105 protein-coding genes, 5 pseudogenes and 1 riboswitch (1 of these 111 cut by a window edge) are annotated in these 111,052 nt (G+C 73.4%); of the genes and pseudogenes, 57 read left to right on the top strand and 53 right to left on the bottom strand.

All coding sequences use genetic code 11. From position 1 onward, the window contains the following. The 6 genes from ACZ7RU_RS25510 to ACZ7RU_RS25485 all read right to left on the bottom strand — a co-directional run. Positions 1-297, bottom strand: partial view of a SpoIIE family protein phosphatase gene (locus tag ACZ7RU_RS25510; protein ID WP_470343281.1) — the start only. The gene continues 3,387 nt to the left of window position 1, outside the view; 297 of the gene's 3,684 nt are visible here — the first part of the coding sequence; its start codon is at positions 295-297; the stop codon falls past the left edge of the window. 134 nt (positions 298-431) lie between these two features. Continuing rightward, on the bottom strand, positions 432-1,610 hold the full coding sequence (locus tag ACZ7RU_RS25505) for an alpha/beta hydrolase family protein (protein ID WP_470343280.1): 1,179 nt from the start codon (positions 1,608-1,610) through the stop codon (positions 432-434). A 132-nt stretch (positions 1,611-1,742) separates the two neighbouring features. Next, on the bottom strand, positions 1,743-2,534 hold the full coding sequence (locus ACZ7RU_RS25500; protein WP_470343279.1) for a hypothetical protein: 792 nt from the start codon (positions 2,532-2,534) through the stop codon (positions 1,743-1,745). A 209-nt stretch (positions 2,535-2,743) separates the two neighbouring features. Next, positions 2,744-3,808 (bottom strand): serine hydrolase domain-containing protein, encoded by a 1,065-nt coding sequence (locus ACZ7RU_RS25495; protein WP_470343278.1) that lies wholly within the window; start codon positions 3,806-3,808, stop codon positions 2,744-2,746. Between the two features lie 183 nt (positions 3,809-3,991). After that, positions 3,992-4,405 (bottom strand): HIT family protein, encoded by a 414-nt coding sequence (locus tag ACZ7RU_RS25490; RefSeq protein ID WP_470343277.1) that lies wholly within the window; start codon positions 4,403-4,405, stop codon positions 3,992-3,994. A gap of 178 nt (positions 4,406-4,583) precedes the next feature. Continuing rightward, complete coding sequence (locus tag ACZ7RU_RS25485; protein WP_470343276.1) at positions 4,584-5,279, bottom strand: MSMEG_1061 family FMN-dependent PPOX-type flavoprotein; 696 nt, start codon at positions 5,277-5,279, stop codon at positions 4,584-4,586. 145 nt (positions 5,280-5,424) lie between these two features. On the opposite strand from ACZ7RU_RS25485, the gene ACZ7RU_RS25480 reads away from it, so the two are divergent. Continuing rightward, positions 5,425-5,739: an antibiotic biosynthesis monooxygenase family protein gene (locus tag ACZ7RU_RS25480; protein ID WP_470343275.1), complete on the top strand. Its 315-nt coding sequence runs from the start codon at positions 5,425-5,427 to the stop codon at positions 5,737-5,739. Between the two features lie 59 nt (positions 5,740-5,798). Here the strand turns inward: ACZ7RU_RS25480 and ACZ7RU_RS25475 are convergent, their stop codons facing one another. After that, positions 5,799-6,047: an SCO4226 family nickel-binding protein gene (locus ACZ7RU_RS25475; RefSeq protein ID WP_387751769.1), complete on the bottom strand. Its 249-nt coding sequence runs from the start codon at positions 6,045-6,047 to the stop codon at positions 5,799-5,801. 234 nt (positions 6,048-6,281) lie between these two features. Further along, positions 6,282-6,409: riboswitch (FMN riboswitch) on the top strand. Between the two features lie 226 nt (positions 6,410-6,635). On the opposite strand from ACZ7RU_RS25475, the gene ACZ7RU_RS25470 reads away from it, so the two are divergent. From ACZ7RU_RS25470 to ACZ7RU_RS25425, 10 genes are all read left to right on the top strand, one after another. Beyond that, positions 6,636-7,373, top strand: coding sequence for a riboflavin synthase (locus ACZ7RU_RS25470; protein ID WP_470343274.1), 738 nt, complete (start codon positions 6,636-6,638; stop codon positions 7,371-7,373). Beyond that, positions 7,370-8,017 (top strand): nicotinamide mononucleotide transporter family protein, encoded by a 648-nt coding sequence (locus ACZ7RU_RS25465; protein ID WP_470343273.1) that lies wholly within the window; start codon positions 7,370-7,372, stop codon positions 8,015-8,017. The genes ACZ7RU_RS25470 and ACZ7RU_RS25465 overlap by 4 nt, the downstream gene beginning before the upstream one ends. 5 nt (positions 8,018-8,022) lie before the next feature. Continuing rightward, a complete protein-coding gene (locus ACZ7RU_RS25460) occupies positions 8,023-9,306 on the top strand; it encodes a bifunctional 3,4-dihydroxy-2-butanone-4-phosphate synthase/GTP cyclohydrolase II (protein ID WP_470343418.1) in 1,284 nt (427 codons plus the stop codon). A gap of 48 nt (positions 9,307-9,354) precedes the next feature. Next, positions 9,355-9,828, top strand: coding sequence for a 6,7-dimethyl-8-ribityllumazine synthase (ribH, locus tag ACZ7RU_RS25455; protein WP_470343272.1), 474 nt, complete (start codon positions 9,355-9,357; stop codon positions 9,826-9,828). Between the two features lie 101 nt (positions 9,829-9,929). Further along, positions 9,930-10,202, top strand: coding sequence for a phosphoribosyl-ATP diphosphatase (locus ACZ7RU_RS25450; protein WP_387751781.1), 273 nt, complete (start codon positions 9,930-9,932; stop codon positions 10,200-10,202). 75 nt (positions 10,203-10,277) lie between these two features. Continuing rightward, the gene (hisG, locus tag ACZ7RU_RS25445) at positions 10,278-11,126 is read left to right on the top strand and encodes an ATP phosphoribosyltransferase (RefSeq protein ID WP_470343271.1); all 849 of its coding nucleotides are present in this window, start codon (positions 10,278-10,280) and stop codon (positions 11,124-11,126) included. Positions 11,127-11,273: 147 nt separating this feature from the next. Continuing rightward, positions 11,274-11,714 (top strand): PH domain-containing protein, encoded by a 441-nt coding sequence (locus tag ACZ7RU_RS25440; RefSeq protein ID WP_470343270.1) that lies wholly within the window; start codon positions 11,274-11,276, stop codon positions 11,712-11,714. Positions 11,715-11,935: 221 nt separating this feature from the next. Beyond that, on the top strand, positions 11,936-13,279 hold the full coding sequence (locus tag ACZ7RU_RS25435) for a hemolysin family protein (RefSeq protein ID WP_470343269.1): 1,344 nt from the start codon (positions 11,936-11,938) through the stop codon (positions 13,277-13,279). Then, positions 13,276-14,322, top strand: a complete 1,047-nt coding sequence (locus tag ACZ7RU_RS25430; RefSeq protein WP_470343268.1) for a hemolysin family protein — start codon at positions 13,276-13,278, stop codon at positions 14,320-14,322. Before ACZ7RU_RS25435 ends, ACZ7RU_RS25430 begins: the two co-directional genes overlap by 4 nt. 117 nt (positions 14,323-14,439) lie before the next feature. Next, entirely contained in the window at positions 14,440-15,426 is a 987-nt protein-coding gene (locus ACZ7RU_RS25425) for an NAD-dependent epimerase/dehydratase family protein (protein WP_470343267.1), read from the top strand. Positions 15,427-15,480: 54 nt separating this feature from the next. On the opposite strand, the gene ACZ7RU_RS25420 is transcribed toward ACZ7RU_RS25425, so the two are convergent. Next, positions 15,481-17,595 carry an AAA family ATPase gene (locus tag ACZ7RU_RS25420; RefSeq protein WP_470343417.1) on the bottom strand — a complete coding sequence of 705 codons (2,115 nt, stop codon included), beginning with the start codon at positions 17,593-17,595 and terminating at the stop codon, positions 15,481-15,483. A 387-nt stretch (positions 17,596-17,982) separates the two neighbouring features. Continuing rightward, on the bottom strand, positions 17,983-18,639 hold the full coding sequence (locus tag ACZ7RU_RS25415) for a uridine kinase family protein (protein ID WP_470343266.1): 657 nt from the start codon (positions 18,637-18,639) through the stop codon (positions 17,983-17,985). 210 nt (positions 18,640-18,849) lie between these two features. Here ACZ7RU_RS25415 and ACZ7RU_RS25410 point away from each other — a divergent pair, with 210 nt between their 5' ends. Further along, positions 18,850-20,013, top strand: coding sequence for an acyl-CoA dehydrogenase family protein (locus ACZ7RU_RS25410; protein WP_470343265.1), 1,164 nt, complete (start codon positions 18,850-18,852; stop codon positions 20,011-20,013). Positions 20,014-20,088: 75 nt separating this feature from the next. On the opposite strand, the gene ACZ7RU_RS25405 is transcribed toward ACZ7RU_RS25410, so the two are convergent. Then, complete coding sequence (locus ACZ7RU_RS25405) at positions 20,089-20,619, bottom strand: hypothetical protein (protein WP_470343264.1); 531 nt, start codon at positions 20,617-20,619, stop codon at positions 20,089-20,091. A 229-nt stretch (positions 20,620-20,848) separates the two neighbouring features. Here ACZ7RU_RS25405 and ACZ7RU_RS25400 point away from each other — a divergent pair, with 229 nt between their 5' ends. The 5 genes from ACZ7RU_RS25400 to fxsA all read left to right on the top strand — a co-directional run bounded on the left by ACZ7RU_RS25400 (position 20,849) and on the right by fxsA (position 25,818). Then, the gene (locus tag ACZ7RU_RS25400; RefSeq protein WP_045694655.1) at positions 20,849-21,289 is read left to right on the top strand and encodes an Lrp/AsnC family transcriptional regulator; all 441 of its coding nucleotides are present in this window, start codon (positions 20,849-20,851) and stop codon (positions 21,287-21,289) included. A gap of 50 nt (positions 21,290-21,339) precedes the next feature. After that, positions 21,340-22,947, top strand: coding sequence for an amidohydrolase (locus tag ACZ7RU_RS25395; protein ID WP_470343263.1), 1,608 nt, complete (start codon positions 21,340-21,342; stop codon positions 22,945-22,947). Between the two features lie 43 nt (positions 22,948-22,990). Further along, positions 22,991-23,443, top strand: a complete 453-nt coding sequence (locus ACZ7RU_RS25390; RefSeq protein ID WP_470343262.1) for a GNAT family N-acetyltransferase — start codon at positions 22,991-22,993, stop codon at positions 23,441-23,443. Between the two features lie 94 nt (positions 23,444-23,537). Continuing rightward, the gene (lnt, locus tag ACZ7RU_RS25385; RefSeq protein WP_470343261.1) at positions 23,538-25,184 is read left to right on the top strand and encodes an apolipoprotein N-acyltransferase; all 1,647 of its coding nucleotides are present in this window, start codon (positions 23,538-23,540) and stop codon (positions 25,182-25,184) included. 55 nt (positions 25,185-25,239) lie between these two features. Beyond that, on the top strand, positions 25,240-25,818 hold the full coding sequence (fxsA, locus tag ACZ7RU_RS25380; RefSeq protein WP_470343260.1) for an FxsA family membrane protein: 579 nt from the start codon (positions 25,240-25,242) through the stop codon (positions 25,816-25,818). Between the two features lie 153 nt (positions 25,819-25,971). Here fxsA and ACZ7RU_RS25375 read toward each other — a convergent pair whose 3' ends face one another. The 3 genes from ACZ7RU_RS25375 to ACZ7RU_RS25365 form a co-directional block, all read right to left on the bottom strand. Then, positions 25,972-26,346: an RNA polymerase-binding protein RbpA gene (locus ACZ7RU_RS25375; protein ID WP_030058371.1), complete on the bottom strand. Its 375-nt coding sequence runs from the start codon at positions 26,344-26,346 to the stop codon at positions 25,972-25,974. A 310-nt stretch (positions 26,347-26,656) separates the two neighbouring features. Continuing rightward, positions 26,657-28,276 carry a hypothetical protein gene (locus ACZ7RU_RS25370; RefSeq protein WP_470343259.1) on the bottom strand — a complete coding sequence of 540 codons (1,620 nt, stop codon included), beginning with the start codon at positions 28,274-28,276 and terminating at the stop codon, positions 26,657-26,659. Positions 28,277-28,401: 125 nt separating this feature from the next. Then, the gene (locus tag ACZ7RU_RS25365) at positions 28,402-28,596 is read right to left on the bottom strand and encodes a hypothetical protein (RefSeq protein WP_188300502.1); all 195 of its coding nucleotides are present in this window, start codon (positions 28,594-28,596) and stop codon (positions 28,402-28,404) included. Between the two features lie 405 nt (positions 28,597-29,001). Between ACZ7RU_RS25365 and ACZ7RU_RS25360 the strand changes: the two genes are divergently transcribed. From ACZ7RU_RS25360 to ACZ7RU_RS25345, 4 genes are all read left to right on the top strand, one after another. Beyond that, complete coding sequence (locus ACZ7RU_RS25360) at positions 29,002-29,418, top strand: ankyrin repeat domain-containing protein (RefSeq protein WP_470343258.1); 417 nt, start codon at positions 29,002-29,004, stop codon at positions 29,416-29,418. A gap of 24 nt (positions 29,419-29,442) precedes the next feature. Then, on the top strand, positions 29,443-29,958 hold the full coding sequence (locus ACZ7RU_RS25355) for a GNAT family N-acetyltransferase (protein WP_470343257.1): 516 nt from the start codon (positions 29,443-29,445) through the stop codon (positions 29,956-29,958). 48 nt (positions 29,959-30,006) lie between these two features. Beyond that, positions 30,007-31,095, top strand: coding sequence for a serine hydrolase domain-containing protein (locus ACZ7RU_RS25350; RefSeq protein ID WP_470343256.1), 1,089 nt, complete (start codon positions 30,007-30,009; stop codon positions 31,093-31,095). Positions 31,096-31,193: 98 nt separating this feature from the next. Next, positions 31,194-31,694 (top strand): NUDIX domain-containing protein, encoded by a 501-nt coding sequence (locus tag ACZ7RU_RS25345; RefSeq protein WP_470343255.1) that lies wholly within the window; start codon positions 31,194-31,196, stop codon positions 31,692-31,694. Between the two features lie 7 nt (positions 31,695-31,701). Here ACZ7RU_RS25345 and ACZ7RU_RS25340 read toward each other — a convergent pair whose 3' ends face one another. From ACZ7RU_RS25340 to ACZ7RU_RS25330, 3 genes are all read right to left on the bottom strand, one after another. Then, the gene (locus ACZ7RU_RS25340; RefSeq protein WP_470343254.1) at positions 31,702-32,367 is read right to left on the bottom strand and encodes a vitamin K epoxide reductase family protein; all 666 of its coding nucleotides are present in this window, start codon (positions 32,365-32,367) and stop codon (positions 31,702-31,704) included. 89 nt (positions 32,368-32,456) lie between these two features. Beyond that, the gene (locus ACZ7RU_RS25335; protein WP_470343253.1) at positions 32,457-33,269 is read right to left on the bottom strand and encodes a DsbA family protein; all 813 of its coding nucleotides are present in this window, start codon (positions 33,267-33,269) and stop codon (positions 32,457-32,459) included. A 153-nt stretch (positions 33,270-33,422) separates the two neighbouring features. Next, the gene (locus ACZ7RU_RS25330; RefSeq protein ID WP_470343252.1) at positions 33,423-34,097 is read right to left on the bottom strand and encodes a hypothetical protein; all 675 of its coding nucleotides are present in this window, start codon (positions 34,095-34,097) and stop codon (positions 33,423-33,425) included. A gap of 166 nt (positions 34,098-34,263) precedes the next feature. Here ACZ7RU_RS25330 and ACZ7RU_RS25325 point away from each other — a divergent pair, with 166 nt between their 5' ends. Next, a complete protein-coding gene (locus ACZ7RU_RS25325) occupies positions 34,264-35,142 on the top strand; it encodes a CHAD domain-containing protein (protein ID WP_470343251.1) in 879 nt (292 codons plus the stop codon). A 9-nt stretch (positions 35,143-35,151) separates the two neighbouring features. Here the strand turns inward: ACZ7RU_RS25325 and ACZ7RU_RS25320 are convergent, their stop codons facing one another. Then, on the bottom strand, positions 35,152-35,973 hold the full coding sequence (locus ACZ7RU_RS25320; protein ID WP_470343250.1) for a uracil-DNA glycosylase: 822 nt from the start codon (positions 35,971-35,973) through the stop codon (positions 35,152-35,154). A gap of 161 nt (positions 35,974-36,134) precedes the next feature. Between ACZ7RU_RS25320 and ACZ7RU_RS25315 the strand changes: the two genes are divergently transcribed. From ACZ7RU_RS25315 to ACZ7RU_RS25305, 3 genes are all read left to right on the top strand, one after another. Next, positions 36,135-37,127 (top strand): slipin family protein, encoded by a 993-nt coding sequence (locus tag ACZ7RU_RS25315; RefSeq protein ID WP_470343249.1) that lies wholly within the window; start codon positions 36,135-36,137, stop codon positions 37,125-37,127. 82 nt (positions 37,128-37,209) lie between these two features. Further along, complete coding sequence (locus ACZ7RU_RS25310; RefSeq protein ID WP_470343248.1) at positions 37,210-37,659, top strand: CBS domain-containing protein; 450 nt, start codon at positions 37,210-37,212, stop codon at positions 37,657-37,659. A 163-nt stretch (positions 37,660-37,822) separates the two neighbouring features. Further along, complete coding sequence (locus ACZ7RU_RS25305) at positions 37,823-38,329, top strand: hypothetical protein (RefSeq protein WP_470343247.1); 507 nt, start codon at positions 37,823-37,825, stop codon at positions 38,327-38,329. On the opposite strand, the gene ACZ7RU_RS25300 is transcribed toward ACZ7RU_RS25305, so the two are convergent. Then, positions 38,326-41,217 (bottom strand): FAD-binding and (Fe-S)-binding domain-containing protein, encoded by a 2,892-nt coding sequence (locus tag ACZ7RU_RS25300; RefSeq protein ID WP_470343246.1) that lies wholly within the window; start codon positions 41,215-41,217, stop codon positions 38,326-38,328. The genes ACZ7RU_RS25305 and ACZ7RU_RS25300 overlap by 4 nt on opposite strands. A 121-nt stretch (positions 41,218-41,338) precedes the next feature. Between ACZ7RU_RS25300 and ACZ7RU_RS25295 the strand changes: the two genes are divergently transcribed. Then, positions 41,339-41,965, top strand: a complete 627-nt coding sequence (locus tag ACZ7RU_RS25295; RefSeq protein WP_470343245.1) for a hypothetical protein — start codon at positions 41,339-41,341, stop codon at positions 41,963-41,965. 36 nt (positions 41,966-42,001) lie between these two features. On the opposite strand, the gene ACZ7RU_RS25290 is transcribed toward ACZ7RU_RS25295, so the two are convergent. Together ACZ7RU_RS25290 and ACZ7RU_RS25285 are read right to left on the bottom strand one after the other, a co-directional pair. Beyond that, positions 42,002-43,006 (bottom strand): glycosyltransferase family 2 protein, encoded by a 1,005-nt coding sequence (locus ACZ7RU_RS25290; protein WP_470343244.1) that lies wholly within the window; start codon positions 43,004-43,006, stop codon positions 42,002-42,004. Between the two features lie 170 nt (positions 43,007-43,176). Continuing rightward, positions 43,177-43,800, bottom strand: a complete 624-nt coding sequence (locus ACZ7RU_RS25285; protein ID WP_470343243.1) for a TetR/AcrR family transcriptional regulator — start codon at positions 43,798-43,800, stop codon at positions 43,177-43,179. A gap of 102 nt (positions 43,801-43,902) precedes the next feature. On the opposite strand from ACZ7RU_RS25285, the gene ACZ7RU_RS25280 reads away from it, so the two are divergent. From ACZ7RU_RS25280 to ACZ7RU_RS25250, 7 genes and pseudogenes are all read left to right on the top strand, one after another. Then, positions 43,903-44,484, top strand: coding sequence for an NADPH-dependent FMN reductase (locus ACZ7RU_RS25280; protein WP_470343242.1), 582 nt, complete (start codon positions 43,903-43,905; stop codon positions 44,482-44,484). Positions 44,485-44,486: 2 nt separating this feature from the next. Beyond that, complete coding sequence (locus ACZ7RU_RS25275; protein ID WP_470343241.1) at positions 44,487-45,653, top strand: serine hydrolase domain-containing protein; 1,167 nt, start codon at positions 44,487-44,489, stop codon at positions 45,651-45,653. Between the two features lie 907 nt (positions 45,654-46,560). Next, a pseudogene (locus ACZ7RU_RS25270) lies at positions 46,561-46,917 on the top strand (DUF6204 family protein); the annotation flags it as partial. 238 nt (positions 46,918-47,155) lie between these two features. Beyond that, positions 47,156-47,614 (top strand): MarR family winged helix-turn-helix transcriptional regulator, encoded by a 459-nt coding sequence (locus ACZ7RU_RS25265; RefSeq protein WP_470343240.1) that lies wholly within the window; start codon positions 47,156-47,158, stop codon positions 47,612-47,614. Between the two features lie 17 nt (positions 47,615-47,631). Then, complete coding sequence (locus ACZ7RU_RS25260; protein WP_470343239.1) at positions 47,632-48,633, top strand: ABC transporter ATP-binding protein; 1,002 nt, start codon at positions 47,632-47,634, stop codon at positions 48,631-48,633. Beyond that, a complete protein-coding gene (locus ACZ7RU_RS25255; protein WP_470343238.1) occupies positions 48,630-49,469 on the top strand; it encodes an ABC transporter permease in 840 nt (279 codons plus the stop codon). The genes ACZ7RU_RS25260 and ACZ7RU_RS25255 overlap by 4 nt, the downstream gene beginning before the upstream one ends. Positions 49,470-49,661: 192 nt before the next feature. After that, a pseudogene (locus ACZ7RU_RS25250) lies at positions 49,662-49,787 on the top strand (IS481 family transposase); the annotation flags it as partial. A gap of 359 nt (positions 49,788-50,146) precedes the next feature. Here the strand turns inward: ACZ7RU_RS25250 and ACZ7RU_RS25245 are convergent. Then, on the bottom strand, positions 50,147-50,518 hold the full coding sequence (locus tag ACZ7RU_RS25245) for a hypothetical protein (protein ID WP_470343237.1): 372 nt from the start codon (positions 50,516-50,518) through the stop codon (positions 50,147-50,149). Between the two features lies 1 nt (position 50,519). Further along, on the bottom strand, positions 50,520-51,218 hold the full coding sequence (locus ACZ7RU_RS25240) for a hypothetical protein (RefSeq protein ID WP_470343236.1): 699 nt from the start codon (positions 51,216-51,218) through the stop codon (positions 50,520-50,522). Between the two features lie 2,100 nt (positions 51,219-53,318). Between ACZ7RU_RS25240 and ACZ7RU_RS25235 the strand changes: the two genes are divergently transcribed. Both ACZ7RU_RS25235 and ACZ7RU_RS25230 read left to right on the top strand, forming a co-directional pair. After that, on the top strand, positions 53,319-54,074 hold the full coding sequence (locus tag ACZ7RU_RS25235) for a bestrophin-like domain (protein ID WP_470343235.1): 756 nt from the start codon (positions 53,319-53,321) through the stop codon (positions 54,072-54,074). 40 nt (positions 54,075-54,114) lie between these two features. Beyond that, positions 54,115-54,495: pseudogene (locus tag ACZ7RU_RS25230) on the top strand (thiamine pyrophosphate-dependent enzyme); the annotation flags it as partial. A gap of 121 nt (positions 54,496-54,616) precedes the next feature. On the opposite strand, the gene ACZ7RU_RS25225 reads toward ACZ7RU_RS25230, so the two are convergent. From ACZ7RU_RS25225 to ACZ7RU_RS25210, 4 genes are all read right to left on the bottom strand, one after another. Beyond that, complete coding sequence (locus ACZ7RU_RS25225) at positions 54,617-54,946, bottom strand: STAS domain-containing protein (protein WP_470343234.1); 330 nt, start codon at positions 54,944-54,946, stop codon at positions 54,617-54,619. Beyond that, the gene (locus ACZ7RU_RS25220; RefSeq protein WP_470343233.1) at positions 54,943-56,265 is read right to left on the bottom strand and encodes a PP2C family protein-serine/threonine phosphatase; all 1,323 of its coding nucleotides are present in this window, start codon (positions 56,263-56,265) and stop codon (positions 54,943-54,945) included. Before ACZ7RU_RS25220 ends, ACZ7RU_RS25225 begins: the two co-directional genes overlap by 4 nt. After that, entirely contained in the window at positions 56,265-57,068 is an 804-nt protein-coding gene (locus ACZ7RU_RS25215) for an alpha/beta fold hydrolase (RefSeq protein WP_470343232.1), read from the bottom strand. Before ACZ7RU_RS25215 ends, ACZ7RU_RS25220 begins: the two co-directional genes overlap by 1 nt. A gap of 484 nt (positions 57,069-57,552) precedes the next feature. Beyond that, positions 57,553-57,723: a hydrophobic protein gene (locus ACZ7RU_RS25210; RefSeq protein ID WP_470343231.1), complete on the bottom strand. Its 171-nt coding sequence runs from the start codon at positions 57,721-57,723 to the stop codon at positions 57,553-57,555. Between the two features lie 125 nt (positions 57,724-57,848). Between ACZ7RU_RS25210 and ACZ7RU_RS25205 the strand changes: the two genes are divergently transcribed. After that, positions 57,849-58,022: a CsbD family protein gene (locus ACZ7RU_RS25205; protein ID WP_470343230.1), complete on the top strand. Its 174-nt coding sequence runs from the start codon at positions 57,849-57,851 to the stop codon at positions 58,020-58,022. Positions 58,023-58,251: 229 nt separating this feature from the next. On the opposite strand, the gene ACZ7RU_RS25200 is transcribed toward ACZ7RU_RS25205, so the two are convergent. Continuing rightward, complete coding sequence (locus tag ACZ7RU_RS25200; protein WP_470343229.1) at positions 58,252-58,443, bottom strand: hypothetical protein; 192 nt, start codon at positions 58,441-58,443, stop codon at positions 58,252-58,254. A gap of 135 nt (positions 58,444-58,578) precedes the next feature. Between ACZ7RU_RS25200 and ACZ7RU_RS25195 the strand changes: the two are divergent. Beyond that, a pseudogene (locus tag ACZ7RU_RS25195) lies at positions 58,579-58,897 on the top strand (LysE family transporter); the annotation flags it as partial. A gap of 235 nt (positions 58,898-59,132) precedes the next feature. Beyond that, a complete protein-coding gene (locus ACZ7RU_RS25190) occupies positions 59,133-60,131 on the top strand; it encodes an ArsR/SmtB family transcription factor (RefSeq protein WP_470343228.1) in 999 nt (332 codons plus the stop codon). A gap of 428 nt (positions 60,132-60,559) precedes the next feature. Here ACZ7RU_RS25190 and ACZ7RU_RS25185 read toward each other — a convergent pair whose 3' ends face one another. Further along, the gene (locus ACZ7RU_RS25185) at positions 60,560-60,772 is read right to left on the bottom strand and encodes a DUF6458 family protein (protein ID WP_470343227.1); all 213 of its coding nucleotides are present in this window, start codon (positions 60,770-60,772) and stop codon (positions 60,560-60,562) included. Between the two features lie 53 nt (positions 60,773-60,825). Between ACZ7RU_RS25185 and ACZ7RU_RS25180 the strand changes: the two genes are divergently transcribed. Beyond that, the gene (locus tag ACZ7RU_RS25180; RefSeq protein WP_470343423.1) at positions 60,826-61,092 is read left to right on the top strand and encodes a hypothetical protein; all 267 of its coding nucleotides are present in this window, start codon (positions 60,826-60,828) and stop codon (positions 61,090-61,092) included. A gap of 20 nt (positions 61,093-61,112) precedes the next feature. Here ACZ7RU_RS25180 and ACZ7RU_RS25175 read toward each other — a convergent pair. The 3 genes and pseudogenes from ACZ7RU_RS25175 to ACZ7RU_RS25165 all read right to left on the bottom strand — a co-directional run. Further along, positions 61,113-61,762, bottom strand: a pseudogene (locus ACZ7RU_RS25175) (IS5 family transposase); the annotation flags it as partial. Positions 61,763-61,815: 53 nt separating this feature from the next. Further along, positions 61,816-62,484 carry an aggregation-promoting factor C-terminal-like domain-containing protein gene (locus ACZ7RU_RS25170; protein WP_470343226.1) on the bottom strand — a complete coding sequence of 223 codons (669 nt, stop codon included), beginning with the start codon at positions 62,482-62,484 and terminating at the stop codon, positions 61,816-61,818. Positions 62,485-63,022: 538 nt separating this feature from the next. Then, positions 63,023-63,850 (bottom strand): EI24 domain-containing protein, encoded by an 828-nt coding sequence (locus ACZ7RU_RS25165; RefSeq protein ID WP_470343225.1) that lies wholly within the window; start codon positions 63,848-63,850, stop codon positions 63,023-63,025. A 163-nt stretch (positions 63,851-64,013) separates the two neighbouring features. Here ACZ7RU_RS25165 and ACZ7RU_RS25160 point away from each other — a divergent pair, with 163 nt between their 5' ends. After that, positions 64,014-64,781 (top strand): serine protease, encoded by a 768-nt coding sequence (locus ACZ7RU_RS25160; protein ID WP_470343224.1) that lies wholly within the window; start codon positions 64,014-64,016, stop codon positions 64,779-64,781. A 101-nt stretch (positions 64,782-64,882) separates the two neighbouring features. On the opposite strand, the gene ACZ7RU_RS25155 is transcribed toward ACZ7RU_RS25160, so the two are convergent. From ACZ7RU_RS25155 to ACZ7RU_RS25145, 3 genes are all read right to left on the bottom strand, one after another. Continuing rightward, positions 64,883-66,064: a helix-turn-helix domain-containing protein gene (locus ACZ7RU_RS25155; protein ID WP_470343223.1), complete on the bottom strand. Its 1,182-nt coding sequence runs from the start codon at positions 66,062-66,064 to the stop codon at positions 64,883-64,885. Between the two features lie 163 nt (positions 66,065-66,227). Continuing rightward, the gene (locus ACZ7RU_RS25150; protein ID WP_470343222.1) at positions 66,228-67,664 is read right to left on the bottom strand and encodes an amino acid permease; all 1,437 of its coding nucleotides are present in this window, start codon (positions 67,662-67,664) and stop codon (positions 66,228-66,230) included. A gap of 291 nt (positions 67,665-67,955) precedes the next feature. Beyond that, positions 67,956-68,192, bottom strand: a complete 237-nt coding sequence (locus ACZ7RU_RS25145) for a hypothetical protein (protein WP_470343221.1) — start codon at positions 68,190-68,192, stop codon at positions 67,956-67,958. Between the two features lie 145 nt (positions 68,193-68,337). Here ACZ7RU_RS25145 and ku point away from each other — a divergent pair, with 145 nt between their 5' ends. Both ku and ACZ7RU_RS25135 read left to right on the top strand, forming a co-directional pair. Further along, entirely contained in the window at positions 68,338-69,354 is a 1,017-nt protein-coding gene (gene ku / locus ACZ7RU_RS25140) for a non-homologous end joining protein Ku (RefSeq protein WP_470343220.1), read from the top strand. Between the two features lie 56 nt (positions 69,355-69,410). After that, positions 69,411-69,716, top strand: a complete 306-nt coding sequence (locus ACZ7RU_RS25135) for a hypothetical protein (RefSeq protein ID WP_470343219.1) — start codon at positions 69,411-69,413, stop codon at positions 69,714-69,716. A 30-nt stretch (positions 69,717-69,746) separates the two neighbouring features. Here ACZ7RU_RS25135 and ACZ7RU_RS25130 read toward each other — a convergent pair whose 3' ends face one another. Both ACZ7RU_RS25130 and ACZ7RU_RS25125 read right to left on the bottom strand, forming a co-directional pair. Next, a complete protein-coding gene (locus ACZ7RU_RS25130; RefSeq protein ID WP_470343218.1) occupies positions 69,747-71,135 on the bottom strand; it encodes an NADP-dependent succinic semialdehyde dehydrogenase in 1,389 nt (462 codons plus the stop codon). A 121-nt stretch (positions 71,136-71,256) separates the two neighbouring features. Next, positions 71,257-71,538, bottom strand: coding sequence for a DUF6158 family protein (locus ACZ7RU_RS25125; protein ID WP_360339450.1), 282 nt, complete (start codon positions 71,536-71,538; stop codon positions 71,257-71,259). 141 nt (positions 71,539-71,679) lie between these two features. Between ACZ7RU_RS25125 and ACZ7RU_RS25120 the strand changes: the two genes are divergently transcribed. Next, positions 71,680-72,663 (top strand): adenosine deaminase, encoded by a 984-nt coding sequence (locus tag ACZ7RU_RS25120; RefSeq protein WP_470343217.1) that lies wholly within the window; start codon positions 71,680-71,682, stop codon positions 72,661-72,663. A 55-nt stretch (positions 72,664-72,718) separates the two neighbouring features. On the opposite strand, the gene ACZ7RU_RS25115 is transcribed toward ACZ7RU_RS25120, so the two are convergent. The 5 genes from ACZ7RU_RS25115 to ACZ7RU_RS25095 form a co-directional block, all read right to left on the bottom strand. Then, positions 72,719-73,303: a dihydrofolate reductase family protein gene (locus tag ACZ7RU_RS25115; RefSeq protein WP_470343216.1), complete on the bottom strand. Its 585-nt coding sequence runs from the start codon at positions 73,301-73,303 to the stop codon at positions 72,719-72,721. Between the two features lie 62 nt (positions 73,304-73,365). Then, complete coding sequence (locus ACZ7RU_RS25110; protein WP_470343215.1) at positions 73,366-73,986, bottom strand: vitamin K epoxide reductase family protein; 621 nt, start codon at positions 73,984-73,986, stop codon at positions 73,366-73,368. Continuing rightward, positions 73,983-74,774, bottom strand: coding sequence for a DsbA family protein (locus tag ACZ7RU_RS25105; protein WP_470343214.1), 792 nt, complete (start codon positions 74,772-74,774; stop codon positions 73,983-73,985). The genes ACZ7RU_RS25110 and ACZ7RU_RS25105 overlap by 4 nt, the downstream gene beginning before the upstream one ends. A 114-nt stretch (positions 74,775-74,888) precedes the next feature. Next, entirely contained in the window at positions 74,889-75,548 is a 660-nt protein-coding gene (locus ACZ7RU_RS25100; RefSeq protein ID WP_470343213.1) for a hypothetical protein, read from the bottom strand. Between the two features lie 98 nt (positions 75,549-75,646). Next, the gene (locus tag ACZ7RU_RS25095) at positions 75,647-76,099 is read right to left on the bottom strand and encodes an SRPBCC family protein (RefSeq protein WP_470343212.1); all 453 of its coding nucleotides are present in this window, start codon (positions 76,097-76,099) and stop codon (positions 75,647-75,649) included. Positions 76,100-76,478: 379 nt separating this feature from the next. Between ACZ7RU_RS25095 and ACZ7RU_RS25090 the strand changes: the two genes are divergently transcribed. The 7 genes from ACZ7RU_RS25090 to ACZ7RU_RS25060 all read left to right on the top strand — a co-directional run bounded on the left by ACZ7RU_RS25090 (position 76,479) and on the right by ACZ7RU_RS25060 (position 84,504). Further along, complete coding sequence (locus ACZ7RU_RS25090; RefSeq protein ID WP_470343211.1) at positions 76,479-77,348, top strand: Fpg/Nei family DNA glycosylase; 870 nt, start codon at positions 76,479-76,481, stop codon at positions 77,346-77,348. A gap of 435 nt (positions 77,349-77,783) precedes the next feature. Next, positions 77,784-78,419, top strand: a complete 636-nt coding sequence (locus tag ACZ7RU_RS25085; protein ID WP_470343210.1) for a polysaccharide deacetylase family protein — start codon at positions 77,784-77,786, stop codon at positions 78,417-78,419. 148 nt (positions 78,420-78,567) lie between these two features. Then, complete coding sequence (locus tag ACZ7RU_RS25080) at positions 78,568-78,894, top strand: hypothetical protein (RefSeq protein ID WP_470343209.1); 327 nt, start codon at positions 78,568-78,570, stop codon at positions 78,892-78,894. Positions 78,895-79,005: 111 nt separating this feature from the next. Continuing rightward, entirely contained in the window at positions 79,006-80,091 is a 1,086-nt protein-coding gene (locus ACZ7RU_RS25075; RefSeq protein WP_470343208.1) for a class I SAM-dependent methyltransferase, read from the top strand. A gap of 159 nt (positions 80,092-80,250) precedes the next feature. Continuing rightward, complete coding sequence (locus ACZ7RU_RS25070; protein WP_470343207.1) at positions 80,251-81,123, top strand: sulfurtransferase; 873 nt, start codon at positions 80,251-80,253, stop codon at positions 81,121-81,123. 128 nt (positions 81,124-81,251) lie between these two features. Next, positions 81,252-82,784 (top strand): M1 family metallopeptidase, encoded by a 1,533-nt coding sequence (locus ACZ7RU_RS25065; protein WP_470343206.1) that lies wholly within the window; start codon positions 81,252-81,254, stop codon positions 82,782-82,784. A gap of 184 nt (positions 82,785-82,968) precedes the next feature. Next, complete coding sequence (locus tag ACZ7RU_RS25060; protein ID WP_470343205.1) at positions 82,969-84,504, top strand: M1 family metallopeptidase; 1,536 nt, start codon at positions 82,969-82,971, stop codon at positions 84,502-84,504. A 58-nt stretch (positions 84,505-84,562) separates the two neighbouring features. On the opposite strand, the gene ACZ7RU_RS25055 is transcribed toward ACZ7RU_RS25060, so the two are convergent. From ACZ7RU_RS25055 to ACZ7RU_RS25045, 3 genes are all read right to left on the bottom strand, one after another. Further along, complete coding sequence (locus tag ACZ7RU_RS25055) at positions 84,563-85,372, bottom strand: AAC(3) family N-acetyltransferase (RefSeq protein ID WP_470343204.1); 810 nt, start codon at positions 85,370-85,372, stop codon at positions 84,563-84,565. A gap of 105 nt (positions 85,373-85,477) precedes the next feature. Then, positions 85,478-86,581, bottom strand: a complete 1,104-nt coding sequence (locus ACZ7RU_RS25050; protein WP_470343203.1) for an alkene reductase — start codon at positions 86,579-86,581, stop codon at positions 85,478-85,480. A 34-nt stretch (positions 86,582-86,615) separates the two neighbouring features. Then, positions 86,616-88,028, bottom strand: a complete 1,413-nt coding sequence (locus ACZ7RU_RS25045; RefSeq protein ID WP_470343202.1) for a condensation domain-containing protein — start codon at positions 88,026-88,028, stop codon at positions 86,616-86,618. A 264-nt stretch (positions 88,029-88,292) separates the two neighbouring features. Between ACZ7RU_RS25045 and ACZ7RU_RS25040 the strand changes: the two genes are divergently transcribed. After that, a complete protein-coding gene (locus ACZ7RU_RS25040; RefSeq protein ID WP_470343201.1) occupies positions 88,293-89,597 on the top strand; it encodes an MFS transporter in 1,305 nt (434 codons plus the stop codon). Positions 89,598-89,665: 68 nt separating this feature from the next. On the opposite strand, the gene ACZ7RU_RS25035 is transcribed toward ACZ7RU_RS25040, so the two are convergent. Beyond that, entirely contained in the window at positions 89,666-91,561 is a 1,896-nt protein-coding gene (locus ACZ7RU_RS25035) for an FtsX-like permease family protein (RefSeq protein WP_470343200.1), read from the bottom strand. A gap of 236 nt (positions 91,562-91,797) precedes the next feature. Here ACZ7RU_RS25035 and ACZ7RU_RS25030 point away from each other — a divergent pair, with 236 nt between their 5' ends. Further along, a complete protein-coding gene (locus ACZ7RU_RS25030) occupies positions 91,798-93,123 on the top strand; it encodes a sensor histidine kinase (protein WP_470343199.1) in 1,326 nt (441 codons plus the stop codon). 35 nt (positions 93,124-93,158) lie between these two features. Continuing rightward, positions 93,159-93,791 carry a response regulator gene (locus ACZ7RU_RS25025; protein WP_470343416.1) on the top strand — a complete coding sequence of 211 codons (633 nt, stop codon included), beginning with the start codon at positions 93,159-93,161 and terminating at the stop codon, positions 93,789-93,791. A gap of 135 nt (positions 93,792-93,926) precedes the next feature. On the opposite strand, the gene ACZ7RU_RS25020 is transcribed toward ACZ7RU_RS25025, so the two are convergent. Continuing rightward, positions 93,927-94,697 (bottom strand): GPR1/FUN34/YaaH family transporter, encoded by a 771-nt coding sequence (locus ACZ7RU_RS25020; RefSeq protein ID WP_470343198.1) that lies wholly within the window; start codon positions 94,695-94,697, stop codon positions 93,927-93,929. 419 nt (positions 94,698-95,116) lie between these two features. On the opposite strand from ACZ7RU_RS25020, the gene ACZ7RU_RS25015 reads away from it, so the two are divergent. The 4 genes from ACZ7RU_RS25015 (at position 95,117) to ACZ7RU_RS25000 (ending at position 100,372) form a co-directional block, all read left to right on the top strand. Then, the gene (locus tag ACZ7RU_RS25015; RefSeq protein ID WP_470343197.1) at positions 95,117-95,902 is read left to right on the top strand and encodes a hypothetical protein; all 786 of its coding nucleotides are present in this window, start codon (positions 95,117-95,119) and stop codon (positions 95,900-95,902) included. Positions 95,903-95,947: 45 nt separating this feature from the next. Next, positions 95,948-98,110 (top strand): bifunctional polysaccharide deacetylase/glycosyltransferase family 2 protein, encoded by a 2,163-nt coding sequence (locus ACZ7RU_RS25010; protein ID WP_470343196.1) that lies wholly within the window; start codon positions 95,948-95,950, stop codon positions 98,108-98,110. A gap of 308 nt (positions 98,111-98,418) precedes the next feature. Then, positions 98,419-99,312 (top strand): S1 family peptidase, encoded by an 894-nt coding sequence (locus ACZ7RU_RS25005; protein ID WP_470343195.1) that lies wholly within the window; start codon positions 98,419-98,421, stop codon positions 99,310-99,312. 157 nt (positions 99,313-99,469) lie between these two features. Beyond that, positions 99,470-100,372 carry a trypsin-like serine protease gene (locus ACZ7RU_RS25000; protein ID WP_470343194.1) on the top strand — a complete coding sequence of 301 codons (903 nt, stop codon included), beginning with the start codon at positions 99,470-99,472 and terminating at the stop codon, positions 100,370-100,372. Between the two features lie 53 nt (positions 100,373-100,425). Here ACZ7RU_RS25000 and ACZ7RU_RS24995 read toward each other — a convergent pair whose 3' ends face one another. From ACZ7RU_RS24995 to ACZ7RU_RS24965, 7 genes are all read right to left on the bottom strand, one after another. Then, positions 100,426-100,836 (bottom strand): VOC family protein, encoded by a 411-nt coding sequence (locus ACZ7RU_RS24995; protein ID WP_470343193.1) that lies wholly within the window; start codon positions 100,834-100,836, stop codon positions 100,426-100,428. Between the two features lie 450 nt (positions 100,837-101,286). Continuing rightward, a complete protein-coding gene (locus ACZ7RU_RS24990) occupies positions 101,287-102,681 on the bottom strand; it encodes an alpha/beta fold hydrolase (RefSeq protein WP_470343192.1) in 1,395 nt (464 codons plus the stop codon). A gap of 277 nt (positions 102,682-102,958) precedes the next feature. Next, the gene (locus tag ACZ7RU_RS24985; protein WP_470343191.1) at positions 102,959-105,640 is read right to left on the bottom strand and encodes a condensation domain-containing protein; all 2,682 of its coding nucleotides are present in this window, start codon (positions 105,638-105,640) and stop codon (positions 102,959-102,961) included. A 2-nt stretch (positions 105,641-105,642) separates the two neighbouring features. Next, the gene (locus ACZ7RU_RS24980) at positions 105,643-106,848 is read right to left on the bottom strand and encodes a class-II aminoacyl-tRNA synthetase family protein (protein ID WP_470343190.1); all 1,206 of its coding nucleotides are present in this window, start codon (positions 106,846-106,848) and stop codon (positions 105,643-105,645) included. A gap of 84 nt (positions 106,849-106,932) precedes the next feature. Further along, positions 106,933-107,184, bottom strand: coding sequence for an acyl carrier protein (locus ACZ7RU_RS24975; protein WP_470343189.1), 252 nt, complete (start codon positions 107,182-107,184; stop codon positions 106,933-106,935). 29 nt (positions 107,185-107,213) lie between these two features. Further along, positions 107,214-108,065 carry a 3-hydroxyacyl-CoA dehydrogenase family protein gene (locus ACZ7RU_RS24970; RefSeq protein ID WP_470343188.1) on the bottom strand — a complete coding sequence of 284 codons (852 nt, stop codon included), beginning with the start codon at positions 108,063-108,065 and terminating at the stop codon, positions 107,214-107,216. A 45-nt stretch (positions 108,066-108,110) separates the two neighbouring features. Further along, positions 108,111-111,052: SDR family NAD(P)-dependent oxidoreductase (locus ACZ7RU_RS24965; protein WP_470343187.1), on the bottom strand; the 2,942-nt coding region annotated here is incomplete at its 5' end.

Genomic DNA, 111,052 nt, shown 5'->3' with positions numbered 1-111,052 from the left:
CTCCAGGTCCACCAGGTGCCCGTCCCGGTGCCGCACCGGGAACACCCCGGACCAGGGCCGGCCCGCCAGGATCTGCCGGAACAGCTGGAGCACCTCCGGCCGGCGTTCGTCCGTGGTCAGCAGCGACGCGGCCCGCGCGCCCAGCGCCTCCTGCGCGGGGTGTCCGAGCAACGCCTCCGCGTCACTGCTCCAGTGCAGGATCCGCCCGTCGGCGTCGATCAGCGCCGTGGCGATCGGCACCATCAGCAGGGCGTCCTGCCGGGGCTGCCCCGGGCGCTGCGCGTTGTCGTCCACCATGGCCAGAGAACCGTCCCAGAAAGCGTCCGGAGATCGTTCCCACCAGCCCTGCCATCTTCGCACGCACCCCCAGCCGGCGCAGCCGCCCCGCCCTGCCGGACGGGCCGCCCCGCCCCGCCCTGCCGGGTCGGGCCTCAGGGCGTGAAGCGCACCTCCGGGTTGGCGGCGCTCGGTCCTTCGAGCAGCGGTTGCCGGACGCCCTTGAGGTGGAGGTCGAAGAAGGCCCCGACGTACTGCCGGGTGAGGGCGGCGGCGCGCAGGCTCCCGATGGTGGTGGACGGGTCCTTGGGGATGCCGAGCCCGTCGATGAAGAGCGGGAGGTCGGTGAAGCTGCCGTGGTCGGAGCCGTCGAGGGTCAGCAGGCGCTTCCAGCCGTCCAGCCGGGCCCAGCTGGTGACCCAGGTCGGGTCCTCGCCGCCGCCGGGCAGCGGGTGGCCGAACATCATGTACGGCTTGCCCCTGAGGCCGGACTCGGGCACCAGGTAGTGCATGGTGCCGTCCAGGTTCGCCCCGGCGCGGATCCGGTCGTCGGTGAGCAGGGCCGGGACGGTGGAGGCGCCACCGATGGAGTGCCCGGCCATGCCGATCCGGGCGGGGTCGATCAGCCGGGCGTGGCGCCAGGCCGGGTGGGGGTGATCGGTCAGCCGGTCGATGACGAAGGAGACGTCCTTCGCCCGGCCCGCCTCCAGACGCGCCGCGGCCTCGGGGCCGTCGACCGCGCCGCACGCGGCGCAGGGGAGCGTCCGTCCGTCGGGGAAGGTGGTCCCGGTGTTCTCGTAGGTGTGGTCGACCACCGCGACGACGTAGCCGTGGCTGGTCAGGTCCTCGGCGAGGCCGCTGAGCGTGGCACGTGGCATGGTGAAGCCGGGGGACAGGACCACCAGCGGGTAGTGGCCGCCCCGCGGACGCGCCCCGGACTCCGCCCAGGTCCGGGTGCCGGACACCGCCTCGGTCGGGACGGTGTTGCCCGGCAGCTTCCCGTCCAGCAGCGCCCGGGCGGCGGCGGGCGTCATGTACGGGGCGGGGGTGCCCGTCCCCGCGTGCGCGGGGTAGTACATCGAGACCATCAGCTGACGCGGACCGGCGGCGGGCACCCACGGATCCGGACGGTCGCGGTCCACCAGGTGCAGGACCTCCTGCCCGACCGCGTACGGCCCGGTCGGCCGGGGGAGTTCGACCCGGGCGGCGGCCGGGGTGGCGGCCTGGGCGCTCGCGCCGCCCGGAGCGGCGAGGGCCGGTGCGGCAGTGGCGACGGACAGCGGGAGCGCGAGCAGCAGGGCTGCGGCGGCGGCGGTCGTGCGGAGTCGGCTCATGCCCGCGACCGTAGGCCGCGGGAAAGGGGACTGACGTCCACTCAGCGGCGTACTGATCCCTTCCGGAAGGGCTCGTGCCGCCCCCTAGGGGTCGGCCTCGGGCGCACACGCCGGGCGGCCGCCCGGCGGTGGTCACCCGACGGCGGCCGTCCGGAGGTCCTCCAGGAAGTCCGCGGCCGCACGGGCGTTGAGCACCGGGAAGGTGAGCGGGAGGCCGGCCGAGTGCGTCCGGATCTCCAACTCGCCGAGGGCGGACGCCCGGGCCGAGAGCACCTCCGTCCACCGGTGGGCCTCCGTCGCGGCGAGCGGGTGCGCCGGCCGGTGCACCAGCCCGCCGGCCGTCACCGTGAGCCGCCCCCGCCCGAAGCGGACGCTCCCCTCGGTGCGCAGCGTCTCGTGCAGGGCGGCCCGGAGCCCGGGGGAGAGGCGCTCCTCCAGCTCCCGGAACAGCCCGCCCAGCCCGCGCAGGTGCGCCAGCACCAGCGGCTCGTCCGCGCCCGCCCGCCATATTCGCCCCTGCTCGTGCTCCCCGCGCGGCCCGCCGGGGGAGTACTCGGTGGCCTCCACGGCGCTCCAGGGCAGCGGCTCCTCGCCGCCGTCGGCCGAGACCAGGACCAGCCCGCCCTCGTGGATCCGTACGGACCGCAGCCCGGGCGCCGACCGCAGCCGCTCGTACCCGCTCACCGCCACCACCGCGGCGGCCGCCAGCACGGGCGCGGGCCACCACCCGCCGAGCGTCAGGCAGACCGCCAGGGAGACGGCCACGCCGCAGAAGTGCAACCACACCCGCGCCGGCCAGGACAGCGGCCGGTACCGCCGGTACGCCCGCACCACCGCGCCGAGCCGGCCGTCCGGGCGGGCCGAACCCGCCGGGCCGGCAGAACCGGCCGACCGCACCCGTGTCGGCGACCACGTCACCGCCATGTCGGCCCCCTTCCACTCGGCGGACTTCCCCATCGGAAACCGCGACCGCCGGATCCCAGCATCGTCTGCTCGTCGCTCCCGGCGGCAGTGCCAATCGGCACTATTTGGCCCGAAACGCCCTCGCCATCATCGCGCCCCGGCCGAGGCAGTCCGCACCGGGGGTGGGGACGAACAGGCCGGGCGCCGCCCGGCCCGGGCGGCGCCCGCCCTCACCCCACCGTCGCGAACCCGTTCTGGAGGCCGCGCAGCAGCGCCGTGCCCGCCGGATCGGCCGACCGGCGGGTGTTGGCCAGCACCACCACACCCACCTGCTTCTCCGGGTCGAAGGCCACGAAGGAGCTGAACCCGCCGGTGCCCCCGTTGTGCCAGATCTGGAGGTGCCCGCCCTGCTGGGTGTGCAGCCGGTGCCCGAGCCAGCCCAGGTGCACCCAGGCGAACGGATTGACCCGGTGCCGGGTCTCCCGGGTGAGGGCGATCGCCGGCGACAGCGCCGCCTCCGGCTCCCGCCCGGAGGCCAGTTGGGCCCGCAGGAACACCACCAGGTCGGCGGCGGTCGACCGGAGCCCGCCCATCCCGGGCAGGGCCCCGAAGCTCCAGTACGGCACCGGCCGACCGCCCGGCGTGTGCCCGTGCGCCAGCCGCGCGGACTGCTCCTCGTCCGGCCGCACACAGGTGTCCACCAGCCCCAGCGGCGCGCAGACCTCGCGCGCCACCAGCTCCTCGTACCCGAGGCCGGACCGCTGCGCGAGGGCCAGACCGAGCAGCCCCGCACCCAGGTTGGAGTAGCGGAAGCTCCGCCCGGGTGCGGCCCGCAGCCGCGTCCGGGCGAGCCCGTCGAGCACCCGCTCGGCGGTGCAGTCGGCGTACGGATCGGGCTTGTTGGGGGACAGCAGCGCCTGCACCGCCATGCCCCGGGGCAGCCGGGGGAGCCCCGAGGTGTGGGTGGCGAGGTGCCGCAGGGTGATCGGCTCCGGGCCCTTGGCCGGGACGGCCGCCCGACCGCCCGAGGCGCCGGTGAGCACCTCGGCGAGCGGCTCGTCCAACCGGACCGTGCCGTCCAGGGCCAGCCGCGCGAGCGCGAGCGCGGTGAACACCTTGGTGACGGAGCCTATGTCGAACAGTGTGTGAGGCCCGGGCACCCCACCGCCCGGACCGGTCCGCCCGGCACCGCGGATCTCCACGGCGTCGCCGGCCAGCCCGGCGACCACCGCACCGACGTGTCGGCCCGCGAGCCGGTCGGCCGTCTGCTGCACGAGGCAGGCGAGTTCGTTCATGATCGCAACCCTAGGCGCCCCCACCCACGGGATCGTCAGCCCGGGAAACGATATCGACCCCCGCCGATGCTCCCGCGGAGGTACGGCCCGCTGCGCCCCGAGCGGTACCTGCCGGCAAGCGCGGAGCAGGAGACCCCGGCAAGCGTGGAGCAGGAGACCCCCGTCCAGCCCTCCGATGCCCGCTCAGCCCTCCAGCGCCTCCCGCAGCCGGACAGCGACCTCCGCCGCCTCCGCCTCGTCCGGGTACCGCCGCCGCGGCCAGAAGAACCCGCGCAGCCCGTCCTTCGGATTGCGCGGCACCACGTGGACGTGCAGGTGCGGCACCGACTGGCTGATCCGGTTGTTCGCCGCCACGAAGCTGCCCGCCGCGCCCATCCCGCGTTCGACGGCCGTCGCCACCCGCTGCACCCGGAGGAAGAACGGTCCCACCGCGCCGGCCGGCAGGTCGGCCAGCGTCGGGTGGTGGGCGCGCGGCACGACCAGCACGTGCCCGGGGAACAGCGGCCGACGGTCCAGGAAGGCCACCGCCACCTCGTCGTCCAGCACCCGGTGCGCCGGTTCCTCGCCCGCCACCACCGCACAGAAGACGCAGTCCATCCGTCCATTCAAACCACCGGCGGCCGTCCCGGCATCCCCGCGGACCCGGCGTCATCCGACCGGCTGCCATCCGGGCGCGACCGCCCCGGCGCCGGAGCCCCACCGGGCCCCCGGCCCCACCGGGCCCCCGGCCCCACCGGGCACCCGCGCCCGCCGGACCCCCGCACCCGCCGGTCCCTCACTCGTACCGGTACAGCAGCGCCTCCCGCTCGTGCTGCTCGATGATCTCCACCGTCAGCGACTCGTCCCGCAGGTGGGAGAGCGTGACCTCCGCCGAACTCGGCTGCGCGTCCGCGGCGAGCCAGTTCTCCGGCTTCCACGCCGAGGAGCGCAGGAAGGCCTTCGGGCAGTGCCCGTACACCTCCTCGACGGCGACCACGATCGCGCTGCGCGGCGGCTTGCCGACGGCGGTCAGCTGCCGCAGCAGCTCCGGGTCGGTCGAGACGCAGGCCCGCCCGTTGACCCGCAGCGTGGCGTCCCGGCCCGGGACGACGAAGAGCAGCCCGACCCGGCCGGTCTCCAGGATGTTGTGCAGGGTGTCCAGGCGCTTGTTGCCGGTGGCGTCCGGAACGGCCAGGGTGTGCTCGTCGAGCACCGAGACCAGTCCGGCCGGCCCGCCGCGCGGGGAGACGTCGCAGCGCCCGGCGGCGTCCGCGCTGGCCACGAACACCAGCGGGGAGCAGGCGATCAGGCGCCGGTCGACCTCGTGCAGACGGTCGACCTGCTTGCGGCGGGCGTGGTCGCCGGGCTGCTCGTAGATCTCGCGCAGCTGGGCGGGGTCGCTGAGCGCGCCCGCGTGCAGGGCGTCGAACAGACTGCCCGGCCGGTTCGGCGCGGTGGTTGACGAAGCGACAGTTTCCGGTGTGGTCGTCATACCGGGAATGTAGCCGAGGCCGCTCGGCGCACCTCCGGCCGACGGCCTCGGAACCCTCCGGCCCCGGACCGGCCGTACCCCTGGCGACCAGCGGTTTTCCGCTGATAATGGGGCCAGGGACTCCAGCGGGCCGGAGGTGGTGGTCGTGATCGTCAGAATCTGGGCCGGGCAGGTCCTGGCCGGTCGCTGCGAGGAGTTCTGCGCGCACCTGGCCGCCCAGGTGATCCCGGAACTCGGCCGGACCGACGGCTGCCTCGGCGGCGAGCTGCTGCGCTCGGTGTCCGAGGACGGGCACCGGGTGCTGGTGCTGAGCCGCTGGCGCGACGAGGAGGCCCTGCGCGGGTACGCGGGGCCGATGTGGCGGATCCGGCCGGTCTGGTCGGAGGGCGAGCTGAGCTACCTCGCCCACCCTCCGGAGGTCACCCACTTCCTGCAGATCAGCGCACCCGCCACGCTCTGAGCCGCGGGTCCCATACCGGCCGGTGCCGTGAGACCGGCACGGCGGACAGGCAACGGCCGTCAGACCGACAACGGCACCGGGTGGATCTCGTCCGCCGGGTGCCCGGTGCGGCTGTGGACCCGCTGCACGGCCTCCCTGGACGGCGCGTCGGAGAGGCAGTACACCGTGCCCGACTCCGGGTCCGCCCACGCCTGCTCGAAGTGGACGCCCTCCTCGCCCTCGATCGCCAGGTCGGCCGCGTGGGCCTGCCTGAGCTGCTCGACCGTGATCCCGGCCATCCCGTGGTGGACGTCCATGAACTTCGCCATCGCCCTCGCCTCCGTAGCTTCGGTGCGTCACCGGCAGGGCCCCGTCTACCAGCCTCGCCCCCGCCGTCCGCCTCCGCCACCGTGCCACCACCGGGACGTCGCCCTGCCGGGTACGGGCGAGTACCGGGTGGCGCCGCGCATTCCCCGCCGGCCCGTGAAACAGACCACAGCGCAGGGGTCTCCCTGACGTTGCGCCGTCCGTGGCACAATGACGGCATCAAAGCAGTGACGTTCAGCGCACTCCGGGGTCGGTGAAAATCCGAACCGGCGGTTACAGTCCGCGACCCGTCCGCAGCCAGCGGCCGGTTGACCAGGTGAAATTCCTGGACCGACGGTTAAAGTCCGGATGGGAGGCGTGCGCGGGCGGACGAAGAGCAGTACCCGTGGTCCATCGGCAGGCGCCAGCCGGCCTCCCGGACCCCGGTCAGGTGAACGACGGGAGCGGTGTCTCCCGGGCCGGGCGAGCGATCTCCCGGTGGCCTCGGCAACCCCGGAGAAGGGTGTGCCCCCGGCCCGCGCACCGGTGCCCGTCCGTGTCATCTCCCATGCCGCCCCGGAGTCCGCGCCCCAAGCGCGAGGAGAACCCGGGTGTTCACCGGCATCATCGAAGAGCTCGGCGAGGTCGTGTCGATCGAGGAGATCGGCGACTCCTCGCGGATCCGCCTGCGTGGCCCGGTGGTCTGTACGGGTGCCCGGCACGGCGACTCCATCGCGGTCAACGGCGTGTGCCTGACCGTCGTCGACAGCCCGGCGGAACTGGCCGCCGGCACCGGTGAGTTCAGCGCCGACGTGATGGCCGAGACGCTGCACCGTTCCAGCCTCGGCGAGTTGGCGCCCGGCTCCCGGGTCAACCTGGAGCGCGCCATGGCGCTCGGCGCCCGGCTGGGCGGCCACCTCGTCCAGGGCCATGTGGACGCCACCGGGCGGCTGTTGAGCCGCGAGCCCGGCGAGCGCGACGCGGCGGGCGACCTGCGCTGGGAGGTGCTGCGGTTCTCGCTGCCGGACACCATCTCCCGCTACCTGGTGGAGAAGGGCTCGATCACGGTCGACGGCGTCAGCCTCACCGTGGTGGAGGCCGCCCGGGACAGCTTCACCGTCAGCCTCATCCCGGCCACCCTCGCGCTGACCACGCTGGGCGCCAAGTCCGTCGGGGAGAGCGTCAACCTGGAGGTGGACGTGCTGGCGAAGTACGTCGAGCGCCTCCTGGAGTCCCGCACCCTCCCGAACCTCCCGGGCCTGTCGGACCTTTCCAGCCTTTCCAGCCTTTCCACCATGTCCGACCCGTCCGACCTGCCGGTCGACGGAACCCCGGGGGAGTCCAAGTGAGCTGGCTCAGCGGCGAGGCGTTCACCGTCCTCGGCGAACACGTCAAGTGGGCCGACATGATCGGCAACATCCTCGGCTTCGGCGGGCTCGCGCTCGGCTGGCGCCGCTCGGTCTGGAGCTGGCCGGTCCAGCTGCTGTCCGGCGCGGTGCTGATCGCCGCCTACCTCGGGGGCCACGTCCCCGGCCTGATCGGCAAGCAGCTGATCGTGATCGCCACCGCCTCCTGGGGCTGGGCGCAGTGGCGGCGGGGCCGCCGAGAGGGCGGCGCGATCGCCGTCCGGTTCGCGAGCTGGCCCGAGCGGCTCGCGCTGGCGGCGGGCACCGCGGCCGGCACCGTCGCGCTCGCCCTGCTCTTCACGTCCTTCCCCAGCCTGTCCTGGAGCCCCTGGTCGGACGCCTACATCTTCGTCGGCACGCTGGCCGCGATGATCGCCCAGGCCCGCGGCTGGGTGGAGTTCTGGTTCGCCTGGATCGCGGTCGACGCGGTCGGCGTGCCGTTCGCCTTCAACAGCGGCTACACCTTCTCCGGCCTCACCTACTCCGTCTACTTCGTCCTGGTGCTGCTCGGCCTGCGGTCCTGGTGGCTGAGCACCCGTGAGCCGCGCGCCAAGTCCGCCACCGTCCCGCAGGGAGCCACGGCATGACCGAGATGAGCGAGAACCAGTCCAGCACCGGCGCCACCGGGGCCGCACCCGAGCCCGAGCTCGTCCTCGATCCGGTCGAGCGGGCGATCGCCGACATCGCCCTCGGCCGCGCCGTGGTGGTGGTCGACGACGAGGACCGCGAGAACGAGGGCGACATCGTCTTCGCGGCGTCCGCCGCGACCCCCGAGCTGATGGCCTTCACCATCCGCTACAGCTCCGGCGTGATCTGCGCCCCGATGACCGGGGAGGAGCTGGACCGCCTCAAGCTCCCGCCGATGACCCAGGTCAACGAGGACCGCAAGGGCACCGCGTACACCGTCTCGGTGGACGCCCGGGAGGGGGTCGACACCGGCATCTCCGCCGCCGACCGCGCCCGCACCGTACGGCTGCTCTCCTCGCCCGGCACCGAGCCCGGCGACCTCACCCGCCCCGGGCACGTCTTCCCGCTGCGCGCCGTCGAGGGCGGTGTGCTGGTCCGCCCCGGCCACACCGAGGCCGCCGTCGACCTGGCCCGGCTCGCCGGGCTGCCGCCGGCCGGGGCGATCGCCGAGGTGGTCAACGACGACGGCAGCATGGCCCGGCTGCCCGAGCTGGTCGCCTTCGCCCGCGAGCACGGCCTGGCGATCATCTCCATCGAGGACCTGATCGCCTACCGCCGCCGCACCGAGCTGCACGTCGACCGGGCCGCCGTCACCGCCCTGCCCACCGTGCACGGGGAGTTCACCGCCGTCGGCTACCGGGGCACCATCGACGGGGTCGAGCACCTCGCGCTGGTGGCCGGCGGCCTCGACGCGGAGGGCCGGCTGCCGGACAGCGAGGACGTCCTGGTGCGGGTCCACTCCGAGTGCCTGACCGGCGACGTCTTCGGCTCGTTGCGCTGCGACTGCGGCCCGCAGCTGGAGGCCTCGCTGCGGCGGGTCGCCGAGGCCGGCCGCGGCGTGGTGCTGTACCTGCGCGGCCACGAGGGGCGGGGGATCGGCCTGGCCCACAAGCTGCGCGCGTACGAGCTCCAGGAGCAGGGCCGGGACACCGTCGACGCCAACCTGGACCTCGGCCTGCCCGCCGACGCCCGCGACTACAGCATCGCGGCCCAGATGCTGGGGGACCTCGGCGTCCGCTCGCTCACCCTGCTCACCAACAACCCGCGGAAGCTGACCGCGCTCACCGATCACGGGCTCAAGGTCAAGGGGCGCGAAGCGGTCGAGATCGCGCCCGGCGAGCACAACCTGGGCTACCTGCGCACCAAGCGCGACCGGATGGGCCACCACCTGCCCGGCCTCGGCTCCTGACCACCGCCACCAGAGACACAACAGAGACTCATACAGGAAGTAGGAAGCATGAGCGGCCACGGAGCCCCCGAACTGACCATCGACGGCGCCGCCGACCTCAAGGTCGCCGTCGTCGCCGCCCAGTGGCACGACCAGGTGATGAACGGCCTGCTGGACGGCGCCCACCGCGCGCTCAAGGAGCTGGGTGTCACCGAGCCGACCGTTCTGCGGGTGCCCGGCACCTTCGAGCTGCCGGTCGCCGCCAAGCGCCTCGCCGAGCGCGGCTACGACGCCGTGGTGGCCCTCGGCGTGGTGATCCGCGGCGGCACCCCGCACTTCGACTACGTCTGCCAGGCCGCCACCTCCGGCCTCACCCAGGTCAGCGTCGACACCGGCGTCCCGGTCGGCTTCGGCGTGCTGACCTGCGACAACGAGGAGCAGGCGCTCGACCGCGCGGGCCTTCCGGGCTCCGCCGAGGACAAGGGCCACGAGGCCGTCACCGCGGCCGTCGCCACCGCCGTGGTGCTGCGCGCCGCGCTCTGAGCACGCCCCGTCCGGTCCCGGAGCGTGGACGTCCACCGGACTGTCCACGCTCCGGGACCGTTTACCGTCCGTCCGCCGGTACGCCGTAAGGTGGGCCCATCATGGCTTCGAAGACATTCGAGGAGCTCTACGCCGAGCTCCAGCAGAAGGCCGCCACCGGCGACCCCTCGTCCTCCCGTACCGCGCAGCTCGTCCAGCAGGGCGTCCATGCGATCGGCAAGAAGGTCGTCGAGGAGGCCGCCGAGGTCTGGATGGCCGCCGAGTTCCAGTCGGACGAGCAGACGGCGGAGGAGATCTCGCAGCTCCTCTACCACCTTCAGGTGATGATGATCGCCCGTGGACTGACGCTCGACGACGTCTACAAGTACCTCTAGACCTCCCGCTGAGTACCCAGACCCCCGCTCCTCCGAGCACACCCGCTCTCCCCACAGGTAAGGAAGCAACCTCCCATGCTGCGCATCGCCGTCCCCAACAAGGGTTCTCTCTCGGGTCCCGCGGCGGAGATGCTCCATGAGGCCGGCTACCGCCAGCGGAAGGACCCCAAGGAGCTCGTCCTCGTCGACCCGAACAACGAGGTGGAGTTCTTCTTCCTCCGCCCGCGGGACATCGCCGTCTACGTCGGCTCCGGCCGCCTCGACGTCGGCATCACCGGCCGCGACCTGCTGCTGGACTCGCACTCCAACGCCGAGGAGGTGCTCGCCCTCGGCTTCGCCGGGTCGACCTTCCGCTTCGCCCGCCCCGAGGGCGTGGACGTCGAGGACGTCAAGGGCCTGGAGGGCCTGCGGATCGCCACCTCGTACACCGGCCTGGTCGAGCAGCACCTGGCCGACCACGGGGTGAAGGCGACGGTCACCAAGCTGGACGGCGCGGTCGAGACCGCGGTGCAGCTGGGCGTCGCCGACGTGATCGCCGACGTGGTGGAGACCGGCACCAGCCTGCGCAACGCCGGCCTGGAGGTGTTCGGCGAGCCGATCCTGATCTCCGACGCCGTGGTGATCCGGCCCAAGGGCGCCGGCGAGGACACGCGGGTGGAGCAGTTCCTGCGCCGCCTCCAGGGCGTGCTGGTGGCCCGCCGCTACGTCCTGATGGACTACGACATCCGCGCCGAGAAGGTCGGCGCGGCCGTCGCGCTCACCCCGGGCCTGGAGTCGCCGACCGTCTCGCCGCTGCACACCGAGGGCTGGGTCGCGGTGCGTTCGATGGTGCTCCGCAAGGAGGCCCAGCAGATCATGGACGACCTGTGGGGCATCGGCGCCCGGGCCATCCTGGTCACCAACATCCACGCCTGCCGCCTCTGACCCCGGACCCGGCCGCCCGGACGACCCGCGCGCCCGGGTGACCTGCGCACCGGTCCACGAGTAAGGAACGGTTCAATGGGGCGGGGACGCCGACCGCGTCCCCGCCCCGTCGTGCTGCCGCCACCAGAACCACCCCGGAGACCCCACGTGTCCACGCCGCCCGTCCAGTTCCCCGTCACCTGGGCGCCGCGCCGCACCCGCGCCGTGCTGCTGCCGGTCTGCGTGCTGCTGGTGGCGCTGTTCTCCGCGATGGCGGTGCTGCTCCCGGAGAACTGGCAGCTCAACGACCGGATGATGATGGTCGCCAGCGGGGTCCTGTTCGCCGCCGTCGGCCTGATGCTGGCCCGCCCCCGGGTGAGCGCCGACGCGGAGGGCGTGACGGTGGTCAACTTCGTCCGCCGCCGCCGGCTCGCCTGGGCCGAGATCGTCCGGGTCAACTTCCGCCAGGGCGACCCGTGGGCCACCCTCGACCTCGCGGACGGCACCTCGCTCGCCGCGGTCGGCATCCAGTCCGGCGTCGGCAAGGACCGGGCGATCGCGGACGCCCGCGCGCTGCGCGACCTGGTCGAGCAGCACGCCCGGGCCTGAGCCCGGACCCGCTCCCACCTGGGATTCGCCGCTCCCGGCGGGCCGACCGGGCCTCGTACCGCCGTCCGGGTATGGTCTACGCTGGTAAAAGCAGGGCAAAGTCCCCCTGCCCGAAAACGAGTGCCCGAACGACCTGAGGAGTGACACTCCCCCTCGATGGACGATCCGTCCGGTAGTACCTGCGCCGCCTCGCTTCCGACCCCCGGAAGGCAGGCGGCACTGTGATCACCGCCTGGCTGCTGTTGTTCGCGGCCGTTCTCCTGATCCTCGCCAACGGCCTGTTCGTGGCCGCCGAGTTCGCCTTCGTGACCGTCGAGCGCGGGGAGGTGGAGCGCTCCGCCGGGGCGGGCGACGCCAAGTCCCGCCGCGTCGCCGGGGCCCTGCGGCACCTCTCCTTCGAGCTGTCCGGCGCCCAGCTCGGCATCACCGTCACCTCGCTGGTGGTCGGCATGCTCGCCGAGCCGGCCCTGTCCACGCTGCTCGCGCCCGTCATGTCCGGCGTCGGCGTGCCCGACTCGGCCGCCCGCGGCGTCTCCGTGATCGTCGGCATGGTGCTGGCCACCGTCGTCCAGATGGTGATCGGCGAGCTGGTGCCGAAGAACTGGGCGATCTCCCGCCCGCTCCAGGTGGCCCGTGCGGTCGCCGCCCCGCACATGGCGTTCTCCTTCGCCTGCCGTCCGCTGATCAGCTTGCTGAACGGCGCCGCCGACCGGACCGTCCGGGCCTTCGGCGTCGAGCCGCAGGAGGAGCTGGGCCACGCCCGCACCCCGGACGAGCTGGTCTCGCTGGCCCGCCACTCGGCCCGGGCCGGCGCGATAGACGAGGAGTCGGCGACCCTGTTCGTCCGCACCCTGGGCCTGAGCGAGCTGACCGCCGAGTCCGTGATGACCCCGCGCATAGACGTGTCCGCGCTCCAGCGCGACGCCACCGCCTCCGACGTGATCAACCTGACCCGGGCCACCGGACTGTCCCGCTTCCCGGTCTACACCGACAGCCTGGACGAGGTCACCGGCATCGTCACGCTCAAGGACGCCCTGGCCGTCCCGGCCGTCCGGCGCGGCCTGGTGCGGGTCGGCGAGCTGGCCTCGCCGCCGCTGCTGGTGCCCGAGACGCTGCCCGCCGAGCGGCTGCTCGACCGGCTGCGCCGCCTCCAGCCGATGGCCATCGTGGTCGACGAGTACGGCGGCACCGCCGGCGTCGTCACCGTCGAGGACATCGTCGAGGAGATCGTCGGCGAGGTGCAGGACGAGCACGACCCCGACGACCACCCCGAGCTGTTCCCGCTGCCGCCGGTCAACGGCCTGCCGGTCTGGGAGGCCGACGGCCGCGCCCGGATCGACCAGCTGGAGCGGATCGGCCTGAACGCCCCGGACGGCCCGTACGAGACCCTCGCCGGGCTGGTCTCCGACCTGCTCGGCAAGCTCCCCGAGGTGGGGGAGCAGGCCGAGCTGCCCGGCTGGCGCTTCACCGTGACCGGTGTCGACCGCCACCGCACCACCGGGGTCCGGGTGGAGCGCACCACCGCGCCCGCACAGTTCGACGAGGACCGGGAGGACGGCCGATGACCGCCCTGCAACTGGCCGTCGCGCTGCTGCTCCTGCTCGGCAACGCCTTCTTCGTCGGCGCCGAGTTCGCCGTGGTGTCGGTGCGCCGGAGCCAGATCGAGCCGCTCGCCGAGGCCGGGCACAAGCGCGCCCGCACCGTGCTGCACGCGCTGTCCAACGTCTCCGCGATGCTGGCCGCCGCCCAGCTCGGCATCACCGTCTGCTCGCTGGGCCTCGGTGCCCTCGCCGAGCCGACCATCGCCTCCCTGCTGGAGGGCCCGTTCCACGCGATCGGCGTCCCGTCCGGCCTGATGCACCCGCTCTCGTACGGGATCTCGCTCGCCGTCGTGGTCTTCCTGCACATGGTGATGGGCGAGATGGTGCCGAAGAACATGGCCATGGCGGGCCCGGAGCGGGCCGCGCTCTGGCTCGGCCCGCCGCTGGACCGGCTGGCCCGCTGGCTCGCCCCGGTGATCCGGGTGCTGAACGCCTTCGCCAACGGCGTGCTGAAGCTGTTCCGGGTGGATGCCAAGGACGAGGTCGAGTCGGTCTTCACCACCGAGCAGCTGATGTACCTGCTGGCCGACTCCCGGGACGCCGGGCTGCTCGACGAGAGCCGCCAGGAGCGCCTGGAGGACGCGCTGGAGCTGGGCCGCCGGCCGATCACCGAGGTACTGCTCGAACCCGAGCAACTCGTCACCGTGGACACCAAGGCGACCGCCGCCGAGATCGAGCAGCTGGCGCTGCGCACCGGCTTCTCGCGCTTCCCGGTCACCGACGGCGACCCGGCCGGCCACGGCTACCTCGGCTACGTCCACCTCAAGGACATCCTCGACGTGGAGGACCCGTCGGCGCCCGTCCCGGCCCGCCTGTGGCGGCCGATCACGGTGCTGCGCGGCGGCCTCCCGCTGGACGACGCGCTCGGTGCGATGCGCCGGGCGACCTGCCACCTGGCGGCCGTGCTGGGCCAGGACGGGCGCACGCTCGGCGTGGTCATGCTGGAGGACGTGCTGGAGGAGCTGGTCGGCGAGATGCACGACCCGGACCACCGCGCCACGGCCTGAACGTCCCGAACATCCCGAACATCCCGAACGGCCTGAGCGCCGGTGTCCGCTCCCGGCGATTCTGCTGAGAGCATTCAACCGTTCCCGTGCCGGCCACCCTGGAGCAGGGTGGTCGGCATGAGACTTCTGCTGCTGGGTGGAACGAAGTTCGTCGGACGGGTCGTCGCCGAGGAGGCGCTGGCCAGGGGCTGGGAGGTGACCGCCCTCAACCGCGGCACGCAGCCCGCGCCCGAGGGCGTCGAGGTGCTGAAGGGCGACCGCACCGCCGAGGACGGCCTGGCGGCGCTCGGTTCGGGGGAGTGGGACGCGGTGGTGGACACCTGGTCCTGGGCCCCTGCGGCGGTGCGCGACAGCGCCCGGTTCCTCAACGGCCGGGTCGGCCACTACGCGTACGTCTCCAGCCGGTCGGTGTACGACTACCCGCTGGAGGCCGGGGCCGGCGAGACCGCGCCGGTGGTCGACTCCTCCCCGGACCTCACCGGCGATGTGCCCTACGCCGAGGCCAAGCGCGGTGCGGAACTCGCGCTGGAGGCCGAGTACGGCGGGCAGGCGCTGCTGGCCCGGGCCGGGCTGATCATCGGCCCGCACGAGAACATCGGCCGACTGCCCTGGTGGCTCAACCGGATCGCCGAGGGCGGCCCGGTGCTCGCCCCCGGGCCGCGCGACCTGCCGCTGCAGTACATCGACGCGCGCGACCTCGCGGCCTGGACCCTGGACGCCGTGGTGGCCCGCCTCGGCGGCCCGTACAACCTGGTCAGCCCGTCCGGCCACGCCACCATGGGCGAGCTGCTGGAGGCCTGCGTACGGGCCACCGGCTCGGACGCCGAGCTTCGCTGGACGGCCCCGGAGCGGATCCTCGCGGCGGGCATCGAGCCGTGGACCGAGCTGCCGATCTGGCTGGCGCCCGGAGACCTCTACGACTTCCTGCACACCGGCCTGGTCGAGCGCGCGCTCGGCGCCGGGCTGCGCTGCCGCCCGGTCGCCGAGACCGTCGAGGACACCTGGGCCTGGCTGCGGTCGATCGGCGGCAGCGCGCCGCAGCGGGCCGACCGGGTCACCGTCGGGCTGGACCGGGAGCGGGAGGCCGCGGTCCTGAACGGCTGACCCGGTCACCGGCCGGAACGGACCCGGGGAGCTGGTCGCGGGGCCGCACGGGGGTCAGCCCCGACCGTCGATCAGCTCCCCGTACGCCTGCACGAGGTCCGGCAGCCGCAGGGTGGCCAGGTCTTCCCGGCCCGGCGGCTCGCGCAGCAGCGACAGCCGCAGGTCCCGGTAGGCGCAGGACTTCTCGTACAGGGTGCGGATGAACCGGCCGTTGCCCAGCTCGTCGATCCAGCCCTCGCGCACCACGTGGGTGCAGATGCTGGCCAGCTCCTCGGCGGCGTCCTCGTCCCAGCCGTCGCCGTCCCGGCCGGCCAGCGCGGCGCCGATCGCGGTCAGCTCCCCGGGGCGGTAGCTCGGGAAGTCGACCCGGGTGGTGAAGCGGGAGTTGAGGCCGGGGTTGGTGGCGAGCAGCCGGTTCATGCCCTCAGGGTAGCCGGCCAGGATCACCACCAGCCGGTCCCGGTTGTCCTCGGCGCGCTTGAGCAGCACCTGGAGTGCCTCGTCGCCGTACGCGTCGCCCTTGGTGTAGCCGGAGTTGGAGAGGCTGTACGCCTCGTCGATGAACAGCACGCCGTCCAGCGCGGAGTCGATCAGCTCGTTCGCCTTCACGGCGGTCTGGCCCAGGAACTCGCCCACCAGGTCGGCGCGTTGGGCCTCCACCAGGTGGTCGCCGGAGAGCAGGCCGAGGGCGTGGAAGACCCGGCCGAGGATGCGGGCCACGGTGGTCTTGCCGGTGCCCGAGGGGCCGGAGAAGACGAAGTGGCGCTTCGGCGGCTGGACGGGCAGGCCCTGGGCGGCCCGCAGCCGTGACATCCTCAACTGGGCGGACAGCGCCCGCACCTGGCGCTTGACCGGTTCCAGGCCGACCATCAGCGACAGTTCGGCCAGGGCCGCGTCCAGCTCCCGCTCGTCGCCGCCGGAGCGGGGCTCGGGCCCGGTGGCGGTCCGGGGCTGGGCCCGGCCGAGGGCGGGCAGCGGGGGCGGTACGGCGGGGCCGGGCGGGGCGCCCGAGCCGGAGCGCTCCCCGGCGGCCTGCGGCGCGCCGTCGGGCCGGGCGCCGTCCAGCAGGGCGCCGCCGGTCGCGGTTCCGTCCAGGAGTGAGCCGCCGGTCAGCGCCCCGTCCGCCGGGGGGCCGTCGACCAGCCCGGCGTCCACCGAGGGCCCGCCGCCCGACGGCACCCCGCCGTCGAGCACCCCGCCGGTCGCGACCCCGTCGCCGGCGACGGTCGCACCGCTGGGCCCGCCGGCGTCCCCGAACTCCCCGCCGTACCCGGGCATCCCGGTGTACCCGGCCTCGTCCGGGTACCCGGCGCCGTCACCGAGGCCGCCCGGTGCGACGGCGTCGGCCGCCCCCGGGCGCCCGCCCGCCAGCAGCCCGTCGGGCAGCAGTCCGTCCGCGAGCCCGTCCGTGAGCCCGTCCGCGAGGCTGTCCGTCAGGCCCTCCGTCAACCCGTCCGCGAGCCCGTCCTCGGCCGAGATGGCCGTCAGCCGGGCCGCGGTGTCCATGAACGCCGGGTCCGCCCGGTGCACCGCCCGGTAGAGCGGCAGCGCCGCGGCGCTGCGCCCGGCCCCCTCGTACGCCCGGGCCAGCCAGTACCGCAGCTCCTTGCGCTGGGGCTGCTCGGAGCGGCAGCGGGCCAGCGAGGCGGCCAGCGGCGCCTGCGCCTGGGCGCACATGTCGAGGCGCACCCGCGCCATGCCGGCGAACAGCCCGGCCTCGATGCCGAGCAGCGGGTCGTCCAGCAGCCGGTCGGTGTCCCGGATCAACTGCTCCCAGTCCTTGAGCAGGTAGGACCGGCAGGCGTGGAGGAAGCGGGCGGACGGGTCCTCGCCGGGTGCCGGGCACTGCTCCAACGCCCGGTCCAGCTCGGCCAGGTGGCGGCCGTCCAGCCAGTGCGAGGCGTGCGCCAGCGCGAGGTCGCGGGCGTCCTCCAGCACCGGCTGCACCCACCAGCCCAGCCAGTACCAGGAACTGAGCGGCCGTCGGTGCAGCCGCCGCTGCTCGCCGAACCGCTTTTGGTGGCGGTACATGGCGAGCAGCGCGGCCGAGGTGTCGCTGCGCAGCGCGTGCAGTCCGAGCCAGGCGTCGGCCATGCCGGGATCCAGCCGGACGGCGGCCCGGAACTCCTCCTCGGCCCGGGTGTACGCACCGGCCGTGTAGGCGTCCATGGCGCGCAGCCAGGCGCGGTCGGCGTGCCGGTCAGGCCCGCCCGCCGTGCTGTCGGAACTGTCCACCGTCGTCACTCACGCCCCCCGCGGTGCGGCCCGGGACTCGGCCGGCGAGTCGCCTGCGCCTAGGGCCTGTGGTCGTCGACCCCCTGCGGCGCGTCTGCGCCTGCCAGGAATCGTACCGGCGCGGAGCTGATCCGGAAGGGTGCCGTACAGGGTCAAATGCGATCGCGCGGGCGGCCGTTGAACGACCGGGCGGACGAAAGGGACGGCGGGGGAGCGAGTTTCGGAAGGGGACCGGGCGGCGCCCCCGGCTCACGGGGGAACAAGCCGGGGACGCCGGGTCCGACGCGACCGGAAGCTTGTGTTCCGGCGGCTGAGGAGAACCTAGGTCCTGGCGACGTCGCAGGTCAAGGCGGTGGTTGAAGGTTCACCCACCGTGCCCGGGACGATCCGTCCGGTCACCCCGTCGACCCGCGTCGCGGCGTGCGGACGGCTCGGATCGGCGGCGAAATGCGCCGATTCGGCCCGGGCCCAGCCCGCCCAGAACTCGGCCAGTTCCGGACCGTCCCGCTCCTCCCCGCGCCGCCGGGCCGAGACGGCGTCCAGCTCCATCCAGATCACCCGGGCCAGCCACGGCCGCACCGCCCGCCGGCCGGCGCCGACCCCCTCCACCAGCACCACCGGGGCGGCCGGCACCGCGGCCGTGCCCGCGAAGCGGCGCAGCGTCCAGTCGTACACCCGGTACTCGGCGTCCCGGCCGGCCGCCAGCGGCTCCAGCACCTGCTCGCGCAGCCGTCCGGTCCAGCCGAACGGCTCGCGGTGGGTGGCCAGGTCGTCGAGGTGGACCACCGGGGCGCCGCCGAGCGCCGCCGCCAGCCGTCCGGCGAAGGTGGTCTTGCCGGAGCCGGCGTGCCCGTCCACCGCGACCAGCCGCACCGGCCCGCAGGACGGCGGCAGCGTGCGCAGCTCCGCCGCCAGCGCGGTCAGCCGGTCGTCCGGGACGGGCCGGAACGGGGGTGGGAAAGGTTCGGATGCAGCCACAACGTCAACCCTACGGTGCCGTAGCCCGCCACTGCGGACAGTTCATCTGTGCAGGTCGTGACGGCGGCGCGGGTTTCGGGCATACTCGCCTTCGCCACGACTGTGAACGGCCGTTCACCGCAACCCGGTGCAGGTCGGTCCGACCGCCACACCCACGCCGGACCAGCCGACACGTCGGTCCGGCGCCCGATCGAGGAGGCGACCACCGCCATGACCCCCTCCCCTGTGAAAGCCGTGGAGCGCCAGCTGCCCAGCGAAGAGGCCCGAGAGCTGCTGAGCCTCACCCGCGACCTGGTCCAGCGCGAGCTCCAGCCGCGGGCGGCGGAGGACGAGGCCGCCGACCGCTTCCCGCGGGAGGTCTTCCGCACCCTCGGCGAGGCCGGCCTGCTCTCCCTCCCGTACGAGGAGGAGTACGGCGGCGGCGAACAGCCCTACGAGGTGTACCTCCAGGTCCTGGAGGAGCTCGCGGCCGGCTGGCTGGCCGTCGGCCTCGGCGTCAGCGTGCACACGCTGTCCTGCCACGCGCTGGCCACCTTCGGCACCGACGAGCAGCGCGGGAAGTGGCTGCCCGCCATGCTCTCCGGCGAGCAGCTCGGCGCCTACTGCCTCTCCGAGCCGCAGTCCGGCTCCGACGCGGCCGCGCTGCGCACCCGCGCCGACCTCGACGGCGACGCGTACGTGGTGAACGGCACCAAGGCCTGGATCACCCACGGCGGCCAGGCCGACTTCTACAGCGCCCTGGTGCGCACCGGCGTCGACGGCCCCAAGGGCATCAGCTGCCTGCTGGTCCCCGGCACCCAGCAGGGCCTGTCCGCGGCCCCGCCGGAGCACAAGATGGGCATGCGCTCCTCGCCGACCGCCCAGCTGCACTTCGACGGCGCCAGGGTGCCCCGCGAGCGGCTGATCGGCGAGGAGGGGCAGGGCTTCCAGATCGCGCTCGCCGCGCTGGACTCCGGCCGCCTCGGGATCGCCGCCTGCGCGATCGGCGTCGCCCAGGCCGCGCTCGACCTCGCGGTCGACTACGCGCGCACCCGGCGCCAGTTCGGCCGCCCGATCGCCGAGTTCCAGGGCCTGTCCTTCATGCTCGCCGACATGGCCACCCAGATCGAGGCCGGCCGCTCGCTCTACCTGTCCGCCGCCCGACTGAAGGACGCCGGCCGGCCGTTCTCCAAGGAGGCGGCGATGGCCAAGCTGTTCTGCACCGACACGGTGATGCGGGTGGCCACCGACGCCGTCCAGGTGCTCGGCGGCTACGGCTACACCCAGGACTTCCCGGCCGAGCGCTTCATGCGCGAGGCCAAGGTCCTGCAGATCGTCGAGGGCACCAACCAGATCCAGCGGCTGGTGATCGGCCGCCACCTCACGAAGGCCTGACGCCTTCCTCCCACACGGCCTCCGGCCGTCACTCCAGGGTGCGGAGTGACGGCCGGAGGCGTTCTCGGCGGGGTGTCAGCTCGCCCTGGCGGTACGGGCGGCCAGCGCCGGACGACGGCGGCGCTGCTCCGGGATGGCGGCCCGCAGCGCGGTGACCGTCGGCACGGCGGGCGCCACCGGGGCGGCCCCGGCGACCGCGGTGAGCCGCACCGGGCGGTGCGCGACGGCGTGCGAGAACGGCTGGGTGCGCCAGTCCAGCCCGCTCGGGAGCCTGATCAGCGCGGCGAGCCCGACCGGTTCCGCGTCCTCCGCGTCCTCCGGGGCCTCGACCTCGGCCAGGTCGTCCGTCGGCGCGCCCGAACCCGGGCAGATCGCGGGGGCGAAGGGGTTCCAGGCGGTCGGCAGCAGCGCGTGTTGCGGCAGCCGCTCCTCGTCCGCCACCAGGGCGATCGGACGTCGGCACTCGGGGCAGTTGACCCGGACGACGTCCCAGTTCTCCGCCTCGCCGGGGTCGGTGCCCGGCATGAGGTCGACCGCGAGGCCCTCGCGGCCGGTCATGTCGTCGGTTACGTCGGCGCCCAGCACGCGCTGGTCGGTAGCAGGCATGAGGATCCCCCTAGGATCGGGCCCGGCGTGGTCGTCCAGGGCCACAACCAGCACTTCCCTGTGATCCCGACTCATAATCCTGCGGTCACGCGCACCGTGATGCACCGGGTGTGTCCTTGGCCACACCGGATGCCACATTCACCCGGCATGTGCCCGCCCGGCACCTGCGATCCCTCGCCGTGACACCGCGTGCGCCCCCCGTGCTCCCGACCGGGTAGGTTTGCGCACTGTGGAGGATCTCGACCAACGCATCGTCCAGCTGCTCCTCGAGGACGGCCGGATGAGCTACACGGACCTGGGCAAGGCCACCGGCCTGTCCACCTCGGCGGTGCACCAGCGGGTGCGCCGCCTCGAACAGCGCGGGGTGATCCGCGGCTACACCGCGATCATCGACCCCGACGCCGTCGACCTGGCGCTGACCGCGTTCATCTCGGTCAAACCCTTCGACCCGAGCGCCCCGGACGACACCCCGGAGCGGCTGGCCGGCCTGCCCGAGATCGAGGCCTGCCACAGCGTCGCCGGCGACGAGAACTACATCCTCAAGGTCCGCGTCGGCGCCCCCGGCGACCTGGAGGACCTGCTCGCCCGCATCCGCAGCGCCGCCGGCGTCTCCACCCGCACCACCGTCGTCCTGTCCACCCCGTACGAGGCGCGCCCCCCGAAGCTCTGAACCGCGGGCCGGTCGCCGCGCGGCGACCGGTGACGTGCAGACTTGGCGGCATGACCGAACGCACCCCACGAACCGTCCTGCTGCGCGGCGGCGCCGTCTACAGCCCCGCCGACCCCTTCGCCACCGCGATGCTCGTGGAAGGCGGGCACGTCGCCTGGGTCGGCAGCGACGGCGCCGCCGAGGCGTACGCGGCGACCGCCGACGAGGTCGTCGAGCTGGACGGCGCCCTGGTCACCCCCGCCTTCGTGGACGCCCACGTGCACGCCACCGCCACCGGCCTGGCACTCACCGGCCTCGACCTCACCGGCAGCCCCTCGCTGGCCGCCGCGCTGGCCGCCGTCACCGCCTTCGTCGACGCCCGGCCCGAGCCCGGCGGGGTGCTGATCGGCCACGGCTGGGACGAGACCGGCTGGCCCGAGGGCCGCCCGCCCACGCTCGCCGAACTCGACGCCGCCGCCCGCGGCGCCGCGCTCTACCTCTCCCGCACCGACGTGCACTCCGCGCTCGCCACCACCGCGCTGCGCACCCTCGCCGAGGGCCTGGCCGCGGCGCCCGGCTTCGACCCCGACGGCCCGCTCACCAAGGACGCCCACCACGCCGTCCGGCAGACCGCGCTGGCCCGCCTCACCCCCGAGCAGCGCCGCCGCGCCCAGCGCGCCACCCTGGCCCGCGCCGCCGAGCTCGGCATCGGCGCCCTGCACGAGTGCGCCGGCCCGGAGATCTCCTCGGAGGCCGACCTGGCCGCCCTGCTGGCCCTGGCCGCCGACGGCGAGGGGCCCGAAGTCTTCGGCTACTGGGGCGAGTTGGGCGGTATCGAGACCGCCCGCAGGCTCGGTGCGGTGGGCGCCGGCGGCGACCTCTTCGTGGACGGCGCGCTCGGCTCGCGCACCGCCTGCCTGCACGCCCCGTACGACGACGCCGAGCACACCGGCACCGCCTACCTGACCGCCGAGCAGGTCGCCGACCACGTCGCCGCCTGCACCGAGGCCGGACTCCAGGCCGGGTTCCACGCCATCGGCGACGCGGCCGTCGCAGCGGTCCTCGACGGTGTCCGGGCGGCCGGCGCCCGGGTCGGCGCCGACCGGGTCAAGGCCCTGCGCCACCGCGTCGAACACGCCGAGGCCCTGGACGACAAGGCCGTCGCGGCCTTCGCCGAACTCGGCCTGACCGCCTCCGTCCAGCCCGCCTTCGACGCCGCCTGGGGCGGCCCGGAGGGCATGTACGTCCAGCGCCTGGGCGCCGAGCGGGCGGCCGCCCTCAACCCCTTCGCCGCGCTGCTGCGGGCCGGTGTCCCGCTGGCCTTCGGCTCGGACGCCCCGGTCACCCCGCTCGACCCCTGGGGCACCGTCCGCGCGGCCGCCTTCCACCGGACCCTGGAGCACCGGATCTCGGTGCGGGCCGCCTTCACCGCCCACACCCGCGGCGGCTGGCGCGCCGTCGGCCGGGACCAGGACGGCGTGCTGGTCCCCGGCGCGGTCGCCAGCTACGCGATCTGGGCGGCCGGCGACCTGGTCGTCCAGGCCCCCGACTCCCGGGTGGCCGGCTGGTCCACCGACCCGCGCTCCGGCACTCCCGGGCTGCCCGACCTCACCCCGGGCCACCCGCTGCCGACCTGCCTGCGCACCGTGGTCCGCGGCCGCACGGTGTACCAGCGCTGAAATCCCGTGGATCGGCGGGCCGCCGGGTCCTAGGTTGACCACCATGACCGAACTGGTGCCCGCCGACTTCACCGTCCCGCGCGAACTGCTCGCCCCGGAGTTCCGCCTGGAGCCCCTGGGCGAGCGGCACAACGCCTCCGACCACGCCGCCTGGACGAACAGCATCGCCCACATCCGGGCCACCCCGGGCTTCGTCGGCCGCCGCTGGCCGCCCCTCGACGGGATGCCGCTGGAGCGGAACCGCGACGACCTGCGCCGCCACGCCGCCGACTTCGAGGCCCGGACCGGCTTCACCTACACCGTCCTGGAGCCGGACTGCGACGAGGTGATCGGCTGCGTCTACATCTATCCGGATAGCGAGGACCCGTCCGCGGTCTCGGTCAGCTCCTGGGTCCGGGCCGACCGCGCCCACCTGGACGCCCCGCTGTACCGCGCCGTCTCCGACTGGCTGACCGGGCACTGGCCGCTGGGGGAGGTCCGCTACGCCCCCCGCTGACCCGCTACCACCCTGACCTCACGGGCCGCCGACGTTCCGGGGTACCTTCTTCGCACAGCGTCCGAACAGCAAGCCCCAGGAAGATGGTGCGCCGGTGGCCACTCCCGTCACCCAGGAACGGTCCGAGGCCGTCCCCGAGCCGCCGGACCCGGCGCCCCGCCCGAGCCGCGGAGCCCGCGCGCTCGCCAAGGTCCGCGCCGGGCTTCCCCGCACCGGCCTCGCCGCCCTGGCCGGCCTGCTGCTCGCCCTCGCCTTCCCGCCGTACGACCTGTGGCCGCTGTCGCTGCTCGGCGTCGCCGCGCTCTCGCTGCTCACCCGGGGCCGCACCTTCCGCCAGGGCCTGTGGACGGGCTTCGCCTTCGGCCTGCCGTTCTTCCTGATGCTGCTCAGCTGGCTGCGAGTGGTCGGCTGGGACGCCACGATCGGCCTGTCCGTCGTGGAGGCGCTGTTCCTGGCCCTGCTCGGCGGCGCCCTGGCCGTCACCTCCCGGCTGCCCGGCTGGCCGCTCTGGGCGGCCTGCCTGTGGATCACCCAGGAGTGGGCCCGTGACCGGCTGCCGCTCGGCGGCTTCCCCTGGGGCCGGCTCGCCTTCGCCAACACCGCCACCCCGTACACCCCGCTGGCCGCGCTCGGCGGCGCGCCGCTGGTGACCTTCGCGGTCGCGCTCTCCGGCGCCCTGCTGGCCTGGGCCGCACTGCGGCTGCGCGGCCCCGGCAGGGCCCCGAAGGCGGCCGCACTGGCGGCGCTCGGCGCGGTGGCCGCCCTGCTGGCGGGCTACCTCGTCCCGGTGCCCACGGCCGCCGCCGACACCGTCAAGGTCGCCATCGTCCAGGGCAACGTGCCCAACCCGGGCATGGACTTCCTGGGCCGCCCGATGATGGTCCTCAACAACCACGCCTCGGCCACCGAGCGGCTCGCCGCCGACATCAGGGCCGGCAAGGTCGAGCGCCCCGACATCGTGATCTGGCCGGAGAACTCCTCCGACCTGGACCCGTTCAGCGACCCGCCGGCCCGCCGGCGGATCGACCAGGCGGTCAAGGCGATCGGCGTGCCCACCCTGGTCGGCACCCTGGTGGACGGCCCGGACGCCCAGCACGTCCAGAACGAGGGCATCGTCTGGGACCCGGTCACCGGCCCCGGCGCCTCCTACACCAAGCAGCACCCCGTGCCGTTCGGCGAGTACGTCCCCTTCCGCGCCCAGCTGATGAAGGTGATCACCCGCCTCCAGCGGGTCGCCCGCGACTTCTACCCCGGTGACCACAACGGCGTGATGCAGCTCGGCCCGGCCAGGATCGGCGACGTGATCTGCTTCGAGGTCGCGTACGACGAGATCGTCCGCGACACCGTCGACAGTGGCGCGAGGGTCCTGGTCGTCCAGACCAACAACGCGACCTACGCCAGGACCGGCCAGCCCGAGCAGCAGCTGGCGATGAGCCGGCTGCGCGCCGTCGAGCACGGCCGGGCGGTGCTGATCGCCGCCACCAGCGGCATCAGCGCGGTGATCGGCCCGGACGGCGACGTCCAGCAGCGCACCGAGGAGCTGACCGCGGCCGAGCTGTCGGCCACCGTCCCGTTGCGCGACGGCACCACGGTGGCCGACCGGGTCGGCGCCGTCCCGGAGTGGACGCTGGCCGTCGGCGGCCTGCTGGCCTGCGGCGCGGCGGTGCTGGTCGGACGCCGCCGGAAGGCGCCGGCCGGAACACCGGCCGGGCCGGAACCGTTGGACCAGGTGGTGCCGTAGCCGGCCCGGACCTCCCGTGCGGCGCGCAGAGCACCGCTTGGAGTGGATTCGTACCGTGACCCGGCAAGCTACCCCCACCCGTCCGGCCCCGCGTAGCAGGCTCCGCCGGGTGCTGCCGCTGCTGATGACCGCCTGGCTGGTGCTGGAGATCTGGCTGCTGGTCCAGGTCGGCTCGTGGCTGGGCGGCCTCACCGTCGTGCTGCTGCTCCTCGCGGGCGGCCTGGTCGGCGGCTCGCTGATCAAGCGGGCCGGGGCGAAGGCCCTGTCGGCGGCGATCGAGCAGAGCAGGAACCCGCAGTCCGAGCAGCCGCAGACCGGCACCAGCATGACGGTGCTGGCAGGCCTGCTGCTGATCGTCCCCGGCTTCCTGTCGGACGTGGCGGCCCTGACCCTGCTCTTCCCGCCCACCCGGGCGCTGTGGCGGGCGGTCGGGCGCCGGGTCGCGGACAAGGCGCTGCGCAGCGCCTCCGCGGCCGGCACCGACCCGTTCGCGGACGCGATGCGGCTCCAGGAGCAGCTGCGCATCCATCGCCCGGACGGCAAGGTGATCCAGGGCGAGGTCCTGGATCCGGAGTCCGGCCCGCGCGGCCCGCAGGGGCCGGACGCCCCCCACCGCCCGCCGATCGGGGGCTGACCCGACCCTCCCACCGGCCGCCCGGGGCGCATCCGCCCCGGGCGGTTCGGCGTACCGGGGCGGTTTCTTCTCGGACGGCTCGGAGAACGCGAAAGGGACCCTGGTGACCAGGGTCCCTTTTCGCGTCCTCCCGCTCGTGGCGGGAGCGAGGTGTCAGGCGCTCTTACGGGTGTCCCGCGGGTGCACCGCGAGGTTCATCCCACCGGAGCGGAGCACGGCCAGCCGCTCGGCCAGCACCTCCTCCAACTCCTCGCGCGTCCGGCGCTCCATCAGCATGTCCCAATGGGTACGCGTCGGCTTGGTCTTCTTCTCCTCCGGCTCGTCACCGTCGAGGAGTGCCGCCTCCTGGCCACAGAAGCGGCATTCCCAGACTGCGGGGATCTCCGCCTCGACCGAGAATGGAACCTCGAAACGGTGTCCGTTCTGACATGCGTACTCGACGGTCTGGCGGGGAGCCAGATCGATACCACGGTCGGTCTCGTAGCTAGTGGCCCCGAGTCGCGTGCCGCGGAGAGCTCGCTCGCTCATGAATCGTGCCTCCCGGGCTTATGGCCCACAGGACTAGTGGTCGCTGTTCTTCGTCGTTCGGTCAACGCTCGGCTTCCGACGAAGATTCCCGTCCCGGGACATGCGTCGTCTGTAGTGCCGCCCCTGTTTGTACCCACCCGCGCCCGATTTGTCACATCTGGCCGGTGATATCACCCCAGGTGTCACCTATTTCACATCTGGTGATCGTGCGGGCTTTCTGTGACGAGCGTACCGGGACGGGATTCGGTAGCGGGTGCCGACCCCGGCCGAGGACGGGGAACCGGCCCGGGAGGCGGGGTCGGCCCGGCCGTCAGGAGATCGGACGTGAGCGGATCATCGGCTCGCCCTTGGCCAGGTCGACCGGGTGGGTCGGCGCGGCCGGATCGGCCGCGGGTACGGCCGGCGGGCAGTCCGGGCGGGGCGGGAGGTCGGCGGCGGCCGCCTCGGTGCGGGTGTCCCGGTGCGGCAGCAGCGCGATCACCGCGTCGCGCAGCGGGGCCGGGGCCTCGTCGTCCAGCGGGTCGACGGTGGTGGGCACCTGGAGCCGCATCGGGGTGCCGTTGCCGATCCGGGCGTAGCCGCGGCCGACCGGGGCGTGGACGGCGGGCACGATGTCCAGCGGCGCGCCGAGCGCGTCGTGCCCCTCGTCGGGGCCGGCCGGGCCGAGCACCACGCGGGCCCGGGTGGTGGCGCGGACGGTGGCGGTGAGCCGGTGCCGGGCCTCCAGGTCGTCGGCGACCACCACGGTGACCCGGGCGGCCCGGCCGTGCCGCAGCGGGAGCTCCAGCAGGTCCTGCGGGTCGGGGCGGCCCTCGGCCCGGGCGAGCTCGCTCAGTTCGGTCGGGTGGTCCAGCAGCAGCCACAGCGGCCGGGTGACGTCCTCCGGCGGGGCGCTGCCCGCGTGCCGGGCGGCGTTGAGCGCGGCGAGCCGGCGCTCGGTCTCGGCGACGGCCCACTCCAGCGCGGCCAGCGCGCCGTGCAGGCTGGTCTCCACGGTGTGCACGCCGGGCCGGTTCACCAGGCAGGCGTGCTCCCCGGTGCCCGCGCCGTCGACCACCACCAGGTCGCCGTAGGGGAGCGCCTGGAGCGCGATCGAGCGCAGCAGGCTGGAGGTGCCGTAGCCGGTGACGCCGAGCGCCAGCAGGTGCGGCTCGGGGGAGCGCGGGCCGGTGCGCCAGACCACCGGCGGCTGCTGGACGGTCGTCCCGCCCCGGGTGACCGGGATGGTCCGGGCGGTGCCGTCCTCGTCGGTGAAGCCCAGCACGATCTCGCCGGGCGCCGCCACGAAGCGCTGGGCGGCGATGTCGGTGGGCAGCGGGGCGAGTGCGGTGATCCGCAGCCGGTTGGACTCCTCGTCCCAGTCGAAGCGGTACTCGCGGGCCCGGCCGGCCTTGCCCTGCACCACCTGCTCGATCCGGGCGCGGGCGGCTGGCTCGGTGTCGGTGAAGTAGGCGGGGTAGCTCATCTCCAGCCGGGAGAGCCGGCCCTCGCCGTCGAACTCCCAGGCGCTGAAGGCGTTCTTGTAGCTGCCCTCGAAGTGGTACAGCGGGTTGGCGTCCTCGGGGCCGCACAGGTACGGGGTGAGCGCCGCGTAGAGGGCGCCGAGCTTGACGTCGGCGACGTCCGGGGCGGGCGTCGCGGGCGCCGTCTTGGGGGCCCGGCCGGCCCAGGCGGCGCTGGCCATCAGGGCGATCAGCGCAAACAGCAGCCCGTGCGGCAGCAGGTAGACGCCGATCAGCAGGGCGGCGGTCAGGAACAGCGTCGGGCCGCGGCGCTCCTTCGGGGTGTCCTGCCAGCGGGACCTGGCCCAGTCGAGGTGGTGGCGCAGGCCGCGGCCGATGACGGAGAGCGGGGCGAACATGTCGGAGGCGTGGTCCCCGGCGGTCCGGGCGATCGCGCGGCCCTTGCTGAGGTGGCGGTGGAGCGGCATTCCTTGACTCCCCGGGCGGTGGGACGGGAGGGGGCGGAGGTGGGTGGGACAAGCGGGGTACGACGGGGCCCGGGGCGGTGGGATCCGCGCCCGGGCCGGTACGGGGAGGGGTGGGAGCCAGGACGCTAGAACCTGATGCCGCTGAGCAGGCTGGCGAGGCTGGCGCCGCCCGCGGTGATGCTCGGTGCGATCGAGGAGCCGGCGATGTAGAAGCCGAGGAGGGCGCAGACGATGGCGTGGGAGACCTTCAGTCCGTCCCGGCGGAAGAAGAGAAACGCGATGGTGCCGAACAGGACGATGCCGGAAATCGAGAGGATCATGTTCCGCTCCTCAGGAAGGGGGGACAAGCGGGGGCGTTACGGAAAGCGCACTAATCGTGACAAAAAGTAATAGATGATGGAACGGCGCAAATGGGTGGTTCTGCCGCTCAATACCGCTCCGACGGCCGGGTGGCGGTGGGCGAGCCGGCCGCGGTGGGGGCCGGGCGTCGCGGGATTCGGTGTGCCGAGGCATTCCCGGCCGGCGGGCGGGAAGTTTCCGGGGGGTCCGGGAAGTTCGCTCGAATGGCTGCGCGACGCGCGCGGCCGCGTGTCGTCGCGGGCGCGGGCCGTCATCCGGATTCCGGACGCCCGCTGGTCCGTTCCGGCACCGGCCGCTACCGTGCCCTGGGCGCAGCCCCGAGACCGCCCGACCATCCGACCGCCCGACCGGAAAGGCCGCCCGCCATGACCGACGCCGCCAGCCAGCAGCCCGCCGACGCCCCCGACGCCGAGGTGGTCGCGCTCGCCGGGAAGCTCTTCGACGCCGCCCGGACCGGGGAGACCGACACCCTGTCCGGCTACCTGGACGCCGGCGCCCCGGCCGACCTCACCAACGGCCGCGGCGACACCCTGATCATGCTCGCCGCCTACCACGGCCACGCCGCCACCGTGGCGGAGCTGCTCCGGCACGGAGCCGACCCGAACCTCGTCAACGACCACGGTCAGACCCCGCTGGCCGGCGCCGTCTTCAAGGGCGCCACGGACGTGCTCGACGTGCTGCTGGCCGGCGGCGCCGACCCGCGGGCAGGCACCCCCAGCGCCGTGGACACCGCCCGGATGTTCGGCAAGGACGACCTGGTCGCCCGGTTCGAGGCCCGCTGAGCGGGGACCGTAGGCTCTTCCGTCATGAGCACCAGCACCGCCCAGGACACCGGCACCGTCGAGTTCCGCATCACCGGCTACGCCCACCCCGACGCCCAGGCCCTGTCGGCGGAGGTGCAGCAGGAGTACGTGCGCCGCTACGGCGACCCGGACGAGACCGTCATGCACCCGGACGACTTCGAGGCGCCCGCAGGCCTGTTCCTGATCGCCTACCTGGACGGCCGCCCGGTCGCCTGCGGCGGCTGGCGGGCCAAGCAGGCCGGCCCGGACGACCTGCGCGACGGTGACGTCGAGCTGAAGCGGATGTTCGTGGTCCCCGAGGCCCGCGGCCGCGGCCTGGCCCGGGCGGTGCTGGGCCGCCTGGAGCGGACCGCGGCCGAGGCCGGGCGCACCCGCGTCATCCTGGAGACCGGCACCGAGCAGCCCGAGGCCGTCGCACTGTACCGGTCCGAGGGCTACGCCCCGATCCGGAAGTTCGGCATCTACAAGGACCACCCGCAGAGCATCTGCCTCGGCAAGGAGCTGGCTCCGGCGGTCTGACCCGCGCTCGCGCGGGGAAGGCTCCCGTCGGCCCGAAGGGGGAGACGGATGAGTCACCAGCCGCCCGGACCGGGCGCACCCGGAGCCGACCGGCTCCCCGGCCTGGCCGCGCCCGGCGGGGAGCTGGACCGGCTGGTCGGGGACGGCGCGCGCGCCCTCGGAGCGGGCGCCGTCTGGGCCGTCGGCGAGGCCGGCGGCACGCTCGGCGGCGGCGGCCACGGCGTGCTCGGGCAGGGGCCGTACGCGCGGCTGCGGCCCGGGCCGGACACCCTGTACGACCTCGCCAGCCTCACCAAGGTCGTCGCGCTCTGGCCCTGCGCCGGGGCGCTCCGGCAGTCCGGCCGGCTGCCCCTGGACGAGCCGCTCGGGCGCTGGTGGCGACCGGCCGCCGGCCTCCCCGCCGGCGAGGTGACGGCCCGTCAACTCCTCGCCCACAACGCCGGGATGCTCCCGTACACCCGCTTCGAGCAGCTCTACGGGCGCGACCTCGCGGCGATCCGGACCGGGGTCCTCGCCGCCCCGCTGCACCGACCGCCGGGCACGGCCGTCGAGTACACCGACCGGGCCGCCGTGCTGCTCACCTACCTGGTCGAGGACCTCGGCGGCGCCCCGCTGGACGAACTCGCCGCGCGCTGGGCCTGGCGGCCGCTCGGCATGGCCGACACCCGCTACGGCCCGCTCGACGCCGCATCCGCCGGCCGCACCGCGCCGACCGAGTACGAGGAGGGCGCCGGCGGCTACCTGTGCGGCGTCGTCCACGACCCCTCCGCCCGGCTGCTCGGCGGCGTCTCCGGCAACGCCGGGGCCTTCTCCACCGCCCGCGACCTCGCCCGCTTCCTCGCCGCGTTGCTCGCCCCACCGCCCGGGCTGCCCTGGGGCGGCGGGTGGATCGAGGAGTCGCTGCGCGAGCAGACCGGCGGCCTCGCCCCCGCCCGCGGCCTGTCCTGGCTGTGCGCCCCCGGCACCGACCCGGCCGAGGCCACCTTCGTCCACTACGGCTTCACCGGCACCGGCTTCTGGGTCTCCCGGCGGCTCGGCCGCTGGGCGCTGCTGCTCACCAACAAGGTGCACTACGACCGGGGCGTCCAGCGGTTGACCGAGCTGCGCGACGCCTTCCGGCAGGCCGTCTTCGGTTAGGGGCACTCCTTCGAGTGGATTCGGCGCGAACCGCCGTTTCGGGGGCCGGAACCGCGGCAGATTGTCCCCGAGATGCGGAGGTCGGCGGAGGAGGCGCGATGACGGACACCTGGGCACTCTCGGAGGAGGAGTGGCTCGCCGGAATGGTGCGCGCCTACGTCGGGTGCAGCGTGCTGCTGACCGACGAGGCGGGTAGGATCCTGCTGCTGAAGGCCAGTTACCGCGACCAGTGGCAGTTCCCCGGCGGCGGGATGGACCCGGGGGAGGGGCCCGCCGAGTGCGCGGCCCGCGAACTGTACGAGGAGACGGGGCTGTTGGCCGGGCCGCTGCGGCTGCTGGTGGTGGAGTGGCGCGACGCGATCCCCGACCAGGGCGAACACGCCCACCCCGCCGTGCAGTTCATGTTCGACGGCGGGACGGTCGCGGCCGGGGCGGTGGTCCGCGCGCAGGCCGAGGAGGTCGCCGACCACGGCTACTTCACCCCGGCCCAGGCGGCCGTCCTGCTGCAGCCCGGTGCGGCGCGCCGGCTCACCGGGGCCCTGGAGGCCCGGCGGACCGGCGCCGCCGCGCTGCTGCACTCGGACGGTTACGTGGGATGACGGGAGGTCAGAGGAGGGTGCTCCAGTAGTACCAGAACCGGTTGAGCACCATCAGCGCGATCACCGCGGCCCACAGCACCGGCAGCGCCCAGTGGTACCGCGCCGCCTCCCGGACGACCACCCGCAGCCGCGGGCCCACCGGGATCACCCCCGCGCGCAGGTTGTGCAGCGTGGTGTACCAGAACAGCGCCACCACCGTCGCCCACACCACCATGCAGTACGGGCAGAGTGCGCCGATGTCGTACAGAGCCTGGTAGACCAGCCAGTGCGCGAACACCACGCCCAGCGCGGTGCCCGCGTTCAGCCCCAGCCAGAACCAGCGCCGGTAGGCGGCCCCGGCGAGCAGCCCCGCGCCGATCGCCGTCAGCGCGCCGAAGGCGGCCAGCCCGAGCAGCGGGTTCGGGAAGCCGAAGACCTCCGCCTGTTCGGTGCGCATCACCGAGCCGCAGCTGATCACCGGGTTGAGGTTGCAGCTGGGGACGTAGGAGGGGTTCTCCAGGATGCGGAGCTTGTCGAAGGTCAGGACGGCCGAGGCGGCCAGCCCGACCAGCCCGCCGAGGAGCAGCAGGAGGGCGAGGGCCCGGCTCGCGCCGACCGGGGACCGTCCGGCGTCGTCGGGGGCGTCGTCGTCGGGAGCGGAGCGGGACAGGTGCACGGGGGTAGCGGCGGTCATGGCAGCACACTCCGGTGGCTGGCTTGGAGGGGCCGGCCCGGCCGGGAATCGGCCGGGCCGGGTGGTGCCGTACGGTGCCGGGGCGCGGCCTACTGGAGGCCGGCGGCCTGCTTCACCTGCGCGGTGAACTGCTCCGGCGGGACCACGGCGTTCCCGGCGAACAGGGTGATCTGCTTGCCGTCCACCTTGACGGTCGGCGTGCCGGTCACCCCGCTGTCGTTGAACGCGTCGGAGACCTTGGCCGCCCAGGGGGCGTAGGTCCGGTCGGTCACCGCCTTCACGAAGGCGTCGGTCTTCAGGCCGGGCACCTGGCCGGCCAGGTCCAGGAGGTGGTTGACGTCGCCGAAGCCGTCCTCGCGCTCGTCCGGCTGGTTGGCGTACAGCACGTCGTGGAACGCCTTGAACTTGTCCACGCCCTCGTTCAGCGCGGCGCCGGCGGCGGCCAGCGCGGTGCGCGAGCCCTTGCCGCCGAGGTTCTTGTCCAGGAACGCCGCCAGGTGGAACTCCACCTTGATCTGGCCGTCCTCGGTGAGCTTCCTGACGGTCTCGCCGTTCGCCGCCTCGAAGTGCTTGCAGACCGGGCAGCGGAAGTCCTCGTAGATCGCCATGGTGTGCGGCGCGTCGGCCTTGCCGTAGGTGACCACCGTGCCGTCCGGGCCGGAGGCGTTCGCGGGCACGACCAGCGGCGCCGAACCGGCGGCGGAGGCCTTGTCGTCCTTGTCCGAGGCCGAGTTGACCGCGAGGGCGACGCCGCCCGCGAGGGCCAGGACGACGACGGCCGAGACCGTCACCACGATCCGCTGCCGGCGCTTGGCGGCCTGCTGCTCGCGGCGCTGCGCCTCCTGGATCCGCTCACGGGCACTGATGCGCTTGGCCTGCTGCTTGCTGGGGGCCTGAGCCATGGGGAAGTCAACTCCTGTACGCGGCGCGCGGGTGCGCGCGGGAAGCCGCACCTGGTGCGGCGGGTTCGGGGAACGCGGGAGTCGTGCGCACTGCCTGCGGGCGTGGCGGGGCCGTCCGGCCGGGCACGCGGGACGATCGAGCGGGAGGGACGATCAGCAGGCAGGCGCGAAGGCGGGAGGGCCGCGCCGGGGCGCCGGGCTCAGCACTACGTCCTCGCGGCGCGGCCGCGGGCGGTCCGACACCGGCAGCGGTACCCGCAGCACCGGGCGCACCGGAGCCGGGACCAGCAGGACGACCAGGGCGCGCAGCGGTCCGGCCAGCGACTCGCGCAGCGCGCGCAGCGCCCGGGCCAGGCCGGAGAGGGCGGCGTCGCCCATCCGCAGCCAGGCCGAGGCGGCCAGGGCGATCACCAGGTGCACCAGCAGGAGCAGCAGCTGGGTCGCGGCCGGGGCCAACTGCCCGGCGTGGCCCAGCGGGCCGCTCAGCAGCGAGCCGTCCACCGAACCGCCGCCACAGACCAGCAGGTTCACCCCGCGGGCGGGCACCTGACCGGCCAGCACCGGCGAACAGCCGGCCTGGCCCAGGTTGAAGGTGGTGTTGAGCAGCAGCTCGACCGGCACCATCACGCCGGAGATGTGCAGCAGCCGCCGCTCCCCGCCGGCCAGCACGGCCGCGACCAGGAAGACGACGGCACCGGCCGTGGCCACCAGCGACAGCGGCAGCGGACGGCCGGTGATGACCACCTGGCCCAACGCGGCCATCGGCACGGCGAGCGCGGTGAACACCGCGGCCCGCAGGGCCCTGGTCGCGTGGGAGGAGGTCGTCACGCTCCGGAGTATGCCATGGCGCCCTCATCCGGCACGAGGGCCCGTAGGTCCCTGGTCCGGCTGACGCGCTCTCAGTAGCCTGCGGGGTCGACAGCGGGGGCGGCAGCCGCTGTGCGCGTACTAGCCTGGAAGCGTTGCCACCGACCGGACGAGGGGGCGAGCGCCGATGGCGAAACCCGGGACCACGGTGGGGCAGGTGCTGCTGGCGCGCATCGAGGCGCAGGCCGTGGTGCTGGCCGGCCTGGACGACGCCGTCCGGGCGGACGAGCCGGACGCCGTGCACCGGATGCGGGTCGCCTGCCGGCGGCTGCGCAGCGCCCTGCGGACCTTCCGGCGGCTGTTCGTGCCCGGCGCCACCGACGACCTGGTCGTCGAGCTGCGCTGGCTCGCCGCCGTGCTCGGCAGGGCCCGGGACCGCGAGGTGCTGGCCGAACGGCTGGCCGCCGAGGCCTACGGGCTGCCCGCGGAGTGCGAGCCGCGGCGGGTCGCCGCCGCGCTGGAGCGGTGGGGCGAGGCCGAGTACCGCGAAATCCGGTCCAAGGTGGTCGCCGCCCTCGACAGCCCCCGCCGCCGGGCGATCGGCGAGGCCCTCGCCGTCCTGCTCGCCGACCCGCCGCTGCGCCCGCGCGCCGCCCGCGACGCCGTCCCGGAGCTCTCCCGGATCGCCGCCCGCGAGCAGCACCGCACCGCCGAACGCGTCCGCACGGCCCTCGCCGCCGGCCCCGAGCAGCGGGACCACGCCCTCCACCAGGCCCGCAAGGCCGCCAAGCGCGCCCGCTACGCGGGCGAGACCGCCGTCCCGGCGGTCGGCGCCCGGGCCGAGCGCTACGTCCGGCGGATGAAGGCCGTCCAGGACGTGCTGGGCGAGCACCAGGACGCCGTGGTCGCCGCGGGCGCCCTCGCCGCCCACGCGGCCGACGGCGGCGAGCCGTTCGGCTACGGCGTCCTGTACGGCCGCCAGCTCGCCACCGAGGAGGCCGCCCGGGGACGGCTGCCGGACGTCTGGCGGCGGGCGGGCAGACGGAAGCTGGCCCGGTTCGACTGACCGGGGGCCTCAGCGCGGGTCTAGTCCCGCCGAGCGGGCCGCCTCGCGCAGCAGGTCCCGGAGCATCACGGTGGTCAGCCGACCGGTGTTCGTGTTGCGCGGGCTCACGTGGTAGCAGCCGTACATCCGCAGCTCCGGGCCGCCGTCGCGGGCCGGGAAGGTGGCGAGGGCGGCGTGGCCGAAGGCGGGGCGGGGGCGGGGGACCTGCCAGCCGGCGTCCGCGATCACCGGCAGCATCGCCTGCCAGGCAAAGCCGCCGAGGGCGACGACGGTGCGCACGGTGGGGCGCATCAGCTCCAGCTCCCGGGTGATCCAGGGCCGGCAGGTGTCGCGCTCGGCGGTGCTGGGCCGGTTGTCCGGCGGGGCGCAGCGGACCGGGTCGGTGATCCGGACGCCGAACAGCTCCAGGCCGTCGCCGTGGCGGACGGACTCGGGGCGGTTGGCGAGCCCGAGCTCGTACAGGGAGGCGTAGAGCAGGTCGCCGGAGGGGTCGCCGGTGAAGATCCGGCCGGTGCGGTTGGCGCCGTGGGCGGCGGGGGCGAGGCCGACCAGGACGAGCGGGGCGTCCGGCGGGCCGAAGCCGGGGATGGGGCGGGCCCAGTAGTCCCAGTCCAGGTAGGCGCGGCGCTTGGTCCGGGCGGTCTCCTCGCGCCACTCGACCAGGCGGGGGCAGGCGCGGCAGCCGGTGACGACGCGGTCCAGGGCGGTGAGTACGGCGGTCCGGGCGGCGGCCCCGGCGGGGTGGCGGGGGTCGTCGGGGTGGTCGGCGGGGTCGGCGGGATCGGTGGCAGGGTCGGTGGCGGGCTCGTCGGCGGGAGAGGGCGCGGCCATGGCCACGATCCTAACCAGCCGGGGTTCCGGGGGCCGGGGGAACGTTCCGGCGCGGCCCGGGCAGGCGTAGCGTGGAACCAGTTGCTCCGGCGGTCCCCGGCCGGTCCGGGTCGGCGGCGGCCGGACGCGCCGGTGTGCGCGCAGGCCGCGAGGAGGCCGCGATGATCGTCGATGCGGTGCTGGGGGCCGTCGGAGGGCTCGTCGGCCTGGGGGCGATCTGGGCGGGCATGAGCATCAGGGTCGTCCAGCAGTTCCAGAAGGGCGTGGTGTTCCGCTTCGGGAAGGTGCGCGACGAGGTGCGCGATCCCGGGCTGGTGGCGCTGCTGCCGATCGCGGACCGGCTGCGCAAGGTGAACGTGCAGATCGTGACGATGCCGATCCCGGCGCAGGAGGGCATTACCCGGGACAACGTGACCGTGCGGGTGGACGCGGTGGTCTACTTCCGGGTGCTGGACCCGGTGAAGGCCACCGTCAACGTGCAGGACTACAACTTCGCGATCTCCCAGGTCGCGCAGACCTCGCTGCGTTCGATCATCGGCAAGAGCGAGCTGGACGACCTGCTGGCCAACCGGGAACCGATCAACCAGGGGCTGGAGTTGATGATCGACAGTCCGGCGCTGGGCTGGGGCATCGAGATCGACCGGGTGGAGATCAAGGACGTCGCGCTGCCGGAGTCGATGAAGCGCTCGATCGCCCGGCAGGCGGAGGCCGAGCGGGAGCGGCGGGCCCGGATCATCACGGCGGACGGCGAGTACCAGGCCTCGGAGCGGCTGTCGGAGGCCGCGGCGGTGATGAGCGCGACCCCGGCCGCGCTCCAACTGCGGTTGTTGCAGACCGTGGTGGAGGTGGCCGCGGAGAAGAACTCGACGCTGGTGCTGCCCTTCCCGGTGGAGCTGCTGCGCTTCCTGGACAGCGCGACGGAGGTCCAGCAGCGGAACCTGCTGACGGCCGCGGCGGCCGCGGCCGGGGCGAAGGCCGCGGAGGAGGCGGTGGAGAGCGGCGAGGTCCCGGAGGAGAAGCTCGAACCGGACCGGGCCAAGCACGAACTTCCGCCCCTGGACGAGGTGTTGGAGCAGGCGCCGCTGGGCGGCCCGGAGTCGCCGGACGGCCGGGCCGAGCGCGACGGCGGTACCGGACCGGCCGGGGAGGAGTGAGCGGACCGGGCCCCGGTGGCGTCGGCCATCCGCCCGGACCAGGATGGACGAGGGGAAGGGAAGCCAGGTCAGGAGGCGGACCATGACCAGAGCCAGCGACATCATGCACCCGGGCGCGGAGTGCATCCGCGAGAACGAGACGCTCGCGGCCGCCGCCCGGATCATGCGGGAACGCCATGTGGGTGCGCTGCCCATCTGCGGGACGGGCGACAAGTTGGTGGGGATCGTGACCGACCGCGACATCGTGCTGCGCTGCGTCGCCGAGGGCCGTGACCCGGCGTCGGTGACGGCTGGCGAGCTGGCGCAGGGGCGGCCGATGACGGTGGAGGCGGACGAGGACTGCGAGCAGGTGCTGCGGGTGATGGAGCAGTACCAGGTGCGCCGGCTGCCGGTGATCAACCACCCGGAGCACAAGCTGGTCGGCATGATCAGCGAGGCGGACATCGCGCGCGGTCTGCCGCAGGCGCGGGTCGCCGAGTTCGTCTCGGCGGTCTGCGCGGAGGAGGCGCCCGCGGGGGCGGCCCAGGGCTGACCCGCCGTGCCCACGCGGCCCCCGCCCTGCACCCGGGCGGGGGCCGCGGACGCCCGGCCGGTCCGGCTGTCGATCGGTGCGGGTTTCCTGGGAGAGGCCCTGATCGTCGGCCATCCGGTAACTTTAGTTGTCAAAGTAGGGATTGGTAACTACAGTTGTCGGCATGACTGCTGTGGAGATCACCCATGAGGAACGGGCCGAGCTGGTCAAGGCCCTTCTCGGTGCCCTTGACCCCCTCGCCGCCGCCGTGCGCGCCCGGGCGACCGGTCTGCCCGCGGAGCGGATGTGGGACGCCGAACCGGTCGAGGTCGCCCTCTCCGTGCTGTCCGCCTGGAAGCTGGTGGATGCGGAGGTCAGGCGGCTCACGGCCGGCGCGGCCGCCACCGCGGGCTCCTACGGCGCCAGTTACGAGCAGCTCGGCGCCGCCTGGGGCATCACCCGGCAGGGCGCCCGGAAGAAGTGGCCGGCGGCGGTCAGCCGTCCGGCGGCCCGGCCCGGCTCGCTCGACCTGTTCGGCGGAACGGTCGATCTCGCCGAGGACGAGGCCGGCGGCGGCTGGCGCTGGACGGCTGTCGGTGCGGACGGGGAGCGCGGCGAGGCCGCCACCGTCCACCGGACCCGGGAGGAGGCCGCGGCGCACGCCGGGGCCTTCCTCGCGGCGCACGCCTAACCGGCGTCCCGCAGCTCCCGGGCGATCAGCTCCGCCAGGTGCAGGGCCCGCCGCCCGCCGGCGAGTTGGGCGATCTGGGTGCGGCAGCTGAAGCCGTCCGCCAGGACCACCGTCCGTGGCCCCGCGGCCCGGACCTCGGGCAGCAGCACCCGCTCCGCGATGGCCTCGGACACCTCGAAGTGGCCCCGCGTGAAGCCGAAGTCGCCCGCCAGGCCGCAGCAGCCGGCGTCCAGCACCCGGTTGTTCAGGCCGAGCCGGGCCTCCACCCGGCGGTCGGCGGCGCTGCCGAGCACCGCGTGCTGGTGGCAGTGGGTCTGGGTGACGGCGTCCAGCGGGATCCGGGGGAGCGGGGCGTCCGGGGCGTACTCGTCGAGGAACTCGGCGAAGGTGCGGGTGCGGTCGGCGAGCGGGCGGCCCTCCGCCCCGAGCAGTCGGGGCAGGTCCTCGCGCAGGGTCGCCGTGCAGCTCGGGTCCAGGCCGACCACGGGGGTGTCGGCCTGGACCCCGGCTGCCGCCAGCACCCCCAGGCTCCGCCGCAACACCCTTCGGGCGGTGTCGAGTTGGCCGGTGGAGTACCAGGTGAGGCCGCAGCAGACCGGGCCCGGGGGCAGCCGGACGTCGAAGCCCAGGTGCTCCAGCACCTCGACGGCCGAGCGCAGGACGTCCGGCTGGAGACGGTCGGAGAAGGTGTCCGGCCACAGCAGCACCGGCCGGGCGCCCGCCGGGGCGGGGCGGGTGGCCCGGTGCCGCCGGTACCAGGCGGTGAAGGTCTCCGGCGGGAGGACCGGCAGCACCCGGCGCGGGTCGATCCCGCCGAGCCGCTTGAACAGCCCGCCGGCCCGGGAGCGGGCGAGCGAGTTGGCCGCGCCGGGCGCGAGCGAGACGGCCCGCAGCCAGAGCGGCAGCCAGCCCATCGAGTAGTGCGCGAGCGGACGCGGCCGGTGCCGGTAGTGCTGGTACAGGAACTCGGACTTGTAGGTCGCCATGTCGACGTGGACCGGGCAGTCGCTCGCGCAGCCCTTGCAGCTCAGGCAGAGGTCCAGCGCCTCCCGGACCTCCTGCGAGCGCCAGCCGTCCGGGATCGCGTCCCCGCGCAGCAGCTCGGCGAGCAGCCGGGCCCGCCCCCGGGTGGAGTGCCGCTCCTCGCCGGTGGCCAGGTAGCTCGGGCACATCACCCCGCTGCCCGGGGCCACGCACTTGGCGACGCCCACGCAGCGGTGCACCGCCTTGACCAGGCTGCCGCCGTCCTGCTCGTACGGGAGGGCCAGCGGCAGCGTGCGGCGCGGGGCGGTGACGAAGCGCAGGTCGGCGTCGAGCGGGCGGGGATCGACCAGGGCGCCCGGGTTGAGCAGGTTCTCCGGGTCCCAGATCCGCTTGAACTCGCCGAATAGGCCGATGACTTCGGGCGGGTACATGCGCGGCAGCAGCTCGGCCCGGGCCTGTCCGTCGCCGTGCTCGCCGGAGAGCGAACCGCCGTACGAGACCGCCAGATCGGCCGCCTGCTCCAGGAACTCCCGGAAGACCAGCACCCCTTGGGGCTCGTCCAGCGGGAAGTCGATCCGCAGGTGCACGCAGCCGTCGCCGAAGTGCCCGTACGGGACGCCGTGCAGGCTGTGCCGGCGCAGCAGGGCGCGCAGGTCCCGCAGGTAGTCGCCGAGCCGCTCGGGCGGGACGGCGGAGTCCTCCCAGCCGGGCCAGGCCTCGCCGCCCCCGGGCAGCCGGGTGACGATCCCCGCGCCCGCCTCCCGGACGGCCCACAGCTGGCGCTGCTCGGCCGGGTCGGTGACCAGGGCGACGGTGGCCGAGCGCTCGCGGCGCACCGCGTCGGCGAGTCGGCGGGCGGCCTGGTAGGCGGCCGGCGGGGTGTCGCCGCCGGCCTCCAGGAACAGCCAGCACTCGCCGGCGGGCAGCCGGTCCAGCGCGGGCGGGCGCGGCCCGGCGGCGAGCAGCGCGGCGATCAGGTCGGCGGCCATGCCCTCGGCGGTCAGCGGACCGTACGGCAGCAGCGCCGGGACGGCGTCGGCGGCGGCGCCCTCGTCGGGGTAGCCGGCCACCACCAGGGCCCGGGCGGGCGGGTCCTCGACCAGCCGGACGGTGGCGCCGAGCAGCAGCGCGCAGGTGCCCTCGGTGCCGGTGAGCGCCCGGGCCAGGTCGTGGCCGTGCTCGGGCAGCAGCGCGTCCAGCGGGTAACCGGAGGTGCGGCGGGGCAGCCGCGGCATGCCCTGCCGGATGAGGGCGAGGTTGCGGTCGGTGAACTCCTGGAGTTCGCCGTGCAGCCGGCCCACCCGGCCGGGCAGGGCGCGCAGCGCCGCGCGCTCGTCCGCACCGAGCCGCCCGCCGACGGTCAGCTCGGTGCCGTCCGCGAGCAGCAGCTCCAGCCGCTCGACGTTGTCCGCGGTGCGCCCCCAGGCGAGCGAGTGCGACCCGCAGGAGTCGTTGCCGATCATGCCCCCGAGGGTGCAGCGGCTGTGCGTGGACGGGTCGGGGCCGAAGCGCAGCCCGTACGGCCGGGCGGCGCGCTGGAGGTCGTCCAGCACGGTGCCCGGCTGGACGCGCGCGGTGCGGGCCTCCGGGTCGAGCTCCAGCACCGCGCCGAGGTGGCGGCGGAAGTCCAGCACCACCGCGCCGGGGCCGATCGCCTGCCCGCCGATGCTGGTCCCGGCCCCGCGCGCCACCACCGGCACCCGGTGCTCGCGGCAGAGCGCCAGCGCGGTGCGCACGTCGTCGAGGTCGGCGGGCTTGACCACGCCGAGCGGCAACTGCCGGTAGTTGGAGGCGTCATGGCTGTAGACGGTGCGCTCGGCGGCGCCGAAGCGGACCTCGCCGCGCAGCACGGCGGCCAGCTCGCGGGCCAGCGCGGCCCCGGGGACGGCGGACGGACGGCTCACCAGGGACCTCCCGGGCGGGTGCGGCGACGGCTCCGCCGATGATCGCAGCCGCGCGGCCTCCCGGGTACCGGGCACGACGGGGGTACCGCCGACGGGGTGTCATGTGACAGTCTCGGCGGTCATGATCGACGAACCCGCGGCCGTGGACCCGGCCGGCCCCGACGCCTATCTCGCCCACCTCCCGATCGGCGAGCCGCTGCCCTTCCCGGCGGACGGCGCGCCGTCCTGGGAGATCTTCCCGTACGAGGGCGAGCTGACCGTCCGGGAGCTCCGGGCACCCGAACTGCCCGAGCCGCCCCGGCAGGGCGAGGACGGCCCGGACGGCTGCCCGGACTGCGCCCGCCCGGACACCGACTTCCTGTGGACGGACGAGCACTGGCGGCTCGGCACCACCGAGCAGCCGGACGGCCTGCCCGCCACCCTGCTGCTCTGGCCGCGCGCCCACCACGACCTGCTGGACCTGCCCGCCGAGCTCTCCGCGCGACTGGGGCCGATGCTCCAGCGGGTGGAGCGGGCGGTACGGTCGCTCGGCGGCGTCGGCCGGGTCCATGTGAACCGCTGGGGCGACGGCGCCGCCCACCTGCACCTGTGGATCCTCGCCCGGCCCGAGGGGATGGCGCAGCTGCGCGGCTCGACGCTGCCGCTGTGGATGGACGTGCTGCCGCCGCTGCCCGCCGGGGTGCGGGCCGAGCGGGCCCGGCGGATCGCCGCCGCGATGGCCGCCGGGGGCGGCACCGCGCACGCCTGAGGCGGGGCGGCCCGGGCTGCCGTCCCACCGCCGCCGCTACTTGCGCCCGGTGAGCGTGCCGCGCGCGATGTGGGAGAGCTTGGCCACCTCGAAGGCCGGGTACGCCCCGCCCGCCAGCAGCGAGAACTTGATCCCCTCGCGGCCGCCCGGCCGGCGGTGCCCGGGCGGCTGGAAGCGGCGGTGGTGCTCGGCGGCGCGGTGGAAGAACTGCGGCCGCTCGGCGCGGCTGACGCAGCCGGCCAGGTCGAAGACGAACAGGTAGTGCCGGACCATCCGGACGAACAGCGCGTCGCGCACCGCGTACAGGTGCGGCTGCTCCTCCAGTAGCGCGAAGCTGCGCTCGTACTGCTCGAACAGGTCGAAGACGCTGCTGCCCGGGCCGCTCGCCGGGTGGACGGTCTCCCGGCGGCGCAGCTGGACGCACTCGCGCGCCAGCACGGCGGCCTTCCGGGCGCCGAGCAGCGCGGCGTGCGCCACCGGGACCTCCTCGTAGCGGCCGGGCGGGAAGGCCAGGCCCAGTTCCTCCCAGTGGCCGCGGCGGACCAGGCGGTCCCAGATCAGCGGTGGCGCGCCGAACAGCGCTGGCCGGTCGAAGGGCGCGAACGGCTCGGGGCCGGCCTCGGCGAGCAGCGCCTCGGCCCCGCCCGGCCAGTCCCGGTCCTGGTGCCGGCGGGAGTGGCCGAACAGCAGCACGTCCACCGGGCCGGTCTGCCGGAGCCGGTCGGCGAGCGTCTGGAGCGCGTCCCGGGGCAGCAGGTGGTCGGCGTCCAGGAAGAGCAGGTACTCGCCGGTCGCCCGCGCCGCCCCCGCGTTCCGGCTCGCCCCGACCCCGACCGCCGCGTTCAGGTGCAGCACCGACACCCGGGGGTGCCGGGCCGCGTACGCGTCGGCGAGCCCACCCGCGGTCTCGGGGGAGCGGTCGGCGACCACGATCACCTCGAGGTCGGCCAGGGACTGCGCGAGCAGCGAGTCCAGGCAGTCGGCGAGCTGTTCGTGCTGGTCGTAGGCGGGGAGCACGACGCTGATCAGGGGTGAGGGCATGACGCCGGAGCGTAAGAGGGCTCGCGAACCGTGGCAAAGGCCTGACGGTGCGTAATTACGGGCAATCAGTGGCAAATCGTACGAGCGTGCGCCATATCTTCACGCCGCCTTCCGGCCGTGTCCACGCTCCGACCTGGGGTGATGGCCCCGGGGTAGCCGACCGGGTCGGCCTACTGGCTCGCCCGGTAGTACGCCAGGAACATGTCGACGCCCCGCTCGATCAGCCGCTCCGTCAGGTCCAGTGACAGGCGGTCGCCGTATGTGCTGTGGACAAGGTGCGGGTACAGCACGAGGGCGTAGAACTGGATGATCGCGACCTCCAGGTCGGGGATCTCCAGATCCGGCGTGGCGTGCAGCGCGGTGCCGAGGGGCTCCGCGAAGCGTTCCGGGCCCTGTTCGCGCCAGGCGCGTCCCAGGCCGGGGAAGCGGCGGGTCTCCGCGGCGATCAGGGTGCGCAGCCGCAGGACGTCGTCCTGGGCGATGCCCTGCACCCAGCCGCGGGCGGTGGCGATCAGGACCTCGCGGATGTCGTCGTCCGCCTCCAGTTGCCGGCTCATCGCCTCGGCGGTGGTGCCCAGCGCCTGCTCCAGCGCGTCGCCGATCACGTCGGCGAAGAGGTCCTCTTTGCTGCCGAAGTGGTTGTACACCGTCATCTTCGACACGCCCGCCTGAGCGGCGATCTGATCGACGCCGGCACCGAAGCCGTGTTCGAGGAATTGTGCGCGCGCGGCGCCGATGATCGCCGCGCGTTTGCGGGCGGCGCGGTCGCCGGAGGGGCGGGTGCGTTCGTTCATCGGAGCCAGCCTAGCAGCTGAAGTGGACTCTTGAGTCCAACTGGACTGTGCCGTACAGTCCAGTTCTGTTCGAGTGACACCGACCCGACGGAGCGGCCTGCCGTGAATCACCTCAACGTCCTTGCCCTGTCCGGAAGTCTGCGCACCGGCTCCCACAACACAGCGCTGCTGCACGCCGCCGCCGAGCTTGCTCCCGAGGGTGTCTCCGTCGACATCTACGGCGGGCTGCGCGCCATCCCCCCGTACGACATGGACCTGGACACCCCAGACGCGCGCCCCGCCGCCGTCCGCGAGCTGCGCGAGCGGATCACCGCCGCGGATGCCCTGCTGATCGCAACCCCCGAGTTCAACTACTCGATACCCGGCGTGCTGAAGAACGCCATCGACTGGGTCAGCACCGACTGGACCGGCACCGAGGGCCTGCCGCTGCACCGCAAGCCGGTCGCAATCGTTGGCGCGTCCCCGTCGGCCTTCGGCTCTGTACGGGCCCAGCTGGCGCTGCGGCAGGTGTTCGTGTGGACCAACTCGGATCTGGTCGTCAAGCCCGAGGTCATGGTCTTCCGCTCGCACGAACGCTTCGACGGGTCCGGCCGGCTGGCCGACCCCGTCACCCGCGAGCTGCTGTCCGACCTGCTCGGCGCCCTGGTGGCCAAGGCCGCGGACCGGCAGCCGGCGGGGGCCTGACGATGACCATCACGACAACAGACACGACAGTGGTGCACGGCACCGCGGCCGAGGAGTTCAGCGCGGTACGGGACGCCTTCGGTGCCGTCGCGGCCGGTGAGCCCGGGCTGAGCGCGCAACTGTCCGTGCGGCTGCACGGGCGGGACGTCGTCGATCTCTGGACGGGGCCCGGGGTGACCGGGGACTCGCTGCTCGTGCTGTACTCGTCCGGCAAAGGCGCCGCCCATCTGCTGGCCGCGCTGCTGGTGCAGGACGGCGCGCTGGAGCTGGACCGGCAGGTCGCGCGCTACTGGCCCGAGTTCGCCGCCGAGGGCAAGGGCGGGTTCACCATCCGCGAGCTCCTCTCGCACCGGGCCGGCCTGATCGGCGTCCCGGAGGGCTTCAGCACCGCGGAGCTCGCCGACGACCAGCGGCTCGCCGAATGCCTCGCGGGGGCGCGCCCGTACTGGACACCGGGGGAGGGGTACGGCTACCACGCCTTCACCATCGGCGCGCTCATCGGTGAGGTGGCGCGGCGGGTCACGGGCAAGAGCCTGCAGCGGCTGTACGACGAGCGGTTGCGGGAGCCGTACGGGCTGGACTTCTACCTCGGGCTGCCGGAGGCCGAGGAGCAGCGCCTGCTGCCCGTACAGGCGCTGCCGCCCGAGCAGCAGGCGCAGGCGGACGCGCAGGCCCCGGCGCCGGACTCGCTCACCGGCATCGCCTTCAACCTGCACGCCGACCCGCCCACCGACCTGGCGGACTTCGCCGGCATCCGGTCCGTGCGGGCACAGGGGCCGGCGTCATCCGGCAGCGTCGGCACCGCGCGCGGCCTCGCCAAGCTCTACGCCGCCGCGATCTCGCCGGTGGACGGCCGCCCGCCGCTGCTCACGGCCGGCACGCTCGCGGAGTTCACCACCCCGCATACGCCGGGGGTGGACCTGGTCACCGGAGAGGAGGGGCACTTCCTGCTCGGATTCGAGGCCCAGCACAAGCGCTATCCGGGCCTGGGCACCCGGGCCTTCGGCCACAGCGGGGCGGTCGGTGCACAGGCCCTCGCCGACCCGGACAGCGGGATCGCGTACAGCTACACGCGGCGGCGGTTCGCGTACGGCGGGGGCGGGGGCGCCGCCGAGAACCGGCAGCTGGTCGCGGCCGTGGCGAGCAGCGTCGCGGCGCTGCAGCGCTGAGTGCGGGGGCGGGCCGCCCGGATCGAGGCGGCCCGCCCCCGGCATCAACTGCGCGCGCCGGCGGCTTCCTTCGCCGCCGTACCCGTCGACCGTGCCGCCGTCTCCCCGCCCAGCGTCCGCTCGAGGCGCCCGGCGACAGCAGCACCGCCATCGCCGCCGCCGCGACGAACACCGCCGTGCGGATGCCGTCCGTCGTCGCCGACCGCAGCGCCTCGCCGGTCTGGTCGTGCACGCCGGAGTTGGCGATAGCGACCAGCACCACGAGGCCGATCGCGCTGCCGACCTGCTGGCCGGTGGAGGCCACGCCGGAGGCGACGCCCTGTTGCCTGCGCCGGCACGGTGGCGGCCGCGACGGCGAACATCGAGGTGAAGACGATGCCCTGGCTGAAGCTGTAGAGCAGCATCGACGCCATCAGGGAGCCGTGCGAGGCGTGTGCTGTCCAGGTCCTGCGGCGGAGTCACCCGGACGGGCGGGAGTACCAAGTGACCGTTGCCAACGGCCTCACAGACTGGCAGCGTGGCCTGGCGGACCGCCCCGAGGCGACGATCCGGATCCACGGGGGTGCCAACCACCCCGTCTTTCGCGGCGGCGGCCTAGCCACGCTAAGGGAGGACGCGCGGCCCAGACATGTTTGGCCCCCGGTAGCGGAGTCGGCAAGATCACGGCAGGTGATGGACAGGAGGATTCCTCACCGGATGTGGACCGGGGTGCCATGGCGTGACCTGTCCGAGCACCCCCGGCCCCTTGAAGACGATCTACGAGCAGGCGCAACAGCGAGCGTACAGACCCAGCGGCCGGCGAGATTCACCACGGAATGGCTACCTCGAAGAGCTGGGGCGCGCGGTCCGTATGCCGCTGGAAACGCGGTGGGGCTACACCGACCGCGCTGGTTAGGGTCGTGGGACGAGTACTCATACCTTCCGTATCACCGTCCGCGGTGTCTTCGGCAGGCTCAGCACTGATCAGCGGGGCGAGCTCCTGGCCCGTGCTGCGGAGCATGACGTCCTGCGGGCGGCCTTCACCTCTGAGGGGCACCTCAGCTACGACCTGGCCGCGCGATCCGCCTTCACCTTCCGCTTCCTGGACTCAGGGGAGGAAGAAGAGGAAATCCTGGAAGCGACCGAACGCGCCGAAGAGTCGGTGAAGACTTGGTCGGCCGAGCGCGGCTACGGCTACAAGAACCTCAGGAGCAATGCCGAGGACCTCTCCCAGGTGCCGTTGGGCAAACGGCAGCGCCGCGCCGCAGCCCAGAACAACCTCTGACCCTGCAGCGGCACTCTCTGCGCCGGCGCGTCGGATGTCTCCCCGCACGATCCGGCTCAGACAGGGCGCTCGTCCCGCTGAGTACCAGCAGGTCCGGCAGCTTTCACACAGGTCGGCGTCCTTGGCCGCGCGACCTGGTTCCGAGCATCGAACGCGAGGGCTCTTTTGCAACCATGAACTTAACGAATCCTTGACTGCTCAAGCATCCTGATATGCTTGAGCAGTCAAGGAGGTAGCAATGCGTGATGCGCGGGATACGTCGCTGCGTCTCGTCCGGGCCCAGGTGGCCCTGGTGAAACGGTTCGACACAAGCCTCTCAGGGCTGCACGGCGTGAGCCTGGCCGACTTCATGATGCTGCTGCGCCTGGGAGAAGCGCCCGGCGGCCGGATGCGCCGAGTGGACCTGGCCGAGAAGTTGGGGCTGACTGCCTCCGGGGTGACCCGGGGGCTGGCTCCGCTGGAGCGGATCGGACTGGTCATGCGCGAAACGGACGCCCGCGACGGACGTGTGGCCTATGCCGCACTGACCGACACCGGCCGCGAACGCCTGACGGACCTTCTTGCCACCGCCGAGCAGGTCGCCACCGAGATCTTCGCCGCCCCTCTGCGGAGCAAGGAGGACATCGGCCACCTGTCCGCCCTGCTCGCCCGCCTCGGCGGCACCGGGCTTCCCGGCCACGGAGCCCCGCCCCCGTAACCCGTAGGAGTACCCCCATGAAAACCGCACCTGCCCTCCGCCAACAGCCAGTCACTCTGGCCGACACCGCGACAGCCATCCGTACGGAGGGCTTGCGCAAGGTCTACCAGCGAGGGCAGGACAGCCTCGTCGCCCTCGAAGGGCTGGATCTCACGGTCAACAAGGGCGAGTTCTTCGGCCTGCTCGGCACCAACGGCGCGGGCAAGTCCACCACGATCGGCATGCTCACCACCCTGGTCACGCCCACCGCCGGAAGCGCGTGGGTCGCGGGCCACGAGGTCAGCGCCGATCCAGTCGGTGTGAAGTCCCGCATCGGCGTCGTCTCTCAGGCCAACACCCTGGACCGCGCGCTCACCGTGCTGGACAACCTCGCCTTCCGTGGACGTTACTTCGGCATGTCCGCATCGGCTGCCCGTCGTCGGGCGCTGGAACTCCTGGAGCAGTTCGCTCTCGCCGACAAGGCCAGTGCGAAGGCCCACCAGCTCTCAGGTGGCCAGGCCCGCCGGATCATGATCGGCCGGGCCCTGATGCACCTGCCCGAGGTGCTCTTCCTGGACGAGCCGACCGCCGGCGTCGACCCCCAGGCACGCGAGGACCTCTGGCAGATCATCGGGAGTCTGCACGAGGACGGCCAGACCGTGGTGCTGACCACGCACTACCTCGACGAGGCCGAGGCCCTGTGCCAGCGTCTCGCCGTCATCGACCACGGACATCTCCTCGCCTGCGACACCCCCGAGGCGATCAAGGCGACCAGCGGCGCGCAGACCGTCATCACGGTCCGCTACGACGCCGCTGCCGACCCCGTCGCAGACGCGGTACGCCGCATCCCCGGCGGCCCGCACGTCGTCATCGTCGACGGCCCGACCATACAGGTGCGCACCACGCGCCCCGACGGCGTGCTAGGTCACCTGTTGCACGAAGGAGGAGCCGCGGGTCTGACCGTCCGCGATGCCGCCACCACACCCCCCAGCCTCCAGACCGCCTTCCTCACCCTGACCGGACGTGACTATCAGCCATGACCACCTCGACCCTCACCGCAACCGCCCCCCGCCTGCAGTCCTCCCGCCGGGCGGCCTGGCGCGCCTACCGGGCACTGACCGCCCGCGACCTGCACGTCCTCGGCCGCAACCTTCCGGTCCTGCTCCTGCAGGTGGGTCTTCAGCCGCTGCTCTTCACCTTCGCCTTCGCGTACGTGATGCCCAGCATCGGCAGTGGACTCGGCGGAGCGACGTCGTTCTCCACGATCTTGCTGCCCGGCCTGATAGCCAGCACCCTGACGCTGCAGAGCATCATGTCCGTCACCGGGCCGCTGGCCGCCGAACTCGGTCCCGGCCGCGAGATCACCGACCGCGCTCTGGCCCCGCTGCCCATCTGGGCTCTGGGCCTCCAGAAGATCACCTCATCGGCGATCTTCGGCCTGGTCTCATCCCTCGTCGTCGTCCCGATCGTGTGGCTCGTGCACGCCCCGGGCGCCGCGCCCCAGGCCCAGGTCGGCAACTGGCCCCTGCTTGTCGTCACCCTGGTCCTCAGCGCCCTGCTCGCGTCCACGCTCGGGCTGCTGCTCGGTACAGCGATCGACGCGTCCGCCTTCGGGGCGCTGCTGGGCCTGCTCCTGGCCGCAGCCACGATGCTGGGCTGCGTCTACTACCCGTGGACCGCGCTGGACTCGATCGGCTGGGTCCAGGTCCTCACGCTCGCCAACCCGCTCGTCTACATGAGCGAGGGCCTGCGTGCGAACCTGACGCCCGCCACCGGTCACATGCCGACCTGGGCCTACCTCGCCGCCCTCACCCTCGGCACGGCTGCCCTCGGCTACCTCGCCCTGCGCCGCTTCACCCGGCGGATCCAGGCCTGAGGACCCATGTCGTAGTAATGCGGGATTTACTGCGGCAGAGCCCCTGCCGTGATCACCGCGACCTGCGGCGGACCAATCCGGCCGCTAGGTGTATTGATCATGAGCGTTGTTGACGATGGTCGGGCTTGATCATGGCGAAGACCTCCGGTGTGGTGGAGGTGTCTAGGCTCCACATCACACACGGAGGCCTTCGTGTCCCACCGTAATGCCCGGCTGACCGTGCACGGCAGGCGGCTCCTGGCCGAACGCGTCCGCGCGGGCCGCCCCGTTGCCCACATAGCCGCCGAGACGGGCGTCTTCCGGGCCACCGCGTACAAGTGAGTCCGCCGCTGGCGCGAGGAGGGCCCGGGCGGCGGTCAGGGACCTGCTCGGCGCCGGGTCCGAGCAGGTCCGCGCAGCCGGGCCGCGCTCCAGTGCCGGTGATGCTCGACCCCAGGTTCGTCGACCCAATCGCGCCCACCTGTGAATCTGCCGCACTGAATACCCAGCCGTCCCGGTCTTCCAGCCCGTTCCGGGATCAAGGAAATTGGGATACATTGACAGCCTAAATCCCCCTACCGTTTCCCGACCCACATTAACCAAAAAACCGAAACGGCCCGACGGATGAACCGGCGGGCCGTCGCGAAAGGTCGAAGTTAGTTCTTGGAATGCGGCAAACTATCAGGTCATTTCAAGATTCATGAACCTCTGCGGCCTCCAAGTCGAGCGGCACCACCTTCCCAAGGAAGGCGATCTTCGAAATCACATGAGGCGACAGCCATTCCTTCATTCGCCCAGAGAATTCTAAGCACTCCGGCAACAAGATCCACTACTTCTTCGCCGCCTCCAGATTCCGCTTCTAGTTCTATAATCACTGGCCAGAGGAGAAAATCTTCCGGTTCGGCACCCGGATCTGAGTCGGGATTTCTCCGGACCTCAATATCGATGCCTTGAATCTCTGCGCCGAGATCGGAGAATTTGCAGCCGTATTCTTGCTCGATGAGCCCAGAGACGGTACTCTGCCTCAGTCTCGAAACGTAGATCTTGCAGTAGGGATCAAATGGCATCACTCTACGGCACCTTAAGGGTGTTGGGGCTGCCAAAGGGCCCGCCCTCGCGAATGATAGAGACGACCTTCATATCGAGCTGAGATTCAAGTGTCTTTCTGAGGCTCTTCAGGCCAGCTTCGCCTGACTGGATTTTGCCTGTGGCAACGGCATGGTTCATGGTGCGCTCCCTTGAACTGCCAGGATTAGGGCTACCAAAGCGCTGAGTGATAATCTCATCGAACCTCTCAGATGGTACCCGGACTCCAAGATTGAGATCGTAGGTCCCGCCAGCATTTTCCCATGCCCGACTTCCCTGTACTACGATATCGAGGTTCTCGCCAAACTGGCGAGTGCCATCTCGGACGGTGTTACTGAGCTTCGCAAAGCTCTCCGCCGTCAGGCCTTGCGGTACGCCTCTGGGTACGATTTCCCCAAATCCGCCAATTCGAATCCCTCCGCCGGGGTTCAGCGTAATCCCCACCCCGGATCCCCCGGTCATGCCAGTGAGAATACCGGCCTTATATGAGGCGTTGGCGGCCACCCGTTGCCAGTCGCCCAGCCCTTCGCTTTTGGGAAAGTCTGGAATATCGAGCGGATTAGACTTGGGCGTATCCCTCACTCCCGCGCATTCAGGATTGAACTGCTGGGCGCCGCCACAGTTGCCAATTGTCCGCGCGGGGGATTTCTTCTTCTTGTCCTGGGAATATATTTCTGCCAGCATATTACCGGTAAGTTGATAGGCTATTCGGTTGGGGCTTCCAATGATCTGAAAATGGCACTTTGTGCGACTACTGCAGAATAGTTGACGCCTTTTCCGTCAACCTTCGTGCCGAGGTTGCTGCAGCTCGTCATACCGCTGGCACATTCCTCCAGTGCCAGTCCTGAGTTCCGAGGTGAGTCGCGTCGGCAACTCGGGGCCCGGGTGATCCGGCCGAGGTCGGCTGCGGCGAGGTTGCCAAGGCGCGCTTGACCAGCGACCGGATGCCCTCCTGCGGGTTCAGATCGTTGCGTGGGCGGACAGTTGGAAGACGGATGGGCCTGGGCGTCGGCGGCCCCAGACAGCCCGACGGCCCAACCCGGCCATCGCCGAGCACGCCGCCTACGGTCTCCCGCTCCCGAGTCCCGGTGAGGGCCTGGCCCGCCTCACCGAGACGATCACCATCCTGCGCGGCATGTGGACCGAGGAGGTCTTCGACCACGACGGCCCCTTCACCGCCCGGTCGCCCGGCTCCTGGAGATCACCGGTGCGGACCAGGTCTTCCCCGTCGATCCGGACGTACCTCGGGTCCGCGCCACCGGCGAGGACGCCGACCGAATCGTCGCCGGGATGACACCGTCCGCCTGCGGACGCGTGAGGACCTGACGGACCGCCAGAGAAGGTGGTGACCGGTCGAATCGCCGACCAGAAGGATCCCGGGGCCGAGGGAGGACCAGCGCGATTGCCGAGTGGCCCCGCTCGCGTTGCCCTGGTCGGGTGATCGGCGCGAATCGGAACTCGGTCGAAGCGTGTCGGATCGGCCCGGATTACGCGCAGACTATAGGTAGATCATATGCCTGGCTGGAAACTGTCCTTCTGCGCGGCCGCCGCCATCCTGATACTGGCCGCTGCGGGCTCCGTCACCGCTCACCCGCGCGGCGGACCGGGCGCCAGCGGGGTGGTGCTGTCGGTGACAGCGACGACGGGGGTCCGAGCCCCCGCAGCGCTCGAAGGCCCTGGGTGCACAGTGCCCACACCGGGTTCGCCGTCGCCCGGGGGGCCGGGTTCGCCGTCGCCTGGTTCCCCGTCGCCCGGTGCGCCCGGAGGTGGGGTGCCCGGGGTTCCCGCGCCGGGTGGTTCTGCGCCCGGGGCGCCCGCACCTGGGGGGCCTGTGCCCGGCGCTCCCGGGGGCGGGGCGCCAGGAACGTCTGCGCCTGGAGGCGGAGTGCCCCTGGTTCCCGTCCCGGGAGCGCCGGCAGGCGGCGTACGGGCTCCCGCACCTGGCGGGCCGGTCCCTGGCGGTGGTGCGCCCGGGATCGGCGGGCCGGGGGGTCCTGCGGGCGGGGCGGCGGGTGCGGGTGCGGGTGCGGGGGGTGGCGGTGCTGGCGCGGCGGGTGCTGCCGCGTCAGGGGCTTCCGGGGGCGGGGCCGGGCCGGGGGTACCTGCGGGCGGTGCCGGGGCGGCGGGAGCCGGTGCGGGCGGTGCGGGCGGTGGCGGTGTTCCCGCGCCCGGCGCGCCCGCAGCCGGTGCTGCCGCAGCGGGTGCTCCCGGGGCAGGTGCTGCTGGTGCTGCGCCCGGTGCGCCCGGAGCGGTGGCCGCGCCCGGGGCGGCGGGTGCGGGTGCGGGGGGTGGCGGTGCTGGCGCGGCGGGTGCTGCCGCGTCAGGGGCTTCCGGGGGCGGGGCCGGGCCGGGGGTACCTGCGGGCGGTGCCGGGGCGGCGGGAGCGGCTGCGGGCGGTGGCGGTGTTCCCGCGCCCGGCGCGCCCGCAGCCGGTGCTGCCGCAGCGGGTGCTCCCGGGGCAGGTGCTGCTGGTGCTGCGCCCGGAGCGCCCGGAGCGGTGGCCGCGCCCGGGGCGCCGGGTGCGGGCGGTAAGCCCGCGAGCTCGCCGAGCGCCTCCGCCGGCGCGTCCGCGACACCCTCCCGATCCCCGGGGGCACACGTCGGGGGGAACCATGTGTCGTCGCCTCTTCTGGGCACCGGTCGCTTCGGCCACAGCAAGCCCCCGCTGTCGCACGCTGTTCTGCTCTTCTTCCTCCTCCTGTTCATTCCCGCGATCGCCGCCGCGGCCATGGCATGGCATCGCTACAAGCCGAGCCGCTCGTCCGACTCAAGCTGAGGGGTGCCATGGAACACGTACTCCCGATGATCGGCATCGTCGTCGGATTCGTCGTCGTCGCCGGGGGCGCTGTCCTGCTCAACAACCGCAGGACGAGGCGGTCGGCGTCGGGGGAGGAGGCACGCGACGGCACTGCCGAGTACCTGACGATGATGGTCAGCGTGTTGTACGCCTTGGTGCTGGGCGTCGCGTTGGTGACGGTGTGGGAGGCCAAGGACAACGCCAGTACCAACATCAGCGCCGAGGCCGGGGCGCTGCACCAGATGTACCTGCTCGCCGATGCGCTGCCGCCCGACGCCGCCCAGCATGCCCGCTCGGCGACGGACACGTATGCCGCCTACGTCCGGAACGAGGAGTGGCCCCTGATGGAGCAGGGCAAACCGCTGGGCCCGCGCGGCTGGGCGCTGCTGCGCGACGTGCAGAACGCGTGGACGTCCTTCGAGCCCAGTACCAACGCGCAGCAGCAGGTGGACCAGGTGGCGTTCGGGGAGCTCTCCGTCGCCTACCAGGCGCGCCACGGCCGGGAGGCCAACCAGGGCATGTCGGGCGTCATGTGGTTCGGCCTGCTCGCCGGCGGCGTGCTCACCCTGGGCCTGATGTTCCTCTTCGGGATCGAGCGCACGGGCACCCATCTGGTTCTGGCTACGGGCTTCACCAGCCTCATCGTCTTCATGGTCGTCCTGATCTACGCCCTGAACTCGCCCTTCGGCGGCCTGCTGGGCCTGACGTCCGCGCCGTTCGCCGAGGTCGTCGTCGGGGTCTGACCGGGGCCCGTCGTCAGCTGCGGGGATCGTCGCTCACAGCGGTCTGAGCATGCTGCTCGGCGACCTGATGACGATCAGGACCCACCGGCTGCCGGTGAAGCTCGTGGTGTTCGACAACCGGCGCCTGGGCATGGTCAAGCTCGAACAGGAGCAGGCCGGGCTGCCGGAGTTCGGTACCGAGCTGGACAACCCGGACTTCGCCGCGGTCGCCACCGCGCTCGGCCTGACCGGAATCCGCGTCACCGGCCCCTCCGAGCTCGCGGACGGCGTGCGGCGGGCCTTCGAGACCCCGGGTCCGGTCGTGCTCGACGTCCTGACCAACCCTCCGCAGCCACGAGGGCTGACGTCCCTCGGCGCCCCCTCGGTCGGGCGCGGGCCTGCGGCGCTCCCGGCCGAGGGGCGGGAACGCCGGTGCGCCTGACCGGTCGCCGGCCGACGGACCGTGAGGTGCGTCGGCATGCGGTCACCGGCTGCGGGCAGGCGGTGACCGCAGGCAGCGTGGGGCCGTCCCCCTGAGCGGTCCGGCCCGGTGGCGGTCCGGCTCAGCCGTAGGCGGTGCTGTCCGCGTGGATGGTGAAGACCCGGTCGAGACCGACGACGGCGAGCACCCGCAGCGTCTTGGCCGGGACAGCGCTCAGGGCGAGGTCCGCGCCGACGGCGTTGGCGAGACGGCGGGCCGCCAGGAGGGCGGTGATGCCGCTGGAGTCGCAGAAGTCGAGACCGGCCAGGTCGATGACCAGGCGCTGGCCCTCGTCCAGGGTGAGTTCGTCGAGGTACCGGCGCAGGTCGGGGGCGTGCTCGTAGTCGAGGTCGCCGGTCACCCGCAGGACGGGACCGGCGTCGTCGTCGTACCGGTTGATGGTCAGGCTCATGGCGTGGAGTGGGTAGGCGGGGCGGGAGTGGGGCGGGCGGCGGGGACGCCCAGGGCCAGCAGGGCGGTGTCGTCGTCCAGACCGTCGCCGAAACCCTTGAGCAGGGCGGTCAGGGCGTCGATCATCTCGCGGGGGGAGGCGGGTGCGTGGCCGGCGGCGAAGGCGAGCAGGGCTTCGTCGCCGAAGAGGCTCTCGCGGGTGGGGCCGGTGCGGGCCTCGGTGAGTCCGTCGGTGTACAGCAGGAGGCAGTCCCCGGGGTCGAGGACCGTCCTGGCGGTGGTGAACGGGGCCTCGGGCAGAATGCCGACCAGGAGACCCCCGGGGGTGGGGAGGAACGCGCTGCTGCCGTCGGCGCGCAGGACCAGGCTCGGCGGGTGTCCGCCGGAGGCGACTCGCACGCTCACCCGGCCTTCGTCGCCCTCGCGTTCCAGGAGGCCGAAGACGGCGGTGCAGTAGCGCGGGTCGCCGGCGGCCGCGTAGTGCTCGTGCAGGACGGCGTTCAGGGTGGTCAGCGCGGCGGCGGGCTCCGGGTCGTGCAGGGCCGCGGCCCGCAGCGTGTAACGGGTCAGTGAGGTGAGGGAGGCCGCCTCGGGCCCCTTGCCGCACACGTCGCCGAGGAAGAACGCCCACCGCCCCTCACCGACCGGGAAGAGGTCGTAGAAGTCGCCGCCGAGCCGGTCGGGGGAGGCGGTGTGGTAGTACACGGCCGTCTCCAGCCCCGGGACGGCGGGCAGTGAGGAGGGAACGAGCGACTTCTGCAGTGCGGCGAGGGCCTCGGCCAGCCGTTGCCGGTCGCGCTGGGCCTGCCGCAGGGCGGCCTCGGCGTCGGCGCGGGCCTGCTCAGCCTCCTCGCGCCGACGCAGGAGCTCGGACTCGTAGGCCCGCCGGTCGGAGGCGTCCGTGACGGTGGTGCGGATCAGCAGCGGCTCCCCGCCGCTGCCGTGCCTGATCACGGAGGACACCAGCACCGGCAGCCGGCCGGCGCTCTTGTCCTTCGTCCTCATCTCCAGGGCGATGCCGTGCACTTCGCCCTGCATGCGCAGCAGCGGTGCGAAGTGCGTCTCGTGGTACAGCTTCCCGCCGATGGTGAGCAGGTCGGTGAAGCGCATCCGGCCGATCACGTCGGTGCGTTCCAGGCCCAGCCAGCCCAGCAGCGTGGCGTTGATCTTGGCGATGGTGCCGTCCATCAGCGTCGACAGGTAGCCGCAGGGCGCCTGCTCGTACAGGTCCTCGGCGCTGTCCTCGAGCAGCGCGGTGAACGCGGCGCGGGTGCTCGCGCTGTCGTCGAAGGGGCCCGGCTCCTCGCCGGCCCTGCACATCACCGCAGCCCTGCGAGGAACCCGAGGAGGGCGTCGGCGGTGGCCTCGGGTGCGCTGAGCTGCGGGCAGTGGCCGGTGGCGTCGAGGGTGACCAGCCGGGAGGAGGGGATGGCGGCGTGCACGTACGCGCCCACCTCACGGGGCGCGATCACGTCCTGGGCGCACTCCAGCACCAGCGTGGGGACCGTCACCTTCTTCAGGTCCTCGCGGCTGTCGGACAGGAACGTCGTGCGGGCGAAGACCCGGGCGACGTCCGGGTCCGTGGCGCAGAAGCTGTTCGTCAGTTCCCGGCCCAGCTCGGGCCGGTCGGCGTTGCCCATGATCACCGGCGCCATGGCGGCGGACCAGCCCAGGTAGTTGGACTCCAGGGTGGCCAGGAGCTCCCCGATGTCCTCGGCGCTGAACCCGCCCCGGTACTCCTCGTCGTCCACGTAGCACGGCGAGGGTGTCACCATCACCAGCGCACCAATCCGCTCCGGCGCCGACTCCGCCGTCAGCACGCCCACCATCGCGCTCACCGAATGCCCCACGAACACCGCGTCGCGCAGGTCCAGCTCCCGGCACACCTCCACCACGTCCTGCGCGTAGCCGTGCAGCGAGGAGTACCGCTGCTCGCTCCACGCCGCCGGGTCCGACCCGCCGCAGCCCACGTAGTCGAACAGCAGGACCCGGTAGCGCTCCGCCAGGGCGGGCACGATCAGGCGCCACATGTTCTGATCGCAGCCGAAGCCGTGGGCCAGTACGACCGCCGGCCCGTCGGCCGGCCCGAGCAGCGTCACGTTGTTCCTGCGCAGAACATCCATGACGGCCATCCTCCCATCAGGCTCGCCCCCGCCCGGACCCGGGAGTCGCTCGGTGGGGCTGCTGCGGCCCGCGGCGTCGAGGACGCCCTCGCCACCGTGCGGGTGCCGCTGTTGCCGCCGTCGAGGATCAGTGGGTCAGGCCGCGCCCGGTGGCGCCAGCCACGGCCGGGTGCTCCTCGGCGGCCGGGCGCAGGTCTCGGCCGCCCCTGGCCGTCCCCGACGCCGCGGCGTCGTCCGGCGGCACGGCGGCGGGGCCGGACCGTCGCTGCGCCGTCCGGGACGACGGCGAACTCACGCTCCCGGCGGTCGCCGTCGCACCGCAGGCCGTTCCGATCGCCGGGCAGCGCCTGCACCCGGCTGTCCGGCTGGGTGCCCCGCGGGCGGATCCACCGCGGGGCACGCCTCCGGCAAGCGGTGGGCGTGGCGACGTGGCATGCGCACCGGTGCGCATGCCACGTCGCCTTCCCCGGGGTTCGGCCGGGACCTACCAGCGGTACCAGCGGCTGCGGCTGCCCGATGCGCCGGTGCCACGGGCCACGAAGCCCAGCAGCCAGACCACCAGGACCACGACCGCCACCCACCAAAGGGCCTTCAGTGCGAAGCCCGCACCGAACAGGAGCAGAGCCAGCAGCAGTACCAGCAGAAGGGGAACCATGTCGACCTCCGTAGTCAGCGTCAGCGAACCGCTTGCCCCGCTCCGTGGCAGATATACGGGGGAATGTTCCCGCCGGACGGGGGCAGGCGGTGGACCGACGACGTTCCGACGAAGAGGAGGCCGCGATGAGTGCCAGCGACAAGATCGAGAACACCGCCGACAAGGCCAAGGGCGCGGTCAAGGAAGGCATCGGCAAGCTGACCGGCAACGAGCGTCTGCAGGCCGAGGGCCGTGCGGACAAGGCCAAGGGCGACATCAAGCAGGCGGGCGAACACGTCAAGGACGCCTTCAAGGACTGACCCTTCACCGTCTGCGGCGGTGGTCCGCCCGGAAGACGGGTGGACCACCGCCGCAGCCGTGACGGCCGGCCCGGCGCGTGGCCGGGGACCGGGCGGCCCGCGCCCGGGCCGCCGACACCGTCCGGCCCGGCTCGCCGTGCCCGCCCCGGCCACGTCGGTCCGGGCCGCGCGGTCCTGCTCCACGACGGCCTCCGGGCGTGCCGGGCATGCCCGCGCCCCGGTGGGGCCGTCAGTCCGTGGCCGGCCGGGCGCTGTCCAGGAGGATCTCCGCCGCCGCCCGCGCGTGTCGGCCGCAGTCCGGCTCGCCCAGCACCATGGCGCGGCTGGCGGCGCCGTCCGCGAGGGTTACGAGTCGCTCGGCGAGGGTGTCGGGCTGACGGCAGCCCAGTTCCGTCACCAGGTCGGCCACCAGTCGCACCATCAGCCGTTTCCGCTCGCGGGCGTAGGAGTGGATCGCGTTCCGCGGGTCGGGGAACTCCGCGGCGGCGTCGATGGACGGGCGAACAGCACCACCCTCGCCGCCGCCGTCGCCGGTTTCGGGACCGGGCTCTCCCTCATCGTGGCCATCGGCGCCCAGAACGCCCTCGTCCTGCGCCAGGGCGCCCGCCGGCAGGCCGTCCTCGCGGTGGTCGCCGTCTGCGCCGCCTCGGACGCGGCGCTGATCGCGCTCGGCGTCACGGGCGTCGGCACGGTGGTCACGGCCTGGCCGGCGGCGCTGTCCGCCGTGGGCCCGGTCGGCGGCGCGTTCCTGCTCCGCTACGGCGTCCTGGCGGCCCGTCGGGTGCTGCGCTCGGACCCGGCGGCCGCGCTTACCGGCGGCGGGGACCGTCCGGCGAGCGGTCCTGACCTGCCTGGCGATGACCTGGCTGAACCCGCCCTGGCCGGGCGGTTCGCCGGGCGACGCCGGGCGTTCGGTTCGACGAACGCCCGGTCGAGGATCGTGCTCCGGCCCCCACTCCCCTCGTGGTGGGGGCCGGAGCGGGCCTCAGTCGCGCCGACGAGAGAGAGCTTGCAACGGGGACGGGCTGGACGGCCATGCATTAGCCTCTGGGCCTAATAGTCAACAACGCGGCAGGTCAGGACGGCTGCGGGGAAGCCGGAGGAAGGTTCGTGATCGCACTGAGGTTCGGGGTCGCGGACCTCGCGAGGACCCGGTTCGTCATATCCCCGCTCGACCACCTGATGGCCGGCGCGGCCCGGTCGGGCGTTCATCAGGGCAGCGGGTCGCGCAGCGAGCGCTGGTGGCGGGACATCCGCCGCCATGTGCCCCACCGGGCCGTGCGCTTCCTCGAGGTGGTCAACGCGAGCCCGGTCGGCGTTCCCGACTTCATGGTGGCGGACCTCGACGCCGTCCGCCGGCAACTGACCGACGAGCTCGACGCGCTCCTCTCCGTCCCGCAGCAGGTCGTGGAGGAGGATGTCGCCATGTTCGGCAGTGGCCCGGAAGTCCCGGCCGCCCTGGCCCGGTTGCGCGAGGACGGCAGCCGGGGCCTGCGCGAGGTCAGCGACGGTGCCTGGGCGCTGTTCCAGGCCTGCCTCGCCCCGGACTGGCCTGACATCCGCCGCGCCCTGGAGGCCGACATCGCCGTCCGGGCCCGCACCGCCGCCCGCTCCGGGATCGGCGAAATGCTCGACTCGCTCCATCCGAAGGCCGTCTGGCGGGACGAGGGAGTGCTGGAGTGCACCCTCGGCGAACTGGAGGGTTCCTTCGAGCTCGGCGGCCGGGGTCTGGAACTGCGGCCCAACTACTTCGTCCAGCGGAGCATCAGCCTGTTGGCCGGGCCGGACCGCCAGAGCCTGCTGCTGCACCCGATCGCGGCCCCGACCGCCGAGCCCGCGGCCCGGACACCGGCCGCCGACGGCCTCGCCGCCGTGCTCGGCCCCGCCCGGGCCCGCGTCCTGCGCGCCATCGCCGGCAGCGCCTGCTCCACCACCGAACTCGCCCAGCGGCTCGGCGTCACCCCGCCCTCCGCCTCCGCCCATGCCGCTGCCCTGCGCACGGCCGGCCTGATCGCCACCCGCCGTGAGGGCAAGCAGGTCCGCCACACCCTCACCGACGTCGGCCACGACCTCCTCCTCGACAACCCGCCGCCTCCGCCCCCGGTCTGAGCGTCGGTCGACGGGCGGCTCGGACGGACCGCGGGGTGAGCACCCTCGCGCCAGGGGCCCGTGAGCCAGGACGAGGAGATGGGCGGGACGCGCTGGAGCCCGTCCAACGGGGTCTCCGCGCTCTTCGTTCGACCGTGTGCTCCGGCCCAGGACGCACCTGAACCCGACGAAGGCCGTCGGGGACGATCCTGCCGCACCACGATGTCGGCGGGCGTCCGCCGTGTCCGAACACTGTCCGGACGGTGCCCGCGCCGGCCGGTGACGGGCAGTCCGTTGCGCCCTCGCCGATCAAGGGGTGTGGGCCGACACCCCCACGCCGACCCGCAGATCCCGGCCACCGATGTACGGTCGGGACCCGCTCGAACGTGGATCCCGACCGTACGCGGCCTCCGGCCGATGTCGCGGAGTCCGGCTGACTCCTACTCGTACTAGCGGCGCTCCTCGATGGGTTCCTCGCTCTCGACCCTGCGGACCAGGCGTCGGCGGCGGAACACGTTCGCGTAGGTGATCAATCCCAGAAGCCCGGCGGCCATGAGGATCCAGCCCACCAGGTGCAGGTTGACGCCGTTCATGTGCCAGTCGGTCGCGAAGGCCATGATGGCGCCGAGGGCGAACAGTACGATGCAGCCGCCGATACCCATGCCGTCTCACTCCTCGTCGATCGGTTCACTCCTCGGGTTCCCTGAATCCGAACTTGAATGTCAGCCACCGACGGATCGAGAACAGCCGCCTGGCCGCGACCGGCAGGCACTGGGCCTTCGCCTCACTCACCGCCTCACCTGGTGCCCACGACCACTACAATCGCCGCCGGGACACGGGCGACCGCTACTACGCGGCCCTCCGGAACCTGTTCAACCGCATGCTCGGCCAGCTCCACCACTGCCTGACCAGCCGCCAGAAGTTCGACGAAGCGATCGCGTTCGCACCGACGAAACCCTCACCACTCGCCGAAGCTGCTTGACCTGATAGCTGCATGGGTGTCTTGTCGGCGGCCAGGCTGTCGGGCGTCTTTCGGGGCCTGCCCGGCCCGGTCCGCGGAACCCGGATCTTCTCCAGCACCGGCTCGAATTGCGTGTAGTCCGCCCGCTGCCCTGGTGTGACGACCAGGGACAGCGGGCGGCAGCGGCCGTCCGCGCTCAGGTGGATCTTGGTGGTGAACCCGCCCCGCGAGCGACCAAGGCCCTCGCCTCCAGCACCACCTCCACCAGGCGGGCGACGAGGCTCTGCCACGGCGTCTCGCCCTGGTGTTCCCCTGGCCCAGCCCCCTTTGGAGCAAGGGCTGGTGGCGGGTCGGTGCGGGCGCCGGCCGCATGCTGGTGAGCCCGCACGATCGTGGAGTCGACCGAGACATCCCAGTCGATGTCGCCGGCCGCGTCCGCTTCGGCCTGCACCTGCCGGAGCAGACGTTCCCAGGTCCCGTCAGCAGACCACAGCCGGTGACGCTCGTAGACGGTCTTCCATGGCCCGAACCGCTCGGGAAGATCACGCCACTGAACGCCCGTCCGCACCCGGTGAAGAATCCCGTCGATCACCTGCCGATGGTCCCGCCACCTGCCACAACGCCTGTTGCTGACCGGCAGGAACGGCCTCAGCCGCTCCCACTCCGCATCCGTTAGATCACCCCGCCCCATGCTCGAACCAACGAGCAAGGCAGGCGATAGTCACATGATCGGGCGGACAAGTCCTAGTACCAGTGGTGGTTCTGCCAGAACGACCAGGCGGCGCAGGGGCTGCCGTAGCGGGTGTTCATGTAGTTCAGGCCCCACTTGATCTGGGTGGCCGGGTTGGTGCGCCAGTCGGCGCCGGCGGAGGCCATCTTGGAGCCGGGCAGGGCCTGGACCAGGCCGTAGGCGCCGGAGGAGGCGTTGACCGCGAGCGGGTTCCAGCTGCTCTCGCGGAACACGATGTTGCTGAAGCACTGGAGCTGGCCGGCCGGGACGATCTGCGCTGCGATCTGCTGCGGGGTGCCGGAGTAGGCGGCCGGGGCGCTGTTGAGGTTCTGGCGCTCCTGGGAGCGGGAGGCGGCGGCCTCCGCGTCGGCCTTGGCCTTGGCGTCCGCCTGGGCCTGCGCCTGGGCGTCGGCCTGAGCCTGGGCCTGCGCGGCGGCGTCCGCCTCGGCCTTGGCCTTGGCCTCCTGCGCGGCCCGCTCGGCGGCGGCAGCGGCGGCGGCAGCGGTGTCGGCCTGGCCCTGGTCGGTGACCGGCGCGCCGTCCACCGAGACGGCGGCCACGGGGGCGGCCTCGGTGGTGCTCCCGGCCTGCGGGACGGCGAGGGCGGCGGTGGCGGCGCTCGCGACCACCAGGGTGGCGACGCCGGTGATCAGGGAGTTGCGGCGGGCATGGCTGAGCTGCATGGGGCGGACGATCCTTCTCCGTCGGGGGCCGTGCCGGTGGCACCGGGGGCGGGCATCGCGTGGGCTCCGGGTGAGCGGGGCCGGTGCGATGCCCTGGACGGCCGTGGCGCCCCGGCGGAAGCGGCGGGGCGGGCGGGCTGCGCGGCGGCGGAGGTGATCGGCCGCGCTGCCTGGCGACGGGCCATTCTTGGCAGGGCCGGGGACGGGTGGCAAAGGCGTCGGCTACTACGCCGGATCGTGGCTGCGGAGCGGTCGTGGCGGGGTCCGGCAGGGAATTAGGGAGGATTTGCCCGGATTGCCCATCTGGGGATCGACGCCGGGGGTGACGGCGGATCGTAAGGGCGACAGGCGCGGTGGCCTGTGTTCTTCAGGCGGAGCTCGGTCGCGGACGGTCCAGCCCGGGCGCCCCAGGTCCCCCGGGGCGGGGGCCCCGGGGTGCTGCTCCACTATCGGGGATCGTAGGTGGCGAACCCGCTGTGGGCGGGCTCACACGTGACCGGGCGCGAGTTCGGCGCAGCGTGAGCGGACGGTCACGGACTCAGGAGGTCGCGTACGGATTCCCGGGGACGGGCCGCGCGGGGGTGGAGTGGTGGTCGGGGGCGGGCGCCTCCTCCTGCTCGTCCTCGCCGGTCGCCGGCACCAGGTCGCGGGCCAGCAGGGTGGCACCGGCGACGGCCCCCGGCATGGCGAGCACCGTGACCAGCGGCACCAGGAACGCCAGCACCAGCGGCGTGCCGAAGCCCAGCGCCAGCCCGAGCCGGGCGCGCAGCAGCCGGATCCGCTCGGGCTGCGGCACCCCGCGCCGCTGCAGGGCGACGGCCGTCAGCTCGACGGTCAGGAAGAAACCGGACACCAGGAAGCCGAGCGCCGGGACCACCGTCTGCCCGATCACCGGGATGAACCCGCAGGCGAACAGCAGCACGCCGAACGCGGCCACCCGCGCCAGCACGTACACGCTGTCGCGAACCGCGATCAGCAGCTCGAGCCAGATCGGGACGTCCGGCGGGGTGGGCGCGCCGCCCTCGCTCTCGTCCACCGCGGCGCAGAGCGCCTCGTAGAAGGGCTGTCCGACCAGCAGGGTGACGGCGGTGAAGGTGAGCAGGGAGAGCAGCAGGCCGCCGCCGAAGACGATCGCGGCGAGCGCGTCGCGCAGCAGGTCCCGCCAGGGCGAGCCCCAGTGGTCGGCGAACGGGGTGGCCCAGTCCGCGAGGTCCATGGACCAGGCGCCGAGGAAGGCGAGCGCGACGACGTAGCCGACCAGGGCGATCAGGGCCGGCAGCATCCCGAAGCCCCACCAGCGGCCGCGCCGGGCCACCCACTTCTGGCCCTCGATCAGGTACTTCATCCCCGCCACAAGATCTCGCATGGCCGATCACCCTAGAGCCTTCCCGCCCGGAACCCCGCATTGCCGTGTTCCTGCCAGTTTCGACCGGCAAGGTCCGGACCCTCCTGCCGCAGCGTTCGCCGGGCCACTCTCGGTGCTCCCCCACCTGTCAAGGAGGAGCTCGATGAAGCGTCAACTCGGCAGAATGACGAGCCTGTTGGCCGGTCTGGTACTCGGTGCCGGCCTGCTCGTGCTGCCCGCCGCCGCCTCGCCCGCACCGTCCCCCGGTGTGGTCGGCGGCACGCGGGCGGCGCAGGGCGAGTTCCCGTTCATGGCGCGGCTCTCGATGGGCTGCGGCGGCGCGCTCTACACCTCGCAGATCGTGCTCACCGCCGCCCACTGCGTCGACGGCACCGGCGCCAACAGCAGCATCACCGCCACCTTCGGGGCGGTCGACCTGCGCAGCGGCAGCGCGATCAAGGTCCGCTCCTCGTACGTCTACCAGTCGCCGGCCTTCACCGGCGCCGAGAACGGCGACGACTGGGCGCTGATCAAGCTGGCCTCGCCGGTGAACAGCAGCCTGGTCAGCACCCTGCCGATCGCCACCACCACCGCCTACGACAACGGCACCTTCACCATCATGGGCTGGGGCGCCGCGAGCGAGGGCGGCGCCCAGCAGCGGTACCTGCTCAAGGCCACCGTGCCGTTCGTCGACGACGCCACCTGCGAGAGCGCCTACCCGGGCCTGAACAAGCCCGGCTCGATCTGTGCGGGCTACGTCGACCAGGGCGGCGTCGACACCTGCCAGGGCGACTCGGGCGGCCCGATGGTCCGCCGGGACACGGCGGGCCGCTGGATCCAGGTCGGCATCGTCAGCTGGGGCAACGGCTGCGCCCGCGCGGGCTACCCGGGCGTCTACTCCCAGGTGAGCACCTACGCGGCCGACATCGCCGCGGCGGCGGCCGGCCTCTGAGCCGACCCGGCGCCGACGCCGGCCGAACCGGTCCGACGGGGCCGGCCACCACTCCCCCAGGTGGTGGCCGGCCCCGTCCATGCCGGTCGCGGGAACCGCCCTCACCCGCGCAGCCACTCCTCGGCCCGCCGCCGCTCGCGGGCGATCCGGCCGGTGGTGTTCGGGGGCAGCCGGGCGAGCAGGGCGGCGGCGGTGTCGGCGCGGCCGGCGAGGGCGTGGGCGCCGGCCAGGCGGGCGGTGACCAGGGCGTGGTCGCGCGGACGGCCGGCCGGGTCGAGGAGGCGCAGGGCGGCCTCCAGCCGGTCGGCGGCGGCGCGGGCGTGGCCGGTGCGGCCGGTGCGGACGGCGAGGTCCCGCTGGCAGGTGCCGTGCGCGACGGCCAGGACCAGGTCGGCGCGCGCCGACCAGGGCGTCGGCTCGCCGGAGCGCAGCGCGGCGCCGGTCAGCCGCCGGGCGTCCTCCAGGGCCCGGGAGACCTGCGGCGCCCGGCCGGCCAGGGCGTGGGCGTGGGCCTGGACGACGGCGGCCCAGGCCCGCGGTCCCGGCAGGGGAGGGGCGGTGCTCCGGGCGGCGTCGGCCAGGGCGAGCGCGGTGGCATCGTCGCCGTGCCACCAGTAGAGGGTGCTCTGCCGGGCGAGCAGAGCCGCCGCGGTGGCCCGGTCGCCGGTGGCGTGGGCCCACTCCAGGCCGGTGGCGTACCAGCTGAGCGCGCGGGCGTGGCGGTCGCCCTCGAAGTGCGCCCAGCCGGCGAGTTCGGCGTACTGGGCGGCGAGCGACAGGTCGGCGGCGGGGTCGGCACGCGGGTCGGGGCGGGCCCGGCCGAGCAGGGTGTGGGTGTGGTGCTCCAGGACGGCGGCCAGTTCCTCGCCGCCGATCCGGCCCGCCGCGGCGCGGTAGGCGGCGAGCAGCTGGGCGAGCGTCTCGACGGTGGCGTCGTCCGGTGGGGCGGGGTCGGCCGGGAGCGGCGGCCGGGTGGCGGCGGCGCGGGCGCCGAGGCGTTCGCGCTCCCGGTGGACGGACTGCCACAGGGCCGCCAACTCGCCGCCGGCGAGCAGGAGTTCGTCGGCCCGGGCGGGCAGCCCGGGCGGCGGCCAGCGGTGGGCGTTCTCGACCCGGCTGATCAGCGAGTCGTGGTAGCCGAGCAGCCGGCCGACCTCGGCCTGGCTCAGGCCGCGGGCCTCGCGCCAGTGGCGCAGCCGGCGGCCGAATCGCAGGCGCGCGGCCTCGGGTTGCGCGCGCGGAGGGGGTGGCGGCGGCGGTGTGGGGGCGGGCAGGGGCGGCACGGGGTCTCCCGGAGGGGGCGGGGGGCTCGTGGGGGAGCGTCATGCCCTGGTATCCCCGTTGACGTGCCTAGGTCAAACTGGGGTGTGCGGCCGGGAACGGCGCCGGGCCCGGGAGCCTCCGCAACGCCTCCCGGGCCCGGCGTTCCCGCGCGGGGCGGACGGGTCAGGAGCCCGCCGCCACCGCGGCCCGCCGCCGTCGGCCCACCACGGCCGAGGCCGCCAGCACGATGGCTGCGGCGACCAGCGACAGGTACATCTGCTTGCGCCCGTCGGCGTCGGTGAACATGTACGCCATGACGAACCCGATCATGCCCATGGCCGTCCAGGTCAGGTACGGGTACAGCCACATCCGGACGGTGTGCCGCTCGGGCATCTCGCGCTCGATGATCTTGCGCATCCGCAGCTGGGTGGCGCAGATGACCAGCCAGACGAAGAGCGCGACGGCGCCGGAGGAGTTGAGCAGGAAGGCGAACACGGTGTCCGGCGAGGTGTAGTTGAAGAACACCGCGACGAAGCCGAAGACCACCGAGGAGAGGATCGCCACCCGCGGCACGCCGCGCGAGGTCACCGTGGCGAAGGCCTTGGGCGCGTCCCCGCGCTGGCCGAGCGAGAAGGCCATCCGGGAGGCCGTGTACATCCCGGAGTTGAGGCAGGACAGCACCGCCGTCAGCACGATCACGTCCATCACCTGGCCGGCGCCCGCGATGCCGATGTGGTCCAGCACCGCCACGTACGGGCTCGCCTTGACCTCGGCGGAGTCCCACGGCAGCAGGGTGACCACGAGCAGGATCGAGCCCAGGTAGAAGATCCCGATGCGCCAGATGACGCTGTTGGTGGCCTTGCTGACCGCCTTCTCCGGGTCCTCCGACTCGCCGGCGGCCAGGGTGACGATCTCGCTGCCCATGAAGGCGAAGACCACGGTGAGCATGCCGGTGAAGACCGCGCCCACCCCGTGCGGCAGGAAGCCGCCGTGGCCGGTCAGGTTGCTGGCGCCGACCGCGTGGGTGCCCGGCAGCAGACCGAAGGCGGCGAGGGTGCCGATCACCAGGAACGCGGCGATCGCGACCACCTTGATCCCGGCGAACCAGAACTCGAACTCGCCGTAGGAGGCCACCGAGAAGAGGTTGGTGGCGGTCAGCACCGCCATCACTATCAGCGCCCAGCCCCACTGCGGCACGCCGGGCACCCAGTTGTTGAGGATCTTCGCGCCGGCCGTCGCCTCGACGGCGAGCACCACGACCCAGAAGAACCAGTACAGCCAGCCGATGGAGAAGCCGGCCCAGCGGCCGAGCGCGCGGTCCGCGTACGCCGAGAACGAGCCGCTCTGCGGGTCGGCCGCGGCCATCTCTCCGAGCATCCGCATCACCAGCACGACCAGTGCGCCGGCCAGTGCGTAGGAGAGCAGGATGCCCGGGCCGGTGGACGCGATGCCCGCGCCGGAGCCGACGAAGAGGCCAGCGCCGATCACGCCGCCGATGGCGATCATCGACAGGTGGCGGTTCTTGAGCCCGGCCTTCAGGTGGCCGTCGCCGCCGTGTCCGATCGGTTCCGGGTGGTGGGGCTTCGTGGCCGTCGTGGGCTTGGTGGTGTCCGCACTCATCAAGGGTGCCCTGTGCCTTTCCAGCGCGGTATGACCCTCGGCTCGTCGCGCCGGAGGGTGGGGGACTTGCCCGCGCATTGCGTCGCAACCTAACTTCTACGCCCGAGTATCGGAACAATCCTTTGATAACTGTTCGCTCACCGAACGCAAAAGGCCTGGTCAGAGTGGGTGGAAAGGTGGCATGGAAACCTCAGATCTGACGCACCGTCAGTGATCGGAGCGGTTGCCAAGCTCTGCTGGGCCTCAAATCGGCCGCAGGTGGGGGCGGTCGGGCCGGCCGCGGGATGGCGGTCAGACCGGCCGCACGTCGAGGACGGTGATCGAGGACTCGTCCGCCGGGCGCCCGGTCAGCCGGGCGGCCAGGATCCGGGGGACGTCCTCCTCCTGTGAGTATCCGGGCAGCACGGTCACCTCCGCGCGTCGTACGCCGGGCTCGCCCCGTACCGCGTACGTCACCAGGTAGCCGTACCGCTCCGGCGGTGGCGCCTGGTCCCGGTCGTGCCGGTCCTCCCGGCTGTGGGCGGTCATCGCATCGACCTCCTCGGCCCATTGTCGGCGCGGTGTGGCCGATCCTCGCAAATCCGGGCAGAGTGGGACTCTCGGGGCATGTCGTAGGAGCATCCCGAGCGTGCTCGGTGCCGGCCGGTACCCGGCGCCGGTCAGGAGCGACCCCATGCAGACCACCTGGAAGGGGACGATCAGCTTCGGGCTGGTCAGCATCCCCGTCCACCTGTACTCCGCGACCCAGGAGCACGACGTCCCGCTGCACCAGGTGCACGCGAAGGACGGCGGCCGGGTGCGGATGAAGCGGTACTGCGAACGGGAGGAGAAGGAGGTCCCGTACGCGGAGATCGCCAAGGGGTACGAGTCCCCCGACGGGCGGACCGTCACGCTCTCCGACGAGGACCTCGCCGACCTGCCGCTGCCCAGCAAGAAGATCATCGACGTGCTGGCCTTCGTAGACGAGGGCGAGATCGACCCGCTGATGTTCTCCAAGGCCTACTACGTGGGCGTCGCCGACAAGGCCGCCGCCAAGCCGTACGCCCTGCTGCGCGACGCGCTCACCGATTCCGGGCAGATCGCCGTCACCAAGATCGCGCTGCGCACCCGGGAGTCGCCCGCGGTGCTGCGGGTGCACGACAACACCCTGGTGCTCCAGACCTGCATCTGGCCCGACGAGGTCCGCCCGGCGGCCGGCATCGCGCCCGAGGACGACGTCACCGTCCGGCCGCAGGAGCTCAAGATGGCGCGCTCGCTGATGGACACCCTCTCCGAGGACTTCGACCTGTCCCAGCTGCACGACGACTACCAGCAGGCGCTCCAGCAGGTGATCACCGCGCGGCTGGAGGGCGTGGAGGTCCCGCACGAGGAGGAGCCGGGCGAGGCGCCGGACAACGTGATCGACCTGATGGAGGCGCTGCGCAGTAGTCTCAAGCAGGCCAAGGGCGGGCGGGGCGGCGGGGCCGGGGAGGCCCCGGAGGCCGGCGACGAGGAGGAGCCCGCGCCGCGCAGGCGCGCCCCGGCGAAGAAGACGGCCGCGAAGGCGGCCCCGAAGTCCTCCGGCGCGGCCTCCGGGAAGAGCTCCACGAAGACCTCGGCGAAGACCGCCGCGAGCGGTTCGACGGCGAGCGGTTCGACGGCGAAGAAGACCACCACCCGGAAGTCCTCGTCACCCCGCAAGGCCTCCTGACCCCACCGGGGCCAGGCTTCCTCCCGTCCAGCCGTCCAGCATTGGAGGCGATCCCGATGGACCTGCTGACCTACAAGGAGATCGACGCCCGGGCCGACGCCGACGCCGACACGGGCCCCGAAGCCCGCAGGGCCCGGGGCTTCGGGCACCGCGTCTGGCACTGGCTGCTCAGCCTCAGCCCCACCGTGGTGACGTTCATGATCGCGCTCTCGGTCGGCCTCGGCATGATCGCCGCCCAGGTGAGCCTGCTGCCGGTGCTGGTGCCGATGGCGGTCTTCTGGGGGCTGACGATCGTCGCGATGGTCGGCGTGGTCGCCCGCTGGATGACCCCGGGGCCGGGCCGGCACCGGATGGCGTCCTGACCCGGCCGCCGGGCCGGGATCCGGGAGGGCTCAACCGATCCACACCGTGGTGACGTTGCAGAACTCCCGGATCCCGTGCCCGGACAGCTCCCGCCCGAACCCGGAGCGCTTGACGCCGCCGAACGGCAGCGCCGGGTGGGAGGCCGTCATCCCGTTGAAGAACACCCCGCCGGCCTGGATGTCCCGGACGAAGCGCTCCCGCTCGGCCTCGTCGGTGGTCCAGACGTTGGCGCTGAGCCCGAACGGGGTGTCGTTGGCGACCGCCACCGCCTCGTCCAGGTCGGCCACCCGGTAGACGGTGGCGACCGGGCCGAAGGTCTCCTCCTGGTGGATCCGCATCGCCGGGGTGATGCCGGTCAGCACCGTCGGCTCGTAGAACCAGCCGGTGTCCCAGCCCTCCGGGCGCCCGCCGCCGCACTCCACCCGGGCGCCACGGGTGCGGGCGTCCTCGACCAGCTCCTCCAGGTCGTCCCGGCCCTGGCGGCTGGCCAACGGGCCGACGTCGGTGTCCTCGTCCATCGGGTCGCCGACCTTCAGGGCGCTCATCGCCGCGGTGAAGGCGGTGGTGAAGCGGTCGTAGACGTCGGTGTGCACGATGAACCGCTTGGCGGCGATGCAGGACTGGCCGTTGTTCTGCACCCGGGCCCGGACGGCGGTGCGCACCGCGGCGTCCAGGTCGGCGCTCGGCAGCACGACGAAGGGGTCGCTGCCGCCCAGCTCCAGGACGGCCTTCTTCACCTCGTCCGCCGCGGCGGCCGCGACGGCCCGCCCGGCCGGCTCGCTGCCGGTGAGGGTGACGGCGGCGACCCGGGGGTCCCGGACCACCCCCTCGACCGCGCCCGAGCCGATCAGCAGGGTCTGGAAGCAGCCCTCCGGGAAGCCGGCCCGCCGGAACAGCTCCTCGATCGCCAGCGCGGTGCGCGGCACGTTGGACGCGTGCTTCAGCAGGCCGACGTTGCCCGCCATCAGGGCCGGCGCGGCGAACCGGATCACCTGCCAGAACGGGAAGTTCCACGGCATCACGGCCAGCACCGGGCCGAGCGGACGGTAGCGGACGTAGGCGCGGGCGGCGCCGGAGTCGGCGACGTCGGCCGGGGCCGGGTGCTCGTCGGCGAGCAGCGCCTCGGCGTTGTCCGCGTACCAGTGCATCGCCTTCGCGCACTTGGCGGCCTCGGCACGGGCGGCGGCGAGCGGCTTGCCCATCTCCTCGGTCATGGTGCGGGCGACCGTCTCCTGGTCCCGCTCCAGCAGGTCGGCGGCGCGGTGCAGCAGTTCGGCGCGGGCGGCGAAGGACGTGCCGCGGTAGCTGTGGAAGGCGGTCTCGGCGCGGGCCAGCCGCCGCTCGACGCCGGCCGCGTCGAGCGCTTCGAAGGTCTGGACGGTCTCGCCGGTCGCGGGGTTGACGCTGGCGATGGGCATGCGGGGCTCCCAGGAGGGGTGAGGATCCGGTGGATCTGCCCTCCCACCCTCCCCGACCGCCCGGCTCCGGGCACGCCACCGCGCGCCCGGCGTGTCCCGGCGGGCGCGCGGCCCGCCCCGGTCACTCCGGCAGCGACTCCACCCGGGCCGCCGCCTCCCGGGCGCGGGCCCCGGCCCTGGTCCGGGCGGCGGTGACCTGCCGGTTGGGGAAGCGGTGCAGGTACTCGGCCTCCAGCTCCCCGGTGCGCAGCGTGTGCCGCTTCAGCGCCTCCTCCGAGCCGTACAGGAAGGTCTCGTGGCGCGTGCGGTGGAGCTGCTCCAGCTCGTGCAGCAGCGTGTCGTTGCCCAGGGCGTGCGGGGAGATGCCCGCGGGCCGGATGTGCGGGTCGTCGGCGTGCCGCATCTCGGTGCCTCCTCGGCGAAGTCCTCTCCTCCAGGGTGCCCGCGGAGCGCCGTCGGTGCACCCGTTCGCCAGCGCTCGGATCATAGGATGAATCCTTCACGACTTCCCAGGACCACCCGCTACAGCTCGGACAGATCGCACATGCCGCTTCCCAAGGCCGAACTCCACCTGCACATCGAAGGCACCCTGGAGCCCGAACTCGCCTTCGAGCTCGCCGCCCGCAACGGCGTCGAACTGCCGTACGCCGACACCGAGGCGCTGCGCGAGGCGTACTCCTTCAGCGACCTCCAGTCCTTCCTGGACCTCTACTACGCGCTGATGGCCGTGCTGCGCACCGAGGACGACTTCGCCGACCTCGCCGACGCCTACCTGGCCCGGGCCGCCGAGCAGGGCGTCCGCCACGCGGAGATCTTCTTCGACCCGCAGGCGCACACCGCGCGCGGGGTGCCGCTGGGCGCGGTGGTGGACGGGCTGACCCGGGCGCTGGAGCGCGGCGAGGAGCGGTACGGCATCAGTACCCAGCTGATCATGTGCTTCCTGCGGGACGAGTCCGCCGAGTCCGCGCTGGAGACCTTCGAGGCCGCCCGCCCGTACTTCGACCGGATCGCCGGCATCGGCCTGGACTCCGCCGAGGTCGGCCACCCGCCGGTGAAGTTCCGCGAGGTGTACCGCCGGGCCGCCGAGGCCGGGCTGCGCCGGGTCGCCCACGCGGGTGAGGAGGGCCCGGCCGGGTACATCACCGAGGCGCTGGACGTCCTCGGCGTCGAGCGGATCGACCACGGGCTGCGCTGCCTGGAGGACGGCGAGCTGGTCGCCCGCCTGGTCCGCGAGCAGATCCCGCTGACCCTCTGCCCGCTCTCCAACGTCCGGCTGCGCTGCGTCGACACCCTCGCCGACCACCCGCTGCGGGAGATGCTGGACGCCGGCCTGCTGGTCACCGTCAACTCCGACGACCCGGCGTACTTCGGCGGCTACGTGGAGGACAACTTCCGCGCCGTGCGCGAGGCGCTCGCCCTCGACCGGGAGACCATGCGCCTGCTGGCCGCCAACTCCTTCCGCGCCTCGTTCATCAGCGAGCGGCGCCGGGAGGAACTCCTCGCCGAGGTGGAGGCGTACGCCTTCTGACCTCTTCGAGCGGCGGCTCCGTGCGGCAGCTCCAGGCGTCGAGCGCGTCGGCCCGTCACCCGTCCAGGGGCGACGGGCCGACGCGCTCGTAGTGGAGCAGGGTGACGCCGTTGGTGAAGCGGTAGGTGTCCTTCAGGGCGAGCGGGAGGGGACGGTCGGCGGGGCGGAAGAAGAGGGTGCCGCGGCCGAGCACGACGGGGTGGACGTAGAGGCGGAACTCGTCGACGAGGTCCTGGGCGAGGAAGGACTCGGCCAGGTTCGCGCCGCTGAGGGAGAGGTCGCCGCCGGGGCCGGCGGTGAGGGCGGCCACCGTCTCGGGGGTGACCTCGCGGACGACGGTGGTGTTCCAGTCGGCGCGGTCCAGGGTGCGGGAGAAGACGGTCTTCGGCATCGCGCGCCAGATGCCCGCGAACTCGACCATCGGGGCGTCGGCGTCGGGATCCTGGTCGGCGGTCGGCCAGACGGAGGCCATCAGCTCGTGCGTCACCCGGCCGGAGACGAAACCACCCATCCGGGCGAGTTCCCGGTTGAAGTGGGTGTGCACCTCGTCGTCGACCAGGTTCCAGCCGAGGTCGTGGTCCGGCCCCTCGAAGTAGCCGTCGACCGAGAGGGACACGAAGAGAACGATCCTGCGGCGCATGGCACCCACCGGGAGGACGGTCCGCCGCCCTCCCCGCGGAACGGGAGGACGGCGGACGGCGATCAGATCAGGGTGCTCCAGTAGTACCAGAACCGGTTGAGGATCAGCAGCGCGATCACCGCGTACCACAGGGCCGGGACGACCCAGTGGTAGCGGGCCGCCTCCCGGACGGCCACCCGCAGCCGCGGGCCCACCGGGATCACGCCCGAGCGCAGGTTGTGCAGCGTGGTGTACCAGAACAGCGGGATCACCGCGGCCCACACCACCATGCAGTACGGGCAGAGCGCGCCGATCCGGTACAGCGCCTGGTACATCAGCCAGGTCACGAAGCCGGCCCCGAACACCGTTCCGGCCTGGAGACCGAGCCAGAACCAGCGCCGGAACGCCGCCCCCGAGAGCAGCCCGGCGCCGACCGCGACGACCACCCCGAAGGCGACCAGCCCGATCAGCGAGTTGGGGAAGCCGAAGGCCTCCGCCTGCTCGCTGCGCATGATCGAACCGCAGCTGATGATCGGGTTGATGTTGCAGTTCGGGACGTAGGACGGGTCCTCCAGCAGCCGGATCTTGTCCAGGGTGAGGACCGCCGAGGCGAACAGGCCGACCGCGCCGCCGATCAGCAGCAGCCAGGCGAACGGGCGGCTCGCGCCGGTACCGGGCCGCACGGCGGGGGAGCCGGCCGTCATCCGGTCACCTGCTCGACCATCGCGGTGAACTGCTCGGGGGAGACGGCCTTGCCGTTGCTCAGGACGTCCAGCTTCCTGCCGTCCAGCTTGACGGTCGGGGTGCCGGTGACGTCGCTCTTGTTGAACTCCTCGTTGACCTTGGCCGCCCAGGGGGCGTAGGTCCGGTCGGTCACCGCCTTCACGAAGGCGTCGGTCTTCAGGCCGGGCACCTGGCCGGCCAGGTCCAGGAGGTGGTTGACGTCGCCGAAGGCGTCGCTGCGCTCGTCGGGCTGGTTGGCGTACAGCACGTCGTGGAAGGCCTTGAACTTGTCCACGCCCTCGTTCAGCGCGGCGCCGGCGGCGGCCAGCGCGGTGCGCGAGCCCTTGCCGCCGAGGTTGTCGTCCAGGAACGTCGCCAGGTGGTACTCGACCTTGTACGTGCCGTCGTCGGCGAGCTGCTGGATCGCCTTGCCGGTGGTGGTCTCCAACTGCTCGCAGAACGGGCAGCGGAAGTCCTCGTAGACCTCCAGGGTGTGCGGGGCGTCGGCCTTGCCGTAGGTGACCACGGTGCCGTTGTCGCCGCCCGCGTTGGCCGGGACGACCAGCGGGCCGCTCGCGGCGTCCGAACCGGAGCCGGAGGAGCCGCCGACGGCGAAGGCCACGCCCGCCGCGAGGGCGAGCACGGCGGCGGAGACGCCGCCGACCACCACCCGGCGGCGAACGCGCTCGGAGCGCTCGGCCTGGGCGCGGGCGGCGCGCATGCGGTCGGTGGCGGCGGTCTTCTCGGCAGTCCTGCGGATGTTGCTCATGGTGTCGTCCTGTGCTCTCGGGCGTACGGGAGGGCGCGCGCGGCCGGTCGGGGCCTGCGCGAGGGGGGAGAGACAGCCGACTGAGCGGGTTGGGGCGGGCGGGAGGCCCGCGGCTCAGACGGCCAGGGCGAACACCGGCGGACCACGCCGGACGGCCGGACGGACGACGACGTCCTCGGCGGGGACCAGCACGCGGCTGGCCCGGGGGAACGGCGCCCGCGCCGGCGGACGGGCCGGCAGCGGGGCGGCCAGCAGCCGCAGCCAGCGGGCGGCGGCCGGGAGGTGGCGGTGCAGGAACTCGCCCAGCATCCGGACGGCGGCGGCCAGGCAGCACAGCGCGGCGTCGGCGCGGCGCAGCCAGTAGGCGCCGGCCAGCGCGATCACCGTGTGCAGCAGCAGGAGCAGCAGCACGCCGGTCCGCGCGGAGACGCCGTGGCCGAGCAGGAAGCCGCCGAGCGAGCCGCCGCCGCACAGCAGCGGTTGCAGGCCGTGCCCGGCGCCGGGCGGCAGCGAGGGACAGCTGCTCTGCGCGAGGTCGAACAGCGCGCCGGCGCCCAGCTCCAGCGGGAGGAACACCGCCGCGATCGCCGGGTAGCCGCGCTCGCGGCCCACCAGGGCGAAGGCCACCGCGAACACGGCGGCCGCGGCCAGCAGCATCGGACCGACCGGCAGCGCGCGGCCGGTGACCAGCACCTGGCCCAGCCCGGCGAGCAGCACGACCAGCGCGGCGAAGACCGCCGCGCGGAGCGTCCTGGTGACCGGGCCGATGTCCATGGGAACCGAGTCTGCCACAGGTTGAAACTGGAACGGTCTGTCGGGCGGGAGGCTGTGAAGAGCCTCACCACCCGTACTGAGCTGGGCTTATCCGGCGCTTACGGGTGGCCGTCGGCGGCGTTCACCCGTGCCTCGACCAGCTGCCGGAAGTGGTCCAGGTCCTCGCGCACCGCCCGCTCGATCGCCCCGGCCTGGGCGAAACCGCGCGGGCCGCCGAACTCCCGGTGCACCGCCTCCGGGTCGTACTCCACCCGGATCTGCACCCGGGTGTGCCGGGCGTCCAGCGGCCGCAGGGCGAAGGCGCCGCGCAGCCGGAGCGAGTCCAGGGTCCGCCAGGCCATCACCCGGCCCCGGCCGCGGTCGGTGATCTCGGCGTCGACCGCGCGCTCGGCGCCGGCGACCTCCACGCCGAGGTGTGCGAGGTTGCGGCCGTGGGGGTGGGCGGTGCGGACGCCGTCGACGAACCGGGGGTACTCGTGCACGCGGTGCAGCTGCTCCCAGGCGGCGAGGACGGGGGCGGCGATGTCGATCTGTTCTTCGAGGGTGCTCATGGGGGTGGGACCTCCCTTGGGTCCAGCGTGCGCCTGGGGGTGGGGGTGGGCAATGGGGGCTCTCGGGAGGGTGGGGGCCGGGGGCGGCTCCGGGGGTGGGTGCTCCGGGGGCTGGATGATTTTCAGACTGCCGATCCTGTGGATGAGGGCTACCGCCGTTGGCAGTCTGAAAATCACCCGTCACGCCCCTCTCCGCACCCACCCCCTACGCCGCCCCCTTCCGCAGCGCGTCCCTCTCGCTGGGGAGGGAGGGGGGAGGGGTGGGGTGTGTGCGTGGGTGGGGGAGGTGCGGGTGGTGGGGGTGTGTGCTGGTGGGTGGGGTGGGGGGTGGGTTCTGGGCGGGCGCGCGGGTGGGGGTGGGGCGGGGGAGACTGGGCGCATGCCGGAGTTGCCTGAGGTTGAGGCGCTGAGTGCCTTTCTGTCCGAGCGGTTGACCGGGCGGGTGATCGCCCGGGTGCTGCCGGTGGCGATCAGTGCGCTGAAGACGTACGACCCGCCGGTGGGTGAGTTGGAGGGGCGGACGGTCGGGGCGGTGACCAGGCGTGGCAAGTTCCTGGACATCGAGGCGGAGGGGCTGCACCTGGTGGTCCACCTGGCGCGGGCGGGCTGGCTGCGGTGGAAGGACGGTCTGCCCGTCGAGCCGCCGCGGCCGAGTCCGCGCAATCCGCTGGCGTTGCGGGTGCGGTTGGAGGGCGAGGCCGGGGACGGGTTCGACCTGACCGAGGCGGGGTCGAAGAAGGGGCTGGCGGTCTACGTGGTGCGGGATCCGGGGGAGGTGCCGGGTGTGGCCCGGCTCGGGCCGGATCCGTTGGACCCGGCCTTCGGCCTGGCGGACTTCGCCGCGCTGCTGCGTGGCGACCGGCGTCGGCTCAAGGGGGTGCTGCGGGACCAGAGCGTGCTGGCGGGGGTGGGCAACGCCTATTCGGACGAGGTGCTGCACGCGGCCCGGATGTCGCCGTACAAGCAGGCCGCCAGCCTGACCGAGGACGAGGTGGCCCGGTTGTACGAGGCGCTCGGTGGCACGTTGCGCGAGGCGGTGGAGCGGTCGCACGGGTTGGCGGCGGGGGAGCTGAAGGCGGAGAAGAAGCTCGGGCTGCGGGTGCACGGCCGGACCGGACAGCCCTGTCCGGTGTGTGGCGACACCATCCGTGAGGTGTCCTTCGCGGACTCCTCGCTCCAGTACTGCCCGACCTGTCAGACCGGGGGCAAGCCGTTGGCGGACCGGCGGTTGTCGCGGCTGCTGAAGTGATCCCCGCCCAGCCAGTGCCGACGCCGAAACGTTCCCACTGGCTGAGTTCGACGTCGTCCTGCGGGCCCTGGCGGGAAGTCCTGACCCGACGTCATGGCCACGTCCGGGTCCGTACGCCGTCGGAGTGGTGGTCGGGAAGGGCGGTGGCGGCCGGGGGATGCATTCAAAATGCTGTCAGATCGTCAGATTACTTCGCGTAGATTGTTGCTGGTTGCGGCTGGAATGTCCCTCCTGGGGGCGGCCGCCGGATGTCGGAGCACCTGGAGCGACGGGGAGGGCGGCGCCGCGGCGGGGGCTACCGACGCGGTCGTCCCGTCCGCCCCGGCGGGGCCCGAGGGGGTGCCGGCCGGGCCGGGGGCCGTGCCGGCCGCGGCGTCGGCGGCCCCGGCGGGCACGCCGTCGGCGGCGCCCTCCCCGGCGGCCCCGTCCGCCGCCGTGCCGAGTGCGGTGCCGGTGCGCCGGGTGCTCACCGAGGCGGAGAGCAAACCGGTGTACGACCTGGACCCGGAGCGGAAGGTGGTGGCGCTCACCATCGACGACGGCCCGGATCCGCGGCACACGCCGACCGTGCTGGCGCTGTTGGAGCAGTACGGGATCAGGGCGACGTTCTTCCTGATCGGCGAGAACGCGGCCGAGCACCCCGCCCTGGTGCGGGAGATCGCGGACCGCGGCCACCACATCGCCAACCACACCTGGACCCATCCGGACCTGCGGCACCTGTCCGAGGCCAAGGTGCGGGACGAGTTGGAGCGCACCTCCGACCTGCTGCACCGGGCGACCGGCCGGCAGCCGACCTGGTTCCGCGCGCCGGGCGGGGACTGGTCCACGGCCTCGCTCAGGGTGGCCGCCGACCTGGGGATGCGGAACATGGCCTGGTCGGTGGACCCGCGGGACTGGGCCCGGCCCGGGACCCCGGCGATCATCGACCGGATCCTCAAGGGCGTCCGGCCCGGGTCGATCGTGCTCAACCACGACGGCGGCGGGGACCGGTCGCAGACGGTGGCGGCGCTGAAGTCGTACCTGCCGGTGCTGGTCGACTCGGGGTACTACTTCACGGCGCCGCCCAACTGAGTCGACCGCCGTCCCGGTCGCGGCTTCAACCTCTAAACCACCCAAAAGGGTGGATTAGAGGAACCGTTTCTGCGGTTTTTTGGCCTCTAGGGTGATCTCGCATCAGTTCACCGGGTACCGCCGAGTACCACCTGAAAGGCCCTCACTCATGCGTCTCCGCAACGCCGTGCTCGCTGCCGCCAGCGCCATTGCCCTCGTCATCGCCGTTCCGGTCTCCGCCGACGCCGCGCAGGGCGAACTCCGCTACAAGGCCGGCCCCGGATCCACGAGCGGGCTGTTCAACCCGCCGAGCGGCGAGTGCATCGACATCCCGGAGGCGACCCCGCAGGAGCCGGCCTTCGCCCCGCAGAACCTCACCCGGTCCACGGCCACGGTCTTCCTGGACTTCGGCTGCGCGGGCGACACCTACTACGTGATGAACCCCGGCAAGAAGCTCGGCGACCGGCTGAAGCTGCGCTCCGTCGTCTTCTCCTGAGCGCGCGGTCACCGCGGATCGGCCCCACCGCACTTCCTGTGGGGCCGTTCGGGTGAGTGGCGTAGCGTGACTGGGGAGGGGGGCGCCGTCCCGGCCGCGGAGGAGGAAGTCATGTCCGTACGGGAACTGGACGCGGAGAAACAGGAGGCCTTCGGCGGGCGCGTGCTGGAGGTCCTCAACGACTCCTGTCTGGGGCTGATGACCAGCATCGGCCACCAGACCGGGCTGTTCGACGTGATGGCAGGGCTCGCTCCCTCGACCGGCGAGGAGATCGCCCGGGCTGCCGGCCTGAACGAGCGCTACGTGCGCGAATGGCTGGGCTGCATGGTCGTCGCCGGGTTCGTGGAGTACGACCCGCAGGAGCGCACCTATGTGCTGCCGCCCGAGCACGCGGCGTCACTGACCAGGGCCGCCGGGCCGGACAACCTGGCCGGGATGATGCCCTTCCTCGCGATGATGGGCGAGGTCGAGCAGGAGCTGCTCGGGCACTTCCGCACCGGCGGCGGGATGCCCTACTCGGCGTACCCGCGCTTCCAGCGGCTCCAGGCCGAGGAGACCGCCCGGGTGTACGACCTGGCCCTGGTGGACGCGATCGTGCCGCTGGTGGACGGGCTCACCGAGCGGCTGCGGGCCGGCATCGAGGCGGTGGACATCGGCACCGGGCAGGGGCACGCCGTCACGGTGCTCGCCCGGGCGTTCCCGGAGAGCCGCTTCACCGGCATCGACATCTCCGAGGAGGGGATCGCCGCGGCCCGTGCGTCGGCGGCCGACCTGGGCCTGCGCAACGCCCGGTTCGAGGTCGCCGACTCGGCCACGCTGACCGGGGAGTACGACCTGGTCACCGCCTTCGACGTGATCCACGACCTGGCCCGCCCGACCCGTACGCTGGCCGCCGTCGCGGGCGCGCTGCGGCCCGACGGCGTCTTCCTGATGGGCGACGTCGCCGCCAGCAGCGAGCTGGCGGAGAACATCGGACACCCGCTGGCGCCGGCGCTCTACACCTTCTCGACCTTCTACTGCATGACGGTCTCGCTCGGCGAGGGCGGGGAGGGGCTCGGGACGGTCTGGGGCGAGCAGACGGCGCGGCGGATGCTGGCGGCGGCCGGGTTCCGGTCGGTCGACGCGAAGCGGATCGAGGGGGACGTGCTGAACCTGTACTACGTGGCGCGGCTCGACGGGGCGGCGGCCAACGGCTGACCGGCCCGGGGTGGCCCGGGCCGGACGGGCGGCGTAGGTTCGAACTGTCCGGCCCGGTCGCCGGCGCCCCGCCGTGCCCCTACGCCCCGCCGTCGTCGTACGGCCCGCTGTGCCCGTGGTCGGGCTTCGCGGCCTGGGCAGAGCGAAGGAGGGCCTGGGATGACCGGCAACGGCTACGCGCACCCCGAGACGTTGGTCCGCACCGAATGGCTGGCCCACCACCTGGACGACGGGACGATCCGGGTCGTCGAGGTGGACGAGGACACGCAGGCCTACGACCGGGACCACATTCCCGGAGCGGTCGGCTGGAACTGGACCACCGATCTGCACAGCCAGGTCGGCCGGGACTACATCGACCGCGACGGCGTCCAGCACCTGCTGCGGGCGGCCGGGGTCGAGGACGACACCACCGTGGTGCTCTACGGCGGCAACAACAACTGGTTCGCCGCCTACGCCTACTGGCTGTTGCGGCTGCGCGGCTTCGGGCCGGTGCGGCTGCTGGACGGCGGGCGCAAGAAGTGGGAGCTGGAGGGCCGAGAGCTCACCCCCGAGGTGATGGACTACCAGCACACCGGTTACCGGCTCACCGGGCCCGAACGGCCGGAGCTGCGGGCACTGCGGGACGAGGTCCTGGCCAAGGCCGAGGTGTTCGCCAAGCCCGGGGCGGACTCGGTGCTGGTGGACGTCCGCTCGCCGGCCGAGTTCCGGGGCGAGCTGATCGCGCCCCCGCACCTGCCGCAGGAGCAGGCGCAGGTGCCCGGGCACATCCCGGGCGCGGTCAACATCCCCTGGTCGCAGGCGGCCAACGACGACGGGTCGTTCCGCTCGGCGGAGGAGCTGCGGGCGCTGTACGGGGGCCGGGGCGTGGAGTCGGAGCGCGAGGTGATCGCGTACTGCCGGATCGGCGAGCGGTCCGCGCACACCTGGTTCGCGCTCACCGAACTGCTCGGGTACCCGCACGTGAAGAACTACGACGGCTCGTGGACGGAGTACGGCTCGCTGGTACGGGCGCCGGTGGCGCTCGGGGCGTGAGCGGAGGGCGAAGTCGTCATTTCCGCTCGTTTCTTTTCATGAACATCTCACCACAGGGGAGTGGAGCAGGGGCTTCCGGGACAAGGATCGATCCGACCCAATCATTCCGGTGATCCCTGGAGGACCACGTGCGCAAGAGGCTGATCGTCTCCGCTGCCAGTGCCCTGAGCCTGTTCCTGGCCGTCCCCGCCTCGGCTTCCGACTTCCAGGCCGGCACGGCCGGGGTCGGCGACTCGTACTACCCGACATACGGCAACGGCGGTTACGACGTCTCGCACTACGACATCCGGCTGAAGTACCAGCCCGCCACCGACGAACTGGAGGGCACCGCCACCATCCTGGCCACGGCGACCCAGGACCTGTCCCGGTTCAACCTCGACTTCGCGCTGAACGTCTCGGAGGTCCGGGTCAACGGGCGGCTCGCGGCCTTCACCACCAGCGGCGAACAGGAGTTGGAGATCACCCCGGCCCGGCCGCTGGCGAAGGGCTCCCAGGCCACCGTGGTGGTGCGCTACAAGGGCGTGCCCTCCACGGTGAAGAAGTACGGCTTCACCAGCTGGCACCGCACCCCGGACGGCGCCGTGGCGGCCAACGAGCCCGAGGCGGCCTGGTGGTGGTTCCCGAGCAACGACCACCCGAGCGACAAGGCCACCTACGACGTCTCGGTGCTGGTGCCGGACGGCAACCAGGTGATCAGCAACGGCGTGCTGGCCGGCACCTCCTCCCAGGCGGGCTGGACCCGCTACAGCTGGCGCGAGAACAAGCCGCAGGCGACGTACCTGGCCACGCTGGCGGTCGGGAAGTTCGACATCACCCGGGACACCACGGCCAGCGGGCTGCCGGTCTACAACGCGTACAGCAAGGACCTGGGGGAGAACGCCGACGCGGCCCGGGCGAGCGTCGAGCGCACCGGCGAACTGGTCGACTGGCTGAGCGGATACCTCGGCGAGTACCCGTTCAGCTCGGTCGGCGGCTACGTCCCCAACGTTCCGACCGGCTACGCCCTGGAGACCCAGACCCGGATCTTCTACAGCCCCCGGCAGTTCGCCAAGGGCTCCAACACCTCGGTGGTCGTGCACGAGTTGGCGCACCAGTGGTACGGCGACAGCGTGTCGCTCTCGCGGTGGAGCGACATCTGGCTGAACGAGGGCTTCGCCCGGTACGCGCAGTTCCTCTGGTCCGAGCACGAGAACGAGGGCACCGCGCAGGAGTTGGCGGACTACGTGTACGCCTCGCACCCGGCCGACGACCCGTTCTGGACCATCAAGCCGGGCGACCCGGGCCCGGACGACCAGTTCTCCAGCGCCGTGTACGAGCGCGGCGCGGTGGCCGTCCAGGCGCTGCGCAACGCCGTCGGGGACGAGAAGTTCTTCCAGATCCTGAAGGGTTGGCCGACCGAGCGTCGCTACGGCAACGCCACCATCCCGGAGTTCCAGGCGTACGCGGAGAAGGTCTCCGGGAAGAAGCTCGGCGACGTGCTGAACACCTGGCTGTTCACCGCGGGCAAGCCCGCCGTCGGGCCGGTGCCGCCGGGCGCCGCGGCCGTGGCCTCGCCGGCGCCGGCGGTGGGTGCTGGTGCGGACGCGGGGCAGCTGCCCGCCGAGCCGAAGTCCTGGAAGAAGATCCAGGACACCAACTCGCTGCACGAGGCGCACAACTGACGGATCCAGATGACCCGGGCTCGCGGGCTCGCGTACGTGTCGTGACGGCTTCGCAGCGCTGCTGCGGAGCCGTCATTTCGGCGCGTTTCCTACCGTGAAGTCCGCCCGGGCCGGGAGTGGGTGGGGGGTCCTCGGGACAGGGATCGATTCAATCCCATCCATCCGGTGATCCCTGGAGGACCACGTGCGCAAGAGGCTGATCGTCTCCGCTGCCAGTGCCCTGAGCCTGTTCCTGGCCGTCCCCGCTTCGGCCTTCGGCTTCCGGCCCGGCGCGGACGGCGTCGGGGACCCGTACTACCCGACCCTCGGCAACGGCGGCTACCGCGTCTCGCACTATGACATCCGGCTGAAGTACCAGCCCGCCACCGACGAACTGGAGGGCACCGCCACCATCCTGGCCACGGCGACCCAGGACCTGTCCCGGTTCGACCTCGACTTCGCGCTGAACGTCTCGGAGGTCCGGGTCAACGGGCGGCTCGCGGCCTTCACCACCAGCGGCGAACAGGAGTTGGAGATCACCCCGGCCCGGCCGCTGGCGAAGGGCTCCCAGGCCACCGTGGTGGTGCGGTACAAGGACGTGCCGTCCACGGTGACGAAGTACGGCGGCTACACCGCCTGGCGCCGTACGCCGGACGGTGCGGTGGTGGCCGGCGAGCCCGTGTCGGCCGGGTGGTGGTTCCCGAGCAACGACCACCCGAGCGACAAGGCCACCTACGACGTCTCGGTGCTGGTGCCGGACGGCAGCCAGGTGATCAGCAACGGGGTGCTGACCGGTACCAGCTCGCAGGCGGGGTGGACCCGCTACAGCTGGCGCGAGAACAAGCCGCAGGCGACGTACCTGGCGACCCTGGCGATCGGCAGGTTCGACATCACCCGGGACACCACGGCCAGCGGGCTGCCGGTCTACAACGCGTACAGCAAGGACCTGGGGGAGAACGCCGCCGCTGCGCGGGCGAGCATCGAGCGCACGGGTGAGCTGGTGGACTGGCTGAGCGGCTACTTCGGCGAGTACCCGTTCAGCTCCGTCGGCGGCTACGTGGCCAACACCCGGTCCGGAGGCGCGCTGGAGACCCAGACCCGGATCTCCTACGGCCCCGCGTTGTTCGCCCGGGGCTCCAACACCTCGGTGGTCGTGCACGAGTTGGCGCACCAGTGGTACGGCGACAGCGTGTCGCTCTCGCGGTGGAGCGACATCTGGCTGAACGAGGGCTTTGCGCAGTACGCGCAGTTCCTCTGGTCCGAGCACGAGAACGAGGGCACCGCACAGGAGTTGGCGGACTACGTGTACGCCTCGCGACCGGCCGACGACCCGTTCTGGAGCGTCAAGCCGGGCGACCCGGGGGAGGACAACCAGTTCTCCGCCGCGGTGTACTACCGTGGCGCGGTGGCCGTCCAGGCGCTGCGCAACGCCGTCGGGGACGAGAAGTTCTTCCAGATCCTCAAGGGCTGGCCGACCGAGCGCCGGTACGGCAACGCCACCATCCCGGAGTTCCAGGCGTACGCGGAGAAGGTCTCCGGGAAGAAGCTCGGCGACGTGCTGAACACCTGGCTGTTCACCGCGGGCAAGCCCGCCGTCGGGCCGGTGCCGCCGGGCGTCGCGGCCGTGGCCTCGCCGGCGCCGGCGGTGGGTGCTGGTGCGGACGCGGGGCAGCTGCCCGCCGAGCCGAAGTCCTGGAAGAAGATCCAGGAGGCCGGCGCGGTGCACGAAGCCCGTCACTGACGGCATGCGGGAACGGGCCGGTGGTTCCGCGCGTACGGCGGAGACCGCCGGCCTCGGCCTACGCCGCTCCCGGGCCGTCCGCCGCCAGCAGTTCGGTGAGGCGGCGGACGGCGAAGGGTATGAGGTCGCGGACCGGGAGCAGTCGGCAGGGCGCGCTGCCGACCAGGACCTCCCGGATGCCCGCCCACTCCTCGAACTCCCGTCCCACGACCGGGAAGTGGGTGTCGTTGTCGTCCGCCACGTCCGGCGCCTCGATCCAGACCCGCTCGCCCTGGATCGCCATCGGGAAGCGGCGGAGCTTGAGCCGGCGGTTGGGCGCGAAGGTCTCGGCGTAGTGCAGGAAGGTGTTGCGGTTGTGGCCGACGCCGACCAGCAGCACGTGCCCGCCGAGGTCGTGCAGTGCGCCGAACGGCGACTCCCGACCGACGGCGAAGCCGAGCGAGCGCCGGGCGGTGACCTCCCGGGCGTGCGCGCCGACGGCGGCGACCGAGACCTGCGGGTGGGTACTGCGCAGGCTCTCCGGCAGGGCGCGCAACGCCTCCGCCACCGCGCCGGTCGCGCAGGGCAGCCCGGAGTGGAACAACGGTACGTTGGAACGGAGTTCGGCGACCTCGGGGCTGGGCGGGCCGGTGTGCCCGGGGGCCGGGTCGCGGACCGTGTCGGCGGTGAAGGTGGGCGCGGCGACGGTGCCGCCGGGCCCGACCGCCTCGCGCAGACTGGCCACCACGGCCGCCGCGCCGCCCTCGACCCGGCCGAGGCTGGAGAGCGAGGAGTGCACGATCAGCGCCATGCCCTCGCGGACGCCCGCCCGGCGCCAGCCCTCGACGAGGCCGGCGGTGGCGAGCCGGCTGGTGCCCGGTGCGGTCATGGTGGTGCCCCCTGGTGACGGTGGTGCTGTTCGTACTGGGATCGTTCGGGGCCGACCATAGCGGGTGGCACTGACATCCGGTCAGGACGGGGCGCGTTCGCGGGATCAGGGGCGGTCGGCGGGCCGGAACCGCGGGTAGTCGGTGTAGCCGGCGGCCTCCTGGCCGTAGAGGTGGGTGGGGTCGACGGGGGCGAGCGGGGCGTCGGCGGCGAACCGCTCGGGCAGGTCGGGGTTGGCGATGAAGGCGCGGCCGTAGGAGATCAGGTCGGCCAGGCCGGAGGTCAGCACCGCCTCGCCGCGCTCGCGGTCGGTGGCGGCGCGGTTCTCGCCGACGTTGCCGATCAGCGGGCCGGACCAGCGCGGGCGCAGGTCGGCCAGGGCCGGGTAGTCGTCGTTGTCGGTGAGGTGGAGGTAGGCCAGGCCGAGGCCGTCCAGTTCGGCGAGCAGCGCGCGGTAGACCGGTGCGGGGTCGGCCTCGTACATGCCGAACTGCGGGTTGCCGGGGGACAGCCGCAGGCCGAGGCGGTCGGGGCCGACGGCCTCGGCGACGGCGGTCACCAGCTCGATGGGGAAGCGCAGCCGGTCGGCGAGGGTGCGGGGGCCGTACTCGTCGGTGCGCAGGTTGGTGTTGTCGGCCAGGAACTGGTGGATCAGGTAGGAGTTGGCGCCGTGCAGTTCGACGGCGTCGAAGCCGGCCGCGAGGGCCAGCCGGGCGGAGTCCACGTGGTCGGCGATCGTCCGGTGGATCTCCTCGCGGGTCATCGCGCGCGGGGTGACGGCCTCGGCCTTGCCACCGTCCCTGATGTGCACCGGGCCCGGCGCGGGCACGGCGGAGGGGCCGGCCGGGACGTCGCCGAGCAGCCGGTTGAGCGGGTGCCCCTGGCGCCCGCCGTGCATCAGCTGGGCGGCGATCCGCCCGCCGGCGGCGTGCACGGCCTCCGTCACCGCCCGCCAGCCGGCCGCGTGCGCGGGCGTCTCCAGGCCGGGCAGGCGCCAGCCGGACTGGCCCTGCCGGCTGGGCCAGATGCCCTCGGTGACGATCAGGCCGGCGCCGGCGCGCTGGGCGTAGTGCTCGGCGACGACGGGCAGCGGCGTACCGTCCTCGGCGGCCCGGTACCGCGTCATCGGGGCCATGACGACGCGGTTCGGCAGATCGAGCCGGCCGAGGCGGTACGGGGTGAGCAGGGAGGAGGTGGTGGTCGTGGTCATGCCGGTACGGTAGAACCTGACACCAGTGTCAGGTTCAAGCGTGATCGGCGGTCGCGGGTCCTGTCGCGGCGGCGTGGGTGGCGGGGACCGTGCGGGCGTCCGGTTCGGCGTCCGTTTCGGTGTCCGATTCGGCCTCGGTGAGGATCAACTCCTCGATGCCGTAGAGGAACCGTTCCATCGCCGGGCGCGGCAGCACGGACGGGTCCGCCGTCATGGCCAGGCTCAGCGCCTCGGCGGACTGCAGGGCGTCCAGGGCGTAGGTCAGGCCCGGGCGGGGCTCGAACTCCACCGGCCAGGTGAGGGTGGTCCGGTCGCCGCCGGGGTCGGCGGTGGCCGGGAGCAGCTCCCGGGTGTCGTTGAACACACAGGAGCGGTCGGCCAGTTCAACCCCCTCGGCGGTGAGCCGGTCGGTCTCGGCGGCCAGTGCCAGCTTGTCGTAGTACGCGTGGCGGTAGGTGCCGATCGCGGCGGCGTGGGTGCGGCGCACCACCTCGCCGAACTCGGCCGTGGCGTCCGGGAGGTGGAACAGCCCGTCGCCCGCGACCACGCTCACCGCGTGGGCCAGTCCGGGCAGGAAGCGGTTGTTGACCACGACGTTCAGCACGGCCTCGGAGGTGCCGGCGAGCCGGGCGGTCATCGCGGCCGTCGCGGCGAGCAGCACCGAGCCGGTGCTGACCCGGTGCCGGGCCGCCACCCGTTCGACGGCTCGGGGCAGCGCGGGGGAGCGGAGCACCGCGTTGGGGAACCGGGCGGGCTGCTCGGCGGCCGGCGGGAAGAGCCGGGCCGGGCCCAGTCGGAGCTTGCGCACGAACTGGGCGCGGGCGCCCGCGTCGCGCCGCTGCCCCCGCTCGGAGGTCTGGAACCCGGCCTCCTCCAGCGGCTGCTGGGCGGGTTCGCGCAGCTCGGCCAGCTCCTCGGGGGTGCTGCCGAGGCAGAGTGCGGACAGGTCGGCGACCAGCCGGCTCATCCCGGAGCCGTCCACCGCGGTGTGCGAGAGCACCAGGCTGATGTGCCGGACCAGCCCGTCCGCCGTCACCGCGCCGATCCGGATCGGCCACTGGGCCGTGGTGTCGAAGGCCTGCGCCGCCAGCTCCTGGTGGAGTCGGGCGCCGAGTTCGGCCGGGTCCTGCTGCTCCCCGGCGGGTTGCAGGTGGACGCCCAGGGTGCCTTCGCCGTCGACGACCTGGCGCAGGCCGCCGGTCCCGTCCGGGAGCAGCCGGGTGTGCAGCGAGTCGTGCAGGTGCAGCAGCCGCTCCAGTGCGGCGAGTAGGACGGGCAGCGGCAGCCCCGGGTCCAGCGGCGCCGCGGTGGCGATGTTGTAGCGCGGCGCGTCGGCCGGCGGCAGCTGTCGTACGGCGTCCCAGATGGCCCGTTGGCCCCAGGTGGCCGGTCCGGAACCGGCCCGTCCGGACGAGAAGGCGATCTCCAGCAGTTGGCGAGTGGTCACCGATCGGCTCTCCGTAGTGCGGTGGTCGTTTCGTCGTGCCGGTGCGTTGGGAGCGCGGGTGCTGCTGGGGAGAGTGTGGCGCACCGGCCGCCGTGCGTCGAGACGGTTCGGGCGGCGGCTCCTCGCCCGGCGTCGCGGCGCCGGCGTTTTCGGGGGTTCCACGAGTCTCTTGATGTGAAGTATCTTGATGTCGAGATTGACACCGGTCGTGCGACCGCCCTACTCACGGACACGCGCGACCCACACCACGGACGGGGGCCTGCCATGCGGGGGAACGGACTGATAGCGCAGCTGAGGCGGCCGCCGGGCGGGCGGGACGCGCGGATCATGCTGCTGGCGCAGTGCGTCGACCGGACCGGAACGGGGGTGTGGGCGGCCGCCTCGGTGCTCTACTTCACCTACGTGTGCGGGATGGACGCGCGGCAGCTCGGGCTGCTGCTCGGGGTGGGTGCGGTGGCGGGGATCGCCGGCTCCCCGCTGGCCGGGCGGGCGGCCGAGCGGGTGCCGGTGCGGTGGCTGCTGATCGGCTGCCACCTGCTGCGGCTGGGCGCGATGGGGCTGCTGCTGGTGGTCGACGACTTTGCCGCCCTGCTGCCCGTGGTGGCCCTGATCTGTCTGGCCGAGCGGGCCGCCAAGACGCTGGAGATGCTGTTCGCGACCCGGGTGGCGGGCGAGCGGCGGGCCACCTACCAGGCGCTGTTCCGCAGTGTGGCCAACGCCGGGTACGCGCTGGGCGCGGGCATCGCGGCGATCGGGCTGGCGGTGGGGACCACGGGCGCCTACCGGGTGCTGATCCTGGCCAACGCGCTGTCCTACGTGCTGGCCGCCGTGCTGGTCTGGCGCACCCGGGAGCCGTCCGGGCGCGGCCTGGTCGCGGCCAAGGCCGGCGACGAGCCCGCCGGGGCGCCGTCCGCCGTGCCGAGCCCCTGGCGCGACCGCGGCTACCTGCGGTTCGTCCTGCTGGACATGCCGCTGAACCTGGACGACTCGATCCTCAACGTCGGTCTGCCGCTCTGGCTGGTCCACCACACCGGCGCGCCGCACGCCGTCGTCCCGGTCTTCCTGGTGCTCAACACGGTGCTCGTGGTGGTGCTGCAACTGCGGGTCTCGGCCCGGGCGGAGGGAGCGCTCGGGGCGGCCGCGGCGGTGCGCTGGTACGGGGTGACGGTGCTGGCCGGCTGCGTGCTGATCGCGCTCGCCACCGGCGCCGGGCCGGTGGTGGCCTCGCTCGCGCTGCTGGCCGCGGCGATGCTGGTCACCCTGGCGGAGCTGCTGCGCTCGGTGAGCTCCTGGGAGCTGGCGGTCGTGCTGGCCCCGCCGGGCGCCCGGGCCTCGTACCTGGGGGTCGCCGGGATGTCCCAGTCGGTGCAGAAGTCGGTCGGGCCGCTGCTGCTGACCGGGGTGGTGATGGCCGCCGGGCCGGTCGGCTGGCTGGGGCTCGGCGCGGCGACCGTCGGCCTCGGCGCGCTCCAGCGCCGGGCCAGTCTGCGGCGGCTGGCGGCGCTGGGCCGGGCGGCCGACGGCGCCGGGGCCGAGCCGGCCCGGTCGGCCACCGTCCCGGTGGGCTGAGCGGCGCAGGCTGAGCGGCGCAGGGCCGAGTGGCGCCGGGCTGAGCCCTGGTGGCTGGGCGGGGCCGCTCAGTGGGCGGCGGCCGTGACCGGGCGGTGGCGGAGCATCCAGGCGGCTGCCGGGGCGGCGCACAGGGCCGCCAGGGCCAGCGCCCCGACCGCCACCAGCCCGACCGGGCGCCACGGCAGCGCCCACGGGCCGGGCGTGCCCATGACGCCCAACGCGGCGTGCATGGCGCCGAGTTGGGCGGCGGCGACGGCGCAGCCGAGCAGCACGCCGACCGCCGCCACCAGCACCGCCTCGGCGGTCACCAGGCGCACCACCTGGCCCCGGGTGGCACCGGCCAGCCGGAGCAGGGCGAGTTCGCGGCGGCGGTCCCCGGTGGTGGTGAGCAGCGTGTTGGCGAGCGCGATCGCGGTGTACAGGAGCGCCAGGCCGAGCACCAGGACGGTCCGGAGCCAGGCGATCCGGCCGGCCGCGGGGGAGGGGGCGAGCCCGTCGGCCCGGTCGAGCACCGTCGCGCCGTACGGGCGCAGGGCGGTGCGGGCGCGGTCGAGGGCGGCCGTGCCGTCGGTGCCGGGGGCGAGCCGCGCCTCGATCCGGTCCACCCGGGCGCCGGGGGCGTTGGCGGCCGTGACGTACAGCCCGTTGTCGCCGAGGCCGTCGCGGAGCACGGCGGCGACCCGCAGGACGGTCCGGCTGCCGTCGGCCCGGACCACCGGGACCGGCTCGCCGACCGTACGGCCCCACTCGGCGGGCAGGACCAGCGAGTCGTCGTCGAGGTCGGCCGGGGAGCCGGCCAGCAGGGGGAGGCGGGCGAGGGCGGCCAGCCCGGCCGGGTCGGCGGCGCGGGCCTCGGAGCGGACGGTGACGCCGTCCGGCTCGACGAGGGCCAGGGGCGTGGGCGCGGTCGCCGAGACGGCGGTCACCCCGGGGACGGCCCGCAGGGCGGAGACCAGCGGCGCCGCCGGTCCGGCGGGGCGGACGACCAGGTCGGCGGCGGTCCGGGCCCCGGCCTCGGCGGCCCGGGCGGCGCCCACCGTGTCCAGCGCGCCGGCCAGCGAACCGGTCAGCGCCACCGCCACCAGCACCGGCGCGGCCACCGCACCCGTCCGGCGCAGCGCGGCGGCGGCGTTGGCGGGCACCAGCCGGCCCTGGTAGCCGGTGAGCCGGGTGGGCAGCAGCAGGCCGAGCGCCCGGACCAGCGGCGGCGCCAGGAGTGGGGAGAGCAGGCCGGCCGCGCAGATCAGCCACATCGGCTGGGTGGTGTACGTCTTGCGGTGCAGCAGGTCGGCAGGGTCGGTGGCGAGCGCGGTGCCGGCCAGCGCGGCCGCGGTGAGGAACAGGCCGAGGCCGAGCAGCAGTCGGCCGCGGGTCAGCACCCCGGAGTCGAGGTCGGCCGCGCGCAGGGCGTCCAGCGGGCCGACCAGGCCCGCACGGCGGGCGGCCGCCGCGACCCCGCCCAGGGCGACCAGCAGGCCGGTCCAGAACGCGGCGTGCAGCGGCCAGGCCGCACCGCTCGGCGCGAAACCGGGCGGGGCCATGCCGACCCCGGACAGCCACCGGACGAGCATGGGCGCGCCGAGCCGGCCGAGCAGGCAGCCGGTGGCCGAGGCGGCCGCGCCCAGCAGCAGCGCCTCGGTGAGCACCGTGCGGCGGACCTGCGCCCGGGTGGCCCCGGCCAGCCGGAGCAGGCCGAGTTCGCGGCGGCGGCGGACGACGGCGTAGGAGTAGGTGGAGGCGACGACGAACGCCGAGACGAACGCGCTCACCCCGCCGGCGGTGCCGAGCGCGGCGACCAGCGAGACCAACTCCCCGCCGCCGGGCGGCGCGTCGAGCGCGGCGGCGAGGCCCAGCAGCATCACGGCGGTCATCGCGACGCCGAGTGCGAGGGCGAGGAAGGCGCCGAGCAGGGAGGGCCAGCGCGTGGCGAGGGAGGAGAGGGCGATCCGCAGCGTTCTCATGGCGTCCAGCGAACCGGCCGGGAGCGGGGGCGGTCAGCAGCCCGGGGCCTACTGCGCGGGGTAGGGGCTGCCCTACCCGTAGGGGAGGTCCCTGGTGGCGGCCGTCCGGTGGGCGGCCGCCCGGTGGCGGGGAAAGGTAGGCCGGGCCCTACCGAAAGGTAGGCCGGGCCCTACCGCGGGACGTCCGTCCGGTGCCTAGGGTGGGCCGGACGGTTTCGCGCGACGGAGGGGGCACGGTGAACTGGGGCACGGCGGCCACGGCGGGTACGACGGGAGGGGCGGGCGCCGGGAGCCGCTGGGCGTCGCCGGTCCGGGCCGGGTTCCTGCGCTCCGACGCCCCCTGGCGGGCGGTCGGCTACCTGCTGGCCACCGGCCTGAGCGGGCTGCTGCTCTGCTTCGGCCTGCTGCTGTCGGGCCTGGTCGCCGGGATCCTGGCGGTGGTGCTGGTCGGGCTGCCGCTGGCGGCCGCGCTGGCGCTGGCCGGGGTGCCGATCGCCGCCTGGGAGCGGCGGCTGGTCCGGTTCCTGGACGGCGGCCGGGTGCCCGACCCGCACCTCGTCCCGCAACATCCGGGCCTGGCCGCCTGGTTGCGGCTGCGCTACCGCGAGCAGGCGACCTGGCGGGAGCTGGGCTTCGCGCTGCTGGCCGCCTTCGTGCTCTGGCCGATCGACCTGGTGGTGGCCGGCTGCTTCCTCGCCGTCCCCGGCTATCTGATCGCGGCGCTGCCGCTGCTGCTGCGGGACGGCGAGCAGGTGAACGTGCTCAAGGTGGTCGTGGTGCACTCGCCGATGGTGGCCGCCCTGCTCGGCCTGGCCGGACTGCTGCTGCTCCCGCTGCTCGCCTACCCGCTGGCCGTCCTGGCGGCCGCCCGGGCGGCGCTGGTCCGGCTGGTGCTGGCGCCGGGCGGGCAGGAACAGCGGATCGGCGAACTGGTGCGCTCCCGGGCCCGGTTGGTGGACGCCTTCGAGGCGGAGCGGCGCCGGATCGAGCGCGATCTGCACGACGGCGCCCAACAGCGGCTGGTGGCACTGGCCATGGCGCTCGGACTGGCCCGGCTGGACGCGCCGACGGACGGGCCGCTGGCCGCCCGGCTGGCCGAGGCGCACCGGGAGGCCGGTGAAGTGCTGGCCGAGCTGCGGGAGTTGATCAACGGCATCCATCCGCAGGTGCTCACCGACCACGGCCTGCCGGAGGCCTGCGCGGACGCCGCCGACCGCTCGCCGGTCCCGGTCGCCACCCGCTTCGAGCTGCCCGGGCGGCTCCCGGCCCCGGTCGAGTCGGCCGGCTACTTCGCCGTCACCGAGGCGCTCGCCAACCTCGCCAAGCACAGCGGAGCGAGCGGCGCGACGGTCGAAGGGCGGTATGCGGAGGGCCGCTTGACGATCGAGGTGACGGACGACGGCCACGGCGGCGCCGACCCGGCGCGCGGCACCGGACTGATCGGGCTGGCCGACCGGGTCGCGGTGGTGCACGGCACACTGACCGTCAGCAGTCCGCCCGGCGGACCGACCCTGGTGCGGGTGGAGATCCCCTGCGCCCCGATCGACCGAGGAGCGGCGTGACGACCGACGGACCGACGACGGACGGCCTGCGGGTGGTGCTGGCCGAGGACGGCGTCCTGCTGCGCGAGGGCCTGATCGGCCTGCTGGAACGGTTCGGGCACCGGGTGGTGGCCGCCGTCGGGGACGCCGAGGCGCTGCGGACGGCGGTCGCGGAGCACCGGCCGGACCTCGTGGTCACGGACGTGCGGATGCCGCCGGGCCAGCGCGACGAGGGGCTGCGGGCGGCCCTCGCGCTGCGCGAGCGCCACCCCGGGCTGCCCGTCCTGGTGCTCAGCCAGTACGTCCAGCACTCGTACGCGGCCCGGCTGCTGGAGGCGGGGGACGGCTCCGGGGTCGGCTACCTCCTGAAGGACCGGATCGGGCAGATCGAGGAGTTCGTGGCGGCCCTGGGCACGGTGGCCGCCGGGGGCACGGTGGTGGATCCGGAGGTGGTGCGGCAGCTGCTGCGCCGCCGCCGCAGCCCGTTGGAGCGGCTCACCCCGCGCGAACGGGAGGTACTGGCACTGATGGCCCAGGGGCGGTCGAACGCGGCGATCTGCCGGGAGCTGGTGGTGTCGGAGGCGGCGGTGAGCAAGCACATCGGCAACATCCTGATGAAGCTGGACCTGCCGCCGGCCGAGGAGACCCACCGGCGGGTGCTGGCGGTGCTGGAGTTCCTCCGGATCTGAGGGCGACCGCCTCGCCGCCATTACCGCCGACCTGGCAGCCGACCGCGGCGCCGACCTCGCCTGAGGCGCCGACCTCGACTGACACCCGGTCGAGCCGGGGCGGTCCGATCCCCCGGACCGCCCCGGCTTCGCCGGCTACAGGGTGCGGCGCACCCCCGCCTGCCGCTCCAGCCGCTGGAGCTGGCCGCCCAGTCCCGCCCGCATGGCGTCCCGCACGGGCCCCGTGCGCCCGATCCACAGGACCTCCCGGCCCCGGAGCTCCTCCAGCATCAGGGCGTAGGCCGCGTACATCGCGACCGCGGCGAGGAGCATGCCGAGTGCGCCGGCGACGTGGCCCAGAGCGGCCACGCCCGAGACGCCGTGGAGGCCGGCGACGAAGTAGCGCGGCACGGCGATCATCAGGAGCACCCACAGCACCCGCTTCGGCCTGGCCACCGAGGCCATCAGGGCCGCGAAGACCGTGAACGCCAGGTTCATCACGCCGAGCACCTGCGCCCCGCCGTGCGCATCCGTGGCGGTGACCAGGCCGTTGGCCAGCCAGGCGCCCGCGAACCCGGCCATCAGGGTCGCCGCGATGACGTCGCGGGCGCCGAAGGCCAGGATGCTGACCAGCAGTTGGAGCACGAAGGCGGAGAAGACCGTGAGCGCCACGGCCTGCCGGTTCGCAGCGTCGATCAGGCCGAGCTGAAGGCTGCTGGTCACGGCGGAGGAGATGGCCACCGTGAAGAAGCCCAGCGGCATCGGCGAGGCGATCGGCCGCAGGGTGATCCGGGTCATGGCGTGCAGGTCCGGCTCGGCCCCGGACCCGGCCTCCGGTTCCGGGCTCGGGCTCGCCGGCGTCTCCGTCCCGGACACCGCCGGGCCCGGCCCGCGCACCCGCTCGTCCTCCCTCACCACTGCCACCATCGACTCGCTCCTCGTTCTCGGTACTCGGCGTCCTCGGGGCCGGCGCCGGCAGAGCGGCGGGCCCTCATCGCTTCGGAGGCTATGAGCGGGGCCGGGGGCGGGTTCGTCCCGACGCGTACGACTCCTGTCGTCCCCGTGCCCGCGGGAGGGACAGCGGACCGCGCTGGCCAAGCGCACGCAAGAGGAAGGCCCGGCGGAAGAAGACGGCGGGCCAAGGCCGCGAGCCCGGGCAGTGACCCGACAGGACCCTCCGGTGCCGCGTGCCACCGGCACCGGGCGCCTGCCCTCGGCCGCCGGGGTGTGACAGCGGGCCGGGAGTCGGCGCTGAACAGGGTACGACCACCTCACCGTCCGGTCCGCCGTGATCGACGGGCGCAGCCGTGGTAGCCCTGTGAACCGACAACCCCTGGAACGACATCGTGCCCGTCACGTCGTACGGCCCGTGGCCGACCGCCGAGGAACAACCTCAGCCTCCGCTGGTCCCGAGGTACTTCCACGGCCCATCGGTCGGCGGACCTCCCGCCGTCGCCCCGGCCGACCGCTTCGGCGCCCCGGCCGACCACTTCGCCCCCGTGGCCGCTCCCCTGGACCACCGGCCGTGGCCCGCCGAGGCGCAGGACCCGCCCACCGCCGAGCTGCCCGTCCTCGCCGACGCCGTGGACCAGCAGCCCGCGCCCGCGCCCGAGCCCTCGTCCGAGCCCGCGCCCGTCCCGCCGCCGGTGTTCGTCGACGCCTCCGGACGCCGTCAGCGCCGGATCCGCCGGCTCGGGATGGTGCTGGCCGTGCCGGCGGGCGGGTACCTCGTCCTGCTGGCCAGCACGCTGCTCGGTGGCCCCACCGTGAGCGCGCCGTTCCTCCCGATCCCCCAGCCTGCCGCGCCGAGCGCGCCGGCCCGGGCGGCCACCCCGTCCGACGCGCCCTCCGCCGCCCCGGAGGCCGCGGCCCCGCCCGGTGCGCCACCCACGGCCGCCCCCGCCCGCCAGACCGGCGCAGGCCCGGCCGGGGACCGTAACGCGCGGCCGACCGGCGCGCCGGCCGAACCGGCCGCCGGCCTGCCGGGTGCCCCCGCGGGTGCCGGCTCGCCCGCACCCGTCGCCACCGCCACGGCACCGCCGACCGCACCGCCCGGTGCCACGCCCATGCCCGGGCACGGCCGCCCCACCAGCCAGCCGGGGAACTCCGGCAACAAACCCGTCAAGCCCTGACCCGCCCCGCCCACGATTCATGACCCGCACACCGAAAGCAGCCCCATGAGCAGCGCCCGCCGACGACGAGCCCCAGCCCCCGACCGTCCCGGAAGAGGCCGGCGCGCCCTGGTGAGGCAGCGCCCGCTGCGCACCCACTGGGTGCTGTTCACCGCCCTGCTGCTCGCCCTCTCCGGCGCCCTGCTGCTCCAGGGGTACACCCAGCACAGCTTCGACGACCGCCCTGACGGGACGGCCACGCGCACGAGCGCGAACACCGTGCCGGCGCCCGTCCTCGACGGCGGTCCGGTGATCGACGCCGCCGGCCCGCAGCCGCGCAGCGCCGCCCCGAAGCCCGGCACCATCGCCCTCACCTTCGACGACGGCCCCGACCCGACCTGGACCCCGCAGGTGCTCGACGTGCTGCGCCGCGAGGGGGTGCACGCCACCTTCTTCGTGGTCGGCACCCAGGTCGCCGCCCACCCGGACCTGGTCCGCAGGATCGTCGCCGAGGGCCACCAGATCGGCGTGCACACCTTCACCCACACCGACCTCGGCGCCGCACCCGACTGGCGCCGCTCGCTGGAGCTGCGCGAGACCCAGCTCGTGCTGGCCGGTTCGGCCGGGGTGACCAGCTCCCTGCTGCGGCCGCCGTACTCCTCCAGCCCGGACGCCCTGGACGACCGCGCGTGGGACGCCGTGCGGGAGGCCGGGCGCGCCGGCTACCTGACCGTGCTCACCACCCAGGACAGCGAGGACTGGCGCCTGCCGGGGGCCGCGCGGATCGCGCGGACGCTCGACGACGCTCCGGCGGGCCCGGGGCGGATCGTGCTCATGCACGACGCGGGCGGCGACCGCTCCCAGACCGTGGCGGCGCTCACCACCGCGCTGCCCCGGCTGAAGGCCCGCGGCCTGCGCTTCGCCACCGTCAGCGAGGCGGTCGGCCTGTCCGACCCGGTCCACCCGGCCGGGACCGCCGACCGCCTCCAGGGGACGGCGTTCATCTGGATCCTCCGGGGCGGCGACTGGACGCTCACCGCCCTGGGCTGGCTGCTGTGGGCGGCGGGCGCGATCAGCGTGCTGCGCGCCGTGGCCGTCCTGGTGGCCGCGCGCCGGCACCGGCGGCTGCGCCGTCGCCGCTGGGGAGCGCCGGTCACCGAACCGGTCAGCGTGATCGTGCCCGCGTACAACGAGTCCGCCGGGATCGAGGCCGCCCTGCGGTCGCTGCTCGCCTCCGACCATCCGGTGGAGGTGATCGTGGTCGACGACGGCTCCACCGACGGCACCGCCGACCTGGTCGAGTCGCTCGACCTGCCGTACACCCGGGTGATCCGCCAGGAGAACGCGGGGAAGCCGGCCGCCCTCAACACCGGGATCGCGGCCGCCCGGGCGGAGCTGCTGGTGATGGTGGACGGTGACACCGTGTTCGAGCCGGATGCCGTCCGGCACCTCGTGCAGCCGTTCGCCGACCCGTCGGTCGGCGCGGTCTCCGGCAACGCCAAGGTGATCAACCGCGGTGGGCTGCTGGGCCGTTGGCAGCACATCGAGTACGTGGTCGGCTTCAACCTGGACCGCCGGCTCTTCGACCTCGCCGAGTGCATGCCCACCGTGCCGGGCGCGGTCGGCGCCTTCCGCCGCTCGGCGCTGCTGGCGGTCGGAGGGGTGGGCGAGGAGACGCTCGCCGAGGACACCGACCTCACCATGGCGTTCTGCCGGGCCGGCTGGCGGGTGGTCTACGAGGAGCGGGCCAAGGCCTGGACCGAGGCCCCGGCCTCGCTGAGCGCCCTGTGGCGGCAGCGCTACCGCTGGTGCTACGGCACCCTCCAGGCGATGTGGAAGCACCGCGGCGCGCTGGTCCAGGGCGGGCAGGCCGGCAAGCTGGGCCGTCGGGGGCTGCTCTACCTGCTGATGTTCCAGGTCCTGCTGCCGTTGCTCGCGCCGGTGGTCGACGTCTTCGCGCTGTACGGACTGGTCTTCCTCGACCCGGTGCGGATCGTCGGGCTGTGGGCGGCGTTCCTGCTGGTCCAGGTGCTGATGGGCGCCTACGCGTTCCGGCTCGACAAGGAACGGCTCGGGCCGCTGTGGAGCCTGCCGCTCCAGCAGTTCGTCTACCGGCAGTTGATGTACCTGGTGGTGATCCACTCGGTCTTCACCGCGCTCGCGGGGTCCCGCCTGCGCTGGCAGCGGATGCAGCGGTACGGAACGCTCCGGGTGCCCGCGGGGGGCTGAGCCTGGCGGGTCACCAGCCGGGCGGAGCACCTGTGTCGGGGCATCCGGACCGGAACTCCATCGGGGGAAAGGCCCGTTCGGGCACGGCCTTGCCCAGCGGTGGCCGAGGGTTGTCGAGATGGTGTGCAGGCCGCGTCCGAGGCCTTGTGCCGCTCCACGGGCCTGCCCATACTTCCCGTCAGCGCCTGTCAGGGGCAGATCATCCGCGGTGGTTCCCCATGGGCACCGGCGGGTGTCCGCGCACTCCCTGATCGCGCCTCACGGCCCCCACACCCTCAGGGGGCCTCTCACTCCCAGGAGGAGACCCAGTGAGGACCACGCGCACCACCCCCCACACCGGCACCCCGAGGACCACCCGGCTGCTCGCCGCCGTCGTCGGCCTGCTGTCCGCCACCGCGGTCGCCGCGCCGAGCGCCGTCGCCGCCCCGACAGCCCTTGCCCCGTCCACCGGCCAGGCCCGGCTGGCGGCGGTGAGCGACGCCGTGCAGCGGACCGACGTCAACGGCATCGCCTGGTACGTCGACCAGGCGGCCGACCGCGTCGTCGTCACGGCGGACGGCACCGTGTCGCCGGACGCGATCGCCAGGATCAGGCAGGCCGCCGGCCCCGACGCGGCCAAGCTGACGGTCCAGCGCACCCCCGGCACCCTCCGCCCGCTGCTCGCGGCCGGTAGCGCCATCTACGGCGGCCAGTACCGCTGTTCGCTCGGCTTCAACGTGGTGAGCGGCAGCACCTACTACTTCCTCACCGCGGGCCACTGCGGGAACGTCGCGAACACCTGGTACACCAACTCCGGTCACACCACGCTGATCGGCGCCACCGTCAACTCCAGCTTCCCGGGCAACGACTACGCGCTCGTCCGCTACGACAACAGCGCCGTGAGCCACAGCGGCGGCTTCTCCTCCGCCCCGGACGCCTACGTCGGCGAGTCGGTCAAGCGCAGCGGGTCGACCAGCGGCACCCACGGCGGCACCGTCACCGGGCTCAACGCCACCGTGCGCTACGCCGACGGCGGCACCGTCCGCGGCATGATCCAGACCAACGTCTGCGCCGAGCCCGGGGACTCCGGCGGCCCGCTGTACGACGGCACCAAGGCCCTCGGCATCACCTCCGGCGGCAGCGGCGACTGCACCACCGGCGGCACGACCTTCTTCCAACCGGCCAACGAGGCACTCGCCCAGTACGGCGTCAGCGTCTTCTGACCCGACCGCCACACCTCCGGCCCGCCCGGCCGGATCCCCGGCCGCGTGCGGCGCCCGGGGCCGGCCGGGCGGCGTCGGGCATCCGTCCGACGGCACCTTGGGGTGCCGAGCAGCGGGCCGCCGGAGGTTCCGGTGGCCCGGAAGGGAGCTCCCAGCAGTGCCGATCACCGACTTCCCCGCAGCCCTCGGACGGGCGGCCGGCGCCGCCCTCGCCGGAGTGCTCGCCGCCGGCGCACTCGTCACGGGAACGACGCCCGCCGCCGCGATCAACTCCTACAACGCCTCACCCGCGCCGGAGCGCACCGAGGTCGGCGCCCTGGTGGTGCAGTGGGACGACGACGGCGACCCCGCCACCCCGGACCGGGTCGACTGGATGTGCACCGGCACCATGGTGGACGCCGACACCTTCCTCACCGCCGCGCACTGCACCAGCGACTGGCCGGCCGGCGCCCGCTTCCACGTCTCGCTCGACCAGGACGTCCAGGCGGGCCTGGACGCCGCCCGGGCCGCCCACCCCGGCGACCCGTCGGCCGTCGCCGCGGCGGTGGCCGTCGAGGGGACCGCCCATCAGGACCCGGCCTACCCGGGGCCCTCCTCGGACCCGCACGACATCGCCGTCATCCAGCTGCCGGCGGCCGAGGTGGCCGCGCGCTGGACCTTCACCCCGGCCACGCTGCCCACCGAGGGCCGGCTCGGCGCGCTCGGGCCGCAGCGGCTCGACGCGACCCCGTTCACCGTCGCCGGCTACGGCACCCAGGAGGCGCGACGCGGCCCCGGCGGCCAGACGCACCCGGGCGGCGGCGTGCGGATGAAGGCGCCGGTGGGCTTCGACGCGCTCAACGCCCCGTGGGTGCGGCTGGCGATGACCGCGCCGCAGGGCAACGGCGGCGCCTGCTACGGGGACTCCGGCGGCCCGAACTTCGCCACGATCGACGGCCGGACCCTGCTGGTCGCGACGACCGTCACGGGCGACGGGCCGTGCTACGCGACCAACGTCGCGTACCGACTCGACACACCGGTCGCCCGGGGGTTCCTCGCCCCGTTCGTCGCGCTTCCCTGACGGAGGGCCGTCGATCGGGCCCGCGGGTCCGGTCGACGGCCCTCCGGGTACGGCTACGAGTCGGACCAGGCGCGGGTGGACAGCACCAGCAGGTAGCCGTCGGGGTCCTGGAACGTCACACCCCAGGTGTCCCAGTACGGATTGTGAGCCGGCACCCGCCTCCCGCCGTGCCGCTCCAGCCGTTCCACGAGGGAGTCGGGCACCGGCTCGCCGAGGTAGACGACCAGGAGGTCCTCGGGGGTCGACCGCGGCTCGACGGGAGCGGCGGGATCGTGCACGAGTTCCAGATGCCAGCCGGCACCGGGCCAGCCGACCATGAGGAGTGAGCTCCGTCCGGGGGTGCCGTCCGCCGCGTGCTGGTACAGGACGTCGAGGCCGAGGCCCGCGACCCAGAAGCGTTCCGCCGCTCGGAGATCGCGTGAGGGCCGGGCCATGCGGATGTGAGCGGTGGAGTCAGCCGGCATTTCGTGGCACCTCGTCATCGGGCGGGCCGGGCGTGGGCCGGCGGCCGCGTTCTCGGGCTTGGACGACAGCGAGCCTAGGGATCACGTGACCGCGTGCCATCGGGCGCTGGTCCTACGCCTGCGTGCCGAGTACCGAACGGCTCCGACCGGTACCTTCGACGTACGACCCCGGAGCAGGACGGCACGTCCGAGGCCTACGGGGCGGCCCTGCTCTCCTCCTGCGGGGAGATCCGACGGCCGGCGCGGGCCCGCGTCCGACCGCTCGACATCACGGCCGTGCTCGCCACCGACTACGACATCGCCGGCCACCAGCCGGTGCTCTTCAGTGCCCGCGCCCTGGCCGAGGTCGCCAACACGCTGGGCGGTTACCTCGAACAGCCCGACGACGGCCGCGCCCCGCGCCTCGGCCGCGCCGCCGCTCCTGACGGGCTGACCGCCGCCTCCCGGCCGCTACTTCAACAGGAAGTCGTACACCGCCTGCCGCCCCGCCGGGTTCTCCGCCCGGTTCTGCACCGAGTGCGCCGCCCCCGGCACGATCACGATCTGCGGGTCGTGCGCCATCTCGGCCAGCTCGTACAGCACCTCGTACGGCGTGGCCAGGTCCCGGTCACCGCCGAGCAGCAGCACCGGCACGTTCGGCAGCTTGCGGTGGTCCGACGGGGTCGGCGGCACCTGCTCGCGCGGCCAGTCCAGACAGACCAGGAGGCTGCCGATCCCGGTCGCGGTCGCGGGGTCGTACGGCCAGGTCTGCTCGGCGGTCAGCTGCTGCCGGGTGCGCTCCAGCGCCGCCGCGCGGCCGGCCACGGGGGTGTCGGTGGTGCCCCACGGGAAGTGCGAGTCGGCGCACAGGGTGGCGGAGTGCAGTCCCTGGCTGAGCTCCTCGGCCGGGGCGGCGTCGACCTCCCGGTGGACGAGCTCGAAGAAGTCCTGGAGCTTCGCGGGCTGCCCGTTGGCGGCCTCGTGCAGGATCTCCGGGACCCCGCCGAAGTCGGGGTCGATGAACTCGTAGCCGGTGAGCGCACTCAGGATCTGCGTCCCGTTGCCGTACCGCCGGACGGTGGCGGCGAGGTCGGCGGCCGGGTCGGTGGTGCAGCCGGTGGCCTGGCAGGCGGCCCGCAGGACCCGGGCGGTCGCGGGCATGGCGGCCAGGTCGAGCGGGTCGAAACCCCGGCGCGGCGCCACCGAGTCGAGCACCAGCCGGGCGACGTGCGACGGGTGGGCGAGGGCGTACCGCTGCGCGACGAAGGTGCCGTACGAGACGCCGTCCAGGGTGAGGCGCCGGGCGCCGAGGGCGCGGCGCAGCAGGTCGATGTCGGCGACGGTGTCCGCCGTGCTGTAGTGGCGGGCGTCCGGGCCGAGGGCGGCGGCGCAGTCGGCGACCGACTGCTTGCGCGGCACGGCGAGGTCGGAGGAGCCCATGTCCTCCTGGAGTCCCGGGCACTGGAGCGCGCCCCGGCCCGTGCCGCGCTGGTCGAACACCACCAGGCGGTAGTCCTTGAGGACGGGCTCCAGCTTGCTCGCCATCCGCTTGATCGTCGGGACGCCGGGCTGGCCGGGGCCGCCGGTGAGGAACAGCAGGTCGCCCTTGGGCGCCGTGGTGGTGCCGGTGAAGGCCACCTGGAGGTCGAGGGTGCCGGGCGCGGCGCCGCTGTGGTCGAACGGGACGGTGAGGGTCCCGCAGATGAACTCGGGTGCGTCCGGGCACGGCGCCTGCCCGGTGATCCCGCCGCCGGGGCGGGCCGGTCGGTCCTGCGCCGCGAGGGCGGGCGTGGTGGACAGGGTGGTGCCGGCGACCATGGCGACGGCGCCCAGCAGAGCGGCCACGCGACCGCGCGTACTCGTCATCTTCGTCCCTCCGTCCTGCCGTGTCCGGGTTGACGCGGCACCCAAACAGCCTGCACCCCAGGGCACTTCGGCGGCGAGCACCGAGGACGGGATTCGACCGGAAACGAACCGGCAGGACCCGGACGGCCCAGCGAGGGGGACGGAACCGTCCTCTCGGCGGTCAGGTCGGGGCGGCGGCCTCCGGCGGTCCGATCGGCGGGAGGGAAGCACTCCCGGTTGGCCGTGGTGCGGTAGATCCTCAGGGTCAGCGGGTGGCTGAGGGGTTCGCGTGTCGGATCTACGCCGACCGAGTCCGCCGGACCGGGGTGTCCACCTTCACGCCGAGCTGTTCGAGGGCGTTGAGTGCCTCGATGAGGCCCGTCCGGTCGTCCTGGCCGCGGCGCATGGTGGTCAGGACGGTTGCGGCGGAACCGGACTCCTCGACGCTCTGCCACAGTGCCGGGGCGAGCACCGGGTGGGCGCTGACCTCGACCAGTACGTCATGGCCCGTCAGCAGCTCGGCGGTGGAGTCGGCCAGCAGGACGGGCTTCCGCAGGTTCTGGGCGAAGTAGCCAGCGGTGGCCTGCTGCCAGTCAAGAGCTCGCCCCGTGACCGAGGAGATCATCGGGATACGGCCGGGCCTGGGGGTGAGCTCGCCTATGGCCCGTTCGAGGTCCGCCAGGATCGGATCGATCGCCGGGCTGTGGGCCGGCAGGTCGACTCGGACCATCGCGCACAGCACGTCCGCGGCCTGGAGCTGGGCGACGATGGCCTCCAACTCGGACCGGTCACCGGCCAGCACGGTGGTCCGGGGGCCGTTCCGCGCGGCGACGGACACGCTCCCCTCAAGCCCTCGCAGGTGCTGTGAGAGGTCGACGGCCGAGAGCTCCACCACGGCCATGCCGCTGTGCGGGCTCGCCACGCGGCGTTGCTGATCGCTGTAGTGGTGGACGAGCCGGACCGCGTCCGGCAGGTCGAGGATGCCTGCGATGACGCTGGCGGCGATCTCGCCGACGCTGTGACCCGTGACAGCGGCCGGCCGGACGCCCGCCTCCTCCAGCCAGCGGGCGATGCCCACCTGGACGGCGAAGACGATGGGCTGCATGACGCCGACGTCGTTCGTCCTGGCTTCGGGTTCGTCGAGGAAGAGCTCGTGGACGAGGGACCATCCGGTGTGCCGGGCCAGCTCGCCGTCGCACTCCTCCAGGGCCGAGCGGAAGGCGGGTTCGGTGCGGAACAGGGTCCGCCCCATGCCGACCCACTGCTGGCCGTAGGGGGAGCAGACGAAGGCGATCCGGGTGCCGTCCGCAGCGGAGGGCACCGGCCCGGCGGACGGGCTGCTGGTCAGCTCATGGACGGCTGCCCCGCCGAGTTCGCTCAGCCGCAGACCCGGAGCGGCGGCCACGGCGTCGAGCAGCTCGGTGAACTCCCGGGCCAGCCGCTCGGCCTCCACGGGGACGAACAGGTCGAGGGCGTAGGTGAGGCTGCCGTCGATGCTGTCCGGTCTCCGCTGTTCGGTGAAGCCCTCGAACAGCTCGAAGCGGAGGTCGAAGCGGGTGATCCCCTCCGTCACCGGCTCGGTCCGGACCTCCAGGCCGGGAAGGTGGAGCTCGGCGCTCGCGTTGTTCTGGAACGCGAGCATCACCTGGATGAGCGGGTGCCACGCGGGGGAGCGCGGCGGGTTGATGGTCTGGACCACATGGTCGAACGGCACCTCCTGGTGGGCGAAGGCCGCCAGGTCCGTGCTGCGCACCCGGAACAGCAGCTCCCGGAAGGTCGGGTCGCCGTCGGTCCTGGTACGCAGCACCAGCGTATTGACGAAGAATCCGATCAGGTCGTCGAGGCCCTCGTCGGTGCGCCCGGCGGTGGGGATGCCGATGGCGATGTCGGTGCCGGCTCCGCGTCTGGTGAGCAGGGTCGCAAGGGCGGCCTGCACGACCATGAAGACGCTGGTGCCGGTCTCCCGCGCCAGCTGGTGCAGTGCCCGGTGGGTCGCCCGGGTGACGTGGAAGGGGACTCGACCGCCCCGGTGTGAGGGGGTGTCCGGACGCGGGGCCGCCACATCGATCCGTAGGCGGTCGGGCATTCCCGCCAACTCGCTCTTCCAGAAGGAGAGCTGGCGGTTGACCAGGCTGTTCGGGTCCTCCGGGGCGCCCAGGAGATCGTCCTGCCAGAGCGTGTAGTCGACGTACTGGACCGGTAGTTCGGGCCGGGCCGGCTCCTGCCCGAGGCGGCGCGCGGCGTACGCGAGCGCCAGATCGCGGATCAGCGGGAGCAGCGACCATCCGTCGCAGGCAATGTGATGGACGGTCAGGAGCAGGACGTGTTCGTCCGCGGCGAGCCGGAACAGCCGGGCCCGTAGTGCCGTCTCGGCGGTGAGGTCGAAGGCGTGACCGGCCGCAGCGCTCAGCGCTTCGGACAGGCCTGCCTCGGTGACGCCGTCGACCGGCAGCTCGACCGGAGCCTCGTCCGGGTCCAGGACGACCTGCTGGGGGCGGCCGTCCCAGTCGGGGTAGGCGGTACGCAGACTCTCGTGCCAGGTGACCAGGTCGTCGAGGGCGAGTCGCAGGGCGGACAGGTCGAGGTCGCCGCGCAGCCGGTAGGCCATCGGCATGTTGTAGTGTCCGGCCGCGCCGTGCAGGCGGTTCAGGAACCAGAGGCGCCGCTGGGTCTGCGAGAGCGGGATCTCCGCCGGACGGTCCCGGCGGCGCAGTGGCGGGCGCCGGCTGCCGGAGCCCTGCTCCAGGTGCTCGGTGAGTCGGGCGACGGTCGGGGCCTCGAAGATCGTCCGGACCGGGACCTCCACGTCCAGGGCGGCCCGGATGCGGCCGGCGAGCCGGGTGGCCAGCAGGGAGTGGCCGCCCAACTCGAAGAAGGAGTCGTCGATGGTGACCCGGTCGAGCCCGAGCACCTGGGCGAACACCGCGCAGAGGATCTCCTCCCGGTGGCCTCGCGGGGCGCGGCCCTTCTTCTCACCCATGGTCAGCTCCCGCTGACGGCGGTGCGGACCTGGGCGGGCCACGCCGTGGTGTCGAGGCCGTACTGGCAGAGGAAGGCGTAGACGAGCCGCTCCAGGCCGAATCCGACGCAGCCGCTCCGGGTCGGGCCGTTCGCACCGTGGTCGATGCCGAAGGCCTTGCCGAAGAGGTCGTCGTGGAAGTTGAAGGAGCCGACGGCGATCGTCCTCCCGGGCGCGACCTGGAGCCGCAGCTCGTACTTGAGCTCCATCAGCCGCTGGGACCAGATCCGTTCGGAGGTGTCCGCGCCGCAGAAGAACGGATCGTTGCCCACCTCGCAGAAGCCGCTCAGGCCGAGCTCCTCGACGAAGGCGAAGACCTTCCGCATGAAGCGCTCACGGGAGTCCAGCACGTCTTCCCGGGAGCCCATGAAGACCATCTCCCGGATGGTGAAGTCCCAGAGCCGCTCCAGGCTGGTGGCGTACGCCGCCTCGAAGCGGAACGACTTGCCGCGCGAGGTGACCACGTGGAGCCGGCCCGCGTCCAGTGTGCGGTCGCTGTACTGGCTGAAGGTGTGGTAGCACATCGTGGGCGGCAGGCAGTAGTCGACGTTGCCGCAGGAGCCCAGCACCGCGGAGTCGATGCCGGTGACGGCCTGCCGCTCCTGGAAGGCGCGGTAGACGTCCAGGTCGTTGCGCAGCCTGGTGACGAACATCAGGTGCTGCGGGAAGGCCTTGAAGTAGCCCGCCGTCTCCAGCGCCTTCGTTCTGATCAGAGTCGGGTAACGGTACTCCCGGACTTCGTGGTCCTCGGCCAGCAGGTCGCAGACGGCCCGGTCGAAGTAGGTGAAGAGGGAGAGCAGCGGCTCGCCGACGGCGACCTGACCCTCACCGACCTCCGTCACCGCGCCGGTCTCGGAGAGGAGTTCGAAGACGTCCTGGTGCGGGATGCGCTGGTGCGGCGAGGTCCAGACGGCCTTGGCCGGCGTCACCCACTGCCTCCGGACGTCGTTGTCCACCATGGAGTTGACCTTCTCGGTCAGGGCGTCGTGCGGGAGCGGTTGCTCGGAGCGGAGGGTCACGGAGCGCACCTCGTCGCCCTCCACGGGTACCAGGAAGCCGGTGATCTCGGGCGACACGAAGAAGAGTCGGCGCTCGATCTCGGCGGCCAGCGCTGCGGGGATCGGGCTGTGAAGGTCGATCCGGGTGAGGACCTCGTCGGGGTGCGTCATCGTGGTTCTTTCCTCGCCGATGGGAGAACGGTCGAACGGGCCGGCGCGCGGCGGCGTGGCCGCCGCGCGTCCGCAGACACGCCCCTAGACCGCCGTAGCCGTCCGCGACGTGACCAGGCGGACGAGACCGTCGACCGTGCGGAAGTTGTCGAAGTCCATGTCCGCCGGGCCGAGGGTCAGGGCGAATTCCTTCTCCACGAAGAGCGCGAGCTGCATCGCGAAGAGAGAGTTGACGTAGCCGAGGGCGAAGAAGTCGTCGTTGTCGGCGAGCGGCTGGCCGGCCAGGTGCGGGGCGAGGAACTCGCGGACCCGGGCGCGCACGTCGTCGTTCGTCATATCAGGTTTCTCCTTGGGTAGTTCGATGATCAGTAGGTGTAGAAGCCCTGGCCGGTCTTGCGGCCCAGGAGTCGTGCGTCGACCATCTTCTGGAGCAGGGGGGCAGGGCGGTACTTGCTGTCCTTGTAGCTCTCGTACATGACCGTGATCGAGTTCAGGATCGTGTCGAGGCCGATCAGGTCGCCGGTCTCCAGGGGCCCCATCTTGTGGCCGAAGCAGCCGCGGAACATCTTGTCGACGTCCTCGGCCGAGGCGATCTGGTCCTGGACGCAGAAGATGGCCTCGTTGATGGTCACCATGAGGACCCGGTTGGTGATGAAGCCGGGGGCGTCCTGGACGACGATGCCCTCCTTGCCCATGTCCGACAGCAGCCCGAGCGCGGTGTTCAGCGTCTCCTCGCCGGTGAAGTGGCCGCGGACGACCTCGACGGTGTCCATCATCGGGACGGGGTTCATGAAGTGCAGCCCGAGGATCTCGGCCGGTCGCCCGGTGACCGAGCCCACCCGGGTGATCGGCACGGCCGAGGTGTTCACACCGAAGATCACTCCAGGGCGGCAGATGGTGTCGATCTGCTCGTACACCGTGCGCTTGACGTCCCAGTCCTCGACGACGTTCTCGACCACGAAGTCGGCGTCGGCCAGCGAGGTGAGCTCGGTGCCGGTGGTGATCCGGGCGAGGACGGTCTCGGCGTCCTCCTTCGGCGGCTTGCCGAGCAGCATCGGCTGGACCAGCAGGTCACGGCCGATCTGGGCCAGCGCGCTGTCGAGCTGAGCCGGTGAGATGTCCACGAGGATCACCTCGAACCCGGACTCCGCGAAGGACTGGGCGACGCCGCGGCCGATCGTGCCGGCGCCGATCACGCCTACGGTTCGGATGCTCACGGGGATACCACCTTTGCGGGGTAGAAGGGGGGTGGGGGTGTCTGGTCAGGCCCGGGCGTCCCTGGTGTCCAGGTGATCGGCGAGATCCGCGATCGTGACATAGCGGAACAGGTCGACCATGGAGACCCGGATGTCCATGACCTTCTGGATGCTCTGGGCGATCCGCAGTGCGGCCAGCGAGTCCACCCCGAGCGCGAACGAGGTGTCATGCACGTTGAGTTCGGTGAGATCGAGCTCGCGGGCCCAGATCCGGGCGAGCGCGCGCTCGGTGTCGCTGAACTCGCCGCTCTCCTTGCCGAAGAGCTTCGGCTCGCCGTCGGACGGCGTGCCGTCCGACGGCGCGGCGGATTCGCCGGCACTGCCGCGGGCCGCGGCGATGGCCTGCTGGATCGGGACGGCCAGCACCAGCGGCGCGCGACGCAGCAGCTCAGTGAGCTCGCCGGACCCGCCCAGCTTGCGGTAGTTGACCTCGCCGACGATCACCGGGGTGCAGGCCGAGGCGAGGATCTCCTCGAAGCTGCTGAGACCGTCCTCGACCGACACCGACCGGAAGAAGCCCTGGTCCTGCTGGACTCCGTGGTCGAAGGCCATGCCGGTTTCCAGCCAGTCGCTCCAGTCGACCGTCACCGTCCGCCGGCCGCGCGCGGAGCGCTGCTCGGCGAAGTGGTCCAGGTAGCTGTTGGCGGCAGTGTAGTCGCCTTGCCCGGCCGCGCCGAAGATCGTCACCGTGGAACCGAAGTTGACCATGCAGTCCGGCGGATCGTCCTGGGTGACGAGGTCCAGCACGGTGGCGCCGAGCACTTTGGGGTTCAGAGTACGACGGAAGGTCTCCGCGTCCTTGCGGAAGAGGAAGCCGTCCCCGGCGACACCGGCCGCGTGGACGACGCAGCCGATCGCGCCGAGATCGGCGCGGATCTTCGCGACGACTCCCTCCATGGCCGTCAGGTCGGTGACGTCACCGGAGTAACTGCGGACTTCGGCGCCGTTCCGCTCCAGTTCACGCAGTGCCTCGATCTGCCCGCGCAGCTTGGCGTCGGTGACCTCGTCCCACCGCTCGCGCGGCGGCAGTTCGGTGCGGTTGACCAGGGCTAGCCGGGCCCCCGGCCCCGAGCGGCTCAGATGGCGGGCGACCGCGAGTCCGAGTCCGCCCAGGCCGCCGGTGATGAGGTACACCCCGCCCGGGCGCACCGGCGCGGACCTCGGCTGCTCCCGCAGCTGCACCGGCGCGAGCTCCGCGACGTAGCGGAGCCCGTCGCGCAGCGCGACGGTGGCGGGTGTCCGGGCTCCGAGCAGTTCGGCACAGACGGCCTCGGCGCCGGTGTCGCCGGCGATGTCGAGGCAGAACACGTCGGTGTTCTCGTACTCCTGGCCGATCACCTTCGCCAGTCCGAAGAGCGTCGCGTGGACCGCGGCCGTCTCGGGCTCGGTGCCGGTCACCCGGGCCACCGAGGGGGCGACCACGCTGAGCCTGGCCGGGCCGACGCCGCGCTCGGAGAGGCTGTGGGCCAGGTGGAACAGGCTGTGGACGCCGTGGTCGAGCCTGGCCTCCAGAACCGCCAGGTCCTGCTGGACGCCGCCGTCGGCAGGGGCTGCGACGTGCACGACCTCGTCCGGGAGCTCCGCACCGAGTGCGTCCAGCAGCCGGCCGAAACCCTCCTGGGTGGGCGGCACTTCGTACCGGTCCGGAGCGGACTGCCGCCATCGGTCCGCGAGGGTCGCCTCGGTGACGCTGACGCCGTGCGCGCGCAGTGCGGCGCTCAGCTCGGCCCCGATGCCGCCCTGTTCGCCGATCACCAGGACCCGGGCGGGTGCGGCCTGGGGCTCCTCGGGTGCCGGTGCCGGGACCCAGCGGAGGGTGTGATGACGGGCGTGCGGGCGCAGCTGGGCGACCGTGCGCTTGGCGTCGGTGACGCGCTTGACGGTGAAGCCGCGGATCTCGGCGGCGGTGGCCCCCGACTCGTCGCAGATCACCACGTCGACCTTGCGGAACTCGGCGTTGTTCACATAGCCCGGATGCGGTCGGACGAAGCTCAGGCCCCGAGCGGGCAGCGGGCCGTGCAGGAGCAGCGAGTCGTAGCCGACCGGGAGGAAGAAGTCCCGGTCGCCGAGAGCGAGTCGACGCTCATCGGGGGTCTCCAGGACGGCGAATCCACTGAAGCCGGTGGCCTGGTCGAGCACGGTCGGGTGCAGGAGGTGGTCCTGGCACTCGGCCCGGTACCGCCCGGGCAGGTCGAGTACGCCGAGGGCGGCCCGGATGCCGACGTGCACGGTCGGGAGGCTGCTCCGCCAGCGGTCACCGAACTCCATCACCTTGTGCTCGGTCTGCCGCCGGGCGATGTCCACGCTCTCCAGCGAGCAGAGCTCACGCAGAGCTGCCGGATCCTGCTGCGGCGCGGGTGCGGCGTGCGGCCTGACGCTGACCGTGCCCTGGACGTGCACCGTCCAGCGGTCGCTCGCCGGGTCGTGGCTGGCGACGGTGAACTCGGCCTGAAGGTCGCCGAGTTCGCGGACGGTCGTGTGCGCGGTGCGCGGGGTTCCCTCCTGCACCAGCAGCGGCACGAGGAAGGTGACGTCGCGGAGCTCGGTGACCGGTCGGCCGAAGTGCAGCGAGGCGGCGGCGCGGGCCATCTCCAGGTAGGTGGTTCCGGGGACGATCGCCTCTCCGAGCAGCTTGTGTTCGGAGAGCACCCAGTGCCGTTCCAGCGAGAACTCGGTGAGGAAGACGGACTGGCCCATCGTCCGGAGCAGGACCTGGTCCAGCAGCGGGTGCGGGCCGGGGATGTTCCGGACCGCGGCCTGCGGGACCTGGGGCTCCAGCCAGTAGCGCTTGTGTTGGAAGGGGTAGGTGGGGAGGGGGATGCGGCGGCGCTGCTGCTGGGCGAAGTAGGTAGCCCAGTCGGGTGTGGTGCCGGTGAGCCAGAGGCTGCCGAGGGTGCGCTGGATGATCTCGGTGGCAGTACGGCGGTCGCGCTTGTGGGGGAGTGAGG

Source organism: Kitasatospora sp. NPDC114501 (assembly GCF_055633695.1).
Note: the sequence above shows the minus strand (reverse complement) of the source record. Positions and strands in the feature narration are given on the sequence as shown.

Coding starts and splice junctions, on each gene's coding strand:
- ACZ7RU_RS25335 (WP_470343253.1), bottom strand. CDS start 33,269: ATGGCTCAGGCCCCCAGCAAGCAGCAGGCCAAGCGCATCAGTGCCCGT.
- ACZ7RU_RS25420 (WP_470343417.1), bottom strand. CDS start 17,595: ATGGACGCCTACACGGCCGGTGCGTACACCCGGGCCGAGGAGGAGTTC.
- ACZ7RU_RS25050 (WP_470343203.1), bottom strand. CDS start 86,581: ATGACCACGACCACCACCTCCTCCCTGCTCACCCCGTACCGCCTCGGC.
- ACZ7RU_RS25345 (WP_470343255.1), top strand. CDS start 31,194: ATGACGGACACCTGGGCACTCTCGGAGGAGGAGTGGCTCGCCGGAATG.
- ACZ7RU_RS25370 (WP_470343259.1), bottom strand. CDS start 28,276: ATGCCGCTCCACCGCCACCTCAGCAAGGGCCGCGCGATCGCCCGGACC.
- ACZ7RU_RS24990 (WP_470343192.1), bottom strand. CDS start 102,681: ATGACGAGTACGCGCGGTCGCGTGGCCGCTCTGCTGGGCGCCGTCGCC.
- ACZ7RU_RS24975 (WP_470343189.1), bottom strand. CDS start 107,184: ATGACGAACGACGACGTGCGCGCCCGGGTCCGCGAGTTCCTCGCCCCG.
- ACZ7RU_RS25010 (WP_470343196.1), top strand. CDS start 95,948: ATGAGCAGCGCCCGCCGACGACGAGCCCCAGCCCCCGACCGTCCCGGA.
- ACZ7RU_RS25265 (WP_470343240.1), top strand. CDS start 47,156: ATGCGTGATGCGCGGGATACGTCGCTGCGTCTCGTCCGGGCCCAGGTG.
- ACZ7RU_RS25095 (WP_470343212.1), bottom strand. CDS start 76,099: ATGAGCACCCTCGAAGAACAGATCGACATCGCCGCCCCCGTCCTCGCC.
- ACZ7RU_RS25145 (WP_470343221.1), bottom strand. CDS start 68,192: ATGACCGCCCACAGCCGGGAGGACCGGCACGACCGGGACCAGGCGCCA.
- ACZ7RU_RS25210 (WP_470343231.1), bottom strand. CDS start 57,723: ATGGTTCCCCTTCTGCTGGTACTGCTGCTGGCTCTGCTCCTGTTCGGT.
- ACZ7RU_RS25070 (WP_470343207.1), top strand. CDS start 80,251: ATGACCGGCAACGGCTACGCGCACCCCGAGACGTTGGTCCGCACCGAA.
- ACZ7RU_RS25100 (WP_470343213.1), bottom strand. CDS start 75,548: ATGGACATCGGCCCGGTCACCAGGACGCTCCGCGCGGCGGTCTTCGCC.
- ACZ7RU_RS25395 (WP_470343263.1), top strand. CDS start 21,340: ATGACCGAACGCACCCCACGAACCGTCCTGCTGCGCGGCGGCGCCGTC.
- ACZ7RU_RS25260 (WP_470343239.1), top strand. CDS start 47,632: ATGAAAACCGCACCTGCCCTCCGCCAACAGCCAGTCACTCTGGCCGAC.
- ACZ7RU_RS25355 (WP_470343257.1), top strand. CDS start 29,443: ATGAGCACCAGCACCGCCCAGGACACCGGCACCGTCGAGTTCCGCATC.
- hisG (WP_470343271.1), top strand. CDS start 10,278: ATGCTGCGCATCGCCGTCCCCAACAAGGGTTCTCTCTCGGGTCCCGCG.
- ACZ7RU_RS25215 (WP_470343232.1), bottom strand. CDS start 57,068: ATGGATGTTCTGCGCAGGAACAACGTGACGCTGCTCGGGCCGGCCGAC.
- ACZ7RU_RS25090 (WP_470343211.1), top strand. CDS start 76,479: ATGCCGGAGTTGCCTGAGGTTGAGGCGCTGAGTGCCTTTCTGTCCGAG.
- ACZ7RU_RS25170 (WP_470343226.1), bottom strand. CDS start 62,484: ATGCAGCTCAGCCATGCCCGCCGCAACTCCCTGATCACCGGCGTCGCC.
- ACZ7RU_RS25495 (WP_470343278.1), bottom strand. CDS start 3,808: ATGAACGAACTCGCCTGCCTCGTGCAGCAGACGGCCGACCGGCTCGCG.
- ACZ7RU_RS25505 (WP_470343280.1), bottom strand. CDS start 1,610: ATGAGCCGACTCCGCACGACCGCCGCCGCCGCAGCCCTGCTGCTCGCG.
- ACZ7RU_RS25110 (WP_470343215.1), bottom strand. CDS start 73,986: ATGACGGCCGGCTCCCCCGCCGTGCGGCCCGGTACCGGCGCGAGCCGC.
- ACZ7RU_RS25325 (WP_470343251.1), top strand. CDS start 34,264: ATGGCGAAACCCGGGACCACGGTGGGGCAGGTGCTGCTGGCGCGCATC.
- ACZ7RU_RS25365 (WP_188300502.1), bottom strand. CDS start 28,596: ATGATCCTCTCGATTTCCGGCATCGTCCTGTTCGGCACCATCGCGTTT.
- ACZ7RU_RS25450 (WP_387751781.1), top strand. CDS start 9,930: ATGGCTTCGAAGACATTCGAGGAGCTCTACGCCGAGCTCCAGCAGAAG.
- ACZ7RU_RS25500 (WP_470343279.1), bottom strand. CDS start 2,534: ATGGCGGTGACGTGGTCGCCGACACGGGTGCGGTCGGCCGGTTCTGCC.
- ACZ7RU_RS25055 (WP_470343204.1), bottom strand. CDS start 85,372: ATGACCGCACCGGGCACCAGCCGGCTCGCCACCGCCGGCCTCGTCGAG.
- ACZ7RU_RS25475 (WP_387751769.1), bottom strand. CDS start 6,047: ATGGCGAAGTTCATGGACGTCCACCACGGGATGGCCGGGATCACGGTC.
- ACZ7RU_RS25125 (WP_360339450.1), bottom strand. CDS start 71,538: ATGCGGCACGCCGACGACCCGCACATCCGGCCCGCGGGCATCTCCCCG.
- ACZ7RU_RS25490 (WP_470343277.1), bottom strand. CDS start 4,405: ATGGACTGCGTCTTCTGTGCGGTGGTGGCGGGCGAGGAACCGGCGCAC.
- ACZ7RU_RS24995 (WP_470343193.1), bottom strand. CDS start 100,836: ATGCCGGCTGACTCCACCGCTCACATCCGCATGGCCCGGCCCTCACGC.
- ACZ7RU_RS25390 (WP_470343262.1), top strand. CDS start 22,991: ATGACCGAACTGGTGCCCGCCGACTTCACCGTCCCGCGCGAACTGCTC.
- ACZ7RU_RS25360 (WP_470343258.1), top strand. CDS start 29,002: ATGACCGACGCCGCCAGCCAGCAGCCCGCCGACGCCCCCGACGCCGAG.
- ACZ7RU_RS25460 (WP_470343418.1), top strand. CDS start 8,023: ATGAGCGAGAACCAGTCCAGCACCGGCGCCACCGGGGCCGCACCCGAG.
- ACZ7RU_RS25200 (WP_470343229.1), bottom strand. CDS start 58,443: ATGGTGCGACTGGTGGCCGACCTGGTGACGGAACTGGGCTGCCGTCAG.
- ACZ7RU_RS25315 (WP_470343249.1), top strand. CDS start 36,135: ATGATCGTCGATGCGGTGCTGGGGGCCGTCGGAGGGCTCGTCGGCCTG.
- ACZ7RU_RS25310 (WP_470343248.1), top strand. CDS start 37,210: ATGACCAGAGCCAGCGACATCATGCACCCGGGCGCGGAGTGCATCCGC.
- ACZ7RU_RS25220 (WP_470343233.1), bottom strand. CDS start 56,265: ATGTGCAGGGCCGGCGAGGAGCCGGGCCCCTTCGACGACAGCGCGAGC.
- ribH (WP_470343272.1), top strand. CDS start 9,355: ATGAGCGGCCACGGAGCCCCCGAACTGACCATCGACGGCGCCGCCGAC.
- ACZ7RU_RS25320 (WP_470343250.1), bottom strand. CDS start 35,973: ATGGCCGCGCCCTCTCCCGCCGACGAGCCCGCCACCGACCCTGCCACC.
- ACZ7RU_RS25290 (WP_470343244.1), bottom strand. CDS start 43,006: ATGCCCTCACCCCTGATCAGCGTCGTGCTCCCCGCCTACGACCAGCAC.
- ACZ7RU_RS25080 (WP_470343209.1), top strand. CDS start 78,568: ATGCGTCTCCGCAACGCCGTGCTCGCTGCCGCCAGCGCCATTGCCCTC.
- ACZ7RU_RS25235 (WP_470343235.1), top strand. CDS start 53,319: ATGGAACACGTACTCCCGATGATCGGCATCGTCGTCGGATTCGTCGTC.
- ACZ7RU_RS24985 (WP_470343191.1), bottom strand. CDS start 105,640: ATGGGTGAGAAGAAGGGCCGCGCCCCGCGAGGCCACCGGGAGGAGATC.
- ACZ7RU_RS25305 (WP_470343247.1), top strand. CDS start 37,823: ATGACTGCTGTGGAGATCACCCATGAGGAACGGGCCGAGCTGGTCAAG.
- ACZ7RU_RS25040 (WP_470343201.1), top strand. CDS start 88,293: ATGCGGGGGAACGGACTGATAGCGCAGCTGAGGCGGCCGCCGGGCGGG.
- ACZ7RU_RS25150 (WP_470343222.1), bottom strand. CDS start 67,664: ATGAGTGCGGACACCACCAAGCCCACGACGGCCACGAAGCCCCACCAC.
- ACZ7RU_RS25350 (WP_470343256.1), top strand. CDS start 30,007: ATGAGTCACCAGCCGCCCGGACCGGGCGCACCCGGAGCCGACCGGCTC.
- ACZ7RU_RS25405 (WP_470343264.1), bottom strand. CDS start 20,619: ATGCCTGCTACCGACCAGCGCGTGCTGGGCGCCGACGTAACCGACGAC.
- ACZ7RU_RS25130 (WP_470343218.1), bottom strand. CDS start 71,135: ATGCCCATCGCCAGCGTCAACCCCGCGACCGGCGAGACCGTCCAGACC.
- ACZ7RU_RS25340 (WP_470343254.1), bottom strand. CDS start 32,367: ATGACCGCCGCTACCCCCGTGCACCTGTCCCGCTCCGCTCCCGACGAC.
- ACZ7RU_RS25165 (WP_470343225.1), bottom strand. CDS start 63,850: ATGCGAGATCTTGTGGCGGGGATGAAGTACCTGATCGAGGGCCAGAAG.
- ACZ7RU_RS25375 (WP_030058371.1), bottom strand. CDS start 26,346: ATGAGCGAGCGAGCTCTCCGCGGCACGCGACTCGGGGCCACTAGCTAC.
- ACZ7RU_RS25485 (WP_470343276.1), bottom strand. CDS start 5,279: ATGACGACCACACCGGAAACTGTCGCTTCGTCAACCACCGCGCCGAAC.
- ACZ7RU_RS25240 (WP_470343236.1), bottom strand. CDS start 51,218: ATGCTGGCAGAAATATATTCCCAGGACAAGAAGAAGAAATCCCCCGCG.
- ACZ7RU_RS25185 (WP_470343227.1), bottom strand. CDS start 60,772: ATGGGTATCGGCGGCTGCATCGTACTGTTCGCCCTCGGCGCCATCATG.
- ACZ7RU_RS25020 (WP_470343198.1), bottom strand. CDS start 94,697: ATGGTGGCAGTGGTGAGGGAGGACGAGCGGGTGCGCGGGCCGGGCCCG.
- ku (WP_470343220.1), top strand. CDS start 68,338: ATGCAGACCACCTGGAAGGGGACGATCAGCTTCGGGCTGGTCAGCATC.
- ACZ7RU_RS25295 (WP_470343245.1), top strand. CDS start 41,339: ATGATCGACGAACCCGCGGCCGTGGACCCGGCCGGCCCCGACGCCTAT.
- ACZ7RU_RS25225 (WP_470343234.1), bottom strand. CDS start 54,946: ATGAGCCTGACCATCAACCGGTACGACGACGACGCCGGTCCCGTCCTG.
- ACZ7RU_RS25115 (WP_470343216.1), bottom strand. CDS start 73,303: ATGCGCCGCAGGATCGTTCTCTTCGTGTCCCTCTCGGTCGACGGCTAC.
- ACZ7RU_RS25160 (WP_470343224.1), top strand. CDS start 64,014: ATGACGAGCCTGTTGGCCGGTCTGGTACTCGGTGCCGGCCTGCTCGTG.
- ACZ7RU_RS25255 (WP_470343238.1), top strand. CDS start 48,630: ATGACCACCTCGACCCTCACCGCAACCGCCCCCCGCCTGCAGTCCTCC.
- ACZ7RU_RS25075 (WP_470343208.1), top strand. CDS start 79,006: ATGTCCGTACGGGAACTGGACGCGGAGAAACAGGAGGCCTTCGGCGGG.
- ACZ7RU_RS25105 (WP_470343214.1), bottom strand. CDS start 74,774: ATGAGCAACATCCGCAGGACTGCCGAGAAGACCGCCGCCACCGACCGC.
- ACZ7RU_RS25430 (WP_470343268.1), top strand. CDS start 13,276: ATGACCGCCCTGCAACTGGCCGTCGCGCTGCTGCTCCTGCTCGGCAAC.
- ACZ7RU_RS24980 (WP_470343190.1), bottom strand. CDS start 106,848: ATGACGCACCCCGACGAGGTCCTCACCCGGATCGACCTTCACAGCCCG.
- ACZ7RU_RS25120 (WP_470343217.1), top strand. CDS start 71,680: ATGCCGCTTCCCAAGGCCGAACTCCACCTGCACATCGAAGGCACCCTG.
- ACZ7RU_RS25135 (WP_470343219.1), top strand. CDS start 69,411: ATGGACCTGCTGACCTACAAGGAGATCGACGCCCGGGCCGACGCCGAC.
- ACZ7RU_RS25425 (WP_470343267.1), top strand. CDS start 14,440: ATGAGACTTCTGCTGCTGGGTGGAACGAAGTTCGTCGGACGGGTCGTC.
- ACZ7RU_RS25205 (WP_470343230.1), top strand. CDS start 57,849: ATGAGTGCCAGCGACAAGATCGAGAACACCGCCGACAAGGCCAAGGGC.
- ACZ7RU_RS25035 (WP_470343200.1), bottom strand. CDS start 91,561: ATGAGAACGCTGCGGATCGCCCTCTCCTCCCTCGCCACGCGCTGGCCC.
- ACZ7RU_RS25275 (WP_470343241.1), top strand. CDS start 44,487: ATGACCATCACGACAACAGACACGACAGTGGTGCACGGCACCGCGGCC.
- ACZ7RU_RS25285 (WP_470343243.1), bottom strand. CDS start 43,800: ATGAACGAACGCACCCGCCCCTCCGGCGACCGCGCCGCCCGCAAACGC.
- ACZ7RU_RS25410 (WP_470343265.1), top strand. CDS start 18,850: ATGACCCCCTCCCCTGTGAAAGCCGTGGAGCGCCAGCTGCCCAGCGAA.